At 54.8% G+C, this 115,023-nt stretch carries 111 protein-coding genes, 2 tRNA genes, 1 other RNA gene and 1 riboswitch (2 of these 115 cut by a window edge); of the genes, 64 read left to right on the top strand and 50 right to left on the bottom strand.

Annotated elements, in window-relative coordinates; genetic code table 11:
• The 3 genes from AUP42_RS16445 to AUP42_RS16435 all read left to right on the top strand — a co-directional run.
• On the top strand, positions 1–1,125 hold the 3' portion of the coding sequence (locus AUP42_RS16445; protein WP_062952672.1) for a YeeE/YedE family protein. Its footprint begins 84 nt before the window's first position; the window shows 1,125 of its 1,209 coding nt (coding positions 85–1,209); its start codon lies off the left edge, out of view; its stop codon occupies positions 1,123–1,125.
• An 809-nt stretch (positions 1,126–1,934) separates the two neighbouring features.
• Complete coding sequence (locus AUP42_RS16440) at positions 1,935–3,764, top strand: DEAD/DEAH box helicase (protein ID WP_062952671.1); 1,830 nt, start codon at positions 1,935–1,937, stop codon at positions 3,762–3,764.
• A gap of 78 nt (positions 3,765–3,842) precedes the next feature.
• Complete coding sequence (locus tag AUP42_RS16435; protein ID WP_007090722.1) at positions 3,843–4,052, top strand: cold-shock protein; 210 nt, start codon at positions 3,843–3,845, stop codon at positions 4,050–4,052.
• Positions 4,053–4,153: 101 nt separating this feature from the next.
• On the opposite strand, the gene AUP42_RS16430 is transcribed toward AUP42_RS16435, so the two are convergent.
• Positions 4,154–4,831, bottom strand: a complete 678-nt coding sequence (locus tag AUP42_RS16430; RefSeq protein WP_062952670.1) for a FadR/GntR family transcriptional regulator — start codon at positions 4,829–4,831, stop codon at positions 4,154–4,156.
• Positions 4,832–5,035: 204 nt separating this feature from the next.
• Here AUP42_RS16430 and AUP42_RS16425 point away from each other — a divergent pair, with 204 nt between their 5' ends.
• From AUP42_RS16425 to AUP42_RS16400, 6 genes are all read left to right on the top strand, one after another.
• A complete protein-coding gene (locus AUP42_RS16425) occupies positions 5,036–5,818 on the top strand; it encodes a transporter substrate-binding domain-containing protein (protein WP_062952669.1) in 783 nt (260 codons plus the stop codon).
• 52 nt (positions 5,819–5,870) lie between these two features.
• Entirely contained in the window at positions 5,871–6,542 is a 672-nt protein-coding gene (locus tag AUP42_RS16420; RefSeq protein ID WP_062952668.1) for an amino acid ABC transporter permease, read from the top strand.
• Complete coding sequence (locus AUP42_RS16415; protein WP_062952667.1) at positions 6,535–7,188, top strand: amino acid ABC transporter permease; 654 nt, start codon at positions 6,535–6,537, stop codon at positions 7,186–7,188. The genes AUP42_RS16420 and AUP42_RS16415 overlap by 8 nt, the downstream gene beginning before the upstream one ends.
• Positions 7,175–7,903: an amino acid ABC transporter ATP-binding protein gene (locus tag AUP42_RS16410; protein WP_062952666.1), complete on the top strand. Its 729-nt coding sequence runs from the start codon at positions 7,175–7,177 to the stop codon at positions 7,901–7,903. Before AUP42_RS16415 ends, AUP42_RS16410 begins: the two co-directional genes overlap by 14 nt.
• A 114-nt stretch (positions 7,904–8,017) precedes the next feature.
• Positions 8,018–9,277, top strand: a complete 1,260-nt coding sequence (locus AUP42_RS16405; RefSeq protein WP_062952665.1) for an MFS transporter — start codon at positions 8,018–8,020, stop codon at positions 9,275–9,277.
• A gap of 68 nt (positions 9,278–9,345) precedes the next feature.
• Positions 9,346–9,798, top strand: coding sequence for a YaiI/YqxD family protein (locus AUP42_RS16400; protein WP_062952982.1), 453 nt, complete (start codon positions 9,346–9,348; stop codon positions 9,796–9,798).
• 81 nt (positions 9,799–9,879) lie between these two features.
• On the opposite strand, the gene AUP42_RS16395 is transcribed toward AUP42_RS16400, so the two are convergent.
• Positions 9,880–11,337: an aldehyde dehydrogenase gene (locus AUP42_RS16395; RefSeq protein ID WP_197468301.1), complete on the bottom strand. Its 1,458-nt coding sequence runs from the start codon at positions 11,335–11,337 to the stop codon at positions 9,880–9,882.
• 384 nt (positions 11,338–11,721) lie between these two features.
• On the opposite strand from AUP42_RS16395, the gene AUP42_RS16390 reads away from it, so the two are divergent.
• On the top strand, positions 11,722–12,696 hold the full coding sequence (locus AUP42_RS16390; RefSeq protein WP_062952664.1) for a helix-turn-helix domain-containing protein: 975 nt from the start codon (positions 11,722–11,724) through the stop codon (positions 12,694–12,696).
• 146 nt (positions 12,697–12,842) lie between these two features.
• Positions 12,843–13,667 carry a DUF3750 domain-containing protein gene (locus AUP42_RS16385; RefSeq protein ID WP_197468300.1) on the top strand — a complete coding sequence of 275 codons (825 nt, stop codon included), beginning with the start codon at positions 12,843–12,845 and terminating at the stop codon, positions 13,665–13,667.
• Between the two features lie 73 nt (positions 13,668–13,740).
• Here the strand turns inward: AUP42_RS16385 and AUP42_RS16380 are convergent, their stop codons facing one another.
• The 3 genes from AUP42_RS16380 to AUP42_RS16370 all read right to left on the bottom strand — a co-directional run bounded on the left by AUP42_RS16380 (position 13,741) and on the right by AUP42_RS16370 (position 15,869).
• Complete coding sequence (locus tag AUP42_RS16380) at positions 13,741–14,754, bottom strand: NADP-dependent oxidoreductase (RefSeq protein ID WP_082824811.1); 1,014 nt, start codon at positions 14,752–14,754, stop codon at positions 13,741–13,743.
• Between the two features lie 95 nt (positions 14,755–14,849).
• The gene (locus AUP42_RS16375; RefSeq protein WP_062952663.1) at positions 14,850–15,359 is read right to left on the bottom strand and encodes a TspO/MBR family protein; all 510 of its coding nucleotides are present in this window, start codon (positions 15,357–15,359) and stop codon (positions 14,850–14,852) included.
• A 75-nt stretch (positions 15,360–15,434) separates the two neighbouring features.
• Positions 15,435–15,869 carry a VOC family protein gene (locus AUP42_RS16370; protein ID WP_062952662.1) on the bottom strand — a complete coding sequence of 145 codons (435 nt, stop codon included), beginning with the start codon at positions 15,867–15,869 and terminating at the stop codon, positions 15,435–15,437.
• 263 nt (positions 15,870–16,132) lie between these two features.
• On the opposite strand from AUP42_RS16370, the gene AUP42_RS16365 reads away from it, so the two are divergent.
• Complete coding sequence (locus AUP42_RS16365) at positions 16,133–17,824, top strand: methyl-accepting chemotaxis protein (protein ID WP_231858319.1); 1,692 nt, start codon at positions 16,133–16,135, stop codon at positions 17,822–17,824.
• Positions 17,825–17,882: 58 nt separating this feature from the next.
• Here AUP42_RS16365 and zigA read toward each other — a convergent pair whose 3' ends face one another.
• From zigA to AUP42_RS16350, 3 genes are all read right to left on the bottom strand, one after another.
• A complete protein-coding gene (gene zigA, locus AUP42_RS16360; RefSeq protein WP_062952660.1) occupies positions 17,883–19,109 on the bottom strand; it encodes a zinc metallochaperone GTPase ZigA in 1,227 nt (408 codons plus the stop codon).
• Positions 19,110–19,272: 163 nt separating this feature from the next.
• Positions 19,273–20,295: an alpha/beta hydrolase gene (locus AUP42_RS16355; protein WP_197468299.1), complete on the bottom strand. Its 1,023-nt coding sequence runs from the start codon at positions 20,293–20,295 to the stop codon at positions 19,273–19,275.
• A 363-nt stretch (positions 20,296–20,658) separates the two neighbouring features.
• Positions 20,659–21,363, bottom strand: coding sequence for a glutathione binding-like protein (locus AUP42_RS16350; protein WP_062952658.1), 705 nt, complete (start codon positions 21,361–21,363; stop codon positions 20,659–20,661).
• A gap of 152 nt (positions 21,364–21,515) precedes the next feature.
• Between AUP42_RS16350 and AUP42_RS16345 the strand changes: the two genes are divergently transcribed.
• On the top strand, positions 21,516–22,208 hold the full coding sequence (locus AUP42_RS16345) for a glutathione S-transferase family protein (protein WP_062952657.1): 693 nt from the start codon (positions 21,516–21,518) through the stop codon (positions 22,206–22,208).
• A gap of 49 nt (positions 22,209–22,257) precedes the next feature.
• Here AUP42_RS16345 and AUP42_RS16340 read toward each other — a convergent pair whose 3' ends face one another.
• Both AUP42_RS16340 and AUP42_RS16335 read right to left on the bottom strand, forming a co-directional pair.
• Positions 22,258–22,902, bottom strand: a complete 645-nt coding sequence (locus tag AUP42_RS16340) for a LysE family translocator (protein WP_062952656.1) — start codon at positions 22,900–22,902, stop codon at positions 22,258–22,260.
• A gap of 132 nt (positions 22,903–23,034) precedes the next feature.
• On the bottom strand, positions 23,035–24,375 hold the full coding sequence (locus tag AUP42_RS16335; protein ID WP_062952655.1) for an MFS transporter: 1,341 nt from the start codon (positions 24,373–24,375) through the stop codon (positions 23,035–23,037).
• Positions 24,376–24,787: 412 nt separating this feature from the next.
• Between AUP42_RS16335 and cyoA the strand changes: the two genes are divergently transcribed.
• From cyoA to AUP42_RS16310, 5 genes are all read left to right on the top strand, one after another.
• On the top strand, positions 24,788–25,918 hold the full coding sequence (cyoA, locus tag AUP42_RS16330; RefSeq protein WP_062952654.1) for a ubiquinol oxidase subunit II: 1,131 nt from the start codon (positions 24,788–24,790) through the stop codon (positions 25,916–25,918).
• Between the two features lie 92 nt (positions 25,919–26,010).
• Entirely contained in the window at positions 26,011–28,020 is a 2,010-nt protein-coding gene (cyoB, locus tag AUP42_RS16325; RefSeq protein ID WP_062952653.1) for a cytochrome o ubiquinol oxidase subunit I, read from the top strand.
• Between the two features lie 10 nt (positions 28,021–28,030).
• Positions 28,031–28,651 carry a cytochrome o ubiquinol oxidase subunit III gene (gene cyoC, locus AUP42_RS16320; RefSeq protein WP_062952652.1) on the top strand — a complete coding sequence of 207 codons (621 nt, stop codon included), beginning with the start codon at positions 28,031–28,033 and terminating at the stop codon, positions 28,649–28,651.
• Positions 28,648–29,040, top strand: coding sequence for a cytochrome o ubiquinol oxidase subunit IV (locus AUP42_RS16315; protein ID WP_062952651.1), 393 nt, complete (start codon positions 28,648–28,650; stop codon positions 29,038–29,040). The genes cyoC and AUP42_RS16315 overlap by 4 nt, the downstream gene beginning before the upstream one ends.
• An 85-nt stretch (positions 29,041–29,125) precedes the next feature.
• On the top strand, positions 29,126–29,896 hold the full coding sequence (locus AUP42_RS16310) for an SURF1 family protein (protein ID WP_062952650.1): 771 nt from the start codon (positions 29,126–29,128) through the stop codon (positions 29,894–29,896).
• 122 nt (positions 29,897–30,018) lie between these two features.
• On the opposite strand, the gene AUP42_RS16305 is transcribed toward AUP42_RS16310, so the two are convergent.
• The 6 genes from AUP42_RS16305 to AUP42_RS16280 all read right to left on the bottom strand — a co-directional run bounded on the left by AUP42_RS16305 (position 30,019) and on the right by AUP42_RS16280 (position 34,041).
• On the bottom strand, positions 30,019–30,576 hold the full coding sequence (locus AUP42_RS16305) for a peroxiredoxin-like family protein (RefSeq protein ID WP_062952649.1): 558 nt from the start codon (positions 30,574–30,576) through the stop codon (positions 30,019–30,021).
• Positions 30,577–30,690: 114 nt separating this feature from the next.
• Complete coding sequence (locus AUP42_RS16300) at positions 30,691–31,314, bottom strand: class I SAM-dependent methyltransferase (RefSeq protein ID WP_062952648.1); 624 nt, start codon at positions 31,312–31,314, stop codon at positions 30,691–30,693.
• A gap of 109 nt (positions 31,315–31,423) precedes the next feature.
• The gene (locus tag AUP42_RS16295) at positions 31,424–32,005 is read right to left on the bottom strand and encodes a TetR/AcrR family transcriptional regulator (protein ID WP_062952647.1); all 582 of its coding nucleotides are present in this window, start codon (positions 32,003–32,005) and stop codon (positions 31,424–31,426) included.
• 145 nt (positions 32,006–32,150) lie between these two features.
• Complete coding sequence (mscL, locus tag AUP42_RS16290) at positions 32,151–32,582, bottom strand: large conductance mechanosensitive channel protein MscL (protein WP_062952646.1); 432 nt, start codon at positions 32,580–32,582, stop codon at positions 32,151–32,153.
• Positions 32,583–32,707: 125 nt separating this feature from the next.
• Positions 32,708–33,247 (bottom strand): dihydrofolate reductase, encoded by a 540-nt coding sequence (locus AUP42_RS16285; protein ID WP_062952645.1) that lies wholly within the window; start codon positions 33,245–33,247, stop codon positions 32,708–32,710.
• Positions 33,247–34,041 (bottom strand): thymidylate synthase, encoded by a 795-nt coding sequence (locus AUP42_RS16280; RefSeq protein WP_062952644.1) that lies wholly within the window; start codon positions 34,039–34,041, stop codon positions 33,247–33,249. Before AUP42_RS16280 ends, AUP42_RS16285 begins: the two co-directional genes overlap by 1 nt.
• A 163-nt stretch (positions 34,042–34,204) precedes the next feature.
• Here AUP42_RS16280 and ssrA point away from each other — a divergent pair.
• The 5 genes from ssrA to AUP42_RS16255 all read left to right on the top strand — a co-directional run bounded on the left by ssrA (position 34,205) and on the right by AUP42_RS16255 (position 39,844).
• Positions 34,205–34,581, top strand: a transfer-messenger RNA (tmRNA) gene (gene ssrA, locus AUP42_RS16275).
• A 137-nt stretch (positions 34,582–34,718) separates the two neighbouring features.
• Positions 34,719–35,261 carry an SspB family protein gene (locus tag AUP42_RS16270; RefSeq protein WP_062952643.1) on the top strand — a complete coding sequence of 181 codons (543 nt, stop codon included), beginning with the start codon at positions 34,719–34,721 and terminating at the stop codon, positions 35,259–35,261.
• 183 nt (positions 35,262–35,444) lie between these two features.
• Complete coding sequence (locus AUP42_RS16265) at positions 35,445–37,061, top strand: fumarate hydratase (protein WP_062952642.1); 1,617 nt, start codon at positions 35,445–35,447, stop codon at positions 37,059–37,061.
• Positions 37,062–37,225: 164 nt separating this feature from the next.
• Positions 37,226–38,146, top strand: a complete 921-nt coding sequence (locus tag AUP42_RS16260) for a DMT family transporter (protein ID WP_062952641.1) — start codon at positions 37,226–37,228, stop codon at positions 38,144–38,146.
• A gap of 264 nt (positions 38,147–38,410) precedes the next feature.
• Positions 38,411–39,844 (top strand): methyl-accepting chemotaxis protein, encoded by a 1,434-nt coding sequence (locus tag AUP42_RS16255; RefSeq protein WP_062952640.1) that lies wholly within the window; start codon positions 38,411–38,413, stop codon positions 39,842–39,844.
• Between the two features lie 3 nt (positions 39,845–39,847).
• Here AUP42_RS16255 and AUP42_RS16250 read toward each other — a convergent pair whose 3' ends face one another.
• Complete coding sequence (locus AUP42_RS16250; RefSeq protein WP_062952639.1) at positions 39,848–40,906, bottom strand: AbrB family transcriptional regulator; 1,059 nt, start codon at positions 40,904–40,906, stop codon at positions 39,848–39,850.
• 112 nt (positions 40,907–41,018) lie between these two features.
• Entirely contained in the window at positions 41,019–41,600 is a 582-nt protein-coding gene (locus AUP42_RS16245; protein WP_062952638.1) for a hydrolase, read from the bottom strand.
• Between the two features lie 227 nt (positions 41,601–41,827).
• Between AUP42_RS16245 and AUP42_RS16240 the strand changes: the two genes are divergently transcribed.
• A complete protein-coding gene (locus tag AUP42_RS16240; protein WP_062952637.1) occupies positions 41,828–42,451 on the top strand; it encodes an alpha/beta family hydrolase in 624 nt (207 codons plus the stop codon).
• Positions 42,452–42,486: 35 nt separating this feature from the next.
• Here AUP42_RS16240 and AUP42_RS16235 read toward each other — a convergent pair whose 3' ends face one another.
• Together AUP42_RS16235 and AUP42_RS16230 are read right to left on the bottom strand one after the other, a co-directional pair.
• Entirely contained in the window at positions 42,487–42,876 is a 390-nt protein-coding gene (locus AUP42_RS16235; RefSeq protein WP_197468298.1) for a YybH family protein, read from the bottom strand.
• A gap of 235 nt (positions 42,877–43,111) precedes the next feature.
• A complete protein-coding gene (locus AUP42_RS16230) occupies positions 43,112–43,549 on the bottom strand; it encodes a VOC family protein (RefSeq protein ID WP_062952635.1) in 438 nt (145 codons plus the stop codon).
• A 125-nt stretch (positions 43,550–43,674) separates the two neighbouring features.
• On the opposite strand from AUP42_RS16230, the gene AUP42_RS16225 reads away from it, so the two are divergent.
• The 4 genes from AUP42_RS16225 (at position 43,675) to AUP42_RS16210 (ending at position 47,759) form a co-directional block, all read left to right on the top strand.
• A complete protein-coding gene (locus AUP42_RS16225) occupies positions 43,675–44,379 on the top strand; it encodes a helix-turn-helix transcriptional regulator (RefSeq protein ID WP_007090760.1) in 705 nt (234 codons plus the stop codon).
• A gap of 84 nt (positions 44,380–44,463) precedes the next feature.
• Positions 44,464–44,745, top strand: a complete 282-nt coding sequence (locus AUP42_RS16220; RefSeq protein WP_231858318.1) for a TfoX/Sxy family protein — start codon at positions 44,464–44,466, stop codon at positions 44,743–44,745.
• Between the two features lie 128 nt (positions 44,746–44,873).
• A complete protein-coding gene (locus AUP42_RS16215) occupies positions 44,874–46,874 on the top strand; it encodes a putative bifunctional diguanylate cyclase/phosphodiesterase (protein WP_062952634.1) in 2,001 nt (666 codons plus the stop codon).
• 291 nt (positions 46,875–47,165) lie between these two features.
• Entirely contained in the window at positions 47,166–47,759 is a 594-nt protein-coding gene (locus AUP42_RS16210) for a tetratricopeptide repeat protein (RefSeq protein WP_062952633.1), read from the top strand.
• Here AUP42_RS16210 and AUP42_RS16205 read toward each other — a convergent pair.
• On the bottom strand, positions 47,756–49,822 hold the full coding sequence (locus AUP42_RS16205) for a SpoIIE family protein phosphatase (RefSeq protein ID WP_062952632.1): 2,067 nt from the start codon (positions 49,820–49,822) through the stop codon (positions 47,756–47,758). The two genes, AUP42_RS16210 and AUP42_RS16205, sit on opposite strands and share 4 nt — an antisense overlap.
• A 2-nt stretch (positions 49,823–49,824) precedes the next feature.
• A complete protein-coding gene (locus tag AUP42_RS16200) occupies positions 49,825–50,130 on the bottom strand; it encodes an STAS domain-containing protein (RefSeq protein ID WP_062952631.1) in 306 nt (101 codons plus the stop codon).
• 170 nt (positions 50,131–50,300) lie between these two features.
• Between AUP42_RS16200 and AUP42_RS16195 the strand changes: the two genes are divergently transcribed.
• The gene (locus AUP42_RS16195; RefSeq protein ID WP_062952630.1) at positions 50,301–51,899 is read left to right on the top strand and encodes a sigma-54-dependent transcriptional regulator; all 1,599 of its coding nucleotides are present in this window, start codon (positions 50,301–50,303) and stop codon (positions 51,897–51,899) included.
• Positions 51,900–51,904: 5 nt separating this feature from the next.
• Here the strand turns inward: AUP42_RS16195 and cobD are convergent, their stop codons facing one another.
• On the bottom strand, positions 51,905–52,966 hold the full coding sequence (gene cobD, locus AUP42_RS16190; RefSeq protein ID WP_062952629.1) for a threonine-phosphate decarboxylase CobD: 1,062 nt from the start codon (positions 52,964–52,966) through the stop codon (positions 51,905–51,907).
• Positions 52,967–53,113: 147 nt separating this feature from the next.
• Between cobD and AUP42_RS16185 the strand changes: the two genes are divergently transcribed.
• Both AUP42_RS16185 and AUP42_RS16180 read left to right on the top strand, forming a co-directional pair.
• Positions 53,114–53,998 carry a phytanoyl-CoA dioxygenase family protein gene (locus AUP42_RS16185; RefSeq protein WP_062952628.1) on the top strand — a complete coding sequence of 295 codons (885 nt, stop codon included), beginning with the start codon at positions 53,114–53,116 and terminating at the stop codon, positions 53,996–53,998.
• A gap of 79 nt (positions 53,999–54,077) precedes the next feature.
• On the top strand, positions 54,078–56,513 hold the full coding sequence (locus tag AUP42_RS16180; RefSeq protein ID WP_062952627.1) for an ATP-binding protein: 2,436 nt from the start codon (positions 54,078–54,080) through the stop codon (positions 56,511–56,513).
• Positions 56,514–56,581: 68 nt separating this feature from the next.
• Here AUP42_RS16180 and AUP42_RS16175 read toward each other — a convergent pair whose 3' ends face one another.
• Positions 56,582–57,733, bottom strand: coding sequence for a M24 family metallopeptidase (locus AUP42_RS16175; protein ID WP_062952626.1), 1,152 nt, complete (start codon positions 57,731–57,733; stop codon positions 56,582–56,584).
• 299 nt (positions 57,734–58,032) lie between these two features.
• Between AUP42_RS16175 and AUP42_RS21245 the strand changes: the two genes are divergently transcribed.
• The 4 genes from AUP42_RS21245 (at position 58,033) to AUP42_RS16160 (ending at position 61,910) form a co-directional block, all read left to right on the top strand.
• A complete protein-coding gene (locus tag AUP42_RS21245; RefSeq protein WP_082824839.1) occupies positions 58,033–58,218 on the top strand; it encodes a hypothetical protein in 186 nt (61 codons plus the stop codon).
• A 189-nt stretch (positions 58,219–58,407) separates the two neighbouring features.
• Entirely contained in the window at positions 58,408–59,151 is a 744-nt protein-coding gene (locus tag AUP42_RS16170) for a glycerophosphodiester phosphodiesterase (protein ID WP_062952625.1), read from the top strand.
• Positions 59,152–59,361: 210 nt separating this feature from the next.
• Positions 59,362–60,411, top strand: coding sequence for an ABC transporter substrate-binding protein (locus tag AUP42_RS16165; RefSeq protein ID WP_231858317.1), 1,050 nt, complete (start codon positions 59,362–59,364; stop codon positions 60,409–60,411).
• Between the two features lie 50 nt (positions 60,412–60,461).
• Entirely contained in the window at positions 60,462–61,910 is a 1,449-nt protein-coding gene (locus AUP42_RS16160) for a GGDEF domain-containing protein (protein ID WP_062952978.1), read from the top strand.
• Between the two features lie 13 nt (positions 61,911–61,923).
• Here AUP42_RS16160 and rodA read toward each other — a convergent pair whose 3' ends face one another.
• From rodA to AUP42_RS16125, 7 genes are all read right to left on the bottom strand, one after another.
• A complete protein-coding gene (rodA, locus tag AUP42_RS16155) occupies positions 61,924–63,087 on the bottom strand; it encodes a rod shape-determining protein RodA (protein ID WP_062952623.1) in 1,164 nt (387 codons plus the stop codon).
• 4 nt (positions 63,088–63,091) lie between these two features.
• Positions 63,092–64,981 (bottom strand): penicillin-binding protein 2, encoded by a 1,890-nt coding sequence (gene mrdA / locus AUP42_RS16150; protein ID WP_097050790.1) that lies wholly within the window; start codon positions 64,979–64,981, stop codon positions 63,092–63,094.
• Between the two features lie 182 nt (positions 64,982–65,163).
• Entirely contained in the window at positions 65,164–65,679 is a 516-nt protein-coding gene (gene mreD / locus AUP42_RS16145) for a rod shape-determining protein MreD (protein ID WP_062952621.1), read from the bottom strand.
• Positions 65,676–66,659, bottom strand: coding sequence for a rod shape-determining protein MreC (mreC, locus tag AUP42_RS16140; protein WP_062952620.1), 984 nt, complete (start codon positions 66,657–66,659; stop codon positions 65,676–65,678). Before mreC ends, mreD begins: the two co-directional genes overlap by 4 nt.
• A 124-nt stretch (positions 66,660–66,783) precedes the next feature.
• Positions 66,784–67,824 (bottom strand): rod shape-determining protein, encoded by a 1,041-nt coding sequence (locus AUP42_RS16135; RefSeq protein WP_007090779.1) that lies wholly within the window; start codon positions 67,822–67,824, stop codon positions 66,784–66,786.
• Positions 67,825–68,006: 182 nt separating this feature from the next.
• Positions 68,007–68,822, bottom strand: coding sequence for an alpha/beta hydrolase family protein (locus AUP42_RS16130; protein ID WP_231858316.1), 816 nt, complete (start codon positions 68,820–68,822; stop codon positions 68,007–68,009).
• A 204-nt stretch (positions 68,823–69,026) separates the two neighbouring features.
• Positions 69,027–70,577 carry a 2-isopropylmalate synthase gene (locus tag AUP42_RS16125; protein ID WP_062952619.1) on the bottom strand — a complete coding sequence of 517 codons (1,551 nt, stop codon included), beginning with the start codon at positions 70,575–70,577 and terminating at the stop codon, positions 69,027–69,029.
• 627 nt (positions 70,578–71,204) lie between these two features.
• Here AUP42_RS16125 and AUP42_RS16120 point away from each other — a divergent pair.
• Both AUP42_RS16120 and AUP42_RS16115 read left to right on the top strand, forming a co-directional pair.
• The gene (locus AUP42_RS16120) at positions 71,205–71,828 is read left to right on the top strand and encodes a LysE family translocator (protein ID WP_062952618.1); all 624 of its coding nucleotides are present in this window, start codon (positions 71,205–71,207) and stop codon (positions 71,826–71,828) included.
• Positions 71,829–71,913: 85 nt separating this feature from the next.
• Positions 71,914–72,231 carry a hypothetical protein gene (locus tag AUP42_RS16115; protein ID WP_062952617.1) on the top strand — a complete coding sequence of 106 codons (318 nt, stop codon included), beginning with the start codon at positions 71,914–71,916 and terminating at the stop codon, positions 72,229–72,231.
• Between the two features lie 85 nt (positions 72,232–72,316).
• Here the strand turns inward: AUP42_RS16115 and AUP42_RS16110 are convergent, their stop codons facing one another.
• Together AUP42_RS16110 and AUP42_RS16105 are read right to left on the bottom strand one after the other, a co-directional pair.
• Entirely contained in the window at positions 72,317–73,351 is a 1,035-nt protein-coding gene (locus AUP42_RS16110; RefSeq protein WP_062952616.1) for a hypothetical protein, read from the bottom strand.
• 175 nt (positions 73,352–73,526) lie between these two features.
• Positions 73,527–74,555 carry a GGDEF domain-containing protein gene (locus AUP42_RS16105; RefSeq protein ID WP_062952615.1) on the bottom strand — a complete coding sequence of 343 codons (1,029 nt, stop codon included), beginning with the start codon at positions 74,553–74,555 and terminating at the stop codon, positions 73,527–73,529.
• A gap of 499 nt (positions 74,556–75,054) precedes the next feature.
• On the opposite strand from AUP42_RS16105, the gene AUP42_RS16100 reads away from it, so the two are divergent.
• From AUP42_RS16100 to AUP42_RS16090, 3 genes are all read left to right on the top strand, one after another.
• A complete protein-coding gene (locus AUP42_RS16100) occupies positions 75,055–75,783 on the top strand; it encodes a hypothetical protein (protein WP_156484640.1) in 729 nt (242 codons plus the stop codon).
• 683 nt (positions 75,784–76,466) lie between these two features.
• On the top strand, positions 76,467–76,673 hold the full coding sequence (locus AUP42_RS16095) for a cold-shock protein (protein WP_007090786.1): 207 nt from the start codon (positions 76,467–76,469) through the stop codon (positions 76,671–76,673).
• A 133-nt stretch (positions 76,674–76,806) separates the two neighbouring features.
• Positions 76,807–77,481, top strand: a complete 675-nt coding sequence (locus AUP42_RS16090) for a 5-formyltetrahydrofolate cyclo-ligase (protein WP_062952613.1) — start codon at positions 76,807–76,809, stop codon at positions 77,479–77,481.
• A 5-nt stretch (positions 77,482–77,486) separates the two neighbouring features.
• Here the strand turns inward: AUP42_RS16090 and thpD are convergent, their stop codons facing one another.
• The 3 genes from thpD to AUP42_RS16075 form a co-directional block, all read right to left on the bottom strand.
• A complete protein-coding gene (gene thpD, locus AUP42_RS16085; RefSeq protein ID WP_062952612.1) occupies positions 77,487–78,398 on the bottom strand; it encodes an ectoine hydroxylase in 912 nt (303 codons plus the stop codon).
• Between the two features lie 229 nt (positions 78,399–78,627).
• Positions 78,628–78,701: transfer RNA gene (locus AUP42_RS16080), tRNA-Gln, on the bottom strand.
• 84 nt (positions 78,702–78,785) lie between these two features.
• Positions 78,786–78,859, bottom strand: a tRNA-Gln gene (locus tag AUP42_RS16075).
• A 240-nt stretch (positions 78,860–79,099) separates the two neighbouring features.
• Here AUP42_RS16075 and AUP42_RS16070 point away from each other — a divergent pair.
• The 6 genes from AUP42_RS16070 (at position 79,100) to AUP42_RS16045 (ending at position 86,496) form a co-directional block, all read left to right on the top strand.
• Positions 79,100–80,278: a Ppx/GppA phosphatase family protein gene (locus AUP42_RS16070; protein WP_231858315.1), complete on the top strand. Its 1,179-nt coding sequence runs from the start codon at positions 79,100–79,102 to the stop codon at positions 80,276–80,278.
• A gap of 59 nt (positions 80,279–80,337) precedes the next feature.
• Positions 80,338–81,144, top strand: a complete 807-nt coding sequence (locus tag AUP42_RS16065) for an RlmE family RNA methyltransferase (protein WP_062952610.1) — start codon at positions 80,338–80,340, stop codon at positions 81,142–81,144.
• Between the two features lie 278 nt (positions 81,145–81,422).
• Positions 81,423–81,947: a PAS domain-containing protein gene (locus AUP42_RS16060; RefSeq protein ID WP_062952609.1), complete on the top strand. Its 525-nt coding sequence runs from the start codon at positions 81,423–81,425 to the stop codon at positions 81,945–81,947.
• A gap of 13 nt (positions 81,948–81,960) precedes the next feature.
• Positions 81,961–83,250, top strand: coding sequence for a methyl-accepting chemotaxis protein (locus AUP42_RS16055; protein WP_062952608.1), 1,290 nt, complete (start codon positions 81,961–81,963; stop codon positions 83,248–83,250).
• A 243-nt stretch (positions 83,251–83,493) separates the two neighbouring features.
• The gene (guaB, locus tag AUP42_RS16050; RefSeq protein ID WP_062952607.1) at positions 83,494–84,960 is read left to right on the top strand and encodes an IMP dehydrogenase; all 1,467 of its coding nucleotides are present in this window, start codon (positions 83,494–83,496) and stop codon (positions 84,958–84,960) included.
• Between the two features lie 198 nt (positions 84,961–85,158).
• Positions 85,159–86,496, top strand: coding sequence for an RsmB/NOP family class I SAM-dependent RNA methyltransferase (locus tag AUP42_RS16045; RefSeq protein WP_062952606.1), 1,338 nt, complete (start codon positions 85,159–85,161; stop codon positions 86,494–86,496).
• A 194-nt stretch (positions 86,497–86,690) separates the two neighbouring features.
• On the opposite strand, the gene AUP42_RS16040 is transcribed toward AUP42_RS16045, so the two are convergent.
• Positions 86,691–87,038 carry a hypothetical protein gene (locus AUP42_RS16040; RefSeq protein ID WP_062952605.1) on the bottom strand — a complete coding sequence of 116 codons (348 nt, stop codon included), beginning with the start codon at positions 87,036–87,038 and terminating at the stop codon, positions 86,691–86,693.
• A 302-nt stretch (positions 87,039–87,340) separates the two neighbouring features.
• Here AUP42_RS16040 and guaA point away from each other — a divergent pair, with 302 nt between their 5' ends.
• Positions 87,341–88,894: a glutamine-hydrolyzing GMP synthase gene (gene guaA, locus AUP42_RS16035; RefSeq protein WP_062952604.1), complete on the top strand. Its 1,554-nt coding sequence runs from the start codon at positions 87,341–87,343 to the stop codon at positions 88,892–88,894.
• A gap of 66 nt (positions 88,895–88,960) precedes the next feature.
• On the opposite strand, the gene AUP42_RS16030 is transcribed toward guaA, so the two are convergent.
• The 8 genes from AUP42_RS16030 to AUP42_RS15995 form a co-directional block, all read right to left on the bottom strand.
• Positions 88,961–89,161, bottom strand: a complete 201-nt coding sequence (locus AUP42_RS16030) for a hypothetical protein (RefSeq protein ID WP_062952603.1) — start codon at positions 89,159–89,161, stop codon at positions 88,961–88,963.
• A gap of 58 nt (positions 89,162–89,219) precedes the next feature.
• Positions 89,220–89,555 carry a zinc ribbon domain-containing protein YjdM gene (locus AUP42_RS16025; RefSeq protein ID WP_062952976.1) on the bottom strand — a complete coding sequence of 112 codons (336 nt, stop codon included), beginning with the start codon at positions 89,553–89,555 and terminating at the stop codon, positions 89,220–89,222.
• A gap of 102 nt (positions 89,556–89,657) precedes the next feature.
• The gene (locus AUP42_RS16020; RefSeq protein WP_062952602.1) at positions 89,658–90,068 is read right to left on the bottom strand and encodes an MAPEG family protein; all 411 of its coding nucleotides are present in this window, start codon (positions 90,066–90,068) and stop codon (positions 89,658–89,660) included.
• Between the two features lie 116 nt (positions 90,069–90,184).
• Positions 90,185–90,949, bottom strand: a complete 765-nt coding sequence (locus tag AUP42_RS16015) for an SDR family NAD(P)-dependent oxidoreductase (RefSeq protein ID WP_062952601.1) — start codon at positions 90,947–90,949, stop codon at positions 90,185–90,187.
• Positions 90,950–91,042: 93 nt separating this feature from the next.
• A complete protein-coding gene (locus AUP42_RS16010; RefSeq protein ID WP_062952600.1) occupies positions 91,043–91,255 on the bottom strand; it encodes a helix-turn-helix domain-containing protein in 213 nt (70 codons plus the stop codon).
• Entirely contained in the window at positions 91,255–91,794 is a 540-nt protein-coding gene (locus AUP42_RS16005; RefSeq protein WP_062952599.1) for a DUF2975 domain-containing protein, read from the bottom strand. The genes AUP42_RS16010 and AUP42_RS16005 overlap by 1 nt, the downstream gene beginning before the upstream one ends.
• A gap of 280 nt (positions 91,795–92,074) precedes the next feature.
• Positions 92,075–92,347, bottom strand: a complete 273-nt coding sequence (locus tag AUP42_RS16000) for a hypothetical protein (protein ID WP_062952598.1) — start codon at positions 92,345–92,347, stop codon at positions 92,075–92,077.
• Positions 92,348–92,462: 115 nt separating this feature from the next.
• Positions 92,463–92,726, bottom strand: a complete 264-nt coding sequence (locus tag AUP42_RS15995) for a hypothetical protein (RefSeq protein ID WP_062952597.1) — start codon at positions 92,724–92,726, stop codon at positions 92,463–92,465.
• 133 nt (positions 92,727–92,859) lie between these two features.
• On the opposite strand from AUP42_RS15995, the gene AUP42_RS15990 reads away from it, so the two are divergent.
• The 4 genes from AUP42_RS15990 (at position 92,860) to AUP42_RS15975 (ending at position 95,139) form a co-directional block, all read left to right on the top strand.
• A complete protein-coding gene (locus tag AUP42_RS15990; RefSeq protein WP_062952596.1) occupies positions 92,860–93,321 on the top strand; it encodes an ArsR/SmtB family transcription factor in 462 nt (153 codons plus the stop codon).
• 92 nt (positions 93,322–93,413) lie between these two features.
• Positions 93,414–93,629: riboswitch (cobalamin riboswitch) on the top strand.
• Positions 93,630–93,660: 31 nt separating this feature from the next.
• A complete protein-coding gene (locus AUP42_RS15985; RefSeq protein ID WP_062952595.1) occupies positions 93,661–93,834 on the top strand; it encodes a CbtB domain-containing protein in 174 nt (57 codons plus the stop codon).
• A gap of 3 nt (positions 93,835–93,837) precedes the next feature.
• Positions 93,838–94,536, top strand: a complete 699-nt coding sequence (locus AUP42_RS15980) for a CbtA family protein (protein ID WP_062952594.1) — start codon at positions 93,838–93,840, stop codon at positions 94,534–94,536.
• Between the two features lie 78 nt (positions 94,537–94,614).
• Positions 94,615–95,139, top strand: a complete 525-nt coding sequence (locus AUP42_RS15975; RefSeq protein ID WP_062952593.1) for a hypothetical protein — start codon at positions 94,615–94,617, stop codon at positions 95,137–95,139.
• Here AUP42_RS15975 and AUP42_RS15970 read toward each other — a convergent pair whose 3' ends face one another.
• Positions 95,140–95,511, bottom strand: a complete 372-nt coding sequence (locus AUP42_RS15970; RefSeq protein ID WP_231858314.1) for a DUF1636 family protein — start codon at positions 95,509–95,511, stop codon at positions 95,140–95,142.
• Between the two features lie 199 nt (positions 95,512–95,710).
• Between AUP42_RS15970 and AUP42_RS15965 the strand changes: the two genes are divergently transcribed.
• The 7 genes from AUP42_RS15965 (at position 95,711) to AUP42_RS15935 (ending at position 102,715) form a co-directional block, all read left to right on the top strand.
• Positions 95,711–98,134 (top strand): heavy metal translocating P-type ATPase, encoded by a 2,424-nt coding sequence (locus AUP42_RS15965; RefSeq protein ID WP_062952592.1) that lies wholly within the window; start codon positions 95,711–95,713, stop codon positions 98,132–98,134.
• A 399-nt stretch (positions 98,135–98,533) separates the two neighbouring features.
• Entirely contained in the window at positions 98,534–99,370 is an 837-nt protein-coding gene (locus tag AUP42_RS15960) for a transporter substrate-binding domain-containing protein (RefSeq protein ID WP_062952591.1), read from the top strand.
• Between the two features lie 26 nt (positions 99,371–99,396).
• Entirely contained in the window at positions 99,397–100,059 is a 663-nt protein-coding gene (locus tag AUP42_RS15955; protein ID WP_007090812.1) for an amino acid ABC transporter permease, read from the top strand.
• A gap of 11 nt (positions 100,060–100,070) precedes the next feature.
• The gene (locus tag AUP42_RS15950; RefSeq protein ID WP_062952590.1) at positions 100,071–100,730 is read left to right on the top strand and encodes an amino acid ABC transporter permease; all 660 of its coding nucleotides are present in this window, start codon (positions 100,071–100,073) and stop codon (positions 100,728–100,730) included.
• A 10-nt stretch (positions 100,731–100,740) separates the two neighbouring features.
• The gene (locus AUP42_RS15945) at positions 100,741–101,505 is read left to right on the top strand and encodes an amino acid ABC transporter ATP-binding protein (protein ID WP_062952589.1); all 765 of its coding nucleotides are present in this window, start codon (positions 100,741–100,743) and stop codon (positions 101,503–101,505) included.
• A gap of 21 nt (positions 101,506–101,526) precedes the next feature.
• Positions 101,527–101,913: a RidA family protein gene (locus tag AUP42_RS15940; protein WP_082824806.1), complete on the top strand. Its 387-nt coding sequence runs from the start codon at positions 101,527–101,529 to the stop codon at positions 101,911–101,913.
• Positions 101,914–101,956: 43 nt separating this feature from the next.
• On the top strand, positions 101,957–102,715 hold the full coding sequence (locus AUP42_RS15935; RefSeq protein WP_062952588.1) for an IclR family transcriptional regulator: 759 nt from the start codon (positions 101,957–101,959) through the stop codon (positions 102,713–102,715).
• 407 nt (positions 102,716–103,122) lie between these two features.
• On the opposite strand, the gene AUP42_RS15930 is transcribed toward AUP42_RS15935, so the two are convergent.
• From AUP42_RS15930 to AUP42_RS15915, 4 genes are all read right to left on the bottom strand, one after another.
• The gene (locus tag AUP42_RS15930) at positions 103,123–104,262 is read right to left on the bottom strand and encodes a DUF1513 domain-containing protein (RefSeq protein WP_062952587.1); all 1,140 of its coding nucleotides are present in this window, start codon (positions 104,260–104,262) and stop codon (positions 103,123–103,125) included.
• 19 nt (positions 104,263–104,281) lie between these two features.
• Entirely contained in the window at positions 104,282–105,412 is a 1,131-nt protein-coding gene (locus AUP42_RS15925) for an imelysin family protein (protein ID WP_062952586.1), read from the bottom strand.
• 36 nt (positions 105,413–105,448) lie between these two features.
• Entirely contained in the window at positions 105,449–106,906 is a 1,458-nt protein-coding gene (locus tag AUP42_RS15920) for a di-heme oxidoredictase family protein (protein ID WP_062952585.1), read from the bottom strand.
• A gap of 96 nt (positions 106,907–107,002) precedes the next feature.
• Entirely contained in the window at positions 107,003–108,271 is a 1,269-nt protein-coding gene (locus AUP42_RS15915; protein WP_062952584.1) for an imelysin family protein, read from the bottom strand.
• 233 nt (positions 108,272–108,504) lie between these two features.
• Here AUP42_RS15915 and AUP42_RS15910 point away from each other — a divergent pair, with 233 nt between their 5' ends.
• The 6 genes from AUP42_RS15910 to AUP42_RS15885 form a co-directional block, all read left to right on the top strand.
• Entirely contained in the window at positions 108,505–109,209 is a 705-nt protein-coding gene (locus tag AUP42_RS15910) for a cytochrome b/b6 domain-containing protein (RefSeq protein WP_062952583.1), read from the top strand.
• Between the two features lie 221 nt (positions 109,210–109,430).
• The gene (locus AUP42_RS15905; RefSeq protein WP_062952582.1) at positions 109,431–110,951 is read left to right on the top strand and encodes an alpha-N-arabinofuranosidase; all 1,521 of its coding nucleotides are present in this window, start codon (positions 109,431–109,433) and stop codon (positions 110,949–110,951) included.
• Positions 110,952–111,023: 72 nt separating this feature from the next.
• On the top strand, positions 111,024–112,136 hold the full coding sequence (locus AUP42_RS15900; protein ID WP_062952581.1) for an ABC transporter ATP-binding protein: 1,113 nt from the start codon (positions 111,024–111,026) through the stop codon (positions 112,134–112,136).
• A gap of 112 nt (positions 112,137–112,248) precedes the next feature.
• A complete protein-coding gene (locus AUP42_RS15895; RefSeq protein WP_007090824.1) occupies positions 112,249–113,520 on the top strand; it encodes an ABC transporter substrate-binding protein in 1,272 nt (423 codons plus the stop codon).
• Positions 113,521–113,581: 61 nt separating this feature from the next.
• Entirely contained in the window at positions 113,582–114,490 is a 909-nt protein-coding gene (locus AUP42_RS15890; RefSeq protein WP_197467368.1) for a carbohydrate ABC transporter permease, read from the top strand.
• A protein-coding gene (locus AUP42_RS15885; protein WP_062952580.1) for a carbohydrate ABC transporter permease crosses the window boundary here: on the top strand, positions 114,490–115,023 show its 5' portion. 294 nt of this gene lie beyond the right edge of the window; only the first 534 of its 828 coding nucleotides appear in the window; it begins with the start codon at positions 114,490–114,492; the stop codon falls past the right edge of the window. The genes AUP42_RS15890 and AUP42_RS15885 overlap by 1 nt, the downstream gene beginning before the upstream one ends.

The raw sequence follows: 115,023 nt of genomic DNA, 5'->3' as shown, positions 1-115,023 counted from the left end.
ATTGTCGCGGTGCTGATTGCGCAGGCCGTCGATATCCATCAGGCCGTGCTTTATGGCCTTGGCGGGTTGCTGGGCATTGCCCTTTATCATGCGTCATTCGGTTTTACCGGCGGCTGGCGGCGGTTTTCGGTTGAAAAGCGCGGCCGTGCGATGCGGGCCCAGCTTTTGATGATCGGCGTTGCGGCGGCGGCATTTATTCCGTTGCTTGCCATTGGCGCACCTCTTGGCACCCCGATTGTGGGGGCAGTGGCGCCGGTTGGTGTTTCGGTGCTGGTCGGTGCATTCATGTTTGGCCTTGGCATGCAGCTTGGCGGTGGATGCGGATCGGGCACGCTGTTTACGGTTGGCGGTGGCAGCGCGCGCATGTTGCTGACGCTTGCATTCTTTATCATCGGGGCGGTGATTGGTACGGCGCATTTGCCAATGTGGCTTGAACTGCCATCCCTTCCGGCCATGAGCCTTGGTACCGAGTTCGGTGTCTGGGGCGGTTTGGGCGTGACCTTTGCCGGTCTGGCATTGATTGCGCTGATCACGGTCTGGGTTGAAAAGCGTGCCCATGGTTCGATTGAAACCGCACCGACCGCACCGCGTGCGGGCTTTGCCCGGTTGCTGCATGGTCCATGGCCGATGGTCGGGACCGGTGTGCTTCTGGCGGGGCTTAACGTCGCAACGCTTTTGAGCGCGGGGCATCCGTGGTCTATCACGTTCGGGTTTGGTCTTTGGGGTGCGAAGATCGCCCAAGGCATTGGCATTCCCGTCGAAACCTGGGAATTCTGGAACTGGGCCGGTCCGGCCAAGGCGCTTTCAAACTCGGTACTGGCGGATAATACGTCGGTGATGAATTTCGGGATCGTGATCGGGGCGGCATTGGCGGCAAGCCTTGCGGGCAAATTCGCGCCCAAGGTCAAGGTACCGTTTGCATCTCTTCTGGCGGCAGCGATTGGTGGAATATTGATGGGCTATGGGGCGCGTCTGGCATTTGGCTGCAATATCGGTGCGTTCTTTAGCGGCATTGCATCGGGCAGCGTGCATGGCTGGCTCTGGTTTGTTGCCGCCTTTGCCGGTAGCTGGATCGGGATTGCGCTTCGCCCGGTATTTGGCATGGACGGATTTAAAAAGTCATGAGCGAAAAAAATACAATCCTGTTTGGCGCGGTTTTCCTCGCGGCCAGCGGCGCGGTAGCGTTTGATCATTTCAATCACACCAATGCTCCCGCCAATCCACCCGCAATCAGCAACCCGGCAAATAAACCGGCGGTGGGAGGCTATCCATGTGCGGGGAACCCTTGCGGATCGAACCCTTGCGCTGCCAATCCTTGCGCCGGATATAACCCTTGCGCAGCAGCGCCGTGCGGTGCCAACCCCTGTGCTGCAAGTCCCTGTTCGGCCAATCCGTGTGCTGCCAGCCCGTGCGGTGCCTACAATCCATGCGGGGCAGCGAACCCGTGCGCGGCTTCGCCCTGTGGCGCCGGATACGCCCCCGCACCTTGTGCGCCGGTAAATCCTCGCAGCGACTATATGAACCCGTGTGCTGCAACCAACCCGTGTGCAGCGGCAAATCCTTGCGGGGCATATAACCCCTGTGGGGCAGGGAGCCCTTGTGCGGCCAATTAAGTCCGCAGCGATTAAAAATAAAAACAAGCCCGGCGCGCTTAATTGCCGGGCTTGTTTGCCTTTTACGCATGGATCATTTGAAACAACCCATTTGACAAGTGATGAAAACTCTGCGCATGGTGCCCTTGTTATCTGATCGCTCCAGAAGCGTAGAGGGGACTTTATTGGCCTCGCCTGTTGAGTGATCTACCGGAAAACCGCATTGAAGGGCCCTACTACGCGGGCTTTTCCGAAAGAATATGCAAGGCGCAGAGCTGACGTAATACATTCAAGGGCCGATTCCCTTCCCTTTGCTGCCGCAATACCAAGAGATACTTTTATTTGACCCAATTTTCGGATCTCGGCCTGGCCGAGCCCGTCCTTCGCGCTCTCAAGCATGAAGGGTATGATGTGCCCACGCCGATCCAGGCACAGGCCATCCCATCTCTCCTCGAAGGTAAAGACCTTCTGGGGATAGCACAGACCGGCACTGGCAAGACTGCTGCTTTTGCACTGCCGATTCTGGACCGTCTTTCCAAAAACGAAACCCGCACTCCGGCGAAATCGTGCCGTGTGCTTGTGCTTGCGCCGACGCGCGAACTGGCTGCCCAGATTGGCGACAGCTTCCGTGCCTATGGCCGCTTCATGAACACCACGGTTGCCGTTGTTGTTGGCGGTGTCGCACATGGCCCGCAGATCAAGGCGATTACGCCGGGTGTCGACGTTCTTGTCGCAACGCCGGGCCGTTTGCTTGATCACATTGATGCAGGCAAGCTCAAGCTGAACAATGTCGATGTCGTCGTGCTCGACGAAGCCGATCACATGCTTGATCTTGGCTTCCTGCCGCCGATCAAGCGCATCATCAAGATGTTGCCGCGTGATCGTCAGAACCTGTTCTTCTCGGCCACCATGCCGACCCAGATCGGTCAGCTTGCCGGTGATATGCTTTCCGATCCGGTCAAGGTTTCGGTGACCCCGGTTGCCACGACCCAGGAACGTGTCGAGCAGTCGGTCTATATGATCGAGAAAAACCGCAAGCGTCAGCTTCTGGCGGAATTGCTTGATAACCCGCTTTTCAAACGTACCCTCGTTTTCACCCGCACCAAGCGCGGGGCGGATCGTGTGGCGCGTCATCTTGAAAGCTGCAAAATCAGTGCTGCCGCGATTCATGGCAATAAAAGCCAGAATCAGCGTGAGCGTGCACTGAATGCGTTTAAAGATGGTCAGATCGGCGTTCTGGTCGCAACCGACATTGCCGCACGCGGCATTGATGTCGATGGTGTGACCCATGTTGTGAATTTCGAACTTCCGAACGTCCCGGAAAGCTATGTGCACCGTATCGGTCGTACCGCCCGCGGTGGTGCTAGCGGTTCGGCGATTGCCTTCTGTGATGAGGAAGAACGCGGTCTTTTGCGTGATATCGAAAAAACCACCCGTCAGTCGATCCCGGTCATTGATCGTCGCGATGCCAAGGCAGCCGCCGAGCAGGACGCGATTTCGAAAGCCGAACGTGATGCCAATCCGGACCGTCGCGCCAGCAATGGCAACGGTAGCGGACGTGGTCGCAATGGTGGTGGTCGTCCGGGTGCTGGTGGTCGTAATGGTCAGGGGCGCAATGAGGCTCGTGGTCGTAATGATCGCAATGACCGGAACAATGATCGTCGTCGCACCGAGGAAACCACGCGTGATGCAGCCAATGGTTCGGAAAATTCCGGCCGGTACAAGGGCGGTATCAAAGGTGGTGCGGATCGCAACGAACGCAATGATCGCAATAACGAGCGTACTGATCGTGCAGCGGCCCGTCCGCAGGGGCGTGATGGTGCGCGCCGTGACGGTCGTGATAGCCGCGATGCCCGTGATACCCGTAACGCCAATGGCGATAACCGGGTTCGTACGCCCAAGAAGGTGACTTCCAACGGCGCGGGCGGCGGTGACAACCGTATTGCATCGAACCTTTCATTCCTTGGCAGCTCGGACGAGCGCCGCACGACCGGCAACGGTGCGAGTGCAAATGGTAAACCGGGCAATTCCGGCAAGCCGGCAGCCCGCAACGCACGCCCCGGCCGTGCGCGCCCCGGCAAGCCAGTCGGTGGTCGCCCGGGCGCACGCCCGAATGGCGAACGCCGTTCTGAAAACAATTCCGGAAACCGCAGCAGGCGCGAAACCGCCTGAGGCAGCTTTCCAAACTGATTGGTGCATCCACGCGGGATGCACCGTAACGCCAATCGACACTCTAAAGGAGATTTAAAGATGGCAACTGGTACCGTTAAATGGTTCAACGCAACCAAAGGCTTTGGTTTCATTCAGCCGGACGAAGGCGGAAATGACGTATTCCTGCACATCAGCGCCGTTGAACGCGCTGGCATGAACCACCCGCAGGAAGGCGACAAGATCAACTACGAACTGCGCACCGACTCCCGTTCGGGTCGCGTTTCGGCTGACGATCTGACCGCTGCCTAATTCGGTTTGCCTTCGTTTGCGAAGGCGCTGATTTGCGAAACCCCCATCCGGGCAACCGGGTGGGGGTTTTGTTTTATCTGTACGTTTTATGTGGCCATACCCTAGGGGCGCAGGAAGGCGATATTGGCCCGGGTCGCGGCGCTAAGGACATGAAAATGCATGGCATCGCGTGCGCCCGATGGATTGCGGTCGCGTACATAGCGCAGGATCTGTTCATGTTCGCGCAACGGTGCCTTGATTGCGGCGGCATTGGCAAAGGGCAGCATCTGGTTTTCATGAATGGTTTGCGCCGTCGGGAAGATCGCGGCGGCAAATAGCGGATTACCCGATGCGGACAACAGGATTTCATGAAATTCGGTGTCGGCATTGGCCGCGGTGATCAGGTCGTCGGCCTCGAATGCGGTTTGCATGTCATCGATGCTGCGTTGAAGGGCGATCAGGTGATCGCGCGTGCGGGCCTGTGCGGCAAGACCCGCAACATAGGGTTCGATCGCAAGGCGGAATTGATAGACCTGTGCGGCCTGGCGTTTCTGATTGTCATCGCGCGGCAATCCGTCATGCGGGTCGGCGACATAGGCACCCTTGCCCGCCTGAATCCGGATCAGTCCCATGGCTTCGAGTGTTGCCAAGGCTTCGCGCAGGCTGGCGCGGCTGATGCCAAGGGTAGCGGCCAGTTCGCGCTGGGCCGGTAAAGAGTCGCCGGGGCCTAAGCCGTTGCTTTTAATCAGGTTGCGAATGGCGCGCGCGGCGCGTTCCGGGGCGGTTTCAATGCGTGACATACAGGTTCCATAACTGGTCTGACCAGTGTTGTCAAAATTTTTCCAACGCGAAAATCCAATATATTTAAGGTTTCTAGCTTTAATCAGCTTACCATTTTTCGCAAGTGCGAAATTTACCCATGGACAATAGCATAAATTTTATGCAGTTATTTTATACAGATTAAAAATAAGTCGAATAATCCACTTTCATACGGGTAGAGGCAAATGAACAAATTTCTGAAATCAACCATCGCCGCGATTGCCATGATTGCGGCCCCGCTGGCTGGTGCATCGGCAGGCGCGCTTGATACCATCAAGGAAGCCGGTGTTTTGAAGGTCGCCGTGCCGCAGGACTTTCCGCCGTTTGGCACCGTGGGGGCGGATATGCAGCCCAAGGGTTATGACATCGATATGGCGGCGCTCATTGCAGATGACCTTGGCGTGAAGCTTGAACTGGTGCCGGTCGCATCAAGCAACCGCATCCCGTATCTGACCACCGGCAAGGTCGATCTGGTGATTTCAAGTCTTGGCAAAAACCCGGACCGCGAAAAGGTGATTGATTTCACCGATCCGTATGCACCGTTCTATAACGGCGTTTTCGGCCCGGCTGATATCGCGGTCAAGGGTGCCGAAGACCTTGCAGGGCATTCGGTTGGCGTGACGCGTGGTGCGATCGAGGATCTGGAGCTGACCAAGATTGCCCCGGCGGATCTGGAAATCAAACGCTACGAAGACAATAACGGGACGATTTCGGCCTTCCTTTCAGGCCAGGTTGACCTGATTGCGACCGGCAATGTCACGGCGGCCGCAATCATCGAACGCAACCCGCCGCGCAAGCCGGAACCGAAATTCCTGATCAAGAACTCGCCTTGCTATGTGGGATTGAACAAGGAAGAGGACGCATTCAAAGCCAAGGTCAACGAGATCATTGCGGCATCGATTGCCGATGGCCGTCTGAACGCGATTGCCGAAAAGTGGCTTGGCATTCCGTTGCCGGAAAAGCTCTGATCCTGACTTGATTGCCTGATGGCTTCACCACTGACCGGATTGCTTGGTTTCAATGGCTTATGAATTCGATTTCGGTGCAATCGTTCCCCATTGGGAATTGCTGCTTGATGGGGTTGTGCTGACAACCGAACTGACCGTCATTGGGGCCATTGTTGGCGTCAGTCTGGGAACTTTGGGGGCGTGGGCGCGCGCATCGCGTGCCCCCGTCATCAGCCAGATCGTCGGCATATATGTGGAACTGATCCGCAATACGCCGTTTCTGGTGCAGTTGTTCTTTATCTTTTTCGGGCTTCCGGCGCTTGGCGTGAAGCTAAGTGAATTTCAGGCCGCCGTTCTGGCGATGATTGTCAATCTTGGGGCCTATTCGACCGAAATCATCCGGGCGGGTATCCTTGCGATCCCCAAGGGGCAGATCGAGGCCGCCCAAAGTCTTGCGATGAACCGGGTGCAGATTTTCCGCTATGTTATTATCCGTCCGGCGCTCAAGAAAATCTGGCCGGCTCTTTCAAGCCAGATCGTGATCGTCATGCTGGGCTCGTCAGTCTGTTCGCAGATCGCGGCCGAGGAACTGACCTTTGCGGCGAACTATATCCAGGCCGTCAATTTCCGTGCTTTTGAGGTCTATTTCGTGGCGACCGCACTTTATCTGGCGATGTCGGTTCTGCTGCGCTGGGTTTTGAAGATATTCGGCAACTTCCTGTTTGAACGGCGCAGTCATGTCTGAATTTACCCTTTGGGATATTGTTTATAACCTGCTGCTGGCCGCGCGCTGGACGGTGTTGCTGTCGCTTACCGCGTTTGTGCTGGGCGGGATTGTCGGGCTTTTGCTTTTGATGGTTCGAACCGCGGGCAATCCGTGGGTGATGCGATTGGTGCGCGGTTATGTCGAACTGTTTCAGGGTACGCCGCTTTTGATGCAGTTATTCATCGTGTTTTTCGGTCTGCCGCTGATCGGGATTGATGTATCGCCCTGGATCGCGGCGATGCTGGGGTTAACGCTGTTTACCAGTGCGTTTCTGACCGAAATCTGGCGGGGGTGCGTTGAATCCATCGGGCTTGGCCAATGGGAAGCATCGGCAAGCCTTGGCATGAATTTCCGCCAGCAGATGCGCTATATCATTCTGCCGCAGGCGCTTCGTATTGCGGTGCCGCCGACGGTCGGTTTTTCGGTGCAGGTGGTCAAGGGGACGGCGGTTGCCTCGATCATCGGATTTGTCGAACTGACCAAGGCCGGAACCATGATCACCAACGCGACCTATGCGCCGTTTACCGTCTATGGCTGTGTCGCGGTCATGTATTTCCTGATCTGTTTCCCGCTTTCGCTTTATGCCCGCCATCTGGAAGGAAAACTTCGTCATGTCGCTCGTTGAACTGCACGCTATCCACAAAAGCTTTGGCGAGCTGGAAGTCCTTAAGGGTATCGACCTTAAGATCGAGGAGGGGCAGGTGATTGCCCTGATCGGGAAAAGCGGATCTGGCAAAAGCACGCTTTTGCGCACCATTAATGGCCTTGAGACCATCAACGACGGGACGATCATGGTTGCGGGAAAGAAGGTTGGTGACCGCGATACGGATCTGCTGACCCTGCGGCTTAATGTCGGCATGGTGTTTCAGCAGTTCAATCTATTTCCGCACTACACCGCGCTTGAAAACGTCATGCTGTCGCCGCAGGTCGTGAAAAAGCAGTCAAAGGCCGAAGCCAAGGACGTGGCAGAGGAAATGCTGGCCAAGGTCGGACTTGCCGACAAGATGATGCATTACCCCGATCAGCTTTCAGGCGGGCAGCAACAGCGCGTGGCGATTGCGCGCGCACTTGCCATGAAGCCACGTGTATTGTTGTGTGACGAGGTGACATCGGCCCTTGATCCTGAACTGGTGAACGAGGTTCTGGCCGTCGTGCGCCAGCTTGCCGAGGAAGGCATGACATTGGTGATGGTGACCCATGAAATGCGGTTTGCGCGCGAAGTTTGCGACAAACTGGTCTTCATGCATCAGGGCCGTATTCATGAAAGCGGTGCGCCTGAGGCGGTTTTTGCCAATCCGAAAACCGCGGAACTTGCCAGTTTTGTCGGCGGGCTTGCCTAAGAGTGTCGTGCCCGGATTGTGACAATTTCACAGGTTTGCAATTAGGGGTATTTCCTGTTGATGGTTGATCATCTAAAACGTGCTTTGGGCTTATGATGAGGCGGGGGCACGAAATTGCGCGATCAGACCGGCACGGCACAGGATGGCGGACATCCTGAAAATGGAAATCTTCGGCCGGTATCTGGCGTAACCGCCTTTCTCGATCGCTATCCTTTTCTGGTACTGGGGCTGCTTTTGATGGGGGCGTTTACCGCGTCTTCGGCGGCACCGCTTGGTGGGCTTTATGTCATTGAGGGATTGGGGGAGCCGCCATGGAAGGTCAGCATGGTGGCAATCGTTCAGGTTGTCGTAACCCTTCTGACCAACCGGGCATTTGGTCGCGCGATTGATCGAGCCGTGCCGATCAAGGCGCTTCTGATCACCAGCATCGTCTGCTTTGCCAGTGGCATGGCGATCCTTGCGACGTTTCAGATTTACTGGGTCTATCTTTGCTTTGCGTCGATCCTGCTTGGCATCGGGTCTGGCGCGCTTTCGGTGATGTATTCATTTGGCCGCCTGTTTGCCGAACAGACCGGGCGCGACGTTGTCAAATTCAACGGGTTTCTGCGCATGCAGACATCGCTTGGCTGGATGGTTGGCCCAGCGGCGTCATTATCGGTCTTTGGCGCGTTTGGCTTTACGGTGACCTATTACAGCATCGCAGCCCTTGGGGCGGTGTGGTTCATCGTATGTTTGTTCATCGTCCCGGCGGCATTCAAAACCCATCATCCCGGATCGCTTGTGACGGGCAAGAAAATCCCGTTCAATTTTGGATTGCTTCTGGCCTGTGTGCCGGTGTTCTTTATTGGCGCGGGCAATGTCGTGTTCGTAACCGCCATGCCGCTTTATTTCACAACCGAACTTGGGCTTATTGCATCGGCGGCTGGTTTTGCACTGACGGTGAAATGCTTTGTCGAGGTGGTGGTGATTTATTACTGCGCGCATCTGATCAGAAAGATCGGCGAGCGCGGCGGCATGATACTGGCCGCCGTGCTTGCCGCGATCTTCTTCGGGTTGATCTATAACGCGACCAGTCTTGCCGATGTGCTGGTGCTTGGGGCCCTTGACGGGATTTATTACGGCATCTTTGCGGGGATCAGCATGACATTTGTTCAAAACTTCGCCCCTGATCGCCCCGGCGTCGCAACCAGTTATTATGTCAGCACCCTGTTCATCGGTGGCCTTGTCGCCAATCTTGCAACCGGTTTCATCGCAACGTGGTATTCCTTCCAGGCAACCGTTCTGGTGGCTGGCGGTTTCGCGCTGGTTGGCGGGGTGGTGTTGATGATGATGAAGGATGCCAAGGCAGCACATGAAACGCCAACAATCGCCTGATGGCTTGACTTTATCATCTGCCTGACGATTATCGCGCCATGTCTGAAAATACTTCAAATGAAGCGGTCATGCGGCCGCGCATCCTTGTCGATGCCGATGCCTGCCCGGTGAAGGCGGAATGCGAACGTGTGGCCGAACGCCATCGTCTGGAAATGATCATGGTGTCAAATGGCGGTATTCGCCCGTCGCGCAATCCGTTGGTCCGGATCGTGATTGTGCCGCCGGAACCCGATGCGGCCGATGACTGGATTGCCGAAAATGCCGTCAAGAACGACGTGATCGTGACCAACGATATTCCGCTGGCATCGCGGGGGCTTGAAATCGGGGCACGTGTTTTGCGCCCGAATGGCCAGGAATTTACCGAGGCGAATATCGGCAATGCATTGGCCGGCCGTGAAATCGCCGCCCATATGCGCGAAGTCACCGGGGAGCAGGGCCGCAATGCGGGCTTTACCCAAAAGGACCGGTCGAAATTTTCCAATATGCTGGAAGTAACGATACAGGCCGCCCTGCGCCGTTAAGCGCAAGGCGGCCTGCCACAGGTCCCGATCGATCATCTGAGGGAGTAAGACCGGGCTTCCCCCCTGCGGAACTTAATATCTTTAGAACGGATAGTGGCGTTTGCCGCTTTGGATCGTGATCCAGCGCATTTCGGTGAATTCATCAATCGATGCCTGCGATCCGAACCGGCCATAGCCGCTGGCTTTCACCCCGCCAAACGGCATCTGGGCTTCGTCCTGTACGGTCGGGCTGTTGATGTGGCAGATGCCGCTTTCGATCCGTTTGGCAACTTCCATCGCGCGCGGGATGTTGGTGGAAAAGACGGCTGATGACAGGCCATATTCGCTGTCATTGGCGATGCGGACAGCTTCGTCTTCGTTACCCGCACGGATGACGACACAGACCGGACCAAAGCTTTCCTCGGCATAAATCCGCATCGCGGGGGTGACGTGATCCAGAAGGGTCGCATTCATCAGAACGCCATCGCGCGCCTTGCCGGAACCTGCGACCAGTTTTGCCCCCTTGGAGACGGCATCCTCAACCAGTTCTTCGATCCGGTTGACGGCTTCGACATTCACGACACCGCCCAGAATATGTTCGGCCTTTGCCGGGTCGCCAGCGGTCAGCGTTTTGGCCTTGGCGGCCAGTTTGGCAACGAAATCATCGGCAACCGCATTGTCAACGATCAGGCGTTCGGTCGACATGCAAATCTGGCCCTGATTCATATAGGCCCCGAATGCTGCGCCATTAACCGCCTCGTCAATATCGGCGTCGTCCAGCACAAGGAAGGGTGCCTTGCCACCCAGTTCAAGCAGAACCGGTTTAAGGTGTTCGGCCCCCAGTTTGGCGATGATGCGGCCAACGCGGGTTGAGCCGGTAAAGTTGATACGGCGCACTGCCGGATGAGCGATCAGGGTTTCGACGATTTCCGGGGCGTCTTCGGGGGCGTTGGTCACGACATTGATGACTCCGGCCGGGGCCCCTGCCTCGACCAGGCATTCGCCGATCAGGCGATGCAGGGCGGGGCACAGTTCCGATGCCTTCAGCACCACGGTGTTGCCACAGGCAAGCGGCATGGCAATCGCGCGTGTGCCAAGGATGACCGGCGCATTCCATGGCGCAATGCCCAGAACCACGCCAACCGGCTGTCGAATGCCCATGGCCATCAGGCCAGGCGTATCGGACGGTATCAGGTCGCCCTGAATCTGCGTTGTCATCGCACCGGCTTCGCGCAGCATATTGGCGGCCAGATGGGCGTTGAAGCCACCCCACATGCGTGTGCTGCCGGTTTCTTCAAGTACGAGGCGACCAAAATCGTCGCCTTTGGATTCCATGATGTCGGCGGCTTTAAGCAAAATCTTGCGTCGTGCACCGGGGCCCATTTTTGACCATTCCGGGAAGGCGGCGGCGGCGGCATCGGCGGCCTTGCGGGCATCGGCGGGGCTTGCTGCGGCGGCAATGGTTGCGACCTCGCCGGTGACCGGATTTTTGCGTTCGAATGTCCGGTTGTTGGTCGCATTCATGGCTTCGTTGTCGATCAATAGTTTGGCATCGTTCACGACGTTTCTCCTGACTTCTTTATGTTCTGCTGTGCGGTGATAACGCATGACATTGTATCACCCAAGGGCTGTAAGAGCCTTTGGTACAGCGTTCCGGTTTTCCCGCTTTGGCGTCGTATTCAGGAAGATAGATACAAAAGATCTTTCATCTACTTTGATGTTCAAAGTAAATCCTCGACGTATCCTCCTGCCCGTTTCTTCGCGCGTGCGAAATAACGGGAACGCATTATTCGATATGTCTTGTTATTTTTGACGGTTCCTGAACCGCGATATTAGTAGGCGCTGGAACGCTTCCAATGTAAAGACAGTCAAATTGACATTTTAAGACGAAAAATTGTATTATTTTACATATAACCATTTGGAATATTTCAGGATCAAAAAGGCATGGTTTCACCGGAAAGGGCAGAAGATCATCGCGCCACGCCAATCAGCGTGCGGTCGTTTGACGATCCGATGCCGGTGACAACCCAGGCACTGATGGACCGGTTTGATCATGGGTTATCCGTGCAGGACTGGGTGATGAATGATCCCGCGCGGCGGGATCGGTGTTATGCGGTTTTGATTTTGTCGGGGCGGGCGCGCATTCGGTTGCGTCAGGGTATGATCGATTGCCGTGCGCCGGCACTTGTGTGGTTGCCGCTGGGCGAAACGCAGGCGATTTCGGTTTCGGCCGGGGCGGATGGCTATCTGCTGTCGGTGACTGATGATCTGGTGGCGCGCCATTGCGGGGGCGCATCAACCGGCACATCCGTGCTGCCCTTGGTCGGTGGGGGGCTGCCGTTGCGGTTTGCGGCTGATACGGTTCATAACGTTACCCCGGCCGAGGGCAGTAACAATCTGGCTTTACTGGCGCGCAGTTTTGATGCGATCCGGGCGGAGCTTATGCAGAACGCGTTTGGGGCGGGGATGGTGGTCGGGGCGCATCTTCAGATCATCCTGACCATGGTTCTGCGTCTGGCCGAGGGGGTGATGGAACAGCGTGACAAACATCGCCCCGGTTCGATCACGTTTCAGCGGTTTTTGCAGGCGCTTGAACTGCATTTTCGCGAACACTGGAACATTGCCGATTACGCCACGGCCCTTGGTGTCAGTGAAAGGCGACTGGGGTCGGCGGTGATGCGGGCGACGGGCAAGCCGCCCCTCACACTTGTGCATGAACGTGTCATTCGCGAAGCCTGCATGCGGCTGGAACAAAGCCCGCTGGCGGTGGCGCAGATTGCCTATGGACTTGGTTTTCGCGATCCGGCCTATTTCAGCCGGTTTTTCAAACGTTACATGGGCGAGGCACCCGGCGCCTACCGCCGCCTGCGTCGGGCCGAAGAACGGGCGCGCGACAACACCTTTGCTGCGTGGCCATAAAGGCGCGGAAAGCCAAATGTCGCAGAATTGTCGCAAGGCCTCACAGTTTTTTGATGCTGCTTCGCAAACCAATTGCCATTTTTTGATCTTATTTGTCGGATCACATCGTAACATTAGTGAAATATGACATCTGACAGGATTGATTGGTGAGAAAAGGCAGAAATTTTATTCTGGGCCTGCTTGCAATGCTTGTGCTGCCGTTCGGCATCAGCCTTGCGCAGGACCCGCCCGCCGAAAAGGCGGAAAAGCGCCAGACATGGCGTAATGCGCCGCGACATTCATCGGGTGTAGCTCCTGATCCGGCGGCAAATGCCAATATTGCGATTGTGCAGGTGATGGCAGCCCATACCTATGGCTGGCGCGGTTATTTCGCGGTTCATCCGTGGATCATCTATAAACGCGCCGGTGAAACCAGCTATACGCGGTATGACGTGGTTGGCTGGGGCGGTGGCAATGTGGTGCGCAAGAATTATGCCTTGCCCGATGGCTTGTGGTTCGGGTCTGAACCGCAAATTCTTGCAGATCATCGCGGCGAGGGTGTGGATGACCTGATTGATCAGATCGAAGCCGCGATTGAAACATACCCCTATCCGGATCAGTATCGCAGCTATCCGGGGCCGAACAGCAATACCTTTGTCGCCCATATCGGGCGCAAGGTGCCCGACCTTGATCTTGATATGCCGGCCAATGCAATCGGCAAGGATTTCCGTGCGATTACCGATCCGGTCGGGCTATCGCCCAGCGGGCAGGGCGTGCAGGCCAATCTGTTGGGGTTGCTTGGTTTTTCCATCGGCCTTGAAGAAGGGATCGAGTTGAACCTACTGGGGCTTAATATTGGCATCGATTTCAATCGTCCGGCCCTGCGCCTGCCGTCTGTCGGGCGGTTGGGCATGGATAATGTCGCCCCGGTCGGCGATGTCGAGCCGGTGGAAGCCGCAGATGCAGGGGATGCTGGAGTACCGGCGTATTGATTTCATCCCCCAACGATAAAGCCCCGCACATTTTGATGTGGCGGGGCTTTGTTCTTTCGGGCTTCTTTGCGAATCAATCAGCCAGCTTTACCAACATCTTGCCTGTATTTTGGCCCTTGAACAGATCGATAAAGGCTTTGGCGGCATTTTCCAGTCCCATGATTACGGTTTCGCGGCTTTTGAGTTGCCCGCTTCGCACCAGATCGGCCCCTTCGCGGACGAAATCGGGGTAACTGCCCCAATGGTCGCTAACGATGAAGCCTTCCATCTTTGCGCGTTGTGTCGTCAATCGGAACAGGTTGCGTGGCCCGGGTTGCGGGGATTTGTCATTGTAATGCGAAATCATGCCGCATACGGCAATCCGCCCGCCAGTATTGATATGATCAAGGGCAGCCTCAAGATGTGCGCCTCCGACATTTTCATAATAAACATCAATACCCTGCGGCGCGACTTCGCCAAGGTTTCCTGAAAGGTCGTCGGTATCGCGGTAATTTATTACCGCATCAACCTTCAATTCAGTGCGCAACCATTTTGCCTTTTCCCTATCGCCGGTTGATCCGATGACATGGCATCCCTTGGCTTTTGCCAGTTGGCAAACCGCAGAGCCGACAGCCCCGGCGGCGGCAGAAACAAAGACGGTATCATCTGTCTTGCAATTGGCAATCCGGTTTAACCCGACCCAGGCCGTCGTGCCGGGCATGCCCAGCACGCTTAAAAATTTTTCTGGGGCGATGTCGGGCATATCGGGAATGGGATGCAGATAGTCAGCTTCAAGCAGCGCATGGCTGCGCCAGCCGGTCATGGAGGTAACAAGCGATCCTTCGGCAAAGCGTGGATCGCGGCTTTCGATGACCCGGCCAATCGCGTGGCCTTCAAGCGGGGCATTCAGTTCGAACGGCGGGATATAGCTTTTGCGTCGGGTCATGCGACCGCGCATATAGGGATCGACCGACATCCAGATATTTTCAATCAGCACTTCGCCGATTGCTGGCCTCGGCAACACGCTATCCCTTACGGTGAAGTCGTCTCTGGTGGGAGCACCATCCGGGTAATGTAAAAGGTGGACTTCCTTTGCTGCAATGCTCATCGGGGCCTCCTTGGTCGGTTCAACGCACGCTAGGATGTGCCCGACGTAGGAGCCTGATCGCCATTCCGCAATGGTGGATTTCCGGCGAACTTCAATTAAGGGTTCAGGAAATAAATCGCCCCGTTCAGCAGGGTGGCGAAACCAACCCACAATGCATAGGGCACCAAAAGCATTCCGGCCAATTGATTGATCCGCCAGAACATCGCGCAATTGATGATGATCAGGATCAGCAACGGCACAATATCAATCAGCCCCAGAAGCGGCGATTGTGCCCCGAAAAACAGAAATGACCACAGAAGGTTCAGCGTGAGTTGTGCGGCATATACCGCGAACGGCCCCTTTGCCCCGTCAATCCCGCGCTTTAGCCAGATGCGCCAGCCGCTAAATGCGATCAGGAAATAAATCAGGCTCCATGCCGGGCCGAACAGCCAGTTGGGCGGATTGAAGAACGGTTTTTGCAATGTCGGGTACCAGTCATTGACACTGGTCGCCGTTACCGCACCGCCTGCCGCCGAGATGATCAGACACAGCACCATGAACGCAATCAGCGCAAAAACGCGCGTGCGATGATTGGGCCGGAAGACGGTTTGGGTGTTGTTGATCATCTGATGCCCCTGATTGCCAATTGACTTTCAATAGATTGGTGAAAAACGATTTTTCGCAAGGGGCGCAGTTTTGGATCAGCCAAAGGGATCATATGTCCCGAAGCTCCAGATATGGCCTTCGGGGTCACGTGCGGAATAAACCTTGCCGCCGTAATCCTGTTCTTCAAGTGGCATGACGATTTCGGTGCTGGCGGCAACGGCGCGGGCATAGTGAAGGTCGGCATCGGGGACGATGATATAGATGCTTTGGGTTACCCCGCCAATATCATTGGGGCGGCGGGTCAGTTTGCCGTAAGTGCTGTCGCGGGCCTGACCCAGCATGATCATACCATTGCCCAGAACCAGTTCGGCATGTTCGACAATGCCGTCCTCGTTTTGATAGATCGCGTGTTTTTCAAAGCCGAAAGCGCGGCACAGAAATTCGATCGCGGCTTTGGCGTCGTCATAATGCAGGGCGGGAATAATATTCCCGTGGGTTTTGGATGCTTTTGCAGTATTCGGGTCGGTCATGAGAATGGCTCCGTTTCCATCGGCGCGTTCAACCCTGTCCGTTTGTGATTATGCCATATAACCCGCGACAAATTAAGTTGCCTAAGTGACTAAAATCACAGCCGAAGCATGTGTAAATATAATATTCAATATTATAGTCTGACTATTCCCGAGCCTGCTTTGATTCAACTCATGGTCGAGGCGAGGGTAAGGGGTTCCTTGAAAAGAATAAAACGTTGCCAACATGTCGGGTGATGACCCGACACTGGTATATGGGGATGGAAATGTTCAATCTGAATTCAATGAAGATCGGCACGCGAATGCTGATCATCGTCGCGGGGGCAATTCTTGCTGCCCTGCTGGTTGGGGCATTCGGTCTGACCGAACTGCGCAGCAACATGCTTGAGGATCGCAAGGCCAAGACACAGAACCTGGTTGAATCGACAATCAGCCTGATTGGGCATTTCCATGCGATGGAACAGTCCGGTGAACTGACAACCGAGCAGGCCCAGAATGCGGCCAAGGCAGCGGTGGCGGCCCTTCGGTATGATGAAACCAACTATTTCTTCGTGTTTGATTATACACCGGTTGTTCTTATTCATGACATCAAGAAGGATCTTGTTGGCAAGGATATGAGCAATTCCGTCGACGGATCTGGCAAACACCATTATCGCGAATTCGCCCGTGTGGCCAAAGAAGACGGCCAGGGCTTTGTCGATTACACCTATCAGGTACCGAATTCTGACCAGCTTCGCCCGAAGCTTTCCTTCGTCAAGGCGTTCAAGCCGTGGGGCTGGGTTGTTGCCACCGGTATTTACATTGATGATGTGAACGCGGTCTTCATGCAGAGCATGCTGGTCATGGGGCTTGTTGCACTGGCGGTTCTGTGTGCGGTTGTTGGCGTGTCGCTGATGATCAGCCGCGGGATTACCCGCCCGCTTTATGCGATTTCGGAGAACATGCTGCGTCTGTCGCAGGGTGATCATAAGATCGAAGTCAAATACACCGATCAGAAAAGCGAGATCGGTGATCTGGCACGTGCGATGGATATCTTCAAATCGAAGACCATCGAAATGGAAGAAATGCGCGAGGCGCAAATCGCGCAGGAAAAACGTGCCGAAGCCGAAAAGCGCGAGGCAATGCGCCAGCTTGCCGACAGTTTCCAAGCGACGGTCGGCCGCGTTGTCGGGCAGGTGACAGAAGCATCGGGCCATATGCAGACATCGGCTAATGCGATGACGGATACCTCCAAACAGGTCGGACAGCGATCGACCTTGGTTTCCGCAGCCTCGCATGAAATGTCGAGCAACGTGGAAACGGTTGCATCCGCAGCCGAGGAATTGAGTGCCTCAATCGCGGAAATCAGCAATCAGGTGGCGCAATCGTCAAGCATTGCCAATGGGGCGGTTCGGACATCCGAAGACACCCATCAGAAGATCGAACTTCTGGCCGAGGCGGCAAACCAGATTGGCGAGGTCGTTTCGCTGATTACCGACATTGCGGAACAGACCAACCTTCTGGCGCTTAACGCGACCATCGAGGCGGCGCGAGCTGGTGATGCGGGCAAAGGCTTTGCCGTGGTGGCCAACGAGGTTAAGAACCTTGCCAACCAGACCGCCCGTGCGACTGAGGATATCCGATCCCAGGTCGGTGATATTCAGGTTGCGACATCCAACGCGGTAACGGCCATTGCCGAGATCGCCGAAACGATCCGCCGTCTTGACGGTGCGACAACCACGATTGCGGCTGCCGTTGAAGAACAGGGAGCCGCAACCCAGGAGATCGCACGCAATGTCGAACAGGCCGCGCACGGCACCCGTGATGTTTCGGAAAACATCACGGGCGTTTCGTCGGCCGCCGATGATGCCGAAAAACTTTCGAACGAGGTGCTTGGCCTTGCCGAAGGTCTTGGGCGTCAGGCAGCGGTTCTGAACGATGCCGTCGAAGCCTTCCTGGCCGAGGTTCGCAGCGCCTAAGTTGCTGGTTCGCAAAGGTCATTGAGCCGCCAGCCTTGTTAAAAGGCTGGCGGCTTTTTTATGCCGCGGCTTTGCGGCCCCAGACCGGGAACGGATCGGGCAGGGATTTATAGCGGGCGGGTTCGAATTTTCCGGCATTAATCGCCTCGTCCTCGTCTATCAGGCAGTCTGCAAGACGGGCGCGCAGGGCGGCTTCGTTCATCTGATCTGCAAGACCGATAAAGACGATTTCCTGCCGACGGTCGCCAAAGGTCGGATCCCAGTTTGATAAAACTTTATCGCGCCAGTCATTATTGTCGGGCCAGCGATCACGCGGTACGGCGCACCACCATGTGCCAAGGGCCTCGTGCTTTACCGCAGCCCCGGCCTGACTGATTTCGCCAACCCAGTTCGGGCGGGTGGCGATCCAGAAATGCCCCTTGGCGCGCACGATGCCCGGCCATTCGGAATGGATGAAATCGTAAAATCGTTTGGGGTGAAACGGCAAGGGGGTGCGGAAGGTAAAGCTTTTGATGCCGTACTCTTCGGTTTCGGGCACATGGTCAGCAAAGCCGTAAAGTTCCTTGGCCCAAAGCGGATGATCCTGCGTGCGATCGAAATCAAACAGCCCGGTATTCAGGATTTCATGCGGATCAACCCGGCCATGATCGGTTTCGATGATTTTGGCATCGGCATTCAGCGCGCGAATGATGCCAAGCACGATTTTGCGTTCGTCTGCACCAATCAGGTCAAGTTTGTTCAGCACAATCACATCGGCAAATTCGATCTGATCGACCAGAAGATCGACGATGCTGCGGTCATCTTCCTTGCCAAGGCTTTCGCCCCGGTCATTAAGAAAATCGGTGCTGCTGTAATCGGCGATCATGCGGGCGGCATCAACCACTGTAACCATCGTGTCCAGTTGCGCGATATCGCCCAGCGACTGGCCGTTTTCATCGCGGAAATCGAATGTTGCGGCGACTGGTAGCGGTTCGGATATGCCGGTTGATTCGATCAGCAGATAGTCAAACCGGCCTTCTTCGGCCAGACGGCGGACCTCAATCAAAAGATCGTCACGTAGCGTGCAGCAGATGCAGCCGTTGGTCATTTCGACCAGCTTTTCATCCATGGCCGAAAGTGCTGCCCCGCCATCACGGATCAGATCGGCGTCGATATTGACCTCGCTCATATCATTGACGATTACGGCGACTTTCAGTCCGGCACGATTGTTCAGCACATGATTAAGCAGGGTGGTTTTGCCCGCACCAAGAAACCCGGACAGAACCGTAACGGGAAGGCGTTGCATGGCGGCTCCTTTTTGGTGTTATGTTATAACATAACGTTTATCGGGTTTTGAGATATGAGGCAATAATGAAAATGCTCAGATCGGATCAATGCTGGATCAACGCTGTGACGATGTCATCGCCATGCCGCCACATGAGGGATGGGCATGGCGACAAGGACAAGGATCATGGCTGGCTGGTAACCGTGCGAATATCGGCAAGCAGGTTGTTGAAATAGGGGTTCCATGTCAGGCGGGCGTGAAATTTGCCCGGAGTTATCTGGCCCCATGCCCCGAACCACAATGTTTCTGAGTCCTCTGGCACGGGAATGCCTTCCTGGCCGTTTTCAAACATGATGTGACTGCCACGCCTGCCATAATAGGGGTTCCCAGGCGCAAACAGCACGTTCATGTGGGAAAAGGTGCTTATGCGGTCATCAAGCAGATTACTGGAAAGCGCGGTCACACGGGGGTCGTCAAGGTTTGGCGGTGTTTCGCCGTACCAGACAAAACGCGACCGGGGATTGGTGAAGCGACTTTGGAAGGCATCGAGTGTGGCGACGGGATCAAGGACGCTGTCATGCTGGCTCATCGTGATCAGCACCGGGCGGTTAAAATCCGCGCGGGCCAGATCGTCCTGAACCTTGCTGACGGTCTGGTAATAAAGGCTGGCCCCGTGCGAGGGCAGGGATTGATAATTGGGAATATTATCTTCGGTATCGATATCAACCCAGTCCCACAGATATGAAATTGCCGGGGCGAGAAACAGATACCCGTTTGACGGATAAAACCCCGGTGAAAACAGCAAAAGACCGTTCACGTCTGGATCATGCGCGGCATAGCTGGTTACCAGATTTCCGCCGGTTGAAAACCCGCCCAGCCAGACTTCGCCAACCTCGTTTTTCAGCAATGTTGTTTGGTGGGAAATGATCTTTTCCCAATCGTCGAGATCCGGCAGCATTAGGTCAGCGGATTTCGTTCCGTGGCCGGGCAAAAGGATTGACCTGACAAGCCATCCGTCCTTTGCCATGGCTGTTGCGATATCGCTGAAATACCACGGGCTGGAACCAAGCCCATGCACAAACAGAATGCCGCGTTTGGGTGCGGTTTCCGGGCGCATTTCAAAGGGCGCATTCATATCGATTTCAAGATCGTGGTCGTCGCTGATGAAGGCGCGGTGCTTGGCAATCCATGCGCGATTTTCGCGCACATAGTCCGCAAAACTGTCCTGCTCAAAGGGCGGAAGATCCGCGGAAGGCTCAAAGCGCGGGGAATCCGGGGGGACTGCGCATGACGCAATCAGTACAAGACAGGAAAGCAGCAGACAAAGGCGGGGAAGCATGAACCCTCCATCAATGTTTGTTCGGGCCATCGGACAGAGAGTCACAAACGCACCCTCCGGCCTGATCAGGCGGATAGTGCGTTGGCTGACGTGAACGCTTACGTTTTCAATGATTTGTGGATCAGTTTAAAGGTGTTTTTGACCGTAAGTCAATTACGTCGAATTCGCGATCATCCTTGGCATCCCCCGCCATTTGACTGATGGGAGATGCCGATTGCTGATGTCTGGGGATCAGTTGTTTTTGGCGGTTTTTGCCGTCTGACCAAACAGGACTTTCTTGTCTTCCTCGCTCAGTCCGTCTTCCTTGCGAAGACCTTCGCCGGCTTTATAGGCCGCGATGGTTGCCGGACGGGCTTTGATGTTTTCAAACCAGCGTTTCAGGTTTGGGAAATCATTGAGGTCCTGCTGCTGTTTTTCATGGCTGACGATCCACGGATAGCAGGCCATATCGGCAATCGAATAATCGTCACCAGCGATAAAAGTGCGACCCTCAAGGCGCTTGTTCAGTACACCATAAAGACGATTGGTTTCGTTGACATAACGCGTGATGGCATAGGGGATTTTTTCCGGCGCATAACCGCTGAAATGATGGTTTTGACCGGCCATCGGGCCAAGTCCGCCCATCTGCCAGAACAGCCATTCCATCACGGTTTTCTTGCGCCGCACATCAGTCGGCAGGAACTTGCCGGTTTTTTCTGCCAGATATTGCAGGATCGCACCGGATTCAAAAACCGTGATCGGATCACCGCCATCTGCCGGGTTCTGATCAATGATCGCAGGCATGCGGTTATTGGGCGAAAATGCCAGGAATTCCGGTTTGAACTGATCACCAGCCCCGATATTGACCGGATGGATTTTATATTCAAGTCCGGCCTCTTCAAGGAAAAGCGTGATTTTGTGGCCGTTCGGCGTTGGCCAGTAATAAAGATCAATCATGGGGCGAAGCCTCCTTTGACTTTCGTGATGTGTGGCTCATCTCAAACTATGACCTTGCCAACACGTTTCTGATACGTCAATTTAAACTGATCATTCCATAATTCAAGGGCAGGCGAAAAATACGGTTTCGCCCCCCTTATCAGGAGACCCCGATGATCCGCTTTTATTTCCATCCGACCCCGAACCCGGCCAAGATTTCGCTTTTCCTTGAAGAAGCTGATCTGCCTTATGAAATCGTGCCGGTCGACACCAAAAAGGGCGAACAGCACAGCCCCGAGTTTCGCGCGATCAACCCGAATGGCAAGGTCCCGGCGATTGTCGATACCGACGGGGCGGGCGGCAAGGAAACCCGGGTTTTTGATTCAAACGCCATCCTGATTTATTTGGCGGAAAAGACCGGAAAGTTCCTTGGTGCGGCGGAAGATCGTGGAGAATTGCTGTCCTGGCTGATGTTTATTGCATCGGGTCTTGGACCGTTTTCCGGGCAGGCAGTGCATTTTCAGCACGTAGCACCGGCTGGCAATGATTACGGCGTGAACCGCTATCGCAAGGAAATCGAACGCCATTACAGGGTGATGGATGACCATTTGGCCGGGCGCGAATTTGTTGTCGGGGGTAGCTACACCATTGCCGATATGTCGCTTTGGGGCTGGATAGAACGCGCGGCATTCGTCATGAAAAGTGACGCGCCGCTTGATCCCTATCCGAACCTGAAAAAATGGTATCAGGGCATCTGCGCCCGGCCAGCGGTAGAACGAGCACGCAAGATCGGTAGCGACCATGCCTTCAAGTCCGAGATGGACGACGTTGCCAAACGCGCGCTGTTTCCGTCGAATTACAGCTGATCAGCAGATCATTGCTTTAAAAGCCCCGTCGGTTCAGGCGGGGCTTTTTTCAGGGCGAGACAGGATTGCGTGCGTCGGCCAGAATACGTCCGCCAATCGCGATGAAACAGACTCCGGCGACACGTTCGATCCAGTGCTGGGCATGGGTAAAGCGTTTCATGACCGGGGCAGAGGACATGAACAGGCTGATGATAGTGTACCAGACCAGCGCACTTAAGATGACAAGCCCGATCATCAAAACCATCAGCCAGACGGGCGTTTCGGCAGTGACGGCGGTGGCAAAGACGCTGGCGAACAGAACGATTGCCTTTGGGTTGGTCATCGTAACCAGAAAGCCAAAAAGGACCGGATTGCCGCGCTGTTTTGATGTGGTTTCGTCAGAAGTGAGGGCGAAATCATCCGCCTTTGGCCGGGCGCGGATCAGCTTCATGCCAAGATAAATCAGATAACATCCGCCGAGCACCCGAACGGTCCAGGTCAGCCATTGATATTCGACTAGAAGGGTCGATAGGCCCAGCAGGCTAAGCATTGCATAAAGCCCGAGGCCTGCGGAAACACCAATCGTTGTTTGAAGGCCGGCTTTGGTCCCGCGCGTCATGGATGACCTGACAACGGCAACAAAATCCGGCCCGGGCAGCATCAGGGCGGGGATGAAGATCGCGAAAACAATGATCAAGGTAATGGTGGCGTCCATTTCAAAGTCCTTGTCATGTTGCTGGGGCCGTGAGATTGGACCACTGGACGGACGCGATTGCAAGCCGTCGAACAAAAACACCCCCGGCAAGTGACTGCCGGGGGTGTTTGATTGCAAATCGGGAAAGATCAGTCAGTCGGTGTTTTTCTGTCCGAACTGCTTGTTGAAATGCAGGACGAGCAGCGTTACCGCCGCCCCCGAAAGCAGATACGCCCCAACGCCAATCGGACCATAGGCCACGCAGAGCAGAAGGGCGATCAACGGGGCGAAACCGGCACCAAGCAACCATGCAAGGTCGGATGTCAGGGCCGAACCGGTATAGCGGTATTCGCGTTTGAAGTTCGATGCCAGTGTGCCGGCCGCCTGACCAAAGCACAGACCCAGAACCGCAAAGCCACCCAGAACGATCATGCCTTCATTGATGATGTTATAAGCGTAAAGAAGTGGCGTCAGAAGGGCGCCAGCCGCGATGATGGCTGCCGAATAACCCAGCAGGCGACGACGGCCGATCTGATCTGCGATGAAGCCCGATGCGATGATGCCAAGCGCGCAAAGCACCGCACCAACACCCTGGGTCAACAGGAACTGTCCCGGATTGGCGGGGGTATAAAGCACGACCCAGCTCAGCGCGAAGACGGTGACCAGATGGAACAGTGCGTAGCTTACCAGCGGTACAAGCGCGCCAAGAAGCACTGTCCGACCGTTGTGGCGAATGGTGTCGCGGACACGGACGGCCTGAAGTTCGTTCTTTTCAAGCAGGCTTCCGAATTCCGATGTTGCCACCAGACGCAGTCGGGCAAACAGGGCCACCACGTTGATCGCAAAAGCAACGAAGAAGGCATATCGCCAGCCGAAGGCAAGGAAGTCTTCAGGCGAGAGGGTCAGCATCAAATAGGCAAACAGCGAGGATGCCAGAATGAAGCCAAGCGGTGCGCCAAGCTGGGGCATCATTGCGTACCAGCCCTTGCGATTGTCGGGCGCGTTGAGCGCCAACAGGGAAGCAAGACCATCCCATGCACCACCAAGTGCAAGACCCTGCGTAAAGCGAAGAGCGCACAGCAGATAGATCGCAAACATGCCGGCACTGTCAAAGCTTGGCAAAAAGGCCATTGCGGCAGTTGAACCGCCAAGCAGGAACATTGCAACGGTCAGCTTCGTGCCGCGGCCATACCGGCGGTCCACCGTCATGAAGACGAGGGAGCCGATCGGGCGGGCGATGAAAGCCAGCGAGAATATAAAGAAGGAATGGATGGTGCCGACGATTGCGCTTTCGCCGGGGAACAGAAGTTGGGGGAACACCAGCACCGATGCGATGCAATAAACGAAGAAATCGAAAAATTCCGACGACCGGCCGATAATCACGCCAAGCGCGATCTGACCGGGATCGTTGACTGTGCCAGCCGAGTGTTGGCGTGCGTCGCGTTCCAGACCCGAGGAGGTGGAGGTCGCTAAGGAATGAGTGGATTGGGTCACGCCTGTCTCCCTAAATATCTGACTTCATTGCTTCTCATTGGACCCTTCTTGATTGGATCGAGTCTAATTATAGACATGTGAATTGCAAACGTCAGTGTCAATTATTGTGTTGCGTTGCACAACGCATGGTTTACAACTTTTTGATAATTGTCATAAACACCAGCCTATGTTTGGCGGCCTGCTTGACATTGTTGCGGCGCAGCTATAGCAAGTGAGCGAAATTTTCTGCTGGTGAATTTGTGAAAAAAGTTCGCCGAATTTGTGTCTCTTCCGTGGAAGTTTGGAATTTGAATTCCTATATGCCGCTACGGTTGGGGTACGACGCGTGCCGGTCCGGTGGGCTGGTTATGCGGCTCGCAAGCATATGGTTGTTTGTGAGAACATCTTCCAGAGACTGACAAAGTACAAGCGCATGCTTTCAAAACTTGCACGCGGCGTCGCAATTGCTTCTGTGTTCACGTTACTGACCGGATGTAATCTGGTCGTGATGGACCCGTCTGGTGATATTGCGTCACAGCAAGCCGACCTTATCGTTGTTTCCACGATCCTGATGCTGATCATCATCCTTCCGGTGATGGCGTTGACTGTGTTCTTTGCCTGGAAATACCGTCAATCCAACAAGGATGCAGAGTACGATCCTGAATGGCACCATTCCACCAAGCTGGAAATTGTCATCTGGTCTGCCCCGCTTGCGATCATTATCGCGCTGGGTGCGATCACCTGGGTCAGTACGCACACCCTGGATCCTTACCGCCCGCTGGATCGTATCGATGCGGAACGTCCGCTTGAAAAAGATCACAAGCCGATGGTGGTGGAAGTCGTTTCCCTCGATTGGAAATGGCTGTTCATCTATCCCGAACAGGGTATTGCGACCATCAACGAGCTGGCCGCACCGATTGATACCCCGATCCAGTTCAAGATCACTTCTTCCGGCATCATGAATTCCTTCTACATTCCGGCACTGGCGGGGATGATCTATTCGATGGCGGGCATGGAAACCAAGCTCCATGCCGTGATCAACGAGGAAGGTGTCTATGACGGGTTCTCGGCGAACTATAGCGGCGAGGGTTTCTCGCACATGCGCTTCAAGTTCCACGGGCTGAGCGACGCCGGTTTTGATGACTGGGTTGCGAAGGTGAAAGAGGATAGCCGCGGTCTTGGCCGTTCGGAATATCTCGAACTTGAAAAGCCGAGCATCGCCGAACCGGTTCATTATTTCGGAAATGTCGATCCGGAACTTTATCAGGCAATCCTGAATATGTGCGTCGATCAATCGAAGATGTGCATGAACGAGATGATGGATATCGACAGAAAGGGCGGCGGCGGTATTGCGGGGATCTATAACGTTATGTCGCTGACATACGATACCCCGCGCGAACGCGGCAGCCAGCCTTTGCCGTCAACCAAATCTTATGTGGCAACGCTTTGCACCACACCGTCAGGTGGTCTGAGCCAGGAAATTTCTTCGATCCCGTTGTTTGACAACGGTGTCGAAGATGACCGGTTCAGTCCCGTTCCTGCCGGTGTGTCGACAGGGTTCTGAAGCAGTGCCGGTTGATGTAAGTCGACCGGCCCTTCGCGGTTCTCGCACCGGCCTGGCCGGTGCGTTGCCGCATCGAAAAGAAGAGTAATCCGATGTTTTCAAATCCGGACCTTTTGCATTTTATATTTGGCCGGCTTTCACTCGACTCCTTCCCGATGTTTCACGAGCCGATCCTGGCCGTGACATTCGCGGGGGTTGTTCTGGGTGGTATCGTCGTTCTCGGCGCGCTGACCTATTTCAAGCTTTGGGGATATCTCTGGCGCGAGTGGATCACATCTATCGATCATAAAAAGATCGGTATCATGTATATCATTCTGGCCCTTGTCATGCTGCTGCGCGGCTTTGCCGACGCGATCATGATGCGTGCCCAGCAGGCGATCGCCTTTGGCGATGTTGCTGGTTACCTACCGCCAGATCACTATGACCAGATCTTTACCGCCCACGGCGTGATCATGATCTTCTTCGTGGCGATGCCGCTGGTGACGGGACTTATGAACTTCGTCGTGCCGCTTCAGATCGGCGCGCGCGACGTCGCCTTCCCGTTCCTGAACAATTTCAGTTTCTGGATGACGACGGCCGGTGCGATCACCGTCATGATTTCGCTGTTTGTCGGCGAGTTCGCCAAAACCGGCTGGCTGGCCTATCCGCCGCTTTCAGACATTGTTTACAGTCCGGGCGTCGGGGTCGATTACTATATCTGGGCCTTGCAGATTGCGGGTGTCGGCACATTGTTGTCGGGCGTCAACCTGATTGTGACCATCGTCAAGATGCGCGCACCGGGCATGTCGATGATGAAGATGCCCGTCTTCACCTGGACCTCGCTTTGCACCAACATCCTGATCGTTGCTGCCTTCCCGGTTCTGACCGCGGTTCTGGTTCTGCTGTCGCTTGACCGTTACCTCGACATGAACTTCTTCACCAATGATCTTGGCGGTAACGCCATGATGTATGTGAACCTGATCTGGATCTGGGGTCACCCGGAAGTTTACATCCTGATCCTGCCGGCGTTTGGCGTGTTTTCCGAAGTGGTTTCGACCTTCTGCCGGAAACGCCTGTTCGGTTACAGCTCGATGGTTTATGCGACGATCGTTATTACCATCCTGTCCTATCTGGTCTGGCTGCACCACTTCTTCACCATGGGTTCGGGGGCCAGTGTGAACGCCTTCTTTGGCATCACGACGATGATCATCTCGATCCCGACGGGCGCCAAGATCTTCAACTGGCTGTTCACCATGTATAAGGGCCGTATCAGCTTTGACGTCCCGATGCTGTGGACGATGGGCTTTATGCTGACCTTCGTGATCGGTGGCATGACCGGTGTGATGCTGGCAGTTCCGCCGGCCGACTTCGTGCTGCATAACAGCCTGTTCCTGATTGCGCATTTCCACAATGTCATCATCGGTGGCGTGGTGTTCGGGATGTTTGCCGGTATCGTTTACTGGTTCCCGAAAGCATTTGGTTACAAGCTTGATCCGTTCTGGGGCAAAATGTCCTTCTGGTTCTGGCTGGTCGGGTTCTATTTCGCCTTCATGCCGCTTTATGTTCTTGGCCTGATGGGCGTTACCCGCCGCATGAACCATTTCGATGACGGTTCGCTGCAAATCTGGTTCATCATTGCTGCGTTTGGTGCGGTTCTGATTGCCATCGGTATTGCATCGTTCCTGATGTCGCTGGTCGTATCCTTCATCAAGCGCGAAGAATTGCGTGATGAGACGGGCGATCCGTGGGATGGCCGTACGCTGGAATGGTCGACCTCGTCGCCACCCCCGGCATACAACTTTGCCTTTACCCCGGTCGTTCACGATCTTGACGCCTGGGCTGATATGAAAAAGCGCGGCTTTGTCCGTCCGACTTCCGGTTTCCTCGACATTCACATGCCGAAAAACACCGGTGCCGGTGCTATCCTAGCCGGTATGTCGCTTGTCCTTGGTTTCGCGCTGATCTGGCATATCTGGTGGCTTGCAGCCGTCAGCTTCATCGCCCTGATCGGTACCGCGATTGCACACACCTTCAACTACAACCGTGATTACCACATCCCGGCTAGCGAAGTTGTTGCAACCGAAGACGAACGTACTGCCCTTTTGGCAAAGCAGCAGGCGTAAGGGAATGACAATGGCGAATACAACTGCCTCTCAGACCGAAGCGCCGGTCTTTTACCTGAAGGAAGAGCATCACCCGCAGAATGGTACGATGCTTGGCTTCTGGCTCTATCTGATGAGCGACTGTCTCATCTTTGCGATCCTGTTTGCAACCCATGGCGTTCTCGGCCGCAATTATGCGGCCGGGCCTTCGCCGGCGGATCTTTTCGATCTGGAACTGGTTGCGATCAACACCTCCATGCTGCTGTTTTCCTCGATCACCTATGGCTTTGCCATGCTGGCGATGGAAAAGGGCAGCATCAAGGGAACCCAGATGTGGCTGGCGATTACCGGCCTGTTCGGTATCGCCTTCGTCGGGCTGGAACTTTATGAGTTCCATCACCTGTGGCATATCGGTGCCACCCCGATGCGCAGTGGCTTCCTGTCGTCGTTCTATACGCTGGTTGCGACCCACGGCCTGCACGTGACGTTCGGGATCATCTGGCTGGTCACCCTGATGGTTCAGGTTGGCAAGCGCGGACTGGTTCCGGAAAACAAGCGTCGCCTGATGTGCCTATCGCTGTTCTGGCACTTCCTTGACGTGATCTGGATCGGCGTCTTTTCCGTTGTTTACCTGCTGGGAGTTCTGGGATGAGCACGCATTCTCATGCACATGATGACCATCACGGTCACGATCATGGCGACGGTGCCAGCCACGGCACTTTCAACAGCTATCTGATCGGTTTCATCCTGTCGGTAATCCTGACCGCCATCCCGTTCTGGCTGGTGATGGACGGGGTTCTGGACAGCAAGGTGGCAACCGCGGCCTGGATCATGGGCCTTGGTGTCGTGCAGATCGTCGTCCATATGGTCTACTTCCTGCACATGAACACCAAGTCCGAAGGCGGCTGGAACATGCTGGCGCTGATCTTTACCCTTGTGATCGTTGCGATTGCCATCGCCGGTTCGCTGTGGGTGATGTATCACCTGAACACCAACATGATGCCGCAGATGGATCATGAAATGATCCGAAGCTTCGGCTAGGCTTGGCTTATGTCATAGGGGGCGCGATACTTTTACCGGTATCGCGCCCTTTTTCGTTCCGATGATGTTTTGAAGGTCCAACGCAATGGCTGATACCCAATTGTCCACCGATACACGACCGTCGACCAGAACCCGTATCGTGGTTTGCATTCTGGCCGCGATCCTGTTTTCAGGTTTTTCGGCACTTGGCATCTGGCAGGTTGAACGCCGGGCGTGGAAGCTTGATCTGATTGAACGGGTTGATGCCCGAGTTCATGGCGATCCGTTAACCGCACCGGACCGGGCCGACTGGGAAAATGTCACCCGTGAACGCGACGAATACCGCAAGGTCACCCTGCTGGGCCATTACCGCAATGATCTTGAAAGCCACGTTTATGCTGCCACCGATTACGGTGCGGGATACTGGGTGATGACCCCGTTTGAGCGGGTCGATGGTACGATCATCATGATCAATCGCGGTTTTGTTCCGACAGACCGTCGCGAACCCGATAGCCGGGCCGAGGGCACGGTTTCGGGCGATACGCGGGTTACCGGCCTTTTGCGGATGGATGAGCCGGGCGGTACTTTTATGCGCGATAACGTGCCCGACGAAGATCGCTGGTATTCACGCGATGTGCGCGCCATGGCGGCCAAACGCGGCCTTAACCCGGATGATGTTGCACCATATTTCATTGATGCCGATGGCAGTAATAATCCCGGCAAGCTGCCGGTTGGTGGCCTGACGAGGATCAGTTTCCCCAACAATCACCTGATGTATGCCATCACATGGTTTGGCATGGCGGTTCTGACGTTGGTGGCGGCATGGATCGTGTTGCGACCACGTCGGCGCAAGGAAGGCGATAGCGATACGGATTAAGGGGGGCAATCGGTGCTGAGGCTATGCCAGCTAGGGCCGCCGAGGTTGAACATCCCGCAATGAAAAACAGGCCGGTTTCATTTCCCTGAAACCGGCCTGTTTTTCATGTGGCGTTGAGGTGATCAGGGATTGGTATGATCAACAATTTCGCCGCGTGCCGGATAGTTTTTGGCAATTACGAAATCAAGCGCGCCAAGGATTTCGGCAAAGGCCGGGCGGGCGAACGGCATGGTCTGTACCGTGCCAAAATAAAGCGTGCCATCAGGTCGAACCAAAAACAGACCCGGTTCGGAAAACAGGGCCGGTTCTTCGACCCCGGACGAGGTCACACCGTTACTTGACGAAATATACAGGCCCCATTCGCGCGCTTTCTCAAGACTAAGCCCATAACCGAGATCGATATTTTCAAGCGCCCATTTCTGCTTGGCCTCGGTCGCACGGTCTTCGGCGTCCGAGGACAGGACAATCACATTGACGCCGCGCTTGGCGAAATCGGCCAGCTTGTTATCAAGGTCCTTAAGGTATTTACCGCAGATCGGGCAATGCAAACCGCGATAGAATACAACCATGGTGAAGTTTTCCGGCGTCTGATCGGCAAGCGACCATGTGCCGCCGCCAACAAGTGGGACCGAAAGGGACGGGACTTTCTGGCGGGGCATCAGGGGTGTAATCGCGGACATTTCGTTCCTCGTGACTGTTATCTGGCTGAATGAGGATAAATATGGAATGATCATTCTGGAATAACAATCAACAAATCGTCCTATCACCGAACTGTGATGAAGGCTGGTCGGCGATCAAAGTTTGCGGGCAACCACAAACCGGGCATGGTCGGAGGCAGGATAAAGGCCGGTTTCGATGATTTCGAAGCCCTCGCAGGCAATCATGGCGTCAAGCTCGCCATAGCGTAGGGAATTGACAAATGGCGCAAAGCCAAGCTTGCGCATGACGGCAATCAGAATGGCAAGAAAACGACCCGCTTCGCCAATACAGCCGGTTTTTGAAATGAAGAACCCGCCGGGTTTAAGCAAGCGATGAATGGTGCGGATTTCAGCGGGAATATCCCGGACAAGATGCAGGACATTAAATGCCAAAACCGCATCAAATGCCTGACCGGCAAGACTGCCATCGGACAGGCGGGCCGCCTGAAAGAGGACATTCGAATGGTTTCCATCGGCGAGCTTGTCCTGGGCAATGGTGATCATGGCGGGGGACAGGTCGGTTGCGGTGATATGTCCGACCGAGGGGGCAAGCAACAGGGCTGTCGAACCGGTGCCACACCCGATTTCAAGAACATTTTGATCCAGTGTCAGGTAATGACGGGTACGGTCCAGCGTTTCGCCATAAGCCGTCTGGTTCCTGACGGGCTTTCGGGCATATTTCGCAGCAGCCTTGTCCCAGAATTTTGTATCTTGGTCCATGCCATTTCCCGTACATGGTTGCGTGACCTGCGATGGATATACACGCAAAACGGGTGAATGTGAATTCACCCGTTGGAAGCTGGCCGACATTGTTCCGAGATCGGGGCGATCAATCGAGGGTGGACAGGATGGTATCGACGTAATCGGCCAGAGTATCCTCGTCCGCCCCGCGGCGCGCCATCAGATGCACCCCCTGAATGGAGCCCGCCAGAAACCGGGATAACGAACGGATGTTTTTGTCCCGGGCAATTGTGTCATGTTCCATGCCGCGACGAAGCGCACGGGCAAACATATCTTCGACCCGGCTGAATGCGGCCTGTGCAATCGCGGCAGTTTCGGGATCATGCGGCGCCAGTTCCATGCCGGAATTGACCATCAGGCATCCCTTGTGGCGGCCTTCGCCGCATCCGACGCGACTGGCATCGCGAAACGTCGCGATGATCGCTTCGCGGCCATCGGCCATTTCGCGCAGTTTGGCAAATCGGTTCGTGCTGATCTTCTGGCTGTAATGATCAAGAACGCGCAGGAACAAGGCCTTTTTGTCGCCAAAGCTTGAATACATGGAAGCACGGTTAAGCCCGGTTTCCTCGACAAGGTCCTGTACGGAGGTTGCCTCGAAGCCCTTGCTCCAGAAGATATTCATGGCGTTATCAAGAACGCTTTCTTCGTCAAATGCGCGGGGGCGGGCCATCGATGATCCTTTCTTGTTCCAGTAACTGGAATGAATGTTCTGAAACTTAAACAAAAATAGGCGTGAGAGCGCGCAATATCAACCGACAAAGTCAGAAACAACCGGTATTGCGCGCATCCCTGATGTCCGAGTCCGCAAGTGGCGATTACGATTCCTTGCGCGTTGCGAGCAGGTCACGGATTTCGCGCAGGAGGGCGACATCCTCGGGCGTTGCGGGCGGTGGCGTTTCACCGGCCTTTTCGTCTTCTTTTTTCTTGGCCTTGTTGATCGCCTTGACGACGAGGAACAACACCCAGGCAATGATCGCGAAGTTAAGCGCAATCGTGATAAAGGCACCATAGCCGATCACTGCACCCTGTGCCTTGGCGTCGGCATAATTGGTTGCGGTTACCGCATCCGACAGGGCGATGAAATAGTTCGAAAAATCAAGGCCGCCAAAAACATAACCGATCACCGGCATGATGACGTCCCCGACAAGGGATGTGACAATCCGCCCGAATGCCGCCCCGATGATCACACCGATCGCCAGATCGACAACATTGCCGCGCAGGGCAAACTTCTTGAATTCTTCAAACATGTTTACCTGTCCTCTTTCATTCTTGGTTTTATCGGACAGGCGGTTTGACGCCCTGCCGACAAAAAACTTTAGAATTGAAATGCGAAAACAGGAATTGTTTTGTTTGGTTGGAGAAAGTTACCCGGTCAGCTTGTCACCCGGATGCGGTTCAACGTGACAAAGCTGTAATCCGGCCCATCGGGATTGTTGACGGTGGCACGCGCGGTTTCCTGCCATTTTTCGGCGGGTAGGGGATCAAGAAACGCATCGCCATCAATTTCGGCATGGACTTCGGTCAGCTCATATCGTGTGGTGTATGGCATGGCGAGTTTGTATATTTGTGCACCACCCGCAATGATGACCTCATTAACATTTTCCTTGGCCGCAATCTGGTCGGCAAGTGCAATGGCGCTTTCGATATCATGACAGACCCGGACATTTTCATGATCAAACGTCCAGTCCTTATCCCGTGTCACGACGATGGTCGTGCGTTTGGGAAGCGGTTTGCCAATCGCTTCAAACGTCACACGCCCCATGATCATCGGCTTGCCAAGGGTAAGCGCCTTGAACCGTTTAAGGTCTTCGGGCAGGTGCCAGGGCATCCAGCCATCCTTGCCAATTGCGCCGTTTTTGGCGGCGGCAACCACGGCAACCCGTTCGATCCGGTCGTTATTGTTCGCTGGCATCAGACGGCTACCTTGCCCGCGATATGCGGATGCGGGTCATAGCCGGTCAGTTCGAAATCGTCATATTTGAAATCAAAGATCGATTTGACTGCCGGATTGATCTTCATTTCCGGAAGCGGGCGCGGTTCGCGCGACAGCTGCAATTCGACCTGTTCAAGGTGGTTGGTGTAAAGATGGGCATCGCCCAGCGTGTGGACGAAATCACCAACGCCAAGATCGCAGACCTGTGCGATCATCATGGTCAGCAGGGCATAAGACGCGATATTGAACGGCACACCCAAAAAGATATCGGCACTGCGTTGATAAAGCTGGCAGGACAGTTTGCCATTCGCGACATAGAACTGGAACAGGCAGTGGCAGGGTGGCAGCGCCATGTTCGGCACATCGGCCACATTCCATGCCGAAACAATCAGGCGGCGGCTGTCGGGATTGTTTTTGATCTGGTCGATCAACTGGGTGATCTGGTCGATTGTTTCGCCGTTCGCCCCGCGCCATGACCGCCACTGACCACCGTAAACCGGGCCAAGTTCGCCGTTTTCATCGGCCCATTCGTTCCAGATGCGCACACCATTGTCCTGAAGATATTTGACATTGGTGTCGCCTGCCAGAAACCACAGCAATTCATGGATGATCGATTTCAGATGCAGCTTTTTGGTGGTGACCATCGGAAAGCCCTTTGACAGGTCAAACCGCATCTGGTGACCAAAGACCGAGACCGTGCCGGTGCCGGTGCGATCTTCCTTATGGGCGCCGGTATCGCGCACCAAACGCATCAGATCGAGATATTGCTGCATGCCGCATCCTGTTGTTCGGAATCGTGTTTGGGGCAGCATAGTTGGCAATGGATGGGGCGGCAAGTCACCCGGTGACGGTATCAGGGCTTGGGTGCTGTATGGCAGGGCGTCGTTCGTTTGCTTTGTCGGCTTAAAGGTCGACCCGGTGAAAGTTTTTGCCAATTCCCTTGCGAAAGCAGACCCATTTGACCTATATAGGGGCTGTCGGGGCAACCCGACTATGGCGTTACACGACTTGGCAGAATAGACATTACGGACCCGGGGGCGGTACCCGGCGGCTCCACCAACTTTCATCTATCTGACTTCGTCCGACTCAGGCGAAGATGTTGGGGCCGAAATAGGATCGACGTGTGTAGTAAAAGCCTCTGTTGGCGCTCGGCATGGTACCACCGTTATCGGGCTAATGTTTGTAAACGCAAACGACAACAATGCTCCGGTTGCTGTTGCCGCCTAAGCGGTACTAGCACCAAAGCGAAATTCCGATTGCCGGGAGCGGTAGTCTGGTGGGGGATGGGGCACCTAGCAACAGAACGCCCCGCTCTTGTATTTCTCCCCGTCTCCGTTATGAATAGAAGCAATTCAATTGCGTCATCTGCAAATGACGCGATCAGGTGCCATATATAAATGACGGGTACATCCTGAAATCGTCAGGAAACCCGCCAGACACAGGATTATCGATGCAGGAACCGGAAGAATTCCGTTACGACCTTATGGTCGATCAGGCGCTGCGCGGCGTGGTAAAGCAGATCCTTTCGCGCGTGGCCGAAGAAGGCCTTTTCGGCGAGCATCACTATTACATCACGTTCCAGACCAATCATCCCGGCGTTGCTTTGCCTGAAGGACAGCGCAAGGCGCACCCGGATAATATCACCGTTGTATTGCAGCACCGGTTCTGGGACCTGAAAGCGGAAGACGATCATTTTTCGGTCGGCATGAGCTTCGATGGCATGCCAACCACCGTGGTTGTTCCGTTTGATGCCATGCTGGCCTTTGTCGATCCGTCTGCCAATTTCATGCTGACTTTCAGCGTCGAAGAAGAAATGGGCGATGATGATTTCGATTACGACGAAGATGACGATCTTGACGCCGATCTGGTTGATGGCGATGAAGACGCGACCCCGCAGCTGGTGACCGAGCCTTCCAAGCGCGGCAAGAAAAAACCCGCCGAACAGGGTCAAACCGGCGAAGTCATCGCCCTTGATGCGTTTCGAAAAAAATGAGTTTCAAAGGGGCGGGCATTTGGCTCGCCCTTTTTTCTTTCCCGCATGCCCGGTCCGGTTTCCCGCCGATTGCCGGAAGTCTGTTCATCTAATGTATCGTGGAAATTTGCCGCGTTTGGCGTTATGAACGGCACAAATTAAAACAAACCCACCTTGTTTTTGAGAGAGACGAGAACTTATCCCATGAGTGATTTTGTCTATAAACCCATGTTCGAGCAGGGTAAGGACACGACCCCTTACCGCAAGATCGGTGACGAAGGCGTTTCAACCGTTGAGGTCAATGGCGAGACGTTTTTGAAAGTCGAACCCGAAGCGATTGAGAAACTGACGCTTCAGGCGTTTTTCGATTGTTCGCATTTGCTGCGCCCGGGCCATCTCGAACAGTTGCGCAAAATCCTTGATGACCCGGAAGCAACGCCGAACGACAAGTTCGTTGCGATGGACCTTCTGAAAAACGCCAATATCGCATCTGGCGGCGTTTTGCCGATGTGCCAGGATACCGGTACGGCGATTGTCATGGGCAAGCGCGGTGGCAAGGTCATCACCAATGGTGCCGATGAAGAGGCGCTTTCAAAGGGTATCTGGCGCGCCTATCAGGAACATAACCTGCGTTATTCGCAGGTGTCGCCGGTTAATATGTTCGAAGAAAAGAACACGGGTTCGAACCTTCCGGCCCAGATCGATCTGTATGCGACGCCGGGCAATGAATATAAATTCATGTTCATGGCAAAGGGTGGCGGTTCGGCCAACAAGACCTTCCTGTATCAGCAGACCAAGGCGCTTCTGAACCCGGAAAGCCTGCGGAAGTTTTTGGACGAGAAAATCAGAACGCTTGGCACGTCTGCCTGCCCGCCTTATCACCTTGCCATCGTGATTGGCGGGACGTCGGCCGAGGCCGCACTCAAGACCGTTAAAATGGCATCGGCACGTTATTACGATAACCTGCCGACCGAGGGCGGCGAACATGGTCAGGCCTATCGCGATCTTGAATGGGAACAGAAGGTCCTTGAGATGACGCGCGAAATGGGCATTGGCGCACAGTTCGGCGGCAAGTATTTCTGCCACGATGTCCGTGTGGTCCGCCTGCCGCGCCACGGGGCAAGCTGCCCGGTGGCCATCGGCGTTTCGTGCTCGGCCGACCGTCAGGTTCTGGGCAAGATCACCAAGGACGGCATTTTCATCGAAGACCTTGAACACAACCCGGCAAAATATCTTCCGGAAGTGTCGGACGAACATCTTGATGACAATGTGGTCAAGGTTGACCTGAACCGTCCGATGGATGAAATCCGCAAACAGCTTTCCGGGTATTCGGTCAAGACGCGTCTGGCGCTCACTGGGACCGTGATCGTGGCGCGTGACATCGCGCATGCCAAGATCAAGGAACGCCTTGATGCTGGCGAAGGCATGCCCGATTACATGAAAAACCATCCGGTTTATTATGCGGGCCCGGCAAAAACACCCGAAGGCATGCCGTCCGGTTCGTTCGGCCCGACCACGGCGGGACGCATGGATGCCTATGTCGAACAGTTCCAGGCCGCAGGCGGATCGTTCGTCATGCTTGCCAAGGGCAACCGTTCGAAACAGGTCAAGGATGCGTGCAAAAACCACGGCGGGTTCTATCTTGGTTCCATCGGTGGTCCGGCAGCGCGCCTTGCGCAGGATTGCATCAAGAAAGTCGAAGTCCTTGAATACCCGGAACTGGGCATGGAAGCCGTCTGGAAGATCGAGGTCGAAGATTTTCCGGCCTTTATCGTGATCGATGACAAGGGCAATGACTTCTTTGCCGAATTTGGCATCTGATTTCGATATTACTGATTTGAAACAGGGCAGTGTGGGCAATCCGTGCTGCCCTGTTTTTGTTTGCGGCGGGTTATGCATAGCTGACCTACGGTCAAAATTCTTGCCTTGGTTGGGGCTGCGTGGTCTGATTTTCGCAAAATCAACCCTTTAGCGGGAATGCTGATATGTCTCGAACTTCTGCTGTTGCCATGAACAGTGCAACAGAAAGCCGTCTGGTCGGTGTGACATCGGCCCTGGCGACGGTGGCGATCTGGGCGGCGTGGCTGATTGTCACGCGCTACGCCATGACATCCGATTTTACCGCGGTCGATATCGGGCTTTTGCGCTTTGTCGTGCCGTTTGTGTTGCTGGCCCCGATCTGGCTTAAACGCGGGATCTGGCCCAAGGGGCTTTCGATTGCCAATGGCCTGATCATGCTAGTGGGATCAGGCGCATTTTATACGCTTCTCGTGGCCAGTGCCCTGCAATATGTTCCGGCAAGCCATGTGGGCATTTTGCTGCCCGGTGTGATGGCGGTCTGGGCGGTTCTGATTGCGGTTGTGATGTTCGGTGAACGGCCGGGCTGGGGCCGGCTGGCGGGTTATGCCACGGTGATTACCGGTATCGTCCTGTTGGCGGTGCTTAAACCCGGCCATTCGACCGGTGACACGATCCTTTATGGCTATGGTCTTGTGTCGGCCGGGGCATTCATGTGGGCATGCTATACCCACGCAATGCGTCAAAGCGGCCTTGGTGCGCTGGAAGCGGCGGCATTTGTCGGCTTCTGGTCGTTTGTGATCATGGCGGTGGTAGCCCTGTTCACGGGCACGCACATCCCCGATGCGCCGATGGATGACGTGCTGCTGTTGCTCGTCACACAGGGCCTGCTGGCGGGATGCGTTGCGGTGGTGACCTATGGGCTTGCGGTGCGTCATATCGGGTCAACCGGTGCCTCGGCATTTGGTGCGATGACCCCGGCATTGACCGCATTGGGCGGTGTGTTCCTGCTTGGTGAGGAAGGCAATCTTGCGCTGGCGATTGCGGTGGCACTGGTGATTTTCGGTGTGATGGTTGCATCGGGTGTTTTCCGCAAGGTTTTGCGTTAGTCCCCTGTTGCCAAAGACATGTTTGAAGGTACCGGTGGCGGGATAATTCAGCCCGCCGCTGGTGCCTTTTTTGGGGATGCGCAGTTCTGCCGATGCGCACAGAAAATTCTTTTCGCAGGTGCAAAATCACGTTAGCATCATATTCGTGATTGCAAAGGCGCAGTCACGAACAATCGGCAGGCAACGAGGCTTGCAAGACAATCGCGCGACCGGATGGCGTTATGCACGGTCGATTTCAGATGTCCCATGCCTCGGAGAAGTTCAATGTTTGCCGGTTTCATGCGTTCCGTTTCCCCCGATGAAGACAGCCGTTCAAAACAGGTCCGCGAGGCCGGGCTTGGCGATATTCTTCGCCTGTTGCGCACGGTTGGGACAATTGCCGATGATGCGCGACAAAGTGACGCGGCGATTGCCGGTATTCTTGATGCGGTTTGCGATTATTGCCACTGGCCAGTTGGTCATGCCTACCTGCTTCGCGAAGACAATACGCTGTCTTCGGCCAAAATCTGGTCGATCGGGCGGGGCGTATCGCCGGGTGATCTGGCAGATTTTCGGTTGCAGTCAGAGGCCACGGTTTTCACCATCGGGCAGGGCCTGATCGGGTCGGTTACAAAGACGGGGGAACCAGTCTGCATCGAAAACGTTGTTACTAAGGACGGCTTCCTGCGCGCCAGCGGGGCTGCCCGGAACGGGTTGCAGGGCTGTTTCGCGCTGCCGGTCAAAATGGCCGGTAAAGTGGTGGCCGTCATCGAATTTTTCAGCCGTGATATCGCCCGTCTTGATGACGAGATGCTCGAACTGCTTGGCTTTGTTGGCGGGCAGGTCGCACGCGTGCTCGAACGTGATGCGGCACTGGCCGCGCGCGAAAAACTGGCATCGGATTTTGAAAGCCAGGTGCAGGGTACGGTCGGGATGCTGGGTGCCGCGGTTAGCCAGATGCGCAGTGCGATTGATGTGCTGGGCGAAAGCAACCGGCGGACGGATTCATGTGGCAAGGGGATTGATCAGGCGGCCGATGCCGCCCTTTCCCGGATTGAAAATGTCGCTGGTCAGATGGATGCGCTTCAGGCGGCGTTGACCACGATTGGCGATGATGCGGGGACGAATGTGGAAACCACCCGTGCATTGGGGGCGCAGGCACGTGACATGCGCGATGAATTTGCCAAATTGCAGGCGCGTGCAGCCGATGCGGGCAAGATGCTGGCGACGATTTCGGCCATCGCCAGCCAGATCAAATTGCTGGGGCTGAATGCCTCGATCGAGGCGGCACGTGTTGGCGAAGCAGGAAAAGGATTTGCCATTGTCGCCAAGGAGGTCAAGGCCCTGGCAGGGCAATCCGAAGCCGCAACCGCCGAAATCGCCCAATGGATGGATGGCGTCACCGGGGCGATTTCAAAGGCTGGTGGGGATATCGACCGGATTTCCGATGCGATGGGCGACTTGCAGGCGCGCGCTGAAATCACCGCGGATCAAACCGGTGGGCAGGTTGAAATTTGTCGCACCGTTGCAGGGGATGCGCTTGATGCGTTGAAACAGGCGCGTGTGGTGGGTGCCAGTGTTTCCGATATTGCAGAAGCAATTTCCCATAACGGGCAGGTCGCGGGCGAACTTTCCGATGCTGCGCGGAATCTTGAAACACAAGGATCGGAACTCAGCCACCGGGTGGAGGGCTTTGTCGGTCAGATCCTTGCGATGTGAGGGTTAGACCATCCTGTCGGGGAATTTAGATGTGCGCTTTGCCACCATGCGTGCCAATGGCGGACCAAACAGCAGCACCATGAAAAAGCGCGTTGCCTGTAACACCAGGATAAAGGACAGGTCGACATTGGTGCTGGCCGCGATGATGGCGACCGAGTCAAGCCCGCCGGGGCTGGTGGCCAGATAGGCGGTCAGTGGATCAACATCCATGAAAATCACCAGCAATACCGAAATCCCGGCACAAAAACCGATCAGAACGAAAATCGAAATCAGGATTTTCGGCAGGGCATAGGCTGCGTGACGCAAAACCGAAGGCGTGAATTTCAACCCGATCATCCAGCCGATCACGGCATAGGTCAGGCCAAGAAACCATTCAGGCAGGACGATATCGACCATACCGGTGATGCTTAACACCATGACGACGATCATCGGCACCAGAAGCGGCCCCGATGGCAAACGTGACTTTGCCCCGACAATGCACAGGATGACGGCGATTGCCACTGTGATACCAAAATCGCCGATATCAAACGGGCTAAACCATTGATGCGGATGGGCCGCCGCCAATGCCGGATCGACCCAGAAATTGGCAACACTTGATGCCACGGCAACCACAATCACCACCCGGACATATTGCATGAAGGCCACAAGCCTGGCGTCGGCGCCAAAGGCCTCTGCCATGATGACCATGGCGGATGCGGCACCCGGCGATGATCCCCAGATGCCTGCCGTTCCCGGCAGGACCTGCTTGATGCACAATATCCAGCCTAAAAAGCTGCTGGCGATCAATGTCAGTGCCGTAACACCCAGAACCAGCGGCCAGTCATGCATGAAAGATGTGATGATCCCGGCGGTCATCGACCCGCCAACCATGCAGCCAAGGACCGATTGCGCGCCAAGATAGATCGGCTTTGGCATGGCGATGGTGGCACCATTGGTACCCATGACAATGCCGACAATCATCGGGCCGAGCAAAAGGGCGGCCGGGATATCCGCATCATGCAGGATCACGGATAGCACAAGCGAAACGCCAATCAGCAATCCCCATTGCATAAGATGCGGCATTTTGCCGAGCTTTTCCCGATCAGGGGGCGAGTTGGGTTTGGGGGACTTGGGTGCGTGGGGCGCATGGGGCGAGTTATCTGGCACGGGAAAGCCTTTGTTTGGGGCGGCAGGGTTATGGGATGGTAAAGGTCAGTTCGGCTGATTGGCGGACACGCGCAATGCGCGGCAGGATTTCGGTGATTGAAAACTGGTGCATTTCGACCGATTTGGTGGCGGTGGTATCCTCGGCAATCACGATGTTATAGCCGTGTTCCCACGCCGACCGGGCAGTGGATTCCACGCCGAAATTGGTGACAACACCGCCAAGGACGATGGTTTCAATCCCGCGACGGCGAAGCTGCAGATCAAGATCGGTGCCGTAAAACGCGCCCCATTGATGTTTGGTAATGACGATATCGCCGGGTTGTATCAAGTCATCCACAAGGGTGCCCCAATCTTCGGGCGGGCATTTCGCCGGGACGGATGGCAGATCAACCATCTGGTGCGGGGCATCGGCCATGTCAGAAGACCAGTAAACGCGGACCAGAACGATGGGGGCGTTGGCCGAACGGAATTTGGCGATCAGATTGCGGGCATTTTCAAGCACCATATCACTGCTTCGCGGATGCAGGGACTGGGCCAGAATGCCGTTTTGCAGGTCGATCATGACAAGGGCGGTACGTGCCGGATCCAGCAGGATTTGGTCTTTGGGCATGGGGCACCTGATTGGGGCAAGGTATCGGATCGGGGCGGATGGCGACGCCGTTTGAGTCTGGCGCACTGCTTTGGGGAAGGATCATGATAAACCGAAACATCCTGATATGGCGAGTTTTTCGGATGAATAGCGGGGAAACAGCGGGCAGGCAGGGGATTGGGACTTGGCCCGATCAATCGCGATGGCTTATGTTTTGAAAGCCACAGGAACAGGGATACCCGATTGTCATGACCATCGATTTTGTCTTTGACGGGCCTGATGATGCCAAGCAGACCATTTTGCTGGCGCATGGGGCGGGGGCGGCAATGGATAGCCCGGTCATGAATGAAATGGCGGCCGGTCTGGCGGCATGTGGCTATCGCGTGGCGCGGTTTGAATTTCCCTATATGGCGAAACGCCGGGTGGATGGAAAAAAGCGCGGACCGGATCGGGCCCCGGTTCTGATCGAGACATTTGGGCAGGTTGTGGAACAGCTTGGCACACCTGAAAATCTTGTGATCGGTGGCAAATCAATGGGCGGGCGGATCGCCAGTATGGTCGCAGATGACCTTGGCGTGCGTGGTGTCGTCTGCATTGGTTATCCGTTTCATCCACCGGTGAAGCCTGAAAACCTGCGGACTGCGCATTTACAGACGATGAAAACACCTACCCTGATTTGTCACGGCACGCGCGACCCGTTTGGCAGTCCGGACGAGGTGGCGGGTTATGGTCTGGCCGACACGGTATCCCTTCACTGGGTCTCCGACGGTGATCATGATTTCGACGCGCGCAAGAAGTCCGGTCACACACAGGAAGGCAATATTGCCGAAGCGATCAACGCGATTGATGCCTTTGTCAAAAGCACGGGATGACGTCGTTGGTTACGCCATCCCGTAAAAATCCGGGGTTACTGTGCCAGTAACCCGCCATAGGGATCATCCATAATGATCCGCCATACATTGCCGTTCGTTCGTTTCAGAACAGAAACCGAAAGGCCTTTATCATTGATTTGCGTTCCGTCCGGCGCCGTTCCCTGCATCGTCCATGGCGCTATGTGAAGGGCGGTATCATCGGTGACGAATACCTTGTGTCCGCCGTAATCAAAGGCCGGGTTGATGGCAAAGAACTGAATGAACTGATCGCGGATTTCCATGGCACCGCTTGTGGCAGTACCCGGTTTGAAGGCAATAACCGCATCATGGTCATAATGCGCCAAAACGCCTTCGATATCGCGGTTTTCAAATGCGCGTGTCATTGACAGAACGGTATCAAGAACCTGTTTTTCATCGGTGTTCATTGGGAGCCCTGGTTCGGTTGACTGTGCCGGGGTATTGAACCCCGGCAGCAAAAAGAACATCAAGGTTGGCAGAAATACCTTTTTCCTCATGACACCCCCAGCGGAGCAAGGGGAATGACATGGAAGGTGTTGGTTTTTTTAAAATCTGACGTGGGGGGCGAGATGTGGTCAGGGATCATGTGTTTGGTTCCGCAATCAGGTGATGGAGAGCGCGAATATTGGTGACGCGAAGGGATCAGGCGGGGATACCTTCGACCGGCATCAGGAAATCCTTGGCATATTCATCACTCATTTCGGCGTCCTGACTGGCGATATCGATCCTTACCCCATTGGGGTCAAGCAGGGTGAAATGACGCTGGCCCCATGGTTCGTCGCGCAGTTCGAGCGCAAATTCGAAACCCTTGGCGCGTAGCTCATCGGCGGCAGTTTTGGCGTCCTCGACGCTGATGCCAAAGATGCTGCCGTCGCCCATGGTGCGGCCATGGAATAGCGGCGGCTGTGTCGGATGGCCGGGCTGCATCAGACCGATTTGGACTTCCATGCATTCTGGCCATACAAGGTGGATATACCAGTCCCCGGCAAAGACGGCGACAAAGCCGAGTTCTTCGTAAAAAGTCCGGCTTTCTGTCAGTTTTTCGGTGACGATAATCGGAAAGGCGCTGGTGACTTTCATTGGTTTTCTCCTGACGAATGTTGAAACCCTGTTCCCGATAATTGTCATGTTTGCACATACCTCCTGACAGGAGCCTGTCAGGAGCGTTATGATAATTTCTCGGTCATGCTGAGAAAGGAGCGAACATGAGAAGGGCCGACCGACTTTTCCGTCTTGTACAGATTTTGCGCCGTCGCAAACTGTGCCGGGCGCGCGAACTTGCCGAGGAACTGGAAGTTTCCGAACGCACGATTTACCGCGATATTCGCGATCTTGCCGCGTCCGGTGTTCCGGTCGAAGGCGAGGCGGGGGTGGGCTATATCCTGCGCGATGGTTATGACCTGCCGCCATTGATGTTTGATGCCGACGAGATCGAGGCACTGGTGGTTGCCGCACGCATGGTGCAAAGCTGGACCGATCCGCAGATGGCGCGGGCCGCGGGCGATGCCCTGACCAAGATCGAGGCGGTCTTGCCGGAAAAAATGCGGGGTCTTATTGGCGGGGTGCCGATTGCGATTGCCGAAATCGCACAGGCCCCGATTGCGATTTCGATGCCCGATTTGCGGCGTGCCATCCGTGAACGGCATCTGATCAATATCGATTACACCGATGCCAAGGGGGATGACACCAACCGGCGGGTCTGGCCGTTGGGGATGCTGTTTTTTGGCACCATCTGGCTGTTGGCAAGCTGGTGCGAACTTCGCCAGGCCTTCCGCGTTTTCCGTGCAGACCGGATCAAGAACATGCAGATCACCGCAGATCATTTCCGGCCGACACCGGGGCGGACATTACGTGACTACCTGATTTCCGAAGGCGTCGAGGGGGAAATCCTCAATGGCATCGGCCGATAACGAATTTGTCCAGATGGTAAGCGAATTGTTATCCCCACTGGGAAACATCCGCCCGAACCGGATGTTTGGTGCATTCGGGCTTTATTGCGATGGGGTGTTTTTGCGATCATTGATGACGATGTGCTGTATCTGAAAGGCGATGAACAAACTGCCGGGGCCTACGATGCGCAAGGTATGGCACCCTTTTGTGTGCCATCAGGTCGCCCGATGACACTGTCTTATTTCGAGGTTCCGGGTGACTGGCTGGACGAGCCTGATCAATTGATGGAATTTGCCCATATGGCACTTGGTGCTGCGCATCGTGCGGCAGCGGAAAAGTCGTCCAAAGCCAAGCGCAAAAAATCGAAAACCGGCAGTAATGGGTAAAAGTTTTCAGGGAGATCAGGGGCAAAATCATCCGATTGTTTGAGGGCGCACTGAAAGGGCTGCATTTGCCGCGGATTTTCGTATAAGATTTTCCTGTAGTAAGAAAACCACGGGGAAAGCGCATCGGTGTGGCGTTAAAGGATTTGTGCCGGAGCATTGTCGGGACGTTCCGCGTTCGGGAAGATCAACCCGAACTGGTTCGCGCGCAGGTCAAGGCCCTTTCCCGTCAAATCCCGTTACTTTACATCCTGCTTTTTGCAAACGCGGTCGCGCTGGCTTTCACGCATTACGGAACCGCACCCGACTGGATGACGGTTTATATTCCAGCGGTTCTGGGGATTGTCTGTCTGATCCGCGGGCTTGCATGGATGCGCTTGCGTGATACGGCAAATGATTTTGCCAGTGCGGTGCTGCATTTGCGCCGTATCCGCATTCTGGCCGCAGTCATCAGCGTCGTCTTCACTGCCTGGGCGATCAAGATGTTTGGTTATGGTGATGCCTATCAACAGGGGCATGTCGCCTATTTCATCTCGATCACAGTGGTTGGGTGCATCTTCTGTCTGTTGCATTTTCCCCCGGCTGCTCTTTTGGTCGTCATCATCGTTCTGGGGTCTTTCATCCTGCATTTCGGGTCGACCGGGAACGAGGTCTATGTCGCGATTGCGGCCAATATGGCGATGGTATCCTTGATGATTGTCCAGATCATCCGAAGCTACTACGCGGCGTTTTCCGGACTGGTGGAATCGCAAATCGATCTGGAAAAGCAGCACACTAAAACCATCGAGCTTTCCAACCAGAACCGTGAACTGGCTTTTCGTGATGCATTGACCGGTCTTTCCAACCGCCGCGCATTCTTTTCCCATCTTGACGAAGCGGTAGCACGCGCAAAGGACGGCGGGCGTTTTGCGGTTGCGATGATTGATCTGGACGGATTCAAGCCGGTCAATGACGTGCATGGCCATCCGGCTGGCGATGATGTGCTGGTCAAAGCCAGCGCCCGCTTACGCGACATTCTGGGACCGGATGTCTTGTTGGCGCGACTGGGTGGGGATGAATTCGGTGTGATCCTTGACGATATTACGGATGCCGCGGAACTGATCCGTATCGGACGGGAACTTTGCGGAACGCTTAATGATCCGTTCGAGGTTGGCGGGGGAACGGTGCAGCTTTCCGCTTCGCTTGGTTTTGCGACCTACCCGGCGGTGGCGCGTAAACCCAACGCCCTGTTCGAGCGTGCCGATTTCGCGCTTTACTACGCCAAGAAAAACATGCCGGGCCATCCGGTTTTGTTCGCCGCCCATCACGAAACCCTGATCCGCCATGACAGCCAGATCGAACAGGCCCTGCGCAAGGCCGATCTGGAAAGCGAATTGTCGATCCACTATCAACCGGTTTTTGATTTGCATAGCGGCAAACTGCATTCGATCGAGGTGCTTGCCCGGTGGGATAACGACAAAATGGGGCGGGTTTCACCCGAAATGTTTTTCCCGGTGGCCGAAAAAACCGGACAGGTCGGAACTTTGTCGACGATCCTGTTCCAGAAGGCCCTGAAATCCATGATCGCCTGGCCGCAGGATGTACCGCTGTCGTTTAACCTGTCGGCCCGCGATATAGTTCTGCCCGACATGGCGCACTGGCTGATTGATCAGATCAAATTCTTTGGGATTGATCCGGGACGTCTGACATTTGAAGTGACGGAAACGGCTTTGCTGCGCGATTTTGTGTCGGCTCGTGCCAGCATTCGCTATTTGCGCCGCCACGGGGCAAAGGTTGCGCTGGATGATTTCGGAATCGGGTATTCCAGCCTGCGCTATGTTCATGAACTGGAATTCGACTGTCTGAAGATTGATCGCAGTTTTATCGAACCGATTGTTACCAGCGAACGCAGTCAGCGGATTGTCAAAACCGTAATCGACATGTGCGATAATCTGGGCACGGATTGTGTGATTGAGGGGATCGAAACACCCGAACAGCGTGACGAGGTTCTGCGTCTTGGCGGGCATCTGGCGCAGGGATATTTCTTTGCCCGGCCATCGGCCACGATTGATTGGGATGCGTTACCCAATGTGGCAGGTCTGGATCGGGCAGATCCACCATCAGCTCCCCGACCGGCAGACGCAAAATCATAACGTTCCCATCATTAGATACGTGATCGCAAATAGGGCAAAATCGGCTGCGGATTTGCCCTATTGATGTCGGTTTCCCGGTTAATCTTCCCGCAACCCAATCAGGGTATTCTTCTGGTCATCCGGCATGGCAGATAGTGGCATATGTCCGCGTCGTGCGCCGGACAGCACCGGATACCGATTTTGCGGCCGATCTAAGCAATTGAAACGACTCGTTGTTTTTATTGGCTATTGCAAGGATTCTGGCGAGTCGTTACGATTCGCCATCTCAGACGGGAACAGGGCTTCGGACAGATGTCAGGCCAGACGCACATTTCACCCCAGATACCGGCGGTCACGATTGATGGCATTGATCTGGCGCCTGAAATTCGCACCCGTCTTCGCAATCTGATTGATACGCTGCCTGACCAACCCGCCCGATTACGGGTAATGGGGCATGTTCTGCTGGATATGGGGCTTGGCAGTCTTGCTCTTGATGCGTTTGGACGGGCCCTGTTGCTGGATGATCTTGATCCGGCAACCCACCTGGGACTGACCCGGACCTATTTGCAGAACGGGGCGCGTGAAACCGCGCTCGAACATCTTGAAATCGCAATCAGCCTGCGGCCCGATGCCCGTGAATTGCGTGTGGTCGCCGCCGACCTTGTCGGATGCCGCGACAGGATGCGTGCCTTCAATCAACTGGGGGCGGTGTTATCAGCTGATCCGGATCATGCCGGTGCCCGAAAGGGACTGGCTGCATTGATCCGCTCGGTAATCACCAGCCGCATCCAGGAAGACAAATCTGCGACCTGGAAGGTGCCTGCTGATACTGCACGCGTCTGGGGTTTGCAGGATCATATGCCTGCACAGGAACTTTCCCCACCACAGCCGTGGTTCCTGAATTAACGGTTTTCCGGGGTTTGCCGGTTGGGTTGCAATGACACCACGGTAAAGTCGTCATGCAGTTTGACCGGTGCCCGATCCATGAACTGATCGGCAAGATGGGATGCCAGATCCGGCATGCCGCCTGTTTCCGAAATAATATCCTGTACCAGATGCAGCAGGCGGTCACCTTCAAGCAGCGCGCCGTCATCAAGCACGGTTTCAATCAGGGCATCGCTGTATAGCAGCAGGAAGTTATCAATACCAAAGGCGGTTTCACGCGTTTCATATCTGGCATCGCGAATAACGCCAAGCGGGACGCCAGAGCCATCAAGAAACGTGGTCGAGCCGGTTTTGACATTGCCAAGAACCGGCGACGTACAAGCCGCACTGGCATAGCGGAATGTTTCGGCAGTACGGTTTATAATGCCATACAGCATGGTCGCATATTGCCCAACCGGCAGCAGCCCCTTGAGGTGGCGGTTAAGGGATTCCAGATACGCGCCGGGATCATCGTCATGTCGGTCATCCGACCAGATCAGGGAATGAAGGCGAAATGTATTCAGCGCTGCACCAAGACCGTGACCGGCGAAGTCAACGATGTAAACACCAAGCCTGTCGTCATCAATCGGGGCCAGTCCCCACATATCACCGCCAAGTTCGGATGACATCTGGAAGCTGGCGCTGATGGTCATGCCATAATCAAGACCGATACCACGATACTGTTCCGCCTTCGGTATCAGCATTTCCTGCATGTCGCGCGCCATTTCCAATTCGGATTGCGTGCGTTCCTGATAGGCCTGCAGTTGTTTGACCAGCAGGCGGTTTTCAAGATGGATGCGCGTGCGTGCGATCATTTCCGCCTTGTTCAGCGGTTTCAGAATAAGGTCGGTTGCACCGTCTTCGAAAATACGGGTGCGACCTTCGTTTTCTTCAAGGGCTGTCTGGGCGATGATCGGGGTTTCGGCAAATGAAGGGTCGGCGCGCAAAACCTTGCAGACCTCATAACCATCCATTTTCGGCATGATAATATCAAGGATGATCAGGTCGGGATTATGTTTGTTTGCCTGCTCCAGTGCATCCTCGCCATCCTTGGCAAAAACCAGATTGGTAAAGCCATCCGATCGCAGATAGGACGCGATGATTTCGCGCGAGATCATGGTGTCGTCGGCAATCAGGATCGTGGCATCGCGCGGGTTACGCAGGTCTGCTTCACCCGATGCACGTTCAGCCGCCTCCAGTCCGGCGGCAAAAGTCGTGTTCAACGGCAGGGATGCGGCGGTATCAGGTGCAAAGGTAAGCCGGATTGTCCTTCCACCGCGATCAAAGCTGACATCGTGGCAAAGGCTTCTGATCAGGGGCAGGCCACGACCAAAGGTGGATTCCGCACCGGGCAGTTTGGGAACTGGCGTTTCATCGGGTGGGACAAAGCCGCTTCCCTGATCATTGATCGAAATTTCGACATTGCCATTGCGTCGTTTTTTCGCGGTCAGCATGATCACCCGCCCGCCATAGACCGGTGATGCCAGGCGGCGTGCTGTTTCCTCACCCAGTTCGTTGAAGCGATCCATCGACAGATGGCCGGTCGTATTCATTTCCAGATTGCCGTGGATCATTGAATTGGCGAAGGCTTCCTGAACCGCCATTTCGACCGTCGGTGCGATCGTGTCGTGAATGATACCGCGGTGGCGAAGGGCCGTGACAAATTTGCGTGCCATCGGCAATTGATACGCACTTTGTGTCGACATACAGACCAGAAGGTCCCAGTTGGCGCCTCGTTTGGCCGTTCGCAACGGGCCAAGGTCGACCAAATCAAGCCCGTCATAGCATTCAACAAAGTAATTGCAGTTAAGACGGACCAGTGCGCCCAACCATTCCCGGCCGGTTTCGGACGGAATCAGGCATAACTGATATCGGTTGCTGTGAGGAAAATCTTCGGGGCTTCGGCCAAAGAAAAGTTCCGCATGAGCACCGGCTCCATCCCCGAAGATATGCCGACCATCAAGCACTTGTGCCGCCCGCGCGCGGTCAAGCGGTTCGGCAACGGCAACAAATGGGCGTGGCTGAACCTCGCCGGTTGCAGGCATTGTCAGTCTTCCAGTTTGAACAGAGTGTCGAACCGCGCAACTTCAAGCATGCGTTTGACCTGTCCCTGCGCGCCTTTGAGTATGACCGTGGCACGGGACTTTTCACCTTCGTCACGTGCAAGCAGCAGCATGCCAAGCCCGGCTGAATCGATAAACTCGACCCCGGAAAGGTCAAGAATTTGTATTTCGGCCTCCTGACTGCGGATTTCTTCGATCAGTTTGCGAAAACTGGAATGGTCCCCAAATGTAAATCGGCCATTCAGTTCTACTTTGATCGTGTTGCCGGATTTTTCGGTGGTGTAATTCAAGCCGTGATACTCCCGGATGCGAGCAATGTTACTGAAACTATGCCTTTTTTAACCAAAAGCTGATTTGTATGGGATAACGAATCAGCTGACTACAGGTTAGCAGTTGTGCATGTAATGTCACTATCGGTATGGTTGCCGATAGATGGTTAGATCGGGATGCGAACCACAAAATGCCAGATCAGGCACGCATTGTTGTTGTTGAAGACACCTTGTCGCTCGCGCGGGTGTATCAGGACTATTTGCGTGCGGACGGTCACAAGGTCGAGCATGTCGTCAACGGTCGGGATGCGATCAAAAGGCTGCGCAGTGATCCGCCAGACGTTCTGGTCCTTGACCTGATTCTGCCAGACATGGATGGTCGGGAAGTTCTGCGTGCTGCCCATCAGGCCGCGCCGGAATGCAAGGTGGTTGTGATCACAGCGCATGGTTCGGTCAATATCGCGGTCGAGGCCATGCGTGACGGGGCGTGGGACTTTCTTTTGAAGCCTTTCACCGCCGACAAACTTCGTGTCACGGTCAGTGATGCGCTTGAAGGCCGGGCCGCGGTCAATGATACCGGAAAAAAAACGGACAGCGAAAATATCACCGACGAGATGTATTTTGACATCATTGGCGGATCGGACACGATGCATGATATTTATCGCATCATTGAAAACGCAGCCCCCAGCCGGGCAACGGTTTTCATTACCGGAGAGTCAGGTACCGGAAAGGAACTTGCCGCCGAAGCAATTCATCGCCGGTCCGAGCGCGTCAACGAACCGTTCATTCCCCTGAACTGTGGTGCGATCCCCAAGGATTTGATGGAAAGCGAGATTTTCGGTCATGTCAAAGGTGCGTTTACAGGTGCCGTAATTGACCGCGAAGGGGCTGCCCACAGGGCCGCTGGTGGAACGCTGTTTCTTGATGAAATTTGCGAAATGGACCTTGATCTGCAGACCAAGCTTCTGCGCTTCATCCAGACCGGGACGTTCCAGAAAGTCGGTGGCAGTTCGATTGAAAGCGTTGATGTAAGGTTTGTGTGCGCAACAAACCGCGATCCGCTTGAAGAAGTACGTGCCGGACGTTTCCGCGAAGATTTGTATTATCGTCTTCACGTGATTCCGCTTCACATGCCACCATTACGTGATCGCGATGATGATATCCTGCAGATCGCCAATTTCTATCTGCAACGCTTCACCCGTGAAGAAGGACGCGATTTTCAACGGTTCAGCCCAGACGTGGCCGCTTTGTTCGCGCGCTATGCCTGGCCGGGCAACATCCGCCAGCTGCAGAACATCATCCGCAACATTGTGGTGCTGAATAACGGCACCGAAGTCACCATGTCGATGGTGCCCCGCCCGGTTAACAGCGGCACGGACGAAGAACGTTTTGGGTCGGGATCCATCGAAGCACCACCACCCCATCCGGTTGTGTCAAACGGGTTGGAAGATGCCGGTCGATTTTGGGAAGGTGACCCGGATGCGTTGGCCTTCTTGGCCGGTGCGCGCAACCTGCGCGACGATGCAGAGGCACATCATATGGATACGACCTCGGCTCCGGCCATGATTGGTGCGGATGGCCGGTTCGCGATGGCATCGATACCCGCCGGGTTGCCGATGGACAGCCGTTATGCCGGAATCAAACCGCTTTGGCTGGTGGAAAAGCAGGCGATAGAAGAAGCGATTGCGCGATGCGGTGGATCAATCCCGCGTGCGGCGGATGCGCTTGGTGTCAGCCCGTCGACCATTTATCGCAAAAAGCAGGCCTGGGAAGAGAACGAGGCGAAATAGGCAGTCTAGTTTCTGAAAGCTGCCAGTGCCCGTTCCAATCGTTGCCAATCCTTTTCCGGACCGGGCAGGCCAAAGCGGATGCGGCCCGCATCATCATCAAATAATCGTACCAGAATACCCTGTGTCCCCAGATGGTCGGCAAGACCTGTGGCGTTTTTGCCGTGATAAAGCCGGAACAGTGACGTTCCACCTAGCAAAGCCAGATCGGAATGTGCGTCAATCAGGGCATCAAGGCGTTTTGCATCGTCAGACAGCTGATTGCGCATACCGGATTGCCATGCCCAGTCGCCAAATGCTGTGCATGCGATGGCAAGTGCGGGTCCCGCGATTGCCCATGGGCCTATCCGGTCAGTCAAATCCGCTGCCAGATCGGGACGCATGACGGCACATCCCAGCCGCAGACCTGCAAGACCGAAAAACTTGCCAAACGAACGCAAAACAATCAGATGGTCGAGTTCATGGCACTTTGGACAGATGCTGTGTTTCGGACTGCAATCCATAAAGGCCTCATCAATCAGAAGCCATTTGCCGTTTTCTGTCGCCATTCGGGCGAGTTCGGTCAGCGTGACCTGATCAATCAGACCGCCGTCGGGATTGTTTGGATTAACCAGAATGACGATGTCATTTCTGCCGCCCGGTGATCCCAGAATATCTGCAATTGCGGTCTTGCGGTTTTCCGGTGTTGTCATGACGGTATTTGTTTTGAACCCGGCGCGTTTCCAGCCCAAGGCATGTTCGGCATATGTCGGGCCAATGATATGGGCTGTTGCGCGTTTGCCCTGATCTGCAAACCAGAAGGGAATGGTCTGGATCAATGCCTGTGTTCCCGGGGCGCAAACAATATGCTTGATATCAGGAATGCCGTAATAGTCGGCGGCGGCCTGCTTCAATGCAGTCAATTCGCTTGCCAGTGGCAGGCGTTGCCAATGGATGGGATCAAAAGACGATATCGGCCATGGGGTGGCATTGATGCCTGTTGACAGATCAAGCCATTCCTGCGGCGCAATACCATATTTTTCGGCTGCCTTGTCGATGGCGCCACCATGTGATGGGGATTGCAGGGTCATTTATGTGCCTTTGGCCGGAAATGGCTGTGCAGAACATTAAAACAGAATGCTATCTGCGTAACGCGTGACAGGTTCGCGCGCAAGTCGGACTTGCGCGGGGGCAGGTGACTTCGTATCGTCCGCGAAAACCTGCTTTGGATTTCCGCCATGATAACCGCATTTCAAGCCTGCGAACGTGCAAGCTGGCTTTCGATCAATCCGCAATTGACGATTTCCGGCGATGACGCCCGGATCGGGGACGTGCCACCAATCGGGGCTGATCAGGGCGGGTTCGATGGTGCTGCCCATTCGGAGCGGTTCTGGGAGGATGGGTATTTTCTGATCAGGGGCCTTTTGCCCGTTGACAGCCTGATGGATTTGCGGGCCGGGATCGAAAACCTGGTGGCGAATGGCTTGCCGCCTGCGATGATCTATCTTTACGACGAGGCGTGGCAGGTGTTTAGACGGCTTCGCCCGTTGCTGAACCATTTCCTGGGGGATCGGGTTAAGCTGCTTCCGCATTTTTGGGCCTGGCATGTCAATCCCGGGGAGGACGGGCGTGGATGGCCCCCACATCGCGATTATCAGGGGGAGAGTGCAATCGGCGATGACATGCTGATCAGTCTGTCGCTTTGGGTGCCACTGGGCATTGCAAACCCTGATAACGGCTGTATGTACGTATTGCCGCGTTCATTCGAAAAGTGTTATCATCAGCCGGTTGCTAAACCGGAAGATGTGGCTTTGCAAGACGTTCGGGCATTGCCAGCCGGGCCGGGGACTGTAATGGGGTGGCGACAGGATTTGTATCATTGGGGGGGACGGGCAAGTGCCTTTGCCAGCGAGCCAAGGATTAGTCTGTCGCTTGAATTCCAGAATGCTGCTTTCGATCCGATGGCGGATCGTTTGCTTGATCTGGAGCAGCCACCGGTCTTTCGTGAACGGCTTGAACTGATTGTGCAGCAATTTGCAAAATACCGGCATATGCAATCTATGGATGACAATACCCTGCGATGGGTCGACGACATTATTGTCGAACTTTCGGGTCGGGCGTGACTTGGCAGGGATATTGTTCCAATTGCCGTGATGGCACACTAACAACGGTCAAAAGACCAGAACCGGGGTCGATGCCAATATGCCCAAGATGCTGAGCCTTACCGGTATCGCGTTTCTTGCGTTTTGTATCATCAGCCCTGGTTTTCTGTTTTTCACGTCACTTGACGATGATCTGGTTTCAGCAATTACCATTTCTGTTCTGGTGGTTGTCGAGTTTATTGCACTGTTGTCGATATGCATTGGCTGGATTGTTTTTGACATCACCAAGCGCAAACAGATTTTGTATGTCGCAGCCTCGATGGGACTGCTTCTTTTCAGCGATATTCTGGGTATTCCCAATCTCGTGTATGGTCGCGCCCTGCTGGGGCAGGAGCAGGCACTTGGATCCTTTAACGGTCTTTTGATCCTTGTTCTACGGCTTGGCTCGTTCTCGCTGGTGCTTATGAGTTGGTATATCGCGAACCGCCAGGAAAACAGGCCGGGTAATGATCAGGTATGGGGACTGGTACCGGGAATGATCGTGGCTGGATGTGCCGTTCTGGCATTCCTGGTTTGGCTCTTGCCCGATGTTTCAAGTGATGTCGGCGGTGCCCTGCAAAATATCAGTACCCTGATCCTGTTTCCCACCATGGTAATGATTTTTGCCTGTGCCGCAGGGTATCTGGTCCGGTGCCACTACCGATTTACCCTTTCCGAAGCCTTGTTTTGTTTCGCGCTTCTGATCGGATGTTTTAATCATCTGGCGTTTTTTGCCTTCGGGCCGGAAAATGCCGATATTGTTGCGCGCTTTATCATTCCGTCCCGCCTGATCAGTTACAGTTGCGCGCTGGCTTTCATGTTGCTGGAACTGCGCAGCCATTATCGCCAGTCGTTTCAGGCAAGCTCTGCCAAAAGCGAATTCCTTGCCACGATGAGTCACGAAATCAGAACTCCGTTAAATGGTGTTCTGGGCATGGCGCAACTGTTACAGCAAAGCCAACTTGACGATGCGCAAAAGGAACGGGTCAGCGCGATCCTTTCGTCGGGGCGGGCGCTAATGGCGCTTTTGAACGATATCCTTGATATGAGCAAGATCGAGGCTGGTCGCGTCGAACTGGAAAAACGACCGTTTCACCCATCCGATATCACCTATGACCTGTTTCGTGCGATTGCCGATATGGCGCGCGAAAAGAACCTTTCCCTGCATTGCGATGATGTGGCCTTGGCAACGCGAATGTTTATCGGTGACGAGGTCCGGTTTCGTCAGATCCTTTGGAACTTGTTGTCAAACGCGGTCAAATTCACCCGTAAGGGATCCGTGAGACTAGAAGTCACGCACGAGGAAATTGTACCCGAACGCGTTCGACATCTGATTTCGGATGAGGAAGTATACCATTTCGCGGTTATCGATACCGGCATCGGTATCCCGCGGGACCGACAGGAACAGATATTTTCCCCTTTCAGTCAGGCCGATAATTCCACGATGCGTCAATATGGCGGAACGGGGCTTGGGCTTTCGATCGCGCGCAGCCTGACGGAACTGATGGGTGGTTTTATGACGGTCAACAGTGCCGAAGGACAGGGCACGCGGTTTGACCTTTGGCTGCCGTTCGAAGCCCGGGAATCGGAACTGCATGCGCAGGGTGGCAGCCAGATTGCCGAGGGTAATGGTGACAGTGTGCTTTCTGGCCGTCGCATTCTTGTTGCCGAGGATAACGAGATCAATGCCAATGTGATCCGCGGCTTGTTGCAGCGTCACGGACTGATCGTCGATATTGTTCCAAATGGTCGGGAGGCGGTGCATGCCTTCCAGAACAATTCCTATGACGCGATCCTGATGGATGCCCATATGCCGGTTCTGGACGGAGAGGGTGCGACCCGTCATATTCGTGAACTGGAACGTGTCACCAGGGGGGGGCGCATTCCAATCATTTGTGTCACTGCCGAAGCATTCAGCGACCGGCATCGCGATTTTCTGGCTGCGGGTATGGATGAAGTCATGACCAAACCCGTTGAGGAACGCAGGCTTTATGGTGTGCTTTTGCGCTTCCTCAGAAGCCGCGGTGTTTCCCGTCCCGCTGTTTTGGATACGCGCGTTCCTGATCTCGCCGAGGCTGTAAATCCTATACCTGATTCGACCTTGGAACAGTCGGCGCCAAAGCCGGTTGTCGAAAACATTTCAGCCAAAGAGACCAAGATGAACCTGATAGACAAGATGCGCTTTGATGAAATGAGCAGTGCATTGGGTGCCGATCAGATGGCAAGCCTGATTGATCTACTACCGGCATCCTATCAGGAAGAACGCGAAAAGATGATGGCCGCGATCACAGATGGTGATCGCGAAAGGCTTCGCCGTGCTGCACATACAATCAAGGGAATGGCGGCAAATCTGGCTGCTGAAAAGCTGTTTGCGAATGCACGCAAGCTCGAACTTTATGACGGCGACTTTGATACGGCAATTCACGACCAGATTGCCGAACTTGACCGTCTTGCCGAGGACACCGCCAATGCCATGCGTAAAGCCTTGCAAGACTGATTCTCGCAAATGAAAAAGACCGCGCTTTATCTGCGCGGCCTTTCTTCCCGGTCGGTCACTGCAGTGATTTAGCGTATGATCAGATCGAGTTGATGGCGTGAGATCGACTCATTCCCGGTTTCCGTAACAATGACAGAATGTCCCGGACACATGGCGATGCCGCTATCGCTATCCATCAGGATCATGTGCAGGAAATACACCATACCCGGTTCGGCAATCACCGGATTGCCGTGATAGAACATTGGCCAGTCCATCCAGTTCGGCGCAAAGGTCGTGCCCATTGAATAACCGCATGCATTCAGGCGGTGGGCCTTCATGCCGCCTGCATCGCAAATCCGGGCATAGGCATCAAACACATTGCCGATCGGATCACCCGGTTTAAGCGCCTCGCGGCAGGCGGCCATGGCATCGGTTGCGACCTTGTGCATTTCAACATGGCGTGATGTTGCTTTGCCTACCGGAATGGTGCGCATCATCGCGGCATGGTAATGCCGATAGGCACCTGCCCATTCCAGAGTGATCTGGTCAGTATGCGCCAGATGCTTGCGGCCCGTGAAATAACGGCACAGCAGGGCATCGCGCCCGGCGCCAATGATGAATTCATTGCCGGGATAATCCCCGCCGCCTTTGAAGATTGCACCCTGCATGGCGGCAAGAATATCGCCTTCGAAGGCACCGGCATGGACGGTTTCAAGGGCGGCATCCCACGCATCATCGGCAAGGCTGGCGGCAGTGCGGATATAGTCCAGTTCGGCCGGGCTTTTTACAACGCGCAGTTCCGATACCAGACGGGATGCATCGGTGAGCGTGCAGAAACCGTCAAGGGCGGCCTCAAGCTTTTTGCCGTTGGCAGCCGTCAGGCCATAGGCTTCGTATTCCACACCAAGCTTTTTGCCGCCACAGCCAAATTCGGCCAGCATATCACGCAGTTGCAGGGCTGGGTTAATATCCGGACCATCAACCCAGATACGAATGTCATCAATGTCGGATGTGTGCTGTGCCTGACGCAAATCGGGCGCGCGGGTAATCAGGGCCACACGCCCGTCAGCCCCCAGATACAGACACTGGAAAAAGACATAACCGAACGTGTCATATCCTGTCAGATAGAACATGCTTTCCTGACGAAACATCAGCAGGCCGTCCAAGCCGGCAGCTTCGAGGCTGGCAACCGTTTTTGCGCGGCGGGCAGCCAGTTCTGCGCGTTCAAAATGCAATGCCATTGGCATATTCCCTGATTGTGATTGTTGATTTGCCGATGACGCTAACAAACTCCGTGAACAGGAAATAGTAAAAATTACGATCCGATGATGTTTTATTGATAAATTATATTTATTGCCTCAAGCCCGGTAGGAAATTCCCGTTTCAGATCATGATTTTACGGGGGAAATCAGTAAATTTTATTCGAAAACATAGACATTCTGTCATTGCGCCCCACATCAAATGTAATGGCAGTGTCATAAAGGGCTTTGTAATAGCCCAATGCCAGTTCCGCTTAAGACCATCCCCTCAGGAGGCAAAAGTGGCTAGCTATCAGAAACTTTCTAGAACCACACCAGGAACGTCACCGCGAGACCGACAGTTCGAACCGGCCTATGAAAAATGGCGTCGCGATGATCTTTATTACCTTGCCAAACAGCATGGAATAGAGAACCGCGCAGACATGTCGACCGATGAACTGGCCCGGGCGTTGCGCGACATAAGATAGGCCTGCGCATGTTTGCCAAGATCAACCAGCATCACGCTTTTGCGGTGATGTGATGTTTTGTTGTGTCCGATGGCATCTCAACATCGCTTTGCAAGGTAACAGTAAGGTTAAATTTGCCCTTCAAGCTTGCTCGTTGCCAGACGTGCGGCATACCTTTCTTGTGGCGAACCGAGCCATATGGAGGGTCCCGTGAAGCCAGTGCAACTTGTTTATCACCGTGGTGACAGTCTCAACGCGCCCGAAAATACCTTTGCCAGCGCCGAAAGCGCGATTATTGCCGGGGCGGATTATATCGAGTTCGATGTGCATCAGTCCGCGGATAATGTTCTTTATGTCATGCATGACGAAACTGTGGACCGAACAACTGACGGTACCGGTGTGATCGCAGAAATGACCAGTGCGGAAATTGACCGTCTGGATGCCGGTTCATGGTTCAGTCCGGCTTTCGCCGGTGAACCGGTTCCACGACTGGACGACTTTCTGCGGCGCCTGAAGGGGCGGGTTAAAATCTATTGCGAGATCAAGCAGGCGGATGCGGGCCGGGTTGTGGATATGCTGGATGATTTTGCGTTCGGCAATGACGTTTTTGTCAGTTCCTTTTCCGCCGACATCCGCACCGACTTGCGTCGGATTGCCCCGGATTTGAAACGCAATGTCCAGCTTCATGTGGCCGGCTCGCTGGAGCACGCCATCCACCATGAACAGGCGCATATCTTCGAGTTTCTGGAAGAAAATGTAACCCGGGAAGCGATAGAGGAAGCCAAGCGGCGCGGTCTTGAGACCATGATCTTCATCGATACGCCAAATGCCGAACTTTTTGCCAATCTTGTTGAATGGCAGATCGACTATGTCAATCTTGACTATGCGGCACTTTTCCGTGCGGTTCAGCAGGAAGTCCTGTTGCGTTTTGATGGGGCGGGGCTGGCATCCTGATCCTTACGTATGGGCTTAGTTGATTTGACCTTGTCGGCAATATTGGTTATTGCGGCGGCACTGAATATAAACGGGCGGTCGTCGTGCTAACACGGCGCCAAAGTCCTGTGACCAGTGTCGGGGGAATGATCTTTGAGGCTTGGATGTTGGCTCGCCGTATTGTGCCTGCTTTTTGTTGCTGCGCGCGCCGAGGCAAGCGGGGCAAACGATATGGGCGAGCCGCATATTGCCTTTATCAATCCCGGCTATGGGGATCGCGGTTTCTGGAAAGATGTCCGCGATACTATGCAGGCGGCAGCCGACCAGTTCGGCTTTCAACTGACCGTTTTCGATAGCGACCGTGACTGGGCGATGATGGCCGAAAGTGCCAATCGCGTTTTTGCGATGAATCCGCCCCCCGACTATATTATCGCGGTCAACGAACATCAGCAGGGGACGCGTATCGTGCTTGAGGCGCAGGAACGCGGTATACCGGTTCTGATGTTGCTGAACGACCTGACAGAAGAGCAGAAGAAGCGATATGGTCGGCCAGGGGCGGAATTAACGACATGGATCGCCACCCTTGTCCCCGATAACGAACGTGCCGGATTTGAAATTGCCCAATCGCTGATTACGGCGGCACGCGATGCCAATAGGGGCCGGATGCCTGAAAATATCTGTCTGCTGTCACTGACCGGTGACAGCGTTACACCGGCTTCCCTGCTGCGCATTGACGGGCTTGATACCGTACTTGAACGATATCCGGTTTTGCGTGAACAGCGTCGTCTTGTCGCCAACTGGTCTTTCGAGGAAGCTTATCGTCGCACGGCCGACTGGCTTGAGACCGATGGTTGTCTTGACGCGGTTTGGGCGGCAAACGATAACATTGCCCTTGGTGCGATCAAGGCGATAGAAGAAGCCGGAAAAATCCCCGGGCAGGATGTTTTCGTTGGTGGTTTGAACTGGTCGGCCGAAGGGCTTGAGAGCGTTGCTGCGGGCAAAATGACCATGACACATGGCGGGCATTTTCTGGCCGGTGCATGGATCATGGTATTGCTAAAAGACTATCTCGAAGGTGTTGAAAGATTAAGGGACAACCCCGAAGTTTTCTTCAGAATGCAGGCCGTAACGCCAGAAAACCTGCAAGTCTACCAACGTGTACTTGGGGAACGCGACTGGGACAAAATTGATTTTTCCCAGTTCAGTCTTGTCAACAACCCGGAACAAAGAGACTATCAGTTCGGGATCAAGGGGCTAAGCCCGGTATCGAAACGGGATTGAAACCAGTGGCCTTGCACTGGATAAAATGGCTGGAACAGAAAGGCTCAGGCGTGTCCAAGACAGGAAATGAGAAAGCGCAGGACCTGTCTGCACTGAAGCTTGGCAGTTCGGTGGCTGCAAGGCAGCTTAAATATTCCCTGTTTGCCGCGATATTGCTTGGCCTTATCATTACCGCCTTCCAGATTGTCAGCGATTATCGCTGGATTGGCGATGTTTATCGACAGGCCAATGAACGTGTTCTTGAAAGCAGTGTACCCGTTGCTAACGAGGCGGTGACAAAGAGGGACACCGATCTTGCCGAGGCAATCGTGCGCGGCATGATGGTGCAGCGTTCCGTTTCAAAAGTCACAATCACAAATGAGGACGGTTCGGTTCTGTATCAGCGCAAACGGGCAACGGGGGAAATTCCGGTTTCGAGGTGGGCCGAACAGTTGTTTGGCGGTTTGCAGACACGTGAAATCCTGTTGCCGGGGGATACGGGACCATCCTCCGGCTCGGTCGGGATGATGGTCGTCGAACTTAATCCGCAGGTTTTTGTGACTGTATTCATGTCCCGTTCTGCGTGGTCATTTCTGGCGAACATGGTGTTCGCCGTAGCCATGGCTGTGGTGTTTGCAGCACTCAGTTACTTTGTTTTTTCCCGACCGCTGATAAAGCTTGCGCATTACATCGTCAAATCGGACCCGACGGATGTTAAGCACCCGTTTGAAATGCCCCCCATGCACCGGCATGACGATGAAGTGCAGTTGCTGGGATCGGTTACTGTTGGTCTTTTTGGTATGATCCGTGGCCAAATCGGCCAATTGCAACGTGCGCGTGACGATTTGCTTGATGCGAATGTAAACCTTGAAGCACGGGTGGATAGCCGGACGCGTGAACTTAATGATGCTATGGGCAAACTTGAAGTATTGGCCTCGACGGACCCGCTGACAGGTCTTGCCAACCGGCGTGTTTTCATGACGCGTCTGGAAGAAAACCTGTCGATCTGGAAACGTCGCGACACGCCGATGAGCATTCTTTTGCTGGATATCGACAAGTTCAAACTTTTGAACGACACATACGGGCATCAGGCAGGCGATGCGGTTCTGGCATCCCTGTCGAAACTTTTGCAACGCAGCCTGCGCGATATTGACCTTCCCGCCCGCCTGGGTGGCGAAGAGTTTGCTGTTCTGCTTCCGGGGGAAGAGAAGGAAGGGGCTATGATCCTTGCCGAACGCCTTCGTGCTTCACTTGAGCAGGACGCGGTTGCCTTTGGCGGCAAGCATTTGAATTATACGTCAAGTTTCGGGGTGATATCATTGCCGACACAGGCAGCGATTGCAAAGATGGATGCCGAGATTGCCCGCGATGTGGCTTTGCTGAAGTCACGCGAAAACTCGGATTTGGCAGATATTCTCTATTCGCTGGTCGATGAGGCGCTTTATCGTGCCAAGGAAACCGGCCGGAACCGGTGTACGTTTGCCGATTTGTCCCATTTATCAGTGCAGGTAAAAAGCTGAGGACAGACTGGCGTTACTGCCGACCGTCGTCATTACCCTGTCTGGAAATGCGTATGTCACGGTGAATTGAAACGCTCATCAGCAAGCCAAAGCTGACGAGAATGGTCATCATCACCGTGCCACCATATGACACGAGCGGCAGGGGCACACCCACCACCGGGATAAGACCCATTACCATCGCGATATTGATGAAGACATACAGGAAAAATGTCGATGTAATCCCGATGGCAACCAGACGACCGAACTGGTTGCGACAACGCAGGGCGATCACATAACCATACATGATCACCATGGTGTAAAGCAGCAACAATGCCAGCCCGCCAACCAGACCGAATTCTTCACCCAGCATGGTAAAGATAAAGTCCGTCTGTTTTTCGGGAAGAAAGTTCAGGTGGCTCTGCGAACCAAGCATGTATCCCTTGCCAAACAAGCCACCAGAACCCAGAGCGATTTTTGACTGTGTGATGTGATAGCCAGCACCAAGCGGATCATTTTCAGGATTAAGGAAAGTCAGAACACGGTTTTTTTGATAGTCGCGTAAAAACTGCCAGCCAATTGGAATGATCGCCAGAGCCGCACCAAGGATCAGGGCGAATTTCCAGACCCTTACACCGGCCAGCCAGAAGATCACACCACCGCCCGCGATCAGCAAAAGAGCCGTGCCCAGATCAGGTTGGCGCAACACCAGTGCTGCAGGAGCCAGAACCATCAACAAAGGCGGAACCAGAAGCGGGATGCGCCCGGTTTCCTCGACGGTCAGACCATGGAAATAGCGCGCAAGGGCTAGCACCAGAGAGATTTTCATCAGTTCGGAAGGTTGTAACTGGAAGAAGCCAAGATTGATCCAGCGTTGCGCCCCCATGCCGATATCGCCCTTGATTTCGACACCGATCAGCAGGATCAGCGCAACGAAATAGGAGAAATAGGCGAGTTTTAGCCAGACACGAATATCTGTAACCGCAATGACGATCATCAAGGCTGCACCAACGGCAAATCGCATCATCTGGCGTTCTGCCCATGGTTCGAACGATCCGTTGGCGGCAGAATACAACATGGCAAATCCGATCCCGGCAAGGGCCGCGATCAGCATCACCAGCGTCCAGTTCAGCATCAGAAGGCGACGGCCAATTGGCACGTAATCCGGATCTTCGCCGATACGGTATCTGCGCGATGCCATGTTTCTAGCCTTCTTCTTCGTCGCGGTCGCGCAGTGCCGGATGCAGCAATTCTGCGGTCGATGCAATATTGGCCGCCGAAATACCAGGGCGGGCGGATTTCAGTTCCTGCGCCTTGAGCAGGATGTCACGTGCAATCGGGGCGGCAATGCCAGAACCCGATCCGCCGTGATCGACGACAACCGCGCAGGCATAGCGTGGATTATCCACCGGTGCGAAGGCGACAAACAACGCATGGTCGCGGTATTTCCACGGCAGTTCATCGTTATCAAGAACCCCGGTCGTCTGTCGTTCGCGCATTGTAATGCGGCGCACCTGGCTGGTGCCGGTTTTGCCGGCCATTTCCATGCCCTTGATGTCGATGCGTGACCGATGCGCGGTTCCGCGCAATTCATTGGTTACACCATTCATGCCGTCACGGATGCGCGCCAGATTGGCGCGGTTGACCTGGAGTTCCGGGAACTCTTCATTCTGGCGGCTGGTGATGCCTTCCGGCGTGACGTGGTCGCGGGTTAGGTGCGGTTTCACGGCCTTCCCGGATGCAATGCGCGCAACCATGGTCGCCAGTTGCAGTGGCGTTGCCAGAACATATCCCTGACCGATTGATGAAATAAGTGTTTCCCCGCCCTGCCAGCGTTTGCCAAGCTGGATTTCCTTCCAGTCCTTCGTCGGGATCAGGCCGGAACGTTCGTTGGGAAGGTCAATACCGGTCAATTCGCCAAGACCAAGCTTGTTGGCCATGGCAGCAATGCGGTCGATCCCGATTTTTTGCGAAATTTCGTAATAATAAACGTCGCAGGAATGCTTCATCGAGTCATGCATGTCGACCCAGCCATGCCCGCCACGTTTCCAGCAATGGAACCGCGCATTGCCAAGATCAAGATGACCGGGGCAGAAGAAACGCTGATTGGCGGTAACGACACCTGCTTCAAGTCCGGCAAGGGCAACGCACATCTTGAATGTCGAGCCCGGCGCATAGGTGCCGGTGATTGCCTTGTTGGACAGCGGTGAATATTCGTTATTGACCAGACTGTTCCAAAGCTTGTGCGAGATGCCATTGGTAAAAGCATTCGGGTCGTATGTCGGGTGCGATGCCATCGCAAGCACTTCGCCATTGTGGATGTCCATCACAACCGCGGATGCACTTTCCTTGCGCGAGAGGCGCTGATTGGCATAACGCTGCAATTCAAGGTCAAGGGTCATGACAACGGTGCTGCCGCTGTCGCCTTCCTCGCGGTCAAGTTCGCGGATCACACGTCCCAATGCGTTGACTTCTACCTGGCTGGTGCCAGCACTGCCGCGAAGGGCAAGATCATAAATCTTTTCGATACCGTTTTTACCGATCCGGAAACCCGGCAGTTCAAGCAACGGATCACCGGTCAGTTCTTTTTCCGAAACGGCGGCAACATAGCCCAGTGTATGGGCCAGATGTGGTCCTTCGGGGTAATCACGGGAACGACCGGCGTCGATGATAAGACCGGGCAGGTCCGGGGCATTGACCCCGACGCGGGCGACTTCTTCCCATGTCAGATTGTCGCGGACCGTTACCGGGACAAAAGACCGCCTGCGGGCAACATCGCGTTCAACACGTTCAATCGTATCCGGCCCCAGTTCAATGATCTGGTCAAGGATTTCCAAGGTCCGGCGCACATCCTGCGCCTGTTCGCGAACGATCATGATGTGATAGTTCTGCCGATTGACGGCGACAGGCGCGCCAAACCGGTCGGTAATCAAACCACGCGGTGGCGGCAGCAGGCGGTGCGATATCCGGTTTTCGTCGGCAAGCACCCTGTAGCGGTCGCTTTCCATCACCTGCAGATAATACATGCGTGCAGCAAGACCGGTCAGCAATACACCCTGTCCCGCGCCGAGCATAAGGGCACGGCGGGTAAACATGCGAAATCTGTCTGAGTCACGGTGCCACATAGGCGTCGTCAAACCTGTTGGTCGGATTGCTCCGCCGGAATTCGGGAAACTTGTATGCCCGTTTTATCCTGTGCGGTGCTTGTTGAAAACTGTCTTTCCAGCATAGCCGCCAGCTATTGCCAAATTATCAATATTGACCGGCTCGCGCAGTTCTAAATATGGCGCAGGAGCGTATTTTGCGCACGTGCCAAAACCCACGCAACCAGCGGGAAAAGTGCCGCCGTCAATACATAGCTAATCAATGTTGCCTTGATCGGCAACAACGCCCCGATCAAAGCAGAACTCAAAAGCCATTGCACGAGTAGTGCCGGGATCGCCACCAATGCAAAGCCCCACCACATCACGCTGAATGGCTTGTTATGGAAAAAGCGTCCCTGACTGGCAGATCCTGTCTGTACCAGCAACAGAACCAGCGAACTGACACCAAGCGGCAGCCCCGTTAGCAAATCCTGCAAGAGCCCCAGAAAGAATGCCGTTAATGCCGTCAGCAGATCCGGTCGGTTTACTGACCAGTAAAAGACCGCCATTAATGGCAGGGCAGGTGACGCGGTGCTCAGCAATGGTACGCTTACCGGCAATAAATTGAGCAACAGCAGAATGAAAACGCTGAATGCCGGAAACAAGCCTCGCGCAATGATATCCAGCCTGTGCCAGACACCGGGCTTCACGGAAGTTGGTCCGAAGGTTGTGCAGGGTTTGCCGTCGGCATGTCTGTTGCCGTATCGTTCCCGTCATTGGGCACAATGCCAACGCCGTTGGGGATAACGCCGTCACTTTGCATCTCGTTACGACGAATTGCCTGATCACTCAGGATCCCTTGCAGGCCATAGTCGGCAACACGTAGATATTCAAGTTGGTGGCGGCGGAACAATGGTGCGACACGTACGGCATTTTCCGAAACGGACGACACGACCCCAACCGGAATACCCGGCGGGAACGCGCCGCCATGGCCGGATGTCAGAATGCGATCCCCCGGTGCGACGGCGGCATCGGCCGTCAGGAAGGTCAGTAGCGGACGGTCTGTGTTGTCACCCGACAGGAATGCGCGGTCTCGCGAATTTTCAACAATCACCGGCACGCGCGAGTTGATGTCCGTGATCAGCAGAACGCGCGACGCCTGATACCCGGCTTCGGCGACACGGCCGACAAGCCCCTCGTCGGACATCACAGCCTGTCCCTTGGATACGCCGTCGCGCGAACCGGCAGATACCATAAGGCTATGTGCATAGGCTCCGCCCATATCGGCAATCACGCGTGTGGTTACAAGGCGCAAGGGGGGCGGGCTGGTATAGCCGGCAAGGTCGCGCAGACGCGCATTTTCATGCGACAGATTGCGGGCAACCTGCTGCCATGCCAGCAATTCGCGATTTTCGCGACGTAGGCGTTCATTCTGTTCGTAAAGATTAAACAGGTTGGTGGCTTGTTCGGTCAGCTCGTTGATGCTGGCTGCGGGGCGGGATACGACATTCATGATCGGCGAAACCAGGTCTGCCGAAGCAGCACGTATCCGTTCGATCAAAACCGTATCGGCCTTGCCCAGAAGCATCAGGCCGAATGCAGAAACGATCAGAAGAATGAAGGCGAAGCGGTGAAGCGCCGTACGTAACGGCGAAAAGATACGCTGCTGCGGACCGCCATGCTGAGCCACTATATTCCCCGCATTAGATCAGAAAGTTGTCCCGAAATCCCCGTGGGATATTCAACCTTAACGAAATCACCGAGTCGCGTCCAGTCAGGACATGACCCGGTGAGATGTTTTTTGCCATTTTGCCTTAGTAGGCGGTGTGCAACACGTTGCGCAGCATCTTCTTTTCTTCGAGTGCACGTCCCGTACCCAGCGCAACGCAGGACAGCGGATCGTCGGCAATCGAAACCGGAAGGCCGGTCGCATGGCGCAGGACATAGTCCAGATTGCCAAGCATCGCGCCGCCACCGGTCAAAACGATACCTTTGTCGACGATGTCGGCTGCCAGTTCCGGCGGGGTCTGTTCGAGGGCGACCTTGACCGCCTCGATAATGGCGGAAACCGGTTCTGCAAGGCTTTCTGCGATCTGGCGTTCGGAAATGATCAGCTCCTTCGGAACTCCATTCATCAGGTCACGGCCACGGATTTCAACCGTTGCGCCATCACCATCATCTGGTGCACAGGCCGAGCCGATTTCTTTTTTGATGCGTTCTGCGGTGCTTTCACCAACCAGCAGGTTATGGGTGCGACGGATATAGGCGATGATCGCCTCATCCATCTTGTCGCCACCAACACGTACCGAACGGGCATAAACGATACCGCCAAGCGACAGAACCGCAACCTCGGTGGTGCCACCACCGATATCGACAACCATCGAGCCGGTCGGCTCGGTCACCGGAAGACCGGCACCAATGGCGGCGGCCATCGGTTCGTCGATCAGCCAGACCTTGCGTGCGCCGGCACTTTCAGCACTTTCCTGAATGGCACGACGTTCAACAGCGGTTGAACCGGATGGAACGCAAATGATGACTTCCGGGCTGGCGAAGTTGCGACGGCCATGCACTTTACGGATAAAGTGTTTGATCATCTCTTCGGCGATGTGGAATTCGGCAATCACGCCATCGCGCAGCGGGCGAATGGCCTGAATGTAACCGGGCGTACGCCCGAGCATCTGCTTAGCTTCTTCCCCAACGGCAAGTACCTGTTTCTTGCCCTTTTCGTCGGTGATGGCTACCACGGATGGTTCGTTAAGGACGATGCCACGCCCTTTGACGTAAACCAGTGTGTTGGCGGTGCCCAAATCCACCGCCATGTCGGAGGATAAAACCCCAAGAAGCTTGGAAAACATTCCTGCCCTATGCCCCGGTTAATAGTAAAATCTTGAATACGAATGTACCGGCTTTGATAGCGTAACGCGCCAGTCGATGCACGAATAATCTGCTCAGGGAATTGAGGAATAATTAAGACGCGTCAGAAGTCTTGAAATAAGATGCAAAAAGATGATCCGCCATATGGAGTTGGCGTTTTCATTCAAGGTTTATCACCCTTGAGAATTATTCCAGTTTTACGCAAGAAATCCAGAATCAGGGCTGTTGTGTCCTGTCCTGTTTCTACTTTCAGAAATTTGCGAGTCGCTTGTTTTTCAGGCGTTTCGTCGCTTTGAAGCATTTTAAACATTACTGGTTCGCGGTCCGGACGCAGATCGCGATCCATGCGCCATTGGCACCATGCCGGTGGATTAAGCCGATCCCCCTTCACCGTCACCAGAAGGGCCGGAACGAAATTATCCATTTCCGACATGCATTGGGCACGTAGTCCCACCATCGCAACGAACCGTTGATCAAAACGTTTGGCATGACCGTGCCGATAGATCGCAAATTGGGCGGCCGCCGCCCCATATCCATAACCGAAAATCGCAATCCGGTCGGGATCTATGCCGTCTTGAGCCACCAGATAGTCAAGCGCGCTGAGCGCATCAAATGCCCAATAGGTTACGCCATGTTTCGGATTATCAAGCGTGCCTGCCGTACAATAGCTTTGTGACGGGTGGGCCAGTCCGGGTGATATGCGAAGTACTGCAACCCCGGCATCATGCAGGATTGATATCCAGTCTTCAGGAAAGCGATCATCACAATCAGGAACGACAATCACCGCGGCGGTTTTACCATTTGTATCCGCAGGCGGGTAATAGAGACCCGGAATATCGAATTGCAGACTGGTATCGACCGCGGGAATGTTTTTGCCAGCATCTATCAGCCGCTGACGCAATCCGCTTCGTGGATAGGGCTGAGCCGGAATATCGACTTTCTTTGCAGTATCAATCGACGCCGCACGGGCAGGTGTCACCAGCGTCGCCAAGTTGACGGCGCAAAGGATAAACAGATACAGGGGCACATATCGGCGATGACATGGAAGAACAGGGTTTTGGGTCATCATCTGTCCTCTTCGGATTGACGCCGCATTATATCACGGAATGACTGTATTTGGACTGTTCAAACAAAAAGGGGTGGCAAATTGCCACCCCTTGATCTTAAGGCCGGATGACAGCAATCAGGATGCCATGGCATCCGGTGCAGTTTTCTGGCTTTTCTCGATCAGTTTGTTAACCGCGGTGACATAGGCCATACAGGACGCAACCACCGTGTCGGTGTCTGAGGCGTTGCCAACCACGGTGCGGTCTTCCCCATCAAGCTTGACGGTAACGGTCCCTTGTGCATCCGTGCCTTCGGTGACAGCATGAACCTGATAGAGTTTCAGCTTCCAGTCATGCGGATAGATTGCCTTGATGGCGTTGAAGGTTGCATCAATCGGGCCATCACCGGTGGTTTTGGCGGTGCGTGTTTCGCCGTTTACGTCCAATTCCAGCTCAGCGGTCTGCGGACCTTTGGAGCCGCAGGTGACCGCCAGCGAGACGAACTTGATATGTTCGTTATCGCGCATGCCGTCATCAACCAGTGCGACGATATCGTCGTCATATACTTCTTTCTTTTTGTCGGCCAGCTCCTTGAAGCGGGCAAATGCGTCTTCAATTGCGTTGTCGCCCAGATCGGCAAAGCCCAGTTCCTTGAGCTTTTCCTTGAAGGCATGACGACCGGAATGCTTGCCCATGACCAGGCTTGATTTGTTCAGGCCGATGCTTTCCGGTTTCATGATTTCATAGGTTTCGGAATTTTTCAGGAAGCCGTCCTGATGGATGCCGCTTTCATGGGCAAAGGCGTTGGCCCCGACAATGGCCTTGTTCGGTTGGACGACAAAGCCCGACACGGCCGAAACCAGACGCGACGCGTTCATGATTTTGGTTGAATCAATTCCGGTTTCATACGGGAAGGCATCGTTGCGCGTTTTCAGCGCCATCACAATTTCTTCCAGTGCCGCATTGCCTGCGCGTTCGCCCAGACCATTGATCGTGCATTCGATCTGGCGGGCACCGGCATGGACAGCCGCCAGCGAGTTTGCAACGGCCATGCCCAGATCGTTATGGCAGTGAACCGACAGGATTGCCTTGTCGATATTCGGCACACGGTTAAACAGCATGGTCATCAGGTCGGCATATTCGGTTGGCGTGGTATAGCCGACGGTGTCCGGGATGTTGATGGTGGTGGCACCTGCATCAATCGCGGCTTCGACGCAACGGCACAGGAAGTCGTGCTCGGTACGCGATCCGTCTTCGGCTGACCATTCAACATCGTCGGTGAATTTGCGCGCCAGCGTCACACTCTCAATCACCTTCTCCAGAACGCGTTCCGGCTCCATCTGCAATTTGAATTTCATATGCAGGGGGCTTGTGGAAATGAAGGTGTGGATGCGTTTGTTTTCTGCCGGTTCCAGTGCTTCGGCGGCACGTTCGATGTCACCTTTGGCAGCACGTGCCAGGGAACAGATGGTCGGACCTTTGATTTGTTTGGCGATTTCATTGACGGACCGGAAATCGCCATTCGATGCGATGGCAAAGCCTGCCTCGATGATGTCGACTTTCATTTCTGCCAATGCGTGTGCCACACGCAGTTTTTCGTCCAGCGTCATCGACGCACCCGGGGACTGTTCGCCGTCGCGCAGGGTGGTGTCGAAAATGATGACGCGGTTGTCGTTAGCACTAGCCATTACAGTAATTCCTGATCAAGCGGGTCTTTGCCCGAAATTTGAAACTTCAATTTGGAAAGAGTGCGGGCCTTGTGGCGCGACTTGTTCCCCTGAGCTGCGGTAAATGGATCGACTTTTTGGGTGATCCGAACCGTCTTCGTACGCTCAGGGGCGGGTAAGTCGTAGCGACCCGAGCGCTGCGAGACCAAGGAGACCGAGAATTAGGTTTAGAGCAGACCGCACAAAACCGCCCGAGGCATCAGCTTCGAAGCGATCGGCAATTGCAGGAATGTTGCAAATGTCTGCGGTCATCGGTCTTCATCAAATGGTATCGAAGTGCCAGGCTGTGCTGGCGACGCACCCAATTTCGTAGGACCGCCCGTCTAGGTCAAGTAATTTTTGTATCTTTGATGTGCTTTTAAGGGTGGAAATTAGCGTGATGGGATTACCACAGACCCGTCCGGGGCCTTGCCTCATGGGATAAAGGGACGTTGATCAGTTCCGCAAATTGCAGGTCTCCCATGCCAAAGATTGCGCTTGAAGTGTTCAAATTCTTGGTTATCTGTTGTGTGATTGATGCGAAATGCCCCAGACAATTTCCGATAACGTTTCGTATCAAGTGCCGCCACCAACTTACGGATATACACGATGGTAAGCCTGTCTTTGATCGGGGCCTTTATCCCGACGGCCTTTTTTGTCTCGATTACGCCAGGGATGTGCATGACCCTTGCGCTGACCATGGGGATGACGATTGGCGTGCGCCGTACCGTCTGGATGATGATGGGCGAACTTGTCGGTGTTGGCATTGTCGTGGTGGCCTCGGCCCTTGGTGTTGCGACAATAATGCTGGAATATCCGGCCGTCTTTGCTGTCTTCAAGTATGTCGGCGGGGCCTATCTGGCGTGGCTTGGTATTCAGATGTGGCGTTCGCGTGGCCGCATGGCATTTAGCGCTGAAGTCGATGCCTCGCGCCCGGCGACCCCTTTCGCGCTTGCTTCTCAGGGGTTTGTGACGGCAATTGCCAATCCGAAGGGCTGGGCGTTTATGGTGGCTTTATTGCCACCCTTTATCAGCCTTGAACATGCTATAGCGCCGCAGCTTTCAGTGCTGGTGGCAATCATTCTGGTGACAGAACTGATCTGCATGACGCTTTACGCAACTGGCGGACGCTCATTGCGCCACTTCCTCGAAAAAAGCGGCAATGTTCGTGTCCTTAACCGGATCGCCGGGACGCTGATGATCGGCGTCGGGATCTGGCTGGCTTCGAGCTAAGGGGCTATTTGTTTGTAAAACCTCTTTAAAGTCGGATTGTCCTGCCCTATATCGTTGTATAGAATTATTTGCAGGAAGAGCCATCATGCGCGAGTTGCGCTGTATCATTTTCGAGGAAAGCGAACTCATCAAGGCGCTGGTCGGATATCGTCGCCGCACCGGAAAACCTTTGCCGCCCGGTCAGATCGGAAAGCTTGAAATTGAAAAATCGCCTGAAATTGCAGCGCGGCTCAATATCATTGCCGATCATGGTGATCCGATTATCGTCCCGGCAGCGGGAGCCGAACTGGCGGCAGCACTGATTGCCTATTGCATTGATGTCCGCGTGCCCGTGCCGGCATCCTCGAAAAAGTCGATTACAATGATTGATGGCCATGTGGCGCTCAAAATCATGAAGCAATAGGGGCGGGAATACCCAAAACAAAAAGCGCAGCATCTGCTGCGCTTTTGCATTTTATGATGCCCGCAAGCGAGGACAGCAATGGCTGTTACCACTGCATCATCTTGCCTTTGAGAGCGCCCATGCGTTCGTCTTCATTCTTGAAGCTTTGGCCTGCGGCAATCCCGTCCTGCACCTTGGTCATCATCAGCCATTCCTTGACCTTCATGAAGCGCGGCGCAAGGAACTGGTAGGTATCGCGTACCAGACGTACAGCCGGTGCCCCACGTTCCAGTTCCATGGTTTCCCAGCGTTCAAAAAGCGGCTCCCACGCGCGCAGGCGGCGATAAAGATCGTCGCGCTTGGTGCGGATATATTGCCGTTGCGTTGTGAAGTTACGCAGCACCGACATGATTTCGCCGGTATTGGCGTCAATCTCGTCAAAGCTGCTTTCGAACTTTTTCATCGCATCGTCAATCAGGCGGATAACCTGTGTAACCGTTTCCAGAACGCCTTTTTCGTGGGCGTAGATGCGACGCAGTTCCTGCAGTTTCCGGTCGATCTTTTTGACGTTGCGATATTTGTCGCGCAGCGTCTCGACATAAGAAAGTTCCTCGGCCACCTGATGAACCAGATTGACGACTTCCTCGCGATTTTCACGGCCGATATTGAGCTTGTCGGCGACTTCATCAAAAGCCTGGTTGATCTTTTTCTTGGTAGCAGGGTCTTCGGCGATCTGCATCAGTTGTTCGGGATCGGTGATAAGTTCCTCGTTCCCGGACATCCATGTGACAAGCTGCATGGTCAGGCGGTTATACGCGATCGCACGGTGGTCTTCGTCGACCTCCCATGATGCTTCGCCTGTCAGGACCTCCAGCGGTAAATCATCGCCGGGGCGCAGAACATTGACGAAATCCAGTGATTTGTCGACAAGGCCGATCAACTCGCCGTCATTTGAGTCTGGATCAATCCCGAATTCCTTGCACACCGCTTTAAGGGGCAGGGATACAACCGATCCTTCGGCCATCTTCAGGACAAAAAGAGCCTCGTCCGAAAGGTCGGACTTTTGGAAATGGCATTCCTCGAACGATTTAAAGACCTTGTGTTCAAGATCCAGTTTCCGTTCGCGCGTCGGTTTGTTCATTTATTTGCTCCGCCCGGATTGGCGCTGCGCGTGTGATTTTTCGTCTGAGTTCCACGATAAGGCACAGACATTCAGTTTATCGCAGCAGGTCCGGGACTGGTAGTGTCCATCTTCTCATACCGGCAAGGTCGTTCGGGAATGGTGCTTCGTTTCCGGTTTCAACCTGACAGATATGTCACTGTATCATAATGCAGGTATTTCTGCCTTCCTGTTTGGCTTGATAAAGGGCGCCATCGGCACGGTCAACAAACTCCAGTATATTCTCGCCAAGCTTATAAGACGTCAAGCCGATTGAAACGGTTAACTTACCGAAATCCTTACCGGTTTTCTTGTTGATAATTCTTTGACCTGAAACATTGTCACGCAACTTGTTGGCAAGTTTGGCGGCATTTTCGGCCGTTGTGTCCGGCAAAATGACAGAAAATTCTTCGCCACCATACCGGGCAACGGTATCGGCCCCTTTTGTCGAATTGACCAGAACGCGTGCCACAGCCTTTAAAACGCCGTCGCCTGCGCGATGTCCGTGACTGTCATTGAAATTTTTGAAGTGATCGATGTCGATCATCAAAAGGCTTAGCGGTGCACCGGTTTCCATCGTCGTGGTCACCGCATCGCGAAGCGAGGCATCGAAATTCTTTCTGTTGGCAATGCCGGTCAATGTATCGGTCAGGGCATCCCGTCGTACCAGTTCCAGTTCACTTCTAACCCGGCGAACCTCATTATGATATTCGTCAAGACATCCGTTGAATTCACTATAGCGACCATGTGCATCCCGCGTGGCACTTGAAAGTCCGCGCGTTACGTCGCGGGCAACTTCAAGCGTGACATCATCCGCGTTTAGCTGGTCGGAAGCATTATCCAGATGCTCGCAGAAACCTTCTGTTTCGCGAATAACGTTATGTACGGCTTCCTCGACGCGTTCAACAGCGGCCTGCAATCCTTCAACCCCCAGATTCAGGCGCTGCTGCATGGCATGTGCGCCAAGAAACTTGTGGTAAATCCGGAAAACGGTCTCTTCGTCCAATTCCTGGGTGTTGCGGATCAATACCTTGATAAGTTGGCTTAGCTCTGGAATCTCGTCGGTCAGGTAGCTGTAAAATACGTGGTAAACCTGCGGCGTAGGCTGCAGGTTCAGCTCGGCGACCAGCGTCATGACATTGTGCGCAATGTCGCGTGGATTGGCGATCTTTGTCGTAGCAGTCAATTTATGTTTTCCGATCCGGTCTTCGGCTTAACCTTTTTTACTAACTGCTTGTGTCCCACTAGATCCGGTATTTTCCGGCTTGCTCGTTTTTTGTATATATTGTGGCTGTGTGCTGCGTTTCACACATTTATTTCTATCTTCAACCGAATTGCATCTGCTTGTCACGAGAAACCGCGTCCTCAATCATGACAAAATCGAACATGCGCAATGGAATCAAGGCGTGATGCCGAAAACCCCAACGGCTACAGGCATTTGTTTCAGTTGGTTGAATATCTCAACTTCATCTATCCGCTTTTTGCGGGTGGGAAAGTCGCGCCAGATTCTGGCTGATGCAATCAACGAAACGCTGTTTTGAGTGCACGTGATTCGTAATTCAGCGGGGAAATGAAATCGAAAGTCCGGTGACGATTTCCCGACCCTGCACTTTGGCCCGATCTCTTGAATAGGGATACGCACAGCGCCATATCGAAGCAACCATGAACGCATTGGGGTGCTTTGGTTGAAAATGATCTGTCCGCTATTCTCCCGCATCCTCGCCTGTGCCTGTTTTGTTGCGGGATTTGTGCCGACGGTAAGTCTTGCAGACCCTGACAAGTCCCGGCTTGAGATCGGCATTACAATCCGGTTGGCCGAGGAGTGGAAGGCGTCCCTGACTACAACGCAACGCCCCTTCTTTCAGGCGATGATAGAGCAGCCCGAATTCCATCTAAATGACGGAATCCCCTACAATCGTCTGATCGAAATGTTTGACAATAAAGAGCTTGATTGTGTGGTTCTGCGTGTCCCGGCCCCTTTGGAAGGGGTGATCACTGCGAACGAGCATGTCACGTTTGATCTGATCCTTTATATCCGGCGCGGAGATAATCCAGAAGTTCGTGACAGTCTTCTGATCGGGTATCTTGCCAATTTGCCACCGGTATCGGTTCCCTATGATAGCAGGATCGAATTCTATGGGATGCGCAGTTTGGAGCAGGGGGAAAAACTGCTGCTTGAAGGTCGCATTGATGGGCTCATTGCCCATGATAGGCGTTACAAGGATGAACAGGGTTTGATAGCCGCTCCGATCCCTCCGATTGTTCATGTCAGACTTGGTCTCCTTTGCCATGATACGGATTATGCCAGGTTTCTGCTTGGCCAGTTTGACCAGCGCGTCCAGACAATCCGTTCTGCCGGTGGCCGTGAAGGGGCGATTTCAGAACCCGTTGAAAGTCATTCTCCGGTACTTTGATCATCTTGTCAGGTGTTGGCCGTTGACGGAGAATCGGCACGGTGCTTGCTTTTTTACGTGTGCGGAAATGTTTAAAAACAACCTGTATGTGCATTAAATTGTGAAAATGTTCACAGTTGATTTTAGCGCAACGGATGAGGGGCCAGACGCTTTGTCGGCACTTGCCGACGGCTTGATCAAGTTGAACGTGCTCGCCTCGTCGAAGAATTTGCTGTGATTAGTGACTGGTACTGATCCTCTGTCTCTGGCATATGCGGTGAATATTGTGTGATCTATCTGAAACCAAGAGGAATCCTTGCTTTCCGGGGTGTTCCCCTGTCGGGGATCAGTCTGCCTTCACGCGGCTTGCTGTTACAGGTGCGAACACAATTAAAAATTCGTTTGAAATCAACGGGCCTCCCGGCGCGATCTGGTTGTGCCAAGAGTTGACCGCTGATCAGCAAGCAATATTCGCGAAATACCGGCTAACCATCAGCGTTGAATAAAGAACTTCAAACATGAATTCGTTGCGTGAAGGCCGAAATTCGCGTAATTGTTGAAACGATGCAGTGTATCTTCGGGCTGCGTGGTTGCCTTCTGGTTGAGGGCTGCCAGGTGGCATTGAAGGTATAATGCAGGGACGTAACTTAAGCATTTTCCGCGCTTGGGGAATGCGATTACCAAAACTAAGGACGACTACGGATATGGCTACCGGAACGGTTAAGTGGTTCAATGCGACCAAGGGTTATGGCTTCATCACCCCGGACGAAGGCGGCAAGGATGCATTCGTGCACATCACCGCTGTTCAGCGCGCTGGTCTGCAGGGACTTGATGAGGGTCAGAAGGTTCAATTCGAGCTGATTGAAGGTCGTAACGGCCGCATGTCGGCAGAAGAACTCTCCATCATGTAATTTGATTTTGGATTGCAGCTTTTGCTGACAACCGTTAACGCGCCGGTCTCCGGCGCGTTATTCGTTTCAGGACCATTTTTGCGATAGGATTGCTATCGCATCTTTTTCCCAAATCGCCATCAGGTTACGCCCCATGACCCGGATCATTTTGCCTGCCCCACCTGAAAAGCCTGACGATATTGCTATATCCGGGTGGCGAAAGGCGGTGCGCAAACAACTTCTGGCGTGGCGAAGTCAAATGGATCCGGCGATTTACGTGGAACGATCGGCTGCCGTTTGCGCGGGACTTGCCGATATCCTTGCCGTGCGCCCCAACGCCACAATCGGTTTTTACTGGCCGATCCAAAACGAGGTCGACTTGCGTACTGTGGTTGCCGATCATATTGATCGCGGTGGAAAGGCCGCCTTGCCAGTCGTACCGGGCAAGGATCAGTCGATGGTCTTTCATGACTGGACACCGCAAACAGAAATGGCGCCCGGCTTTGCCCGAATTCCTGAACCGGTCGGAACGGCGGTCGTGCCTGTCCATGTCATGATCGCGCCATTGGTCGGGTTTGATGGCCGTGGTTACCGTTTGGGATATGGTGGCGGGTTTTTTGATCGGACACTTGCCGCGATGGCGGTTCGTCCACTTGTCATCGGTGTCGGATTTGAAGCGACGCGCATCGCTGACATCTTTCCGCACGAATATGACATTCCGGTCGATATCATCCTGACCGAGGCGGGCATGCGACCGATAAGCGAAAAGGCCACCAGCGATATCAACAGGGCGGAAGGATCATCACCGCCCTGTTTTCTGTCATCCTGATCGGGTTATTCGGCGGCCCGTATTTTGTGCCTGCCGGTCCGTACCGGAACAATATCTTTGCGCGTTGCCAGAAAGTTCGGGCGTGGCTTCGTACCGCCAAATGGCGCAACCAGCCGGTTTGACATCGCATTATAAACGAAAAACAGGTTCGATCGCGGGTAGGGGGTAATGTTGTTGCCTGACCCGTGCAATGTATTGCAGTCGAAGATCAAAACCGAACCGGCCGGGCCGACCGGCGCGACAATCCCGTTCTCGTCGACCATCTGCGACAGGTTATCCTGATCAGGAGTGCCGATTTCCTGTATTTTCAACGAGCTTTTATAGTTCTGGTCGGGCGTTTCCCCGACGCAGGAAATGAACTGCTTATGCGATCCCGGGATCAGCATCAGTGGGCCATTATGGGCCGAGTTATCGGTCAATGTGATTGACATCGAAAAGGCACGCATGCGCGGCATGCCGTCTTCGGTGTGCCAGGTTTCAAAATCCGAATGCCAGAAAAATTCCTTGCCCTTGAAAGCCGGTTTGAAATTGACCCGCGATTGATGAATGTAAACATCGTCATTCAGGAAATGTTCGGCAATCGCGACCAGCCGGTCATCGGATATCAGGCGCGCGAACACGTCACTTTTATCATGGACGCGGAAAACGCTGCGCACTTCGTTGCTGCCGGGCTCTGAAACAACCTCGTCATCGGTCGGATCCGAATTTTCAACCTGATCGGCTTCACGGCGCAGCTGCGCGACCTCTTTTTCGCTGAAAACATTTTTCAGAAACAGAAAGCCGTTCTTTTCGTAAAATTTCTCATCCTCGGCCGAGATCATCGGGCAATGGTCCTTGTCGGACCAGATTACCGGATCAACACGATCGATGATTGTCGGACGGGAAGAGTGTCGGGATCGGTACATATCGGTAAGCATCTCATGCTCCTTTGTTGCCAAATGTGCATTTGCTGCCTGTGATTTGTCACAGATCGTATGACCACCAACGTAAAACGCGGTGGCTGGTTCCCCTTAAAGGCAAAATATCTCGTCATCCGGTCGGGAATTGTCTGCCGATGCCGGAAAATGACTGTTGTGCCAAAGGCGACAATCAGCGTGCCTTGCCACACGAAAAATCAAAAATCTTGGAGTGGGAGGGGGAGAAAGATGGCTGGGGAACCTGGACTCGAACCAGGACTAGCGGAGTCAGAGTCCGCGGGTCTACCATTAACCTATTCCCCAGCAGGGGTATGTTTGGTGTGATTTTCTGATCGGTCCGAAATGGCTGGGCCGTACATCACCAAAGCTTGCAAGGCAAGCAAAGGCTGGCTGGGGAACCTGGATTCGAACCAGGACTGACGGAGTCAGAGTCCGTAGGTCTACCGTTAACCTATTCCCCAACAGAGCCTTGAACGCCGTGTGGCGTGGGCCGCTATTTATAAAACCGGTGGCACTTTGGCAAGACCTTTTTTCCCCGCCATGTGGTCAGACGCACACGCCTATGTGTTAAATGCATACGGGATTTGCCTTGTGCTACATTGTCGGTAAACTCATATGGATGATTCGCAAGACCGTCATATAAATGTCGTCTTGATGTGATCATTGGATTGGCATGTAACAGGCAAGGCAGGTTTACAAAGGTGAAACAGGTATCTCCCCATAGCGACACGCACAGGGCCATCCGCCCTGATGGCGGTGCTGCCATGGTCGGAAGTGCCGTAATGGATGCGCCGTCAGCGGCGGCATCTTCAGGCCTGTCTGGTGACAGTCTGGTTGCAGAACGCCCTGTAACTACCGCGACCAGCCATCCCCCGCTTTATGCCGCCATTGATCTGGGTAGTTCGAACTGCCGTTTGCTGGTGGCGCGCCCGTGCAATGACGGTTTCAAGGTGATTGATGCCTTTTCACGCGTTGTACGCCTTGGCGAAGGTGTCCGCGAAAAGGGATATCTTTGTCAGGCGGCGATGGATCGTGCGATTGACGCGTTAAAGGTCTGCTCAAAGAAACTGCGCAAACATCCTGGTGCAAAGCTGCGGGCGGTGGCGACCGAAGCCTGCCGTACCGCTGAAAACCGTGCCGAATTTGTTCAGAAGGTTTTTGAAGAAACCGGTATCGAACTTAAAATCATCAATCCGGATGAAGAAAGCCGTCTCGCTCTTCAGGCCTGCTCGGCCTTGCTTGATGAACGCCCCTATGCGGTGGTGTTTGACATTGGTGGTGGCAGTACGGAAATCTGCTGGATCAAGGTCGATAATATGGGCCAGACCCAGTGTATCGAAACGCTTTCGATGCCGTGCGGGGTTCTGTGTCTGACCGAACGTTATGCCGGCATCGAACAGCGCCGCGAACGGTTCGAGGCGATGCGCACCGAAATCCGTGACCGGCTTCGTGATTTCGCCAGCCGCAATTGCTGCTCGGACATTCTTGACGACGGCAAGGTACAGATGGTTGGTACATCGGGCACCGTGACCACATTCTGCGGTATCGCGCTTGGTCTTGAACGGTATGAACGTCACAAGGTCGACGGGTCGGATCTGCGGTTCGATGATGCGGAACGCGTCACCGAATTGCTGCTGCGCATGGAAGCCGACAAGCGCAAAGGCCATCCCTGTATTGGCAATCAGCGGGCTGAACTGATGGATGCGGGGGCGGCGATCTTTGCCGCGATTCGCGATATCTGGCCTTTGGCGACGCTGAAAGTGGCTGATCGTGGCCTCCGCGAGGGAATATTGGTCGATTTGATGCGCGCGGATGGTCATGCTATTGACCCGTGCGACGCGCGACGTCATACAGTGTCCCATATTTCGGCCAATCCATGATCGGCATCACGCCATCGGATCGTACTGGCCTTTAACACGTTTCAGTTCAGGTAAAGAACATGACCGACAATAGCAGCGGAAAAGGCGGGACGCGCCGCCGCAAGGGTTCAGCCATTGCCGCGATCGATACCGGCGCACGGCGCGGGCTTCGGACTCGTGTCAAAAGTGCGAAGGGGCGCAAGATTTCCTCGACCCGCTGGCTCGACCGGCAGTTGAACGATCCCTATGTGCAGGAAGCCAAGCGCCTTGGCTATCGTTCGCGCGCCGCCTTCAAGCTGATTGAAATCAACAACCAGTTTGACTTGCTACGTCCGGGCATGCGCATTGTCGACCTTGGGGCGGCACCGGGCGGCTGGACGCAGGTTGCGGTTGATATGGTCGGGTCGAAACAGGGCCGTGGCCAGGTCGTCGGTCTTGATATCCTTGAATGGGAAGGGCTTCCCGGCGCGACCTGTCTGCAGGCGGATTTCCTTGATCCAGCGGCCCCTGACATGATCAAGCAGGCCCTTGACGGGCCGGTTGATGCGGTGATTTCCGATATGTCGCCCGAAACCACCGGCCATCGCCAGACCGACCATATCCGTATTATTGATCTGGTCGAACATGCCCTGCTGTTTGCCGAGGAAGTCCTTGCACCGGGCGGCATTTTCATCGCCAAGGTGTTTAAGGGCGGCACGGAAAATGACCTTTTGAACCGGGTTAAAAAGAATTTCCGCGTTTCCAAGCATGCCAAGCCGCCGGCATCGCGCCCGGAAAGCCCGGAAGCCTATCTGATCGCTACCGGATTCCGCGGGCAGAACAATGCCGCTGATGACATTGCCAATGCAGAGTTGCGAAAAGATGATGGCTGGTCACCGGTCGAATAAAATACCCGAACGGTAAAATGCAAAGCGCGCCAGAAGATCGGCGCGCTTTTTTATTTGCAAAAATTCATATCCGTACCGTTGGGGTTGTATCGGCTGCGAAATATTCATGAACCCAATTGCGCTAAGTCAAGAAGTACCCCGCTGGCATAATCTATACATTGGTCTAGCAAATAGTCTCCGCACCGGATGAAACTGACGCAAAACTGCGCGCCCCGGGCGGGGTTTCGCTATGTCAGGATCGGTTGTGGGACCATTGATCCTTAAACGGGGTGCAATTCATGAAACAGGATCAGCTTTTTCTGACCGGTGTTGAACGTCATTTTGGTGATAATGAAATTATCGTCAGCAAGACCGACACCAAGGGGCGTATCACCTACGCAAATGACGTCTTTCTGCGGGTCGCAGGATATCGTGAAAAGGATATTCTGGGGCAACCGCACAGCATTATCCGTCATCCGGATATGCCGCGCTGCGTGTTCGCCTTGTTGTGGGACACGATTTCCAAGGGGCGCGAGATTTTTGCCTATGTGATCAACCGCTCGGCAAATGGTGATCATTACTGGGTTCTGGCCAATGTCACGCCGACTTTCGGGCCAAACGGTAACATCATTGGCTATCATTCAAACCGTCGGGTGCCGCGCCGCGAAGCAGTCGAACAGGTTATTCCGCTTTATGCCGATCTTCGTGCCGAAGAAGAACGCGAACGCAATCGCAAGGACGGCATGGCGCGCAGTGCGCAAAAACTTGGCAACCTCCTGGGGCAGGCAGGCATCGACTATGATCAGTTTGTTTTCACTCTCTAATCTGCGACGGATTTTGATTTCTGGCCTGGTTCTGGCCTTTGGGCTGATCGCTACTCTTCTGTTGGCACCAACCCATGCACCGCTTGTTTCCGTGATTGCGATTATCGGCCTTCTCGTACTGGCTTTGATTGGCACTGTTGCCATTACCCGCCACAAGCGGATCATTGATGAACTGCACGATATCGTCCATGACGCTGCCGATGGGAAAATGGGTGTCAGGGTCAATAATCGTCAAACGCAGGGTTATCTTGCGCCCTTGCAAAATGCGGTGAACCAGCTGCTTGACCTGACCGAGGCGTTCGCCAAGGAAGCAGCAGGGGCCATGGGCCACGCGTCGCGCGGATCCTATTATCGCAAAATCCTGCCCAAGGGATTGCGTGGTGATCTGATCGGCTATGCCGGAACAGTCAATGCCGCCCTTGATGCCATGTCTGAAAAGACCAGAAGCTTTACCTATAGTGCGGGGCGAATTGGCGAAGATATCCAGTCAGTCGTCGGTTCGGTATCAAGCAGCGCAAAACAGCTTAGCGACAGTTCCGATTTCCTGTCCCGGCAGGTCAGCCGCATCGCCGAACAGGCCAATGATATGCGTCTTGCCGCCGACGACAGCACTGAGGCCCTGAACGGCATCGCGGCTGCCACCGAACAATTCAGTGCATCCATCCGTCAGATCGGTGCACAGATCAATGGTTCGGCCGAACTGGCCGAGGCAGCGGTCAGCCGGGCCCGCGTTGCAGATGATCACATCACGCGCCTTGATGACATGGCGCTTCGTGTGACCAAGGTGGTTGAACTGATCACCGATGTTGCCGATCAGACCAATCTTCTGGCGCTGAACGCCACGATTGAGGCCGCCCGTGCGGGTGAAGCAGGCAAGGGATTTGCCGTGGTCGCGACCGAGGTCAAAAACCTGGCGTCCCAGACATCGCGTGCCGCCGAACAGGTGATTGGTGAAATCGGTGAAATGCAATCCATGACCCGTGAAGCGGTTTCATCGGTGCGCGAGATCAATGAAAAGATCAGCGAGATTGATAGTGGTGCCCGTCTGGTTGCCGAGGCCGCCCGCGAACAGACCGAAGTTGTCGGTGCCATCAGTGACCGGATCGATCAGGCGGTTCGACGGATGCAGACCATTGCGGCGATCCTCGCCGACGTCGCCAGCGGCACGACCGAGTCCGGTTCTGTCGTCCTGCAGCTTCATAGCGAGGCGACAAATCTTCTGGGGCAGGCCGATTCACTGGATGGCGATGTGCGCCGGTTTATCGACAAGGTGCTGAAGGTTCCGGATGCTGCGCCCGCGTAAAACAGGGGCAGGGCGGCTTTCGCGATTGCGGCAAAAGCTTGCTATGCCTTGCGAAACAGCGGCATGATCCGGGCATGAAAAAGGGACTGCGCCAGATAGCAGTCCCATCTACCAGTTTCTAACGGAACTGCCCGGATAATGCAGCAATAAAATAACAGGGCTGCTATGGGCGCAGAAAACTTGGCATAAAGGCCATAACGTGTATAAGTTCCGCGCCAACTCAGATTAACGAGGTGGCCCCATATGACCCGCATTGCAGAAGCCCTGACGTTTGACGACGTTTTGATCAAACCCGCCGCCAGCGAAGTGCTGCCGGCACAGGTGCAGACCAACACCCGCATTACCAAAAATATCGACCTGCGCATTCCGCTTCTGTCGTCCGCAATGGACACGGTGACCGAAAGCCCGATGGCGATTGTTATGGCGCAGCATGGTGGTATGGGGGTCATTCACAAGAACCTCGATATCGCACAGCAGGCCGAAGAAGTTCGCCGCGTAAAGAAATTTGAATCCGGTATGGTCGTCAACCCGATCACCATCCACCCGGATCAGACGCTGGCCGATGCGCTGGACCTGATGGACATCAACCACATTTCCGGTATTCCGGTTGTTGAACGCGCCAGCAACAAGCTGGTCGGCATTCTGACCAACCGTGATGTGCGTTTTGCATCCAACCGTTCGCAGCCGGTTTCCGAACTGATGACCCACGAAAATCTGGTCACGGTGACGGAAAACGTCGACACCGAAGAAGCCAAGAAACTTCTCCACCAGCACCGGATTGAAAAGCTTCTGGTGGTTGACGAAGCCTATCGCTGCACCGGCCTGATCACGGTCAAGGATATCGAAAAAGCCAAACTGCACCCGAATGCTTGCAAGGACGAAAGCGGTCGCCTGCGTGTTGCTGCGGCAACCGGTGTCGGCGAAAGCGGCTTTGAACGCGCAATGGCGCTGGTCGAGGCCGGTGTTGACGTTCTGGTCATCGATACCGCGCACGGCCATTCGGCCGGTGTGATCAAGGCAGTCGAATATATCAAATCAAAGATCGGCAATACCCAGATCATCGCCGGTAACGTTGCCACCCCCGAAGCGGTAAAGGCACTGGCCGAAGCCGGTGCGGATGCGGTCAAGGTCGGCATCGGTCCGGGGTCGATCTGCACCACTCGTATTGTTGCCGGTGTCGGTGTCCCGCAATTGACGGCAATTCTTGAATGCGCGGAAATCGGTCACAAGCTTGACGTTCCGATCATCGCTGATGGTGGCATCAAGTTTTCGGGTGACATTGCCAAGGCAATGGCTGCGGGTGCCAGCACCTGCATGGTTGGCTCGCTTCTGGCCGGTACCGACGAAGCCCCGGGCGAGGTCATTCTTTATCAGGGCCGTTCGTACAAATCCTATCGCGGTATGGGCTCGGTCGGTGCCATGGCACGCGGGTCGGCAGACCGTTACTTCCAGCAGGACGTTCAGGATAACCTGAAACTCGTCCCCGAAGGCATCGAAGGCCGCGTTCCTTACAAGGGCCCGGCTGGTCAGATCATCCATCAGATGGTTGGCGGTCTTAAGGCATCGATGGGCTATACCGGTTCGGCAACGCTTGCCGATTTCCGCGAACGGGCTCAGTTTGTCCGCATCACCAATGCGGGCCTTCGCGAAAGCCATGCCCATGACGTGACCATCACCCGCGAAGCCCCGAACTATCGGCCGGGTAACTAATCGGGGCACGCTGATCAATTGGCTGGGCTGCCTTGCGCGTGTCGCTGTTGGCGAATGGCCCAACCCGTGATATCAGCGGGCACAAATTTCAGGTGACGGCAGGCAATCCTGCCGTCATCGCCTTTTTTATCGTATGGTGTTCGGGCAATTCCCATATCGGGACAGGAACATCACACTCAGACAGGTTGGACATTCGTTTTGAAACCCGGTGCACGTATCGCGGCTGTCATTGAACTTTATGATGGCTGGACCCAGACCAGAGACGACGCAGACCGCGTCATTTCCGGCTATTTTGGCAATCGCCGTTATATCGGTGGTGGCGATCGTCGCGAGATCAGCGAACGTTTCTATAACCTGATCCGTCATCAGGCGCGTCTGGGCTGGTGGCTTGCCGAATGCGGATACGAGTTTCAGGACGGTCGTGCGCGCATGATCGCCGAACTGGTTTTGCAGGATAACCGCAGTGCCGATGACATTTCCGACATGTTCAGCGGTGAACAGTTCTGCCCGAACCCGCTGCATCCGGCGGAAAAACATCTGATCAACAAGCTGACCGGTAAAACCCTTGACCATGACGGGCAGCCGGGCGCAGTCAAAACCGAATTGCCGAAATGGCTTTATGCCGAGCTGCTAAAGCTCCATCACGAAAACCTTCCGGCGGAAATGGCGGCCTATAATCAGCCCGCCAAGCTTGATCTGCGCGTCAACCGCCTGCGTGGCACGGTCGAGGACGCCATCAAATCGCTTCAGGCCGATGGCATCCACAATATCGAAAAACTTCCTTATGCGCCCAATGGCCTGCGGTTGCCGCTTGGCGTCAATATGCTGGTCACGGCGGCCTATAAGGACGGTCTGATCGAAATCCAGGACGAAGCATCGCAGATTTGCGTGCGTCTGGTCGATGCCAAGCCGGGCATGCATATCCTTGATATGTGTGCGGGCGGTGGCGGCAAGACGCTTGGCATGGCATCTGACATGCGCGGCAAGGGCCGTATCCTTGCCTGCGATACCCATGGCGGTCGTCTGGATAATTCGCGCAAGCGTGCCAAACGTGCCGGTGCCGGGGACTGCATCCAGCAGCGCATCATTTCCGATGAGCGTGATAGCTGGCTTCGCAATAAATCCGGTTTCTTTGATCGTGTTCTGCTTGATGTTCCCTGTTCGGGGCTTGGCACCCTGCGCCGCAACCCGGCGCTGCGCTGGCGCATTGGGCAGCGCGATATTCGCACGCTGATGGCAAACCAAAGCAAGATTTTGAAGGCCGGTGCGGCAAAGGTCACCAAGGGCGGGCGTCTGATTTACGCGACGTGTTCGATCATGCCCGAAGAAAACGAACGCCTGATCGAAACCTTCATGCGTGATCGCAAGGATTTCCGGCCGGTCCCGATCAGTGAAATCTGGCCCGACGCCCCGAAATCCGTTCCGGTCCCCGGTGGCAAGGACAAGCCGTGGCTTCGCCTGTCGCCGAACGAGCATGGCACGGACGGTTTCTTTGTTGCGGTGTTTGAACGCACAGCCAAAGGCAAGGTGAAATAATGACAATGGCGGCCATGGTCATCGCAAACAACCCGATGTCCGATGCCGCCCTTGGTCTGCTTGCAAACTGTAAAATTGCGGCAAGAAAAATGGCCCTGTCCCGAATGGGGACAGGGCCAGTTCTTTTCACAAGTGCATTTTACCGTGAACGCTATGTGAAGATTGGATCTTCCACAGTTTACCCGGCCGGTTTTTTATTCCGTCTTGGGGGTAGCTTCGCCACCGGTGGTGCCGCCATCATCCTGCGGCATCAGTTCCAGCGGGCTGCTATCTTCGCCTGCATTGCCATCAAGACCCTTCATGCCCGGGACTTCCTGATTGTTGTCCGGCAGGACGGTGTTCGGCGCTTCGCCGGTTTCGGCTGCCGGGGCATCAGGTGCCGGGGTCATGGTATCGCTGTTCTCGGTACCTGTTTCAGTGCCAAACAGCGACGCCGGGTTATTGCTCTCGGACTGGGTCATCGCAATGGCCGTTGCCGCACCAGCGACCAGAAGAAGGCCAGCGACGGCAAGCGCGATTTTACTGCCTTTGTTCTGTGTCATTTGTCTGTGTCCCTTTGCATGGTCAAACTTGATTTGCTCATGATTTCTAATTTTGTCGGACGCGGTTATCTCCGTGCTCCGTTGGAAACCAAGTTACAGACGCATTGCGCAGGAAAAAGGGACCAATTGTGCTCTTTTCGGGGGCGTTCCGGCAGGAAAAGGCCGCAATTGTCCCCAAATGCCGGAATTCGGCATCAGAATTTCATGAATGCATCCCAAGGTAACCGTTTGCGCCGGGTTGCCGAGACGGATGGTTTGGCGTATGTACGGCGCAACCCCATACTCGACGGAGATACGGCCCGATGACAGATCGCGTGCTGATTATTGATTTTGGATCGCAGGTCACCCAGCTGATTGCACGCCGCGTGCGCGAAAGCGGCGTCTATAGCGAAATCCACCCCTTCAACAATGTCTCGGATGCTTTCCTTGACGAATACGCGCCCAAGGCCGTGATCCTGTCTGGTGGCCCGGCATCGGTCCATTGGGACAAGGCGCCCTCAGCCCCGGCAAAGGTCTTTGAACTTGGCGTGCCGGTGCTTGGCATCTGCTATGGTCAGCAGACTATGGTCAACCAGCTTGGCGGCAAGGTCGCAACGTCCGATCACCGTGAATTCGGTCGGGCCTTTGTCGATGTGATCGAAGACTGCGCGCTGTTCACCGGCATCTGGGCCGAAGGTGCACGCGAACAGGTCTGGATGAGCCACGGCGACCGCGTCGATGCCCTTCCTGACGGGTTCCGCGTTGTTGGCAAATCCGAAGGCGCACCGTTTGCTGCCATCGCCAACGACGACAAGAAATTCTATGCCGTGCAGTTCCACCCCGAAGTGGTCCACACCCCGCATGGTGCGCAGCTGCTTAAGAACTTCACGCATGGTGTTGCCGGTTGCTCTGGCGACTGGACGATGAACGCCTATAAAGACGACGCCATTGCCAAAATCCGCAAACAGGTCGGCGATGGCAAGGTCATTTGCGGTCTTTCAGGGGGCGTTGACAGCTCCGTCACCGCGGTTCTGATCCACGAAGCGATTGGCGATCAGCTGACCTGCGTGTTCGTTGATCATGGTTTCATGCGCTCGGGCGAAGCCGACCAAGTCGTCACCCTGTTCCGTGACCATTACAACATTCCGCTGGTCCATGTTGATGCCTCCGAAACCTTCATCGGTGCGATCGAAGGCGAAATCGATCCGGAAACCAAACGCAAAACCATTGGCCGCCTGTTCATCGAAGTGTTCGAAGAAGAGGCTAGGAAAATCGGTGGTGCTGATTTCCTTGCACAGGGGACCCTTTACCCGGACGTCATCGAAAGCGTGTCTTTCACCGGCGGCCCGTCGGTCACCATCAAATCGCACCACAATGTCGGCGGCCTTCCGGAACGCATGAACATGCAACTGGTCGAACCGCTGCGTGAATTGTTCAAGGACGAAGTCCGTGACCTTGGTCGTGAACTGGGTCTACCCGACAGCTTTGTCGGCCGTCACCCGTTCCCTGGACCGGGCCTTGCCATTCGTATCCCCGGCCAGCCGATCACGCGCGAAAAGCTCGATATCCTGCGCAAGGCCGATGCAATCTATCTCGAAGAAATCCGCAATGCCGGTCTTTATGACGCCATCTGGCAGGCCTTCGCGGTGCTGCTCCCGGTCCGTACCGTTGGCGTGATGGGCGATGGTCGTACCTATGACTATGCCTGCGCTTTGCGCGCGGTCACTTCGACCGACGGCATGACCGCCGACTTCTTCGCCTTCCCGCCGGAACTGCTTGGCCGCATCGCCAACCGGATCATCAACGAGGTCAACGGTATCAACCGCGTTACCTATGACTACACCTCGAAACCACCGGGAACGATTGAGTGGGAATAAGTTTTCCGATCACCGGAAACAACAAACGGCGCGTCCATTGGGCGCGCCGTTTTGTTTTGGGCTGTTTTAATAGCCCGGCCCATCCGAGCCGCAATCCCCTGTCGAATTGCATGCATTCGATAAAACCTGCTGAACACTGCGCTGCCAGTTAAAGGTCAGGCAGGAAGATAGTGACAGGGTCGCGACTATTGAGGCGATAAGGGCAAGGTGGCGCATGGTGGCCCCCGTTTCCTTCGGAAGTTTCAAGCCGGTATCAGACGACGACATTGTACCAGAACCCGGTCGCAATGTCGTCGGCGTATGGTTTGCGCGGCGAGGTCGGCAATCAGATCTTTTTGACGAATTCGGATTTAAGCTTCATCTGGCCAAATCCGTCGATCTTGCAATCGATATTGTGGTCGCCTTCGACAAGGCGGATATTCTTGACCTTGGTGCCGACCTTAAGTGGTTGTGACGCACCCTTGACCTTCAGATCCTTGATGATCGAAACCGTATCGCCATCGGCAAGGATATTGCCATTGGCATCCTTGTATTCGGTTTCGTCTCCGCCCGTTGCGGTTTGCTGCGACCATTCATGGGCGCATTCCGGGCAAATCAGCAATTCGCCATCTTCGTAGGTATAGGGCGACTGGCATTTCGGGCAGGGGGGCAGCGTGTTCACGGCAAATCCTTGGGTAAAAGCTTGATAAAGACCCACCCGTTCCGGTTTGGCCGCCTATCTCGTAACGCCCGAATTCCCGATTGTCGAGAGGTTGCGCCGATATTAGGTCCCAAATAATTGCGCGGCAAAGATCAGCATCGCAAACAGGCTGATAAAATAGGCAATGGAGCGCACGCCATTGATGCCCGGAAGGCGCGTGATCCCGGCAAAATAGAACCCGGCATGAGCAAGGCGTGCGATGGTAAAGACAACCGCACAGGTTACGGTGACAGTGTTTGAGATACCGATGGCGTGCGCGACCAGAACGATGATCGCAAACGGCACCAGGTTTTCCAGATGGTTCTGATGGGCACGAAGGCCGCGCGCGGCCAGGCCCTGCCGTTCGGGAAGGTTGTCGCGATTGCCCATCAGACGTTTGCCGCCGACCTGCCTGCCATAGGACCAGTTGTAAACCCAAGGAAACGCAAGGCAGATAAGGGCATTGAGAACGAGAAGGGCAAGTTCGATTGGCAAGGAAATACCTTTGAGTGGTGGCGTTTCCCTGCCATACGCAGGAAGAAGGGAAAGCGATCACACTTTTGCGCAATGAAGCTTGCACATTCAGCCAAAGGTGATCGCACTCAAAGTGATTATTCTTCGGCAGCCTTGCGAAGGGCCGGGAGCCCGACACCAGCCGTTTCAAACCCGCCATCGGCGGCGATCACCTGACCGGTAACGTAGCTCGCCTTGTCGGAGCACAGAAACGCAATCACTTCGGCGATCTCGCGTTCGCTGCCATACCGGCCAAGCGGCATGGCATCAAGATAGGCCGATATGATTTCCGGCGAATGCACGGCCATGGCAAGCTTGGTTTTGACCGGGCCGGGGCAGACGCAATTGGCCCGGACACCAAAATCGCCAAGCTCGATCGCCTGCTGTTTGGTCATGTGAATGACGGCCGCCTTCGATGTGCCATAGGCCACCCGAAGGGTCGATGCCCGAAGCCCGGAAATCGAGCCGATATTGACAATCGCACCCCTGGTCTGCTTGAGCGCTGGGATCGCCGCCTGCGAAACAAGAAAGGTCCCGTCAAGGTTGGTTTCCATGATCCGGCGCCACGCGCTGAAATCGGTTTCATGGATCGGCAGGAAATCGGCAACTCCGGCATTGTTGACAACCGCATCGATCTGTCCGAACTCGGTCAGGACCTCGTCGATCATCAGATCGACCTGCTCTGGGATCGATACGTCATATTCAAATGCCTTGGCATTTGCGATATCGCGACATGCGCTGCGAAGTTCCGCGCTGTCGCGGTCAATCATCGCAACCTGCCAGCCCAGTTCAATAAAAAGATGCGTGGTGGCAAGTCCGATGCCGCGTGCGGCACCTGTTACGAGGGCAACCTTGTTTTCCATTCACGTCTTCCCTGATAACAGCCGTTAAACAGGCTGCCTTGTTTCTTATGAAGGACGGCCCCGTTTTAACCGGGCCGTCATGATCACAAGAGCTTACAGGTCGTCGGCAACGAATTCCAGAAGATCACCGGGTTGGCAATCAAGTTCCCGGCAAATCGCGGCAAGTGTTTCAAACCGCACACCGCGCACCTTGCCTGATTTCAGAAGCGACAGGTTCTGTTCGCTCACCCCGATCCGGCTGGCAAGGTCCTTGGACTTCATCTTTCGCAGGGCAAGCATCACGTCAAGCCGGACAATGATCGCCATCAGACGAAGCTCCTGTTCTCGTCCTCGATCCGGGTGGCTTCTCCCAATACCCACGCAATCACCAAAAGCAACCCGCCCAGAAACAGGGTGCTGGCCTCGGCATCGCTGAGCCCGATAGACAGCATCCTTTCGCCTTCGGGGCGGGTAATAGTCGCCAGCACGGATGTCAGTGCGCCTGAAAGCGGCTTGATCAGGGTTTGCGCCATAAGGGCCACGGAAAATGCTTTCAGATGGGCAATCGGGGCAGGCTGGAAAATATGGTTTTCGGCAAAGGACAGGAACATCTTGCGCAACCGCCAAAGCCCATAGGCCATAACAAGTGTCGGCAGCATCATCGATGCCATCACGGCATATTTCTGCCAGCCGGAAAGGGCGCGCAATTCTTCAAGGCTGATGGTCATCTGGCTGGCGCTGGTATCGATCCAGCCATCCACATGCCAGATCAGCGGCACGAGGCAGATTTCAAAGACAACAGCGATAAGGCATACCCAGCCAAGAATGCGGCTGACAGTGCGGACATTTTTCAGGGTGTCGGACATGACGGGGTTCCATCCGGAAACATTCGGGTGACGTTTAAATAACGAATCGAATTTATTAATTAAAATAAAACATGAATTTTTTATCGAAATGAGTCAATCCGGATTTTTGCCCGTAACCGGGATTTGCGCGTCAGGCGGGCGACGCCCGGCCAAAATCCAGACAAAAAAACAGCCGGGGCGGTTGAAACACCCGGCTGTAGAAGGATGGCGGGGAGGGGAGGAAAACCCGCCAGGGAAGAGAGGGAGACGAAAAAGTCTGGCTGCTTCCAGCGCGGCGTCGTTAATGCCGTTCGGAAGAGATCATCGCATCCCAAGCTTCCTGCAAACGTTGCTTTGCTTCACGGAAACGCTGCAGGGGTTCTTGCGGGATATCACCGCTATGATCTTTTATCTCGCTCCAGGCGGCATCCATGTCATCCCACGCCTGAACAACCTCACTTGGAAGTTTTTCAAGGCCGCTTTCGGATTCCCTGCAATGTGCTGCAAGACCGAACTCCCAATCCTTGAATTCCTGATGGAGCTTGGCGTGCTCCGGAATGGGGCGGGCTGTCATGGGAGCCTCCTTTTGCTTTTCCAGACAGGTTCAATCTGGCGTGTAATCGTGTCATCGATTTGCAATGAAAAGGCGATTTTGGGGCATTTTAACCACAAGGCATAAAATCCCGGGCTTACTTGCCCGTCATATCGTTCCACGCCTTTTCAAGCTTTGCGGTTGCCTTGTGTAACTGCTCTGCAGTGGTGTTGCTTGCCGCATCACCTTCGGCCTTAAGCTTTTCCCATGCCTCATTCATCTCGTTATAGGGGCCGGTAATCTCTTTGGGCAGATTTCCGACCTGCATGTCGTTTTTCGCGCAGTAACCGGCCACATTCCGTTCCCAACTGTCACGGGACTGGCGCAGATTGAAAATGTCGAGTGCTGTTTGCTCTTGCATCGGTGCGTCTCCTTGCTCTGGTTGGCACTTTCGATGGTGTGTCATACCTGTAACGTTCCCCGTGGGGCGGAGTTCCATGCACGCAAACATCAAGTCCCCTTGCCAAGTGAAGCTGGGCATGGAAAATAGGGGGATGTCACAAAGCAAAACGAAATCCCGCAAGGTCGAAATTGCCTCGGCGCGTCCCGTGATCGCCGGGGCTGAAAACGGCAACGATTGTCAGGAATGCGATACTGCGGCACGTCTTGGCCTTTCCACCGAACAGGGCGAAGCCGTAACGCGTGACGCATCACGTGCAACAGGTCATAACCTGTCGTTACCCGATATCGAGGCAGCGGCAAAAATCTTTGCGCTTCTGGGGGATGCCGGGCGGCTGCAGCTTGTTCTGCGCTGCATGGAAAAACCGCAAACCGTCGGCGAACTGGCCGAGGCATCGGGCATGTCGCAATCCCTGACCAGCCATCACCTGCGTCAGTTGCGCGATCAGCGCATTTTGGCATCGGAACGAAACGGGCGTCATATCTTCTATCAGATTGATGACGAACATATTTCCCGTGTTGTTCGTGATGTCTTTGCCCATGTGACCCACGACTGAAATACGTCTTTTGCGTTGTCGTGAAATTGCCACATTCGACGAATGAACCCGCGTCGCGTCCGGTTTTCACATTGCGCTTGCGGGGAATTACCGTCATAAACGAACTGCTTGGTTTTTACCTGTCTGCTCGGGGCAGGTAAACGAAGAGGGAATTTGGAAGACCGTTTGTTTTGGCGGTCAAAGCCAAAGCCGCCCCCGCGACTGTATGCGGAAAGTGCCCGCCATCACGCCACTTGCGAAAGCAGGGAAGGTCGGCGACGCATGATGACCCGCAAGCCAGGAGACCTGCCAGGCATGGACCCGAACCGACTGTCGGGTGTGACAGCATAGGAGAAGTTTATGACCACGCAGACCGCGGCATTTGCCGCTTCAAAAAAATCGGTTCTTCTGCCGATCATCGTTTGTGCCGTTTTTGGCCTCGCGATCATCTTTGTGACCGGCCATGTTCAGGCTGAATTGTTGCACGATGCAGCACATGATGTGCGCCATGCAACCGGCTTTCCGTGTCACTGAGCCATGATGTCACGCATTTTCACCAGCGCATTGTTCGCTGGTGCTGCAGCAGGTCTTATTGCGGCCCTGCTTCAGCTTTATTTTGTGCAACCGGTTCTGTTGCATGCAGAGCTTTATGAAACGGGCGAGCTGGTTCATTTCGGCGGTGCTGCGGTTAGTGCACATCAGGATGTCGGCGGCATTGATCTTGTCCGCGACGGGTTAAGCGTCCTGTTCACCATGCTGGTCTATACCGGGTATGCGCTTATTCTGGTTGCAGCCATGGCGCTGGCTGAAAGCCGCGGTCACGAGGTCGCTGGTCGTCAGGGTATTATCTGGGGCATTGCCGGGTTCTTTATCGTTCATTTTGCACCGGGCTTTACCCTTGCACCTGAAGTGCCCGGTGTTGCAGCCGCAGACGTTTACGCACGGCAAGTCTGGTGGTTTGCCACCGTCGGGACGGCGGCAATTGCCGTCTGGCTGATTGCATTTGGTCGCAATTGGGTTTCGTGGGGGATTGCCGCAGTTCTGCTGCTTGCCCCCCATGTCATTGGCGCGCCGGAGCCCGATACCTTTACCGGGCCGGTACCGACTGAAATCGGGGCGCTTTTTGCTGCCCGTGCATTTGGTGTCGGTCTTGCTGCCTGGGTGCTGGTTGGCCTGTTTGCCGGATATTTCTGGCAACGCGAAGGACAACGGGCCGCACAGGCCCAGACCGCCTGATCGCGGTCAAAGTACGATCCTTTTCGGGCGTGCCACGGGCGCGCCCGATTTATTTTCAGGGTTTTCACGAGGAATAAAATGTCACGTTCACTTGCCCTTTTCGGGATCGGGCTGGTTTTCGGCGGGGGGATCGGTTTTCTGGTGGCGGCTGGTAACGGCATCACCCTTGACGGGCACGATCACGGCGATCCGATGGCGCATGGCGTTTCCGGACATGGTACCGCACACGGTGAAATGAAGATGGGGGCGGCACATGCCAGTCACGACGCCATTATTTCATTACCTGCGGGCGCTGATGCACCACGTCTTGATGTCGCGATGATACCGGACCCGGTCAGTGGCTGGAACCTGCAGCTAATGGTGCAGAATTTCCGGTTTGCCCCCGAACATGCCAGCAGCACGCATGTCCCGGGAGAAGGCCATGCCCATGTTTATGTTAACGGCACCAAGATCGCCCGTCTGTATGGCCCGTGGTTCCATATCGCAGAGCTTCCGGTGGGCGATAACGAGGTCACGGTAACGCTGACGGCCAATGACCACAGCCTGCTTGCCGTCGGCGATAAGCCGCTGCGTCAAACAATGGCTGTTTCGGTGGCACCTTAATCAAAGGGTCGGAATTCTGGCCTTAAGGCAAAAGCGAAGACGCCCGCAGCCGCGCGCGTCTTCGATCCATCCATCCGGGGCGTTCAGATATTCCCGGCAGGTGGCAATGATATCGTCAATGTCGTGACGCGCCGATAATCCTGCAAAAAGATAACTTGCCCGCCCGGTTCCCTGAAGTGCAACCGATGTCGGGTCGCTGCATGATCCCATGCAGTCAACCTGCGTGATTTCAAACGTTTCGGGCAATTCCGCCTGATCAAGTACCCTGCCTAATTGCCGCGCAAAACCATCCGCATCGACAAAATCCACCTTTGAGGCCGGATCAGCATCGGGTGCTGGCTGGCAGGTTTTGCAAATGACAATACGGGGCATCGGGCGGTTGGCCTTGGTTCTTAAATCGGGTGGTCACTATGGCTGCAGTGCTGGCGTAATTCATCAACTTTTTCGGGGCGTCGGGCATTGTGTGTGATAACATTCAAATCATGGTTTGAATGTTCTTGACTCCACAACATATGAATTGTTATTTGAATGCAATGCATGAATATAAATTTGAATGTTGGCGAGGTCCAGAATGTCCGTCATCGCAAAATGGGATCAATTCCCGGCCATTGGAAATTGTGAAAGCTGCAAGTCATCGCTGATTGCGGCTCTGAACGACGCCGTACCGGGGCAAAGCTTTGTTGCTGCCGCCGATGGCCTGCACGCGCAATCCGAACTGAGTGGCAGGGAACAGGGCACGGTTGACGATGTACTGGCCCGCCATCGCGACGGCATTTCGCATCGTCATTGGGCTGTATCGGGCATGGATTGCGGGTCCTGTGTGGCGAAAATCGAAACCGCGCTTTCCAAACGTGATGGCGTGCAATGTGTTGATGTATCGATGATGCGCGAAATGGTGACGCTGGGTCTTCGCGACGACAGTGCCGAAACGCGTTCCGATATCGGCACCATGCTGACCAAACTGGGTTATCCGGCAAAGGAAAAGGTAATTCCGGGGGCGGCGAAATCATCCGAAGCCGCTTGCTGCGCTGGCGGTTCCTGTGGTTCTGCCAATCCGGCTGCGACGGATAATGCCGCGTCGCAAGATACCGATGCCAATGACAAATCCCTGCTGCGCAAGCTGGCCCCTTGGCCGGAAGCCGGGGACGAAATTGCATGGGCGACGGTCTGGCTTGTGCTGGGCGGGCTGGTTAGCTGGCTGGTTCCGGTCACCGATGCTTATGCCATGTCCATTGCCTCGGTCATCGCGGCATTGCCGGTGATGAGAACGGCGTTCCGTCTGGCGGCAAGCGGCGCATTCTTTTCCATCGAACTGTTGATGAGTGTCGCGGTTCTTGGCGCGGTTGCAATCGGTGAAAGTCTTGAAGCCGGTATGGTCGTCCTGCTGTTTGCCATCGGCGAAAGCCTTGAAGGTGTTGCTGCGGGGCGGGCACGCAGCGGGGTTAAATCGCTGATGAAACTGGCCCCGGAAACCGCAAGGCGGGTTTCGGCATCGGGTAATGTGTTTGAAACGGTCGCCCCGTCCGCGCTTGCACTGAATGATATTGTCGAAGTCCGTCCAGGCGAACGTATTCCGGCCGACGGTGTCCTGATCGACGGGGCAGCCGAAATTGACAACAGCCACCTGACCGGTGAATCCGTTCCCGTCCCGTCCGAACCGGGGGACGAGGTTTTTGCCGGCGCCATTGTCACCGATCGGCCCGTCCGCCTGCAGGTGATCCGTGCGGCGGGGCAAACCATGCTGGATCGTGTGATCGAGCTGGTTGAACAAAGCGAAAAGCACAAGGCACCGGTCGAGCGTTTCGTTACCAAATTTGCTCGTATCTATACGCCAATCATCATGGCGCTTGCCGCCCTGACGGTTGTCATTCCGCCGGTCCTGTTCGGGCAGGGCTGGGAAGAATGGATCTATCGCGGGCTGGCCCTGCTTCTGATCGGCTGCCCCTGTGCCTTGGTGATCTCCACCCCGGCGGCGGTCACGTCGGCCCTGGCTCGTGCGGCCAGAATTGGTCTGCTGGTTAAAGGCGGTGCCGCGCTGGAGGCCATCGGGGCGGTTCGTACCATGGCGTTTGACAAAACCGGCACATTGACCGAAGGCAAGCCAAAGCTGACGGCAATGATGTCGGTGGGCGATATGGACGAAGATCGGCTGCTTGCGATTGCTGCTGCGCTTGAAACCGTGACCTCCCACCCGCTGGCAAAGGCAGTGGTTCATGCCGCAACGGAACAGAAACTTGATCTGCCGGAAATCACCGATGCGCGCACGATCGCCGGTGCCGGGGTCGAAGCCCGGATTGATGGCACGCTTTATCGCGTCGGGGCGGCCAAACGCCTTGATATTGAACCGGCTGCCAAAGTTGCCGATTGGCTTGCCGCACAGGAAGACGCCGGCAGCACGGCCGTTATTATCCTGCGCGATGGGGATGTCATTGGCGCACTTGCGCTGCGGGATACCGCGCGTGCGGATGCTAAGGATGCGCTTGCCAAACTGAACGCCTTGGGCATCAGCCCGGTGATGCTGACGGGCGATGCCGAACGCGTTGCCAAACGCATGGCGGGTGAACTTGGTATGGAATACCGGGCGCAGCTTCTGCCCGAAGACAAGCTGAACGTGCTGGCTGATTTGCGCAATGATCCGGCGCGGAAGGGGCCGATTGCCATGGTTGGTGATGGCATCAACGACGCCCCGGCACTGAAATCGGCGGATGTCGGCATCGCAATTGGCGGGGGCACCGACATTGCCCTTGAGGCTGCCGACGCGGTGGCGGTCAAGGACCGGCTGTCGGATGTCGTTAATCTGGTAAAGCTGTCCCGCACCACGCGCCGCGTGATCCGCGAAAATATCGGGTTGGCACTGGGGCTTAAGGCTGTCTTTCTGGTCACCAGCATCACCGGTCTGACGGGACTTTGGCTGGCGGTGATGGCCGATACCGGTGCAACCGTTCTGGTGACACTTAACAGCCTTCGTCTGCTGATCGCGCTGCGCAACCGCTGATCCCTCAGCCGCGCAAGCTACTCCAGAAAATTATCGAAAGTCGGCCGCTATTGCATCTCGTGATAGCGGCCGAATTCTTTTTTGCTACCTCGCGCGCGGCGACTCCCGATCTTCTCCGTGTTCGTGTTCGCCGTTTCGCGCAGAAATACTCGGAAAACGCCCTGCTCTGACGGGATGTGCAGGTCATCACTTCCATAAAAGTCCTCACATCAGATCGTCCGGGTGCCGGGGTCACTACATTTCGAAAGCCAAGGAAAACTGCGGGTTTCGCAAAAGCGAATTGACATGGCTAGATTTTGGTTTCAAGTTAAATCCGTAACAACGATACTAATTCCGGTATAACGGAATTAACCGGGACTCATCAAAAACGGTTGGCTCTTTTCATCAGCGGAGACAAACATGACCTTCTTAAAAACAATCGCAGTCGCGGCGCTTATGACCGCAACTGCCGGATCGGCCATTGCACAGGAAGCCAGCAAGCTTCAGCAGGTTCTTGATCGTGGTCACCTGATCTTGGGGACCGGCTCGACCAACCCGCCATGGCACTTCATTGACTCGGATAACAAGCTCAAGGGCTTTGACGTTGATATGGGCCGCCTTGTCGCCAAGGCCCTGTTTGGCGATCCCGATAAAATCGAATATGTCCAGCAGTCCGGCGATGCCCGCATCCCGAACCTTGTGACCGACAAGGTCGATCTGACCTGCCAGTTCATGACGGTGACCGCCGAACGCGCCCAGCAGATCGAATTCACGATCCCCTATTACCGTGAAGGCGTTGGTCTGTTGCAGATGGAAGGTGGCGACTACGCCGATTACGAGGCGCTCAAAGCTGCCGGATCGGACGTTACCGTTGCCGTTCTTCAGAACGTCTACGCCGAAGAAATGGTCCACGCTGCCCTGCCAGAGGCAGAAGTTGATCAGTATGACAGTGTGGATCTGATGTATCAGGCGCTTAATTCCGGGCGTGCGGATGCTGCCGCAACTGATCAGTCGGCATTGCGCTGGTTCATGGTCAAAAACCCGGGCCGTTACCATGACGCCGGATATGGCTGGAACCCGCAAAGCTATTCCTGTGGCGTGAAGCCGGGCGATCAGCGTTGGCTGAACTTTGTAAACACGGTTCTGCACGAAGGTATGACCGGTGTTGAATTCCCGTTCTACGCCGACAGCTTCAAAACCTGGTTCGGCACGGAACTGTCGGTGCCGCAGATCGGCTTCCCCGTCGAATACAAATAACCTAGCAGCATCCGGGAAGAACCGTTTTGAACTACGATTTCAATTTCAGCGTCATCTGGCGCAATTGGGAGCTGCTGGCACAGGGCCTTGGCCTTGGCTTGTTCCTTGCCCTTGTTTCGATTGCGATTGGTTGCGGGATCGGACTTCTGGCGGCTTTCGGGATGCTGTCCCGTCACCGGGTTTTACGCTGGATCGCAGTGGCTTATGTCTCTGCGATCCGCAATACCCCGATCCTTGTCCTGATCCTGTTCTGTTATTTCGCATTACCCCAGCTTGGCATTGCACTCGACAAGATACCGTCCTTCATTTTTACCCTGTCGATCTATGCCGGTGCCTATCTGGCGGAAGTTTTCCGTTCGGGCCTTGTGGCCTTGCCCAAGGGCCTGCGCGAAGCCGGGCTTGCCATCGGTCTGACGGAACTAAAAATCAAAATCCACATCATCATTCCGGTGATGTTGCGCAATGTGTTGCCGTCGCTTTCGAACAATTTCATTTCGCTGTTCAAGGACACGTCGCTTGCGGCCGCCATCGCGGTTCCCGAACTGACGTTTTATGCACGCAAGATCAATGTCGAAAGCTTCCGTGTGATTGAAACATGGATGGTTGCGTCACTGATTTACGTGGTGGCCTGCTATGTCATCGCGTGGTTCCTGCGCCAGCTTGAACAACGTCTTGCGGTTCCGCGCTGAAAGGCTTTCACATGAATTTTTCTCTTTTCCTGACCGAATTGTGGAATGCCCGGATGAACCTGCTGGCCGGGCTTGGCGATACGGTTCTGATTTCCGTCGCGTCCGTGCTGCTTGGAACGTTCCTTGGCGTTTTCGTTGGTCTGGCGATGACATATGGCAATAAGCCGACCCGGTTTGGGGTGCGGCTTTATATCGACTTCCTGCGTGGCACGCCGGTTTTCGTTCTGATCCTTGCCTGTTTTTATATTCTTTCGGTTGTGGGGCTGGATCTTAGCGCGTTTCAGGCTGGTGTGCTTGCGCTGACGATGTTCTGTTCGTCCCATGTCGGGGAAATTGTCCGTGGTGCGTTAAAGGCAATCCCGGCCGGTCAAACCGAAGCCGCCAAGTCAATCGGGCTGACTTTCGGGCAAACCTTTGCCTATGTCCTGCTGCCCCAGGCCCTGCGCCAGATACTGCCGACCTGGGTCAATACCGCGACCGAAATCGTCAAGGCATCGACACTGCTGTCGATCATTGGTGTGGTTGAATTGCTGCTGGCAACCCAGCAGGTCATTTCACGGACCTATCTTAGCCTCGAATTCTATCTCTTCGTTGGTTTCGTCTATTTCATTCTGAACTTCCTGATCGAACAGGCCGGCCGTGCTGTCGAACGCCGCATCTCGATCCCATAATGAGGCAGCCATGTCCCCCATTCTGACAATTACCGATCTTCACAAAAGTTTTGGTGATCTCGAAGTCCTCAAGGGCATCGATATGACCATGCAAAAGGGTGATGTCGTCTCGCTGATCGGATCATCGGGTTCGGGCAAGACAACCCTGTTGCGCTGTGTGAACCTGCTTGAAGATTTCGAACGCGGTTCCATCGAACTGGACGGCGAAGCCATCGGCTACAGACACGACGGTGGTGAACGCTGCCGTCTTTCCGAACGTCATATCGCGCGTCAACGCGCCATGACCGGTATGGCGTTTCAGCAGTTCAACCTGTTCCCGCATATGACCGCCATTCGCAATGTCATGCTGGGTCTGACCAAGACCAAGAAAATGGCAAAGGACGAAGCCTATGCCATCGCCGAAAAATGGCTTGAACGGGTTGGCATGATTGAACGACGTGATCATTTCCCCGGTCAGTTGTCTGGCGGACAGCAGCAGCGTGTCGCGATTGCGCGCGCGATTGCGATGAACCCGCGCATCATGCTGTTTGACGAAGTGACATCCGCCCTTGATCCGGAACTGGTCAAGGAAGTTCTGGCCGTTGTCCGCGATCTTGCCGATGACGGAATGACCATGCTGCTTGTCACCCATGAAATGCGCTTTGCCCGCGATGTTTCAAGCAAGGTCGTGTTCATGCATCACGGCCGTATCCACGAAGAAGGTCCCCCCGAACAGATTTTCGGCGCACCGGAAACAGACCGGTTGCGGGGCTTTCTTGCAAATTCTGAAATGTGATTGAAGACCAGGAGATATTGAATGACCATCAAAAGACACGGTGTCGGTGAAGCAAAAGGAAACGGTCAGAAGGCACTGCCTTTTGCAAAGGCTACGGAAGCCGATGGATGGCTTTACGTGTCCGGACAAACGCCGATGCGTGATGGCGAAGTCGTTGGAAACGGGATTGTCGAACAGTCCCGTATCGCTATCGAAAACATGCTGAAAATCGTCGAGGATGCCGGATATAGCGCAAGCGATATCATGCGCATTGGCGTCTGGCTTGATGATGCCCGTGATTTCTGGAGCTTCAACGGCGTCTTTCAGGAATATTTCGGCGATCATCCGCCTGCGCGCGCTTGCGTTCAGTCTTCAATGGTGGTGGATTGCAAGGTCGAGGTCGACTGCATTGCCTTTCGCAAGGCATAAGAACCTCTATCCAAAGAACTGATTGCCAGCGAAGAGGGAACTTATGAAAGAAGGGCAAATACGGAAACGGGCGCGCGGCATTGATCGGGCGTTTGATATTCTTGATCATTTGCGCTCTGTCAAAGTCTCGCAACGGCCTGCCGAGATCGCCCAGGCGCTCGGCGCGCCGACCTCTACGATCTATGATCTGATCAGCGTTCTGCTGGAACATGGCATGCTTGAGGCCACCGATGCCAACGGATCGGTGTTCCTTGGGCGTCGTGTCTATTTCCTTGGGCTGGCCTATCGCGAATATTTCGATCTGACCCGCGAAGCTGGTGTCGTGTTAGATGAAATCACCGCCACCACCAAGGAAACATCGCAGTTCTGCATGCTGGACGGCAACAAATACACTGTCGCTCTGCAACGCGAAGGCAGCCGTCCGTTCCGCATCAGCGCCAATGTCGGGGAACGCACTCCGATCCCGTGGACGGCATCGGGGCGGCTGTTGCTGGGCCATTTTTCCGATGATGAAATCCGCGATCTGATTCCGGCAAACGATTTTGTTCTGCCCGATGGCAGCCATACCGATTTTGATGCCTATATCACCGAAATCCGGCAGGCGGCAAAAGACGGGTTCTTTTCCTTCGACAGTATCGTCGACACTTTCACCCATTGCTTTGCCGCCCCGATCCGCGATCAGAACGGTGTGTGTGTTGCAACGGTATGTATTGTCGCCCCCAAGGATGATGCCCGCAAAAACTATGCGCAATATCGCGATGCGCTGAAATCCGCCGGGGACAAACTATCTCATAACGTCTGATGTCTTATCCGTCCGCGCGCAATATCTGTGCGTGGAGCAATGCCGGTTTCTTTGTGCTGAAAAGAGAAAGCGGCGGTTATCGTTTCCCGCATCGATAACCACCGCTGTTCCACCTTGAGAGGCCTGCGGGGAGAGAGACCCGCAGGTGAGAGACAAGCCTTTTGGGGACAAGTGCGAATGGGTTGCATTCGCGGGCTGTGTCGAGACCCGTTATAGGTCAGGAAAAATCACTGCGCAAGTGAAAATCGTTCGCATTTGCATAAAATTTTTGGTTGAGAGATTTGGGCTGTTTCTATCCCGACTAAAATGGTTGGTTAATGTCGCGGTTTTCTGCGGATTTCAGGTCGAAAATGCCAAAAAGGCCGCACGATCAGTACGGCCTTTCAGGTTGGGTTGGACGACGATATTTAAACGGAAATACGCCGCAGATGATTGTCCCAATGAAGCGATTTAAGCGAATCGTCGGGTAATTCGACGCGTTTTCGGCGAATCGCATCCATGCGCCACCCATTGCCAAGCCCGCTAGTGCCAACGAACTGGCCTGCTACATCTGTCGCGGCAAGGCCGCAGCCGTCCGGGGCGGCGATATGGGTCAGGAAGCCCGATGTTTTGACATCCCAGAATGTGATCAACCCGCCGCGTGGGCAGGAAATGCCAAATACCTGTCCCGATGCGTCAAAGCGCACCGATCCGCAATATTGCCGCATGCGCAGCTGGACATTATCCGGGGCTTCGATCGGGCGGATTTCGCTACCCGGCTGCCATAACCCGACCAGCGGTACCTGATCGGTCAGTTCCCCCTGATACTGGAAGCCCGCCGCAATTGTCCCGTTGGGGGCGACATCAAGATGGCGGATCGATAATTGATGCCAGTCGGCTTTAAGTGACGCCTGATGGATCAGTTTTCCGGTATGGCGATCAATGATCGACAGGTTTGGTTCCATAGTGTCGATATTAAGGGCGGTCCGACCATCAAAGTCCGGGTGGGTGTGCAAGCCACCATTGGCGATGACAAGGCTTTCGCCGTCGGGCATCAGGTGCAATTCGTGCGGTCCGGTGCCAAAGCTGTCAAATTCGGCAATGCGGCGATACCCGTCTTCGGCATCCCAGACGGAAACAACCCCGCGGGCATGATCAAAATCATTCTCGGTGACATAAAGGAACCGCCCGTCATCGGAATAAACCGCGTGTCCGTAAAACCGCCGGTCTTCCGGGCAATGCAGCTTGGCGCGGACCTCGCCACTATGGCGATCAAGGATCAGGCCATAAAGACCCGGCCTGCGTTCAACTGCGGCCACATCGACATGGTTTGGGCGCAGGCCAAGGTCATGACCCCGGCCGGGCAGGGCCTGTTCAAACAGGATCTTGCCATTGGCATTAAAGGCGCTGACATAAAAGTCATCATGATCCCCGGCACTGGCGGAAATATAATGCGCCCGGTCTTCAATAGATGTTGGTGCGGCGGCACGCGTAATGCTGATCGGCAACAGGGTAAAGGCCCCGCCAACACCCATGAGTTTCAAAAACTCGCGTCGTTGATGTTTCATTTTCCGGCCTCCCGTTCGCCTAGTCACCGTCAAGTGCGTTAAACCCGCCGCCCAATTGCGTCGTGCCGCCAACATCGCCCTCGACCAGCGTATTGACGAAGCTGACCTGCCCGGCAAAGTCGGCGAGTTTCTGATAACCGTCTGGCTGATCCAGAAGCTCGACAATCGATGGTGGCAGTTTATCAAGCGCATCCACCATGGTTTGCCAGTTCAGCCTGAAGGACCGATCCAGAAGGCTGCTGTCGATCAGAGCTGACAGGCCTTTGCCTTCTTCGCCGGTATCACCCCACTTGCCGTCATAAATCGCAAACAGCCCGGTAAGGTTATGGGTGATATTGCGCAGGGACCGTTTGGATGTCGGGCTTTCGGCCCGGCTGGCTTTGCCGTCCTTTGGTCCGTCGCCAAGCGGACGGCCAAGTTTCTGACTGACAATGATCAGAAGTCCTTCGTGAAGCGCGCGATAAAGGTCGGTCGCGGCAAATTTGGCATCCGGGTAATCCATGCTGTCCGGACCGGCTTCCATCATGCCCTGGGCAAATGCCGGCCATTCATCAACCAGTTCACCCGTCATGCGTTCCAGATTGGCGCCAATGGCCCCACCATAACCGCACAGGAACACGCCATCCTCGTCATCGTCCAGAAGCTTGGGTGACAGCTTGTCATCAAACAGGACCTGCTCAAGCGCCGGAAAACCCTGCAACGCGGCACTGGTTTCGGCGATTTTTTCCCGGTCGGTATAGATCGCGGGCTTGTCAAACATCAGCTTGCGGAACTGCCTTGTCGCTGTACCATGTTTGTCGGGCCAGTATTCGATATGCTGATCGCGACCATTGGCCACCATCGGCCCCATGCGCCACGGCTGCACTTCCTGCCACACATCCATGGCCGCGTGGAAATCCTCGCGCACCTCGTCAAGGCCATCCTGATCGGGTTCGGCACAGAAATCATCAATCCCCTCAGACAGATTGTCCGTTGCATCATGCAGCGCATCAAGCTTTGGCGGCATGACCACACCCAGAAGATGTTCAAGAACCGGGCGGTAATTTTCATCGGGGATATCGGCGCGTGCACCGGGCGGTGCCAATCCCACCGTCAGCAAGGCAGTTGCCCCCAAAAGGGCGGCTTTGCGAGTGTGACACAGGAAAGGCATGATATCCCCCGAACAGTAAGACGTCTAAAACAAGACTTACAAAGACTTCAGAAACGCGAGCAACTTGCTGCGATCCGATGATGGCAAGAATGTGACGGCGTCGCGCGCGGGTTTTGCCTCGCCCCCGTGCCACAATACGGCTTCCAGAATGCTGCGCGCCCGCCCGTCATGCAAGTAACCGGCACGCGGATCGATTTCCTGCGCCCGGCCCAATCCCCAAAGGGGGGGCGTGCGCCATTCCGTGCCGCTGGCCTCGGCTTCGGGCCGATGATCGGCAAGCCCGTCACCCATATCATGCAGCAGAAGGTCGCTATGCGGCCAGATCACCTGCCCGGATTGTTCCGGCATATCGGCACGTTCTGGCAATTGATAGCTTGGCGTGTGGCAGGATGCGCATCCGATTGAATTGAAAATTTCGCGCCCGGCCATGACATCCGGATCGGATGCGTTTTGTCGCATGGGAGGGGCGATGTTACGCGCGTAATAAAGCACAAGGTCGGTAATCTGGTCATGGGCCTCAAGATTATCGAACTCGGGATCGTTGCCATCCGGCGCACCGCGACAAAGGCTCTGGGCTTCGGTGCAGTCGCTGTATGCGTTCGGATAAAGCGGGGTTGAAAGGCCGATATCGAACTGGAATGCATTCTGGTTTTGCTGATCAAGGGTTGGCATTCCGGCCTTCCAGCCAAACCGCCCGATGGCGAGCTCGTCCTTTGCAATATCCCAAACCCGGTTGACCCGGCCCGATATGCCGTTCCCGTCGCGATCCTGCGGATCGGCGTTGGCAAGCAGGACCTCATCTGGAATGGCTTCCAGCAATCCCAGCCCGATCATTGGCGGGGCAATGCGCGGTGAAATCATTACATCATCATGCAATGGCCCATAGGCCAGATCAGCCATGCCATAGGTCGGATGACGCAATTCGACCATGGTGCCATCGGAAAGCTCGATGGTCTGGGTATCATAACGGACTGTAACCTTGCCCTCGGCCGGGACGGACGGGATCGAAAAATCCTGAAACTGTCCGCCATAAACCGGATCGGGCAGGGTCGATACACGCCCCGCTGCCAGCAATTCCCGATCCGTATCATTTTGCGGCGGGATCGACAGGCGCAGTAACATGGATGTTGCCCCGGCTGATGGATCGTTTGCATCGACCGGATGGCCGCGACCATTGCGGATATGGCACCCGTTGCACGCGCGCGAATTAAACAGTGGTCCCAAACCATCCGCTGCCTTGGTGCGCGTCGGGGCGGTTACCCAAAGCCTTTGAAAAAGGGCCTCGCCAAGCTTGAAATCAAGCCGCTTTTCAAAAGTCATATTGGCCGAATGATGGGTGAATGCCATTCGCCCGGTTTTCTTTTGCCATGTGGTCGCCCCGCCCGGCAGGCCATCGGCGGGCAATGTTTCGTTGGCAAATGCCGGTGTTATTGCCCCGAAAACAAGGGCGGTTGCAATCATGAAACGGGAAAGGCGCATGGCGGGAAGCTGCATGGAATTCTTCTAATCGTAAAAGCGAAACGGCGGGAGAAAAATTCCCCCGCCGTCGGACTCATTTGGGGTATGCCCCCGAATGCGGATCGTATCTGATCAATTGATCGAGGTCGGATTGTCAAGGCTGTCCGAACCTTCGAACTCGATCCCGTCAACACCAATCGCGGCAACGATCTGTTCGATCGATTTGGTCTGATCGACAAGCGCATCGACAAAGGTCTGAACAACGGCATTGCCGTCTTCATTGTCCATCGCGATCAGCTGGTCGAAATGCTCGCCTGCCTGTGCGCGGCTGACCATTGCTTTACCCGCCAGAACCGATGCCGCCAGTTTGGCGCGCAGTTCGGTATCAAGGCCTTCATCCTTGGCGGCAACCATGTCCGAAAGCGATGCGCCTTCGACGACCGAACCGTCAACACGGGTATAGCGGCCAAGATAAACGTTCTGGATGCCCAGCGCGTCATAGTAGTGCGAATTGTGGGTATTGTCCGAGAAGCAGTCATGCTCTTCTTCCGGATCATGCAGCAACAGGCCAAGTTTGGTGCGCTCGCCCGCCAGTTCACCATAAGATAGCGAACCCATACCGGTCACAATCGCGGTCAGACCCGGAACGCCGTCGCCTTCCATGACGGTTGCGCGTGCTTCGCCACCATCGGCCCACTGTGCGGTCATCCATTCCAGATCGGAAACCAGAAGATCGGTTGCGGCTTTAAGATAAGCGCCACGACGGTCGCAATTGCCATTGGTGCAGGCATCACCCGCAGCATAATCGGTCCAGGCGCGTGCACCGGCACCGGCTTCGGTTCCGTTCAGGTCCTGACCCCACAGAAGGAATTCAATGGCGTGGTAGCCGGTGGCAACGTTGCTTTCAACGTCATCAATTTCATGCAGGCTTTCGATCAGCGCGCTATCGATGGTCGACGCATCAAGGGTTTCACCAGAAATGCTAAGGCTCGGATTGGCAACGACATTGGCGGTATAGGCCGGGTTTTCTTCGTTTTCTTCGCCGTAAAGATCGGTTTCGACATAGTCTATCAGACCTTCGTCCAGCGGCCATGCGTTAACCTTGCCTTCCCAGTCGTCGACAATCGCGTTGCCGAAACGGTAAACTTCGGTCTGCTGATAGGGCACACGTGAAGCCAGCCATGCGGATTTCGCTGCATCGAAAGTTGCCTGCGACGGATCAGAAACCAGCGCGTTGACAGCAGACTGAAGCTGCTTGGCGGTGGTAACCGAGTCTTCGTAACCGGCATGTGCGATATCGGCATAGGTGGTCAGGACGTCTTTTGCGCCCGGCGCGGCATAGGCCTGTGCGCCAAGGGTGGATGCCAGTGCAGCCATCCCCAGAATTTTAACGAGTTTCATAGGAGTTCCCATCTGTCCCTGAAGGTGAGCCAAGGGCATAGCCCATCATGCTTCCGCATAATAGTTACTGCTTGTGATAATGATTTGCAAACTTCAAATATCTCAACAAGCAGATTTTCCACATTTTTTGCTGTGATAACCGGAATTTGACCTGCACTTTCGGCCGGATCGGGGCATCATCACAATCTTGCATTATTTGCCCGCGCAAAAAGCAGATTAAAGGGGACCTGCGTATGAGCGATCAGATTGAACCGCAAAAAACCGTCCGGCTTTGGGATTTTCCCGTGCGCCTGTTTCACTGGGCGCTGGTGATCGCGATTGTGACATCCTGGTGGTCCAATCAGGAAGTCATGATCGATATCCATGCGATTTCAGGATACAGCGTGCTCGCACTCGTACTTTTTCGCATCATCTGGGGATTTGTCGGCAGTTCGAACGCGCGCTTTACCAGCTTCCTTGCCGGACCGCGCAAGGTGATCGGCTATATGCGCAAACTTCCAAACGGCTCGGCCCGCGACCTGACTTATCCGGGGCATAATCCGGCGGGCGGCTGGATGGTTGTGGTGCTGATCCTGCTCGTGGCGATACAGGCAATAAGCGGCCTTTTCACCAGCGAGGATACCTTCCTGTTCTTTGACGGTCCGCTGGTTGCCTATGTCAGTTCCGATTTTGCCAGCACGATGAATTTCATTCACCACACCAATATCAATCTGATTTACGCAGCGGTAGCACTGCATGTTCTGGCAGCGATCTTCTATCTGATGATCAAACGCGAAAACCTGATCGGTGCAATGATCACCGGCATGCGCAAAGTCCCCGAAAGTGTCGCCACCGGTTTCATGCAAATCCGCTTTGCGTCCCCGGTCCTTGGGATCGCGATTCTCGTGGTTTGTGGTCTGGCGGTGTGGGGAATGGTTACCATTGCCAGAAGCGGGTGAAATATTTTATCATATCATCATACTAAATCGGAAAATGTGTTGCATTGCGGTAAGTTGCTGAGTTGACCGTCAGAATTCCGCGGGCATTGAAACCGAAAAACATGATATATACCAAAATTTATATATCAGTAATTTTGATATAAAACAAATTACTTGATATATAAATTTTGTGTTCCTAGGCTGACCTCATCAAAGAACAAAATACAGGTGAGGAAACAGTCATGCGGGCACGCGCAACCATTCACAGGGACTTTTCAATCGCGACTGTCGACAAGCGGGTTTACGGCTCGTTTCTCGAACATATGGGCCGTGCGGTTTATACCGGTATTTATGAACCCGGCCACGAAACCGCCGACAAAAACGGATTCCGTCAGGACACGCTGGAACTGGTGCGCGGGCTTGATGTGCCGATTGTACGCTATCCGGGGGGCAATTTCGTTTCGGCCTATAACTGGGAAGATGGTATCGGTCCGCGCGATCAGCGCCCGACGCGGCTTGATCTGGCGTGGCGTACCCGTGAAACCAACCAGATGGGGGTCAATGAATTCGCCGATTGGGCAAAGCTTGCCAATACAGAAATGATGCTGGCCATGAATCTCGGGTCGCGCGGGTTGGAAGATGCACGCAACTTCCTTGAATATTGCAACCATCCCGGTGGAACTTATTGGTCGGACCTGCGCAAGTCCCATGGCTATGCCGATCCGCATGATGTGCGCATCTGGTGCCTTGGCAATGAAATGGATGGTCCTTGGCAGGTCGGTCACAAGACTGCGCGGGACTATGGACATCTTGCCAACGAGGTTTCCAAGGCCTTCAAATATTTCGATCAGTCACTTGAAACCGTGGTTTGCGGGTCGTCGAACGACAAGATGAAAACCTATCCCGATTGGGAAGCCACGGTGCTTGAAGAAAGCTATGACAGTGTTGATTACATCTCGCTGCACAAATATTTCGGCAACGAGGAAAAGGACACGCTGAACTATTTCGGCCGTGCCGAAGAACTGGACCGCTATATCGTTACCATCGGCGGCGTGATTGATTACATCAAGGCCAAGAAGCGTTCCAAAAAGGATGTCAAAATCTGTTTTGATGAATGGAATGTCTGGTATCACGACCGCAAAACCGATGATCAGCGGATCAAGGAATGGGACTGGCCGGTCGCACCGGCCTTGCTTGAAGAAGTCTATAATTTCGAAGACGCACTTCTGATTGCCAGCCTGCTGAACGTATTCATCCGCCGTTCTGACCGCGTCAAGATTGCCTGCATGGCGCAGCTTGTGAACGTCATTGCCCCGATCCTGACGCGTGAAGGTGGCCCGGCATGGGCGCAGACGATTTATTATCCCCTGCAGTTCGCATCGAAGCACGGGCGGGGCACGGCGCTGAATGTCAGTGTGGATGTCCCGCGCTACGATTGTGATGTATCTCAGGACGTGCCTTATCTCGATGCGTCGGCTGTGCAGGCCGAAGATGGTAAGTCTGTTGCGATATTCCTGATCAATCGCCACCTCGACAGCGACCTTGGTCTTGATCTGTCCCTTGAAGGATTTGGCAAAACGAGGGTGATCGAGCATGTAGAGCTGTCCGGTTACAAGCTTGAAGACCGCAATTCGATTGACGCACCGGATACTGTAACTCCGAAAAAGGGCAGCGGTATCGGACTTGAGGACGGCAAACTTGCCGGAACGCTCAAGCCGCTGTCCTATCACATGATCCGAATTTCTCTTGATGCATCGGCCTGATGGTTACGGGCTGGCCGGAAGTGCCGGTCAGCCCGCCATCATGTCGGGTTCAGACTTGGGAGGATTACGGAAATGTCCGGTGTGACGCTGAGCAATATCAAAAAGGCCTTCGGGCCGGTCGAAGTTATCCATGATGTGAATATCTCGATCGAACAGGGCGAGTTCGTCGTCTTTGTCGGTCCGTCGGGCTGTGGGAAATCCACGCTGTTGCGAATGATTGCCGGATTGGAAGAAACGACAGGCGGCGTCATCAATATCGAAGGGCAGGATGTCACCCATCAGGAAGCCGCCAGGCGCGGCGTATCGATGGTATTTCAGTCTTATGCGCTCTATCCGCATCTGACGGTTTACGACAATATGGCCTTCAGCCTGCAAATTGCCCGTCGTCCAAAGGATGAAATCCGGGCAAAGGTCGAAGAAGCAGCACGCATTCTGCAACTTGATCAGCATCTGGACCGCAAACCATCGCAGCTTTCCGGCGGACAGCGCCAGCGCGTTGCCATCGGACGTGCCATTGTGCGTCAGCCAAAGGTCTTTTTGTTTGACGAACCTTTGTCCAACCTTGATGCCGAATTGCGCGTTCAGATGCGCATGGAAATCGCCCGTCTACACAATCAGATCGGGGCGACGATGATTTATGTCACCCACGATCAGGTCGAAGCCATGACGCTCGCCGACAAGATCGTGGTGCTGAAATCGGGCGTCGTGCAGCAGATCGGATCGCCTCTTGATCTTTACGATAATCCCGATAACCAGTTCGTCGCCGGTTTCATTGGTTCGCCGAAAATGAACTTCCTGACCGGCACTGTCGCCAAATCAAAGAGTGGCACATCGGACGCTGTTGATATCCGATTGGATGAAGCCCCAAACAGTATCGTTTCGCTGACCCTTTCCGGACCAGTGCCAAAAGTCGGTACTGCCGTCACGCTGGGCATCCGTCCGGAAAATATCGAAACCGGTAACGTGACAGACGCGGATGGGCGCGCCGCGGAACTAACGCTTAAAACCGAATTTACCGAAGAACTCGGCGGGGTCAGCTACGTCCACAGCCTGACTGAAAGTGGCGTGCGCGTAACAATCGAACGCCGGTCGGATCGCAATCATATCGCACAGGATCACATATCGGCGCGCTTGCCGACACGTCACCTGTTTCTGTTCGATGCCGATGGTGCGCGCCTGCGATAACGCCGCCGCCCACCGGACTACAATCGCCCGAAACGGGATGCAATCATAACAAGAAACCTGTCAGGGCATTTCAGGTCGGGTCTCATCACCCGGCGAACGAGGAGGAAACGTCGTGAAACATTTCATCAAGGCCGGTCTTTCGGCCGTTATCCTGATAAGCGGTTCTGCCGTCGCCAACGCCCAGACCCAGATTACCTGGTGGGATTTCCTTGAAGGCGGCGATGGCGTGCGTATGAAGGCACTGATCAAGGAATTCAACGAAACCCATCCGGATATCAATATCAGTTCAACCACACTGGAATGGGGCGTTCCGTTCTATACCAAGGTTCAAACCGCAACCGCGGTGGGTCAGCAACCCGATATCATGACCTATCACCTGTCGCGTTTCCCACTGGCCGTGCCGCAGGGGCAGTTGCGTCCGATCAGTGATGATGAGCTGACCGACGCCGGGCTGTCGCCTGATGATTATTTCCCGTCAAGCTTCAACGCAGCCAAGGTTGGTGATCAGCTTTATGGCCTGCCGTTCGATATCCATTCCATCGTTCTTTATTACAATAAGGACGCGCTTGATAAGGCCGGCCTGCTTGGTGAAGACGGCAAACCAAAAGGGCTGGACGGGCTTGAAAACTTCAACGCAGCCCTTGCCAAACTTGAAGAATCCGGGGTCGAGGTTCCGCTGTCTCTGCATACGGATGAAGGCGGATCAATGTGGCGTGTATTCTATACGCTGCTTGCCCAGCAAGGTGCCCCATTTATCGAAGATGGCGAAATCCTCCCCGGTGATGCGGGGCTAAAGGCGCTGAATGCGATGACCAATTGGGTGGCATCGGGTTATTCGCCAGAGCTGATTTCCTACGAGGCATCCATCGCGCTGTTCACATCGGGTCGTGCCGCCATGCATATCAATGGTGTATGGGAAGTCCCGACAATGAAGGATCTGGCCAAGAACGGCGATCTTGGTTTCGAATGGGGTGCCATTCAGATCCCCGTTCTGATGGATCAAAAAGCGACATGGGCAGATTCTCATGCCTTTGCCATCCCGCACAGCGAAGCCAATCCGATTTCTGCTGAGAAGGTCAAAACGGTCCTGCAGATCATCGCTTGGATGAACGAACACAGCCTTTCATGGGCTGATGCCGGGCATATACCGGCTTTCAAGGCGGTTGCCGAAAGCGACGAGTTCAAGAAAATGGAACCAAATGCGACCTATTCCGCACTTGCTGAAACCGCTGTTTTCGATCCTGAAATCTCGATTGCCGGTGTCGCCGGGCCGATTTACGAAGCCACGCAGAATTTCATTGTTCCTGCACTCAACGGGCAGCTCGACCCCGAAGATGCGCTGGACATGGTGCGTGACGAACTCCAGGGCCTGGAACTTAACTGATCATCGGTGACGGTGGTGGCTGGCATTCCTCCCTTTGCCAGCCATCGCTGCCGGTGATCCCTTGCGTGACTTTCATGGCTATGGGGCGGCATCAATGCGATTGAAATCCCGAAACAGAACAGTAACGGCCTTGCTGCTGATTGCGCCATTTGTGATCTGCTATCTCGTGGTCTTTGCCTATCCGGTTTACAAAATGTTCGCGATGAGCTTTACCGACGCGCCCTTGATCGGTGAAGGTGAATGGATCGGGTTCGATAATTATATCCGGATGTTCGAACACAAGTTGTTCTACACCTCGGTTTATAACACGCTTTATTTCGTGTTGCTGACGGTGGTGCCGAATACTCTGATCGGGCTTGGCATTGCGATGATGGTCGTCCGGCTGAAAGGCTGGATACAGGCAGGCATTCTGGTGCTGTTTTTCATGCCCTATATCCTGCCGGTGACGGTCGTGACACAAATCTGGCAGTGGATTCTTGATCAGCAGTTCGGGGTCGTCCAGCCCCTGATCGAAGCCGTCGTCGGCCGCCGTATCAGTGTATTCCGTGATCCGGTATGGGCAATGCCGATGGTGGCACTCGTGACCATATGGTGGACCAACGGGTTCAATGTGTTGCTGTTCATTTCAGCCCTGCGCAATATTCCCGACGATTACTACGAAGCCGCATCGCTTGATGGCGCGAGCCGTTTGCAGCAGTTCCGTCGTATCACGTGGCCTTTGCTATGGCCGGTGACCGCGCTGGTTCTGACCCTGCAACTGATCCTGCAGCTCAAGATTTTCGATCAGATTTACCTGATGACACAAGGCGGGCCGTTCAATTCGACCTATGTGTTGTTGCAACTTGTCTATCGCGAGGCGTTCGGGCGCAATCAGGGCGGTTACGCCTCGGCGGTTGCGGTGGCGTTGTTTGTCATCATCGTGGCGGTGTCGGTTCTGCAATATCAGTTGCTTAAAGCGCGGGGGAAATAATGATGGGACGCATTTCGCCAAGCAACATCCTGCTTCTGATCTTTACCCTGATCGCAGCCTGTGCATGGGCATTCCCGCTTTACTGGGCGATTGTCACATCGCTGAAGCCGGAACCGGAAGTCGTTGGCAGTCTTTCGTTCTGGCCGCAGACATTCGATATTTCTTCCTATGCCTTTGCGTTATTCGATACCAATCTTGTGCGCTGGTACATCAATTCCATCGGGACGTCGGTTCTGATTACGGGCATCGTCATCATGATCAGCATGATGTGTGGTTATGCCTTGTCACAACTGGTCTTTCCCGGTCGTCGCGTGCTTTTTCTGGTGGTGCTGGCAAGCTTTATGGTGCCATCACAGGCACTCGTGGTATCGCAATTCGTGCTGATGCATAAATTCGGCATGGTCAATACGTGGGGCGGGATCATCCTGCCGCAGGTGATCATTCCGGTGGTTGTGATTGTTTATAAACAGTTTTTTGACTCTGTGCCCCGTGAACTGCGCGAGGCTGCCAAACTTGATGGTTGCAGCGAATTC

This window comes from Thalassospira lucentensis (assembly GCF_001613805.1).
Classification (GTDB): Bacteria; Pseudomonadota; Alphaproteobacteria; order Rhodospirillales; family Thalassospiraceae; genus Thalassospira; species Thalassospira lucentensis_A.
This window is presented reverse-complemented; position numbering and strand designations above follow the sequence as displayed.

What these genes read in the sequence shown, in the direction of transcription:
- cobD (WP_062952629.1), bottom strand. Translation starts at nt 52,966, where the DNA reads ATGACCCTGCAATCCCCATCACATGGTGGCGCCATCGACAAGGCAGCC.
- AUP42_RS16365 (WP_231858319.1), top strand. Translation starts at nt 16,133, where the DNA reads ATGTTCAATCTGAATTCAATGAAGATCGGCACGCGAATGCTGATCATC.
- AUP42_RS16430 (WP_062952670.1), bottom strand. Translation starts at nt 4,831, where the DNA reads ATGTCACGCATTGAAACCGCCCCGGAACGCGCCGCGCGCGCCATTCGC.
- AUP42_RS16135 (WP_007090779.1), bottom strand. Translation starts at nt 67,824, where the DNA reads ATGTTTTCCAAGCTTCTTGGGGTTTTATCCTCCGACATGGCGGTGGAT.
- AUP42_RS16310 (WP_062952650.1), top strand. Translation starts at nt 29,126, where the DNA reads ATGGCTGATACCCAATTGTCCACCGATACACGACCGTCGACCAGAACC.
- AUP42_RS16205 (WP_062952632.1), bottom strand. Translation starts at nt 49,822, where the DNA reads ATGCCTGCAACCGGCGAGGTTCAGCCACGCCCATTTGTTGCCGTTGCC.
- AUP42_RS16410 (WP_062952666.1), top strand. Translation starts at nt 7,175, where the DNA reads ATGTCGCTCGTTGAACTGCACGCTATCCACAAAAGCTTTGGCGAGCTG.
- guaA (WP_062952604.1), top strand. Translation starts at nt 87,341, where the DNA reads ATGACAGATCGCGTGCTGATTATTGATTTTGGATCGCAGGTCACCCAG.
- AUP42_RS16285 (WP_062952645.1), bottom strand. Translation starts at nt 33,247, where the DNA reads ATGCCAGCGAACAATAACGACCGGATCGAACGGGTTGCCGTGGTTGCC.
- AUP42_RS16120 (WP_062952618.1), top strand. Translation starts at nt 71,205, where the DNA reads ATGGTAAGCCTGTCTTTGATCGGGGCCTTTATCCCGACGGCCTTTTTT.
- AUP42_RS16245 (WP_062952638.1), bottom strand. Translation starts at nt 41,600, where the DNA reads ATGCCCAAAGACCAAATCCTGCTGGATCCGGCACGTACCGCCCTTGTC.
- AUP42_RS16040 (WP_062952605.1), bottom strand. Translation starts at nt 87,038, where the DNA reads ATGACACAGAACAAAGGCAGTAAAATCGCGCTTGCCGTCGCTGGCCTT.
- AUP42_RS15995 (WP_062952597.1), bottom strand. Translation starts at nt 92,726, where the DNA reads ATGCAAGAGCAAACAGCACTCGACATTTTCAATCTGCGCCAGTCCCGT.
- AUP42_RS16000 (WP_062952598.1), bottom strand. Translation starts at nt 92,347, where the DNA reads ATGACAGCCCGCCCCATTCCGGAGCACGCCAAGCTCCATCAGGAATTC.
- thpD (WP_062952612.1), bottom strand. Translation starts at nt 78,398, where the DNA reads ATGCTTACCGATATGTACCGATCCCGACACTCTTCCCGTCCGACAATC.
- AUP42_RS16305 (WP_062952649.1), bottom strand. Translation starts at nt 30,576, where the DNA reads ATGTCCGCGATTACACCCCTGATGCCCCGCCAGAAAGTCCCGTCCCTT.
- AUP42_RS16415 (WP_062952667.1), top strand. Translation starts at nt 6,535, where the DNA reads ATGTCTGAATTTACCCTTTGGGATATTGTTTATAACCTGCTGCTGGCC.
- AUP42_RS16090 (WP_062952613.1), top strand. Translation starts at nt 76,807, where the DNA reads ATGACCCGGATCATTTTGCCTGCCCCACCTGAAAAGCCTGACGATATT.
- mrdA (WP_097050790.1), bottom strand. Translation starts at nt 64,981, where the DNA reads ATGTTTACCCGCCGTGCCCTTATGCTCGGCGCGGGACAGGGTGTATTG.
- AUP42_RS16265 (WP_062952642.1), top strand. Translation starts at nt 35,445, where the DNA reads ATGAGTGATTTTGTCTATAAACCCATGTTCGAGCAGGGTAAGGACACG.
- AUP42_RS15950 (WP_062952590.1), top strand. Translation starts at nt 100,071, where the DNA reads ATGAATTTTTCTCTTTTCCTGACCGAATTGTGGAATGCCCGGATGAAC.
- AUP42_RS16195 (WP_062952630.1), top strand. Translation starts at nt 50,301, where the DNA reads ATGCCAGATCAGGCACGCATTGTTGTTGTTGAAGACACCTTGTCGCTC.
- AUP42_RS16110 (WP_062952616.1), bottom strand. Translation starts at nt 73,351, where the DNA reads ATGAACAAACCGACGCGCGAACGGAAACTGGATCTTGAACACAAGGTC.
- AUP42_RS15910 (WP_062952583.1), top strand. Translation starts at nt 108,505, where the DNA reads ATGAGCGATCAGATTGAACCGCAAAAAACCGTCCGGCTTTGGGATTTT.
- AUP42_RS16345 (WP_062952657.1), top strand. Translation starts at nt 21,516, where the DNA reads ATGATCCGCTTTTATTTCCATCCGACCCCGAACCCGGCCAAGATTTCG.
- AUP42_RS16185 (WP_062952628.1), top strand. Translation starts at nt 53,114, where the DNA reads ATGATAACCGCATTTCAAGCCTGCGAACGTGCAAGCTGGCTTTCGATC.
- AUP42_RS16005 (WP_062952599.1), bottom strand. Translation starts at nt 91,794, where the DNA reads ATGTCCGACACCCTGAAAAATGTCCGCACTGTCAGCCGCATTCTTGGC.
- AUP42_RS16260 (WP_062952641.1), top strand. Translation starts at nt 37,226, where the DNA reads ATGTCTCGAACTTCTGCTGTTGCCATGAACAGTGCAACAGAAAGCCGT.
- AUP42_RS16095 (WP_007090786.1), top strand. Translation starts at nt 76,467, where the DNA reads ATGGCTACCGGAACGGTTAAGTGGTTCAATGCGACCAAGGGTTATGGC.
- AUP42_RS16230 (WP_062952635.1), bottom strand. Translation starts at nt 43,549, where the DNA reads ATGAAAGTCACCAGCGCCTTTCCGATTATCGTCACCGAAAAACTGACA.
- AUP42_RS15980 (WP_062952594.1), top strand. Translation starts at nt 93,838, where the DNA reads ATGATGTCACGCATTTTCACCAGCGCATTGTTCGCTGGTGCTGCAGCA.
- AUP42_RS16125 (WP_062952619.1), bottom strand. Translation starts at nt 70,577, where the DNA reads ATGGCTAGTGCTAACGACAACCGCGTCATCATTTTCGACACCACCCTG.
- AUP42_RS15915 (WP_062952584.1), bottom strand. Translation starts at nt 108,271, where the DNA reads ATGAAACTCGTTAAAATTCTGGGGATGGCTGCACTGGCATCCACCCTT.
- AUP42_RS16235 (WP_197468298.1), bottom strand. Translation starts at nt 42,876, where the DNA reads ATGAACACCGATGAAAAACAGGTTCTTGATACCGTTCTGTCAATGACA.
- AUP42_RS16115 (WP_062952617.1), top strand. Translation starts at nt 71,914, where the DNA reads ATGCGCGAGTTGCGCTGTATCATTTTCGAGGAAAGCGAACTCATCAAG.
- AUP42_RS16435 (WP_007090722.1), top strand. Translation starts at nt 3,843, where the DNA reads ATGGCAACTGGTACCGTTAAATGGTTCAACGCAACCAAAGGCTTTGGT.
- AUP42_RS16280 (WP_062952644.1), bottom strand. Translation starts at nt 34,041, where the DNA reads ATGCAGCAATATCTCGATCTGATGCGTTTGGTGCGCGATACCGGCGCC.
- AUP42_RS15940 (WP_082824806.1), top strand. Translation starts at nt 101,527, where the DNA reads ATGACCATCAAAAGACACGGTGTCGGTGAAGCAAAAGGAAACGGTCAG.
- AUP42_RS15965 (WP_062952592.1), top strand. Translation starts at nt 95,711, where the DNA reads ATGTCCGTCATCGCAAAATGGGATCAATTCCCGGCCATTGGAAATTGT.
- cyoC (WP_062952652.1), top strand. Translation starts at nt 28,031, where the DNA reads ATGGCGAATACAACTGCCTCTCAGACCGAAGCGCCGGTCTTTTACCTG.
- AUP42_RS16180 (WP_062952627.1), top strand. Translation starts at nt 54,078, where the DNA reads ATGCCCAAGATGCTGAGCCTTACCGGTATCGCGTTTCTTGCGTTTTGT.
- AUP42_RS16225 (WP_007090760.1), top strand. Translation starts at nt 43,675, where the DNA reads ATGAGAAGGGCCGACCGACTTTTCCGTCTTGTACAGATTTTGCGCCGT.
- AUP42_RS15945 (WP_062952589.1), top strand. Translation starts at nt 100,741, where the DNA reads ATGTCCCCCATTCTGACAATTACCGATCTTCACAAAAGTTTTGGTGAT.
- AUP42_RS15960 (WP_062952591.1), top strand. Translation starts at nt 98,534, where the DNA reads ATGACCTTCTTAAAAACAATCGCAGTCGCGGCGCTTATGACCGCAACT.
- AUP42_RS16255 (WP_062952640.1), top strand. Translation starts at nt 38,411, where the DNA reads ATGTTTGCCGGTTTCATGCGTTCCGTTTCCCCCGATGAAGACAGCCGT.
- AUP42_RS16425 (WP_062952669.1), top strand. Translation starts at nt 5,036, where the DNA reads ATGAACAAATTTCTGAAATCAACCATCGCCGCGATTGCCATGATTGCG.
- AUP42_RS15970 (WP_231858314.1), bottom strand. Translation starts at nt 95,511, where the DNA reads ATGCCCCGTATTGTCATTTGCAAAACCTGCCAGCCAGCACCCGATGCT.
- AUP42_RS16250 (WP_062952639.1), bottom strand. Translation starts at nt 40,906, where the DNA reads ATGCCGCATCTTATGCAATGGGGATTGCTGATTGGCGTTTCGCTTGTG.
- AUP42_RS16315 (WP_062952651.1), top strand. Translation starts at nt 28,648, where the DNA reads ATGAGCACGCATTCTCATGCACATGATGACCATCACGGTCACGATCAT.
- cyoB (WP_062952653.1), top strand. Translation starts at nt 26,011, where the DNA reads ATGTTTTCAAATCCGGACCTTTTGCATTTTATATTTGGCCGGCTTTCA.
- mscL (WP_062952646.1), bottom strand. Translation starts at nt 32,582, where the DNA reads ATGTTTGAAGAATTCAAGAAGTTTGCCCTGCGCGGCAATGTTGTCGAT.
- AUP42_RS16065 (WP_062952610.1), top strand. Translation starts at nt 80,338, where the DNA reads ATGACCGACAATAGCAGCGGAAAAGGCGGGACGCGCCGCCGCAAGGGT.
- AUP42_RS16210 (WP_062952633.1), top strand. Translation starts at nt 47,166, where the DNA reads ATGTCAGGCCAGACGCACATTTCACCCCAGATACCGGCGGTCACGATT.
- AUP42_RS15920 (WP_062952585.1), bottom strand. Translation starts at nt 106,906, where the DNA reads ATGCAGCTTCCCGCCATGCGCCTTTCCCGTTTCATGATTGCAACCGCC.
- AUP42_RS15925 (WP_062952586.1), bottom strand. Translation starts at nt 105,412, where the DNA reads ATGCCTTTCCTGTGTCACACTCGCAAAGCCGCCCTTTTGGGGGCAACT.
- AUP42_RS15900 (WP_062952581.1), top strand. Translation starts at nt 111,024, where the DNA reads ATGTCCGGTGTGACGCTGAGCAATATCAAAAAGGCCTTCGGGCCGGTC.
- AUP42_RS16300 (WP_062952648.1), bottom strand. Translation starts at nt 31,314, where the DNA reads ATGGACCAAGATACAAAATTCTGGGACAAGGCTGCTGCGAAATATGCC.
- AUP42_RS16060 (WP_062952609.1), top strand. Translation starts at nt 81,423, where the DNA reads ATGAAACAGGATCAGCTTTTTCTGACCGGTGTTGAACGTCATTTTGGT.
- AUP42_RS15985 (WP_062952595.1), top strand. Translation starts at nt 93,661, where the DNA reads ATGACCACGCAGACCGCGGCATTTGCCGCTTCAAAAAAATCGGTTCTT.
- AUP42_RS15990 (WP_062952596.1), top strand. Translation starts at nt 92,860, where the DNA reads ATGTCACAAAGCAAAACGAAATCCCGCAAGGTCGAAATTGCCTCGGCG.
- AUP42_RS16175 (WP_062952626.1), bottom strand. Translation starts at nt 57,733, where the DNA reads ATGGCATTGCATTTTGAACGCGCAGAACTGGCTGCCCGCCGCGCAAAA.
- guaB (WP_062952607.1), top strand. Translation starts at nt 83,494, where the DNA reads ATGACCCGCATTGCAGAAGCCCTGACGTTTGACGACGTTTTGATCAAA.
- AUP42_RS16370 (WP_062952662.1), bottom strand. Translation starts at nt 15,869, where the DNA reads ATGACCGACCCGAATACTGCAAAAGCATCCAAAACCCACGGGAATATT.
- AUP42_RS16240 (WP_062952637.1), top strand. Translation starts at nt 41,828, where the DNA reads ATGACCATCGATTTTGTCTTTGACGGGCCTGATGATGCCAAGCAGACC.
- AUP42_RS15975 (WP_062952593.1), top strand. Translation starts at nt 94,615, where the DNA reads ATGTCACGTTCACTTGCCCTTTTCGGGATCGGGCTGGTTTTCGGCGGG.
- AUP42_RS15935 (WP_062952588.1), top strand. Translation starts at nt 101,957, where the DNA reads ATGAAAGAAGGGCAAATACGGAAACGGGCGCGCGGCATTGATCGGGCG.
- AUP42_RS16270 (WP_062952643.1), top strand. Translation starts at nt 34,719, where the DNA reads ATGCAGGAACCGGAAGAATTCCGTTACGACCTTATGGTCGATCAGGCG.
- AUP42_RS16030 (WP_062952603.1), bottom strand. Translation starts at nt 89,161, where the DNA reads ATGTCGTCGTCTGATACCGGCTTGAAACTTCCGAAGGAAACGGGGGCC.
- zigA (WP_062952660.1), bottom strand. Translation starts at nt 19,109, where the DNA reads ATGCAACGCCTTCCCGTTACGGTTCTGTCCGGGTTTCTTGGTGCGGGC.
- AUP42_RS16400 (WP_062952982.1), top strand. Translation starts at nt 9,346, where the DNA reads ATGCGGCCGCGCATCCTTGTCGATGCCGATGCCTGCCCGGTGAAGGCG.
- AUP42_RS16340 (WP_062952656.1), bottom strand. Translation starts at nt 22,902, where the DNA reads ATGGACGCCACCATTACCTTGATCATTGTTTTCGCGATCTTCATCCCC.
- AUP42_RS16165 (WP_231858317.1), top strand. Translation starts at nt 59,362, where the DNA reads ATGGGCGAGCCGCATATTGCCTTTATCAATCCCGGCTATGGGGATCGC.
- AUP42_RS16390 (WP_062952664.1), top strand. Translation starts at nt 11,722, where the DNA reads ATGGTTTCACCGGAAAGGGCAGAAGATCATCGCGCCACGCCAATCAGC.
- AUP42_RS16010 (WP_062952600.1), bottom strand. Translation starts at nt 91,255, where the DNA reads ATGGCGATCATTGTCCGGCTTGACGTGATGCTTGCCCTGCGAAAGATG.
- cyoA (WP_062952654.1), top strand. Translation starts at nt 24,788, where the DNA reads ATGCTTTCAAAACTTGCACGCGGCGTCGCAATTGCTTCTGTGTTCACG.
- AUP42_RS15905 (WP_062952582.1), top strand. Translation starts at nt 109,431, where the DNA reads ATGCGGGCACGCGCAACCATTCACAGGGACTTTTCAATCGCGACTGTC.
- AUP42_RS15930 (WP_062952587.1), bottom strand. Translation starts at nt 104,262, where the DNA reads ATGAAACATCAACGACGCGAGTTTTTGAAACTCATGGGTGTTGGCGGG.
- AUP42_RS16350 (WP_062952658.1), bottom strand. Translation starts at nt 21,363, where the DNA reads ATGATTGATCTTTATTACTGGCCAACGCCGAACGGCCACAAAATCACG.
- AUP42_RS16375 (WP_062952663.1), bottom strand. Translation starts at nt 15,359, where the DNA reads ATGATCAACAACACCCAAACCGTCTTCCGGCCCAATCATCGCACGCGC.
- AUP42_RS16380 (WP_082824811.1), bottom strand. Translation starts at nt 14,754, where the DNA reads ATGAGCATTGCAGCAAAGGAAGTCCACCTTTTACATTACCCGGATGGT.
- AUP42_RS16295 (WP_062952647.1), bottom strand. Translation starts at nt 32,005, where the DNA reads ATGGCCCGCCCCCGCGCATTTGACGAAGAAAGCGTTCTTGATAACGCC.
- AUP42_RS16015 (WP_062952601.1), bottom strand. Translation starts at nt 90,949, where the DNA reads ATGGAAAACAAGGTTGCCCTCGTAACAGGTGCCGCACGCGGCATCGGA.
- rodA (WP_062952623.1), bottom strand. Translation starts at nt 63,087, where the DNA reads ATGGCATCGCGCAGATACCGTATCGGCGAAGATCCGGATTACGTGCCA.
- AUP42_RS16420 (WP_062952668.1), top strand. Translation starts at nt 5,871, where the DNA reads ATGGCTTATGAATTCGATTTCGGTGCAATCGTTCCCCATTGGGAATTG.